Annotated in this window: 109 protein-coding genes, 3 tRNA genes, 1 other RNA gene and 1 pseudogene (2 of these 114 running past the window's edge); 32 read left to right on the top strand and 82 right to left on the bottom strand. The window is 74.4% G+C overall.

All coding sequences use genetic code 11. The features are described 5' to 3' along the window. The 5 genes from ACFQ8E_RS06535 to ACFQ8E_RS06515 all read right to left on the bottom strand — a co-directional run. Positions 1-1,719 carry the beginning of a metallophosphoesterase gene (locus ACFQ8E_RS06535; protein ID WP_430549767.1) on the bottom strand. It extends 2,259 nt beyond the left edge of the window, so only the first 1,719 of its 3,978 coding nucleotides appear in the window; it begins with the start codon at positions 1,717-1,719; its stop codon lies beyond the left edge, outside the window. A 202-nt stretch (positions 1,720-1,921) separates the two neighbouring features. Then, positions 1,922-1,997 (bottom strand) — tRNA-Lys (locus ACFQ8E_RS06530). A gap of 88 nt (positions 1,998-2,085) precedes the next feature. Beyond that, positions 2,086-2,161: transfer RNA gene (locus ACFQ8E_RS06525), tRNA-Lys, on the bottom strand. A 113-nt stretch (positions 2,162-2,274) separates the two neighbouring features. Further along, positions 2,275-3,477 carry an acyl-CoA dehydrogenase family protein gene (locus ACFQ8E_RS06520; protein ID WP_430549766.1) on the bottom strand — a complete coding sequence of 401 codons (1,203 nt, stop codon included), beginning with the start codon at positions 3,475-3,477 and terminating at the stop codon, positions 2,275-2,277. 42 nt (positions 3,478-3,519) lie between these two features. Then, on the bottom strand, positions 3,520-3,816 hold the full coding sequence (locus tag ACFQ8E_RS06515) for a GroES family chaperonin (protein WP_429762689.1): 297 nt from the start codon (positions 3,814-3,816) through the stop codon (positions 3,520-3,522). Positions 3,817-3,982: 166 nt separating this feature from the next. Between ACFQ8E_RS06515 and ACFQ8E_RS06510 the strand changes: the two genes are divergently transcribed. Next, positions 3,983-4,489, top strand: a complete 507-nt coding sequence (locus ACFQ8E_RS06510) for a peroxiredoxin (RefSeq protein WP_430549765.1) — start codon at positions 3,983-3,985, stop codon at positions 4,487-4,489. 21 nt (positions 4,490-4,510) lie between these two features. Here the strand turns inward: ACFQ8E_RS06510 and ACFQ8E_RS06505 are convergent, their stop codons facing one another. After that, entirely contained in the window at positions 4,511-5,596 is a 1,086-nt protein-coding gene (locus ACFQ8E_RS06505) for a GNAT family N-acetyltransferase (RefSeq protein ID WP_430549764.1), read from the bottom strand. A 30-nt stretch (positions 5,597-5,626) separates the two neighbouring features. On the opposite strand from ACFQ8E_RS06505, the gene ACFQ8E_RS06500 reads away from it, so the two are divergent. Then, positions 5,627-6,127 carry a MarR family winged helix-turn-helix transcriptional regulator gene (locus tag ACFQ8E_RS06500; protein ID WP_430549763.1) on the top strand — a complete coding sequence of 167 codons (501 nt, stop codon included), beginning with the start codon at positions 5,627-5,629 and terminating at the stop codon, positions 6,125-6,127. 20 nt (positions 6,128-6,147) lie between these two features. Here the strand turns inward: ACFQ8E_RS06500 and ACFQ8E_RS06495 are convergent. Together ACFQ8E_RS06495 and trxA are read right to left on the bottom strand one after the other, a co-directional pair. Next, a tRNA-Leu gene (locus ACFQ8E_RS06495) sits at positions 6,148-6,230 on the bottom strand. Between the two features lie 86 nt (positions 6,231-6,316). Next, positions 6,317-6,694, bottom strand: coding sequence for a thioredoxin (gene trxA / locus ACFQ8E_RS06490; protein WP_430549762.1), 378 nt, complete (start codon positions 6,692-6,694; stop codon positions 6,317-6,319). A gap of 111 nt (positions 6,695-6,805) precedes the next feature. On the opposite strand from trxA, the gene ACFQ8E_RS06485 reads away from it, so the two are divergent. Continuing rightward, complete coding sequence (locus ACFQ8E_RS06485; protein WP_430549761.1) at positions 6,806-7,378, top strand: NUDIX hydrolase family protein; 573 nt, start codon at positions 6,806-6,808, stop codon at positions 7,376-7,378. Further along, positions 7,375-8,016, top strand: coding sequence for a Pr6Pr family membrane protein (locus ACFQ8E_RS06480; protein WP_430549760.1), 642 nt, complete (start codon positions 7,375-7,377; stop codon positions 8,014-8,016). The genes ACFQ8E_RS06485 and ACFQ8E_RS06480 overlap by 4 nt, the downstream gene beginning before the upstream one ends. Before the next feature lie 37 nt (positions 8,017-8,053). Here ACFQ8E_RS06480 and ACFQ8E_RS06475 read toward each other — a convergent pair whose 3' ends face one another. Beyond that, positions 8,054-9,724, bottom strand: a complete 1,671-nt coding sequence (locus ACFQ8E_RS06475) for an ATP-binding cassette domain-containing protein (protein ID WP_430549759.1) — start codon at positions 9,722-9,724, stop codon at positions 8,054-8,056. Between the two features lie 37 nt (positions 9,725-9,761). On the opposite strand from ACFQ8E_RS06475, the gene rph reads away from it, so the two are divergent. Together rph and rdgB are read left to right on the top strand one after the other, a co-directional pair. Then, positions 9,762-10,517 (top strand): ribonuclease PH, encoded by a 756-nt coding sequence (gene rph, locus ACFQ8E_RS06470; protein ID WP_430549758.1) that lies wholly within the window; start codon positions 9,762-9,764, stop codon positions 10,515-10,517. A gap of 2 nt (positions 10,518-10,519) precedes the next feature. Further along, positions 10,520-11,209, top strand: coding sequence for an RdgB/HAM1 family non-canonical purine NTP pyrophosphatase (gene rdgB / locus ACFQ8E_RS06465; RefSeq protein WP_430549757.1), 690 nt, complete (start codon positions 10,520-10,522; stop codon positions 11,207-11,209). Between the two features lie 17 nt (positions 11,210-11,226). Here the strand turns inward: rdgB and ACFQ8E_RS06460 are convergent, their stop codons facing one another. From ACFQ8E_RS06460 to clpS, 5 genes are all read right to left on the bottom strand, one after another. Then, positions 11,227-11,634 (bottom strand): DUF3054 domain-containing protein, encoded by a 408-nt coding sequence (locus ACFQ8E_RS06460; protein ID WP_430549756.1) that lies wholly within the window; start codon positions 11,632-11,634, stop codon positions 11,227-11,229. 17 nt (positions 11,635-11,651) lie between these two features. After that, a complete protein-coding gene (locus ACFQ8E_RS06455; RefSeq protein ID WP_430549755.1) occupies positions 11,652-12,458 on the bottom strand; it encodes an MBL fold metallo-hydrolase in 807 nt (268 codons plus the stop codon). Continuing rightward, positions 12,455-13,258, bottom strand: a complete 804-nt coding sequence (gene murI, locus ACFQ8E_RS06450; RefSeq protein WP_430549754.1) for a glutamate racemase — start codon at positions 13,256-13,258, stop codon at positions 12,455-12,457. Before murI ends, ACFQ8E_RS06455 begins: the two co-directional genes overlap by 4 nt. Positions 13,259-13,393: 135 nt before the next feature. After that, positions 13,394-14,104, bottom strand: a complete 711-nt coding sequence (locus ACFQ8E_RS06445) for a DUF2017 family protein (protein WP_430549753.1) — start codon at positions 14,102-14,104, stop codon at positions 13,394-13,396. Further along, entirely contained in the window at positions 14,101-14,436 is a 336-nt protein-coding gene (gene clpS / locus ACFQ8E_RS06440; protein ID WP_430549940.1) for an ATP-dependent Clp protease adapter ClpS, read from the bottom strand. Before clpS ends, ACFQ8E_RS06445 begins: the two co-directional genes overlap by 4 nt. Before the next feature lie 155 nt (positions 14,437-14,591). Between clpS and ACFQ8E_RS06435 the strand changes: the two genes are divergently transcribed. Continuing rightward, on the top strand, positions 14,592-16,040 hold the full coding sequence (locus tag ACFQ8E_RS06435) for a nicotinate phosphoribosyltransferase (RefSeq protein ID WP_430549752.1): 1,449 nt from the start codon (positions 14,592-14,594) through the stop codon (positions 16,038-16,040). On the opposite strand, the gene ACFQ8E_RS06430 is transcribed toward ACFQ8E_RS06435, so the two are convergent. The 11 genes from ACFQ8E_RS06430 to ACFQ8E_RS06380 all read right to left on the bottom strand — a co-directional run bounded on the left by ACFQ8E_RS06430 (position 16,027) and on the right by ACFQ8E_RS06380 (position 29,544). Next, a complete protein-coding gene (locus ACFQ8E_RS06430; RefSeq protein ID WP_430549751.1) occupies positions 16,027-18,714 on the bottom strand; it encodes an MMPL family transporter in 2,688 nt (895 codons plus the stop codon). The two genes, ACFQ8E_RS06435 and ACFQ8E_RS06430, sit on opposite strands and share 14 nt — an antisense overlap. Next, positions 18,707-19,387: a TetR family transcriptional regulator gene (locus ACFQ8E_RS06425; RefSeq protein WP_430549750.1), complete on the bottom strand. Its 681-nt coding sequence runs from the start codon at positions 19,385-19,387 to the stop codon at positions 18,707-18,709. Before ACFQ8E_RS06425 ends, ACFQ8E_RS06430 begins: the two co-directional genes overlap by 8 nt. 76 nt (positions 19,388-19,463) lie before the next feature. Then, entirely contained in the window at positions 19,464-21,245 is a 1,782-nt protein-coding gene (locus ACFQ8E_RS06420; protein WP_430549939.1) for a DEAD/DEAH box helicase, read from the bottom strand. A gap of 89 nt (positions 21,246-21,334) precedes the next feature. Beyond that, a complete protein-coding gene (locus ACFQ8E_RS06415; RefSeq protein ID WP_380244530.1) occupies positions 21,335-21,652 on the bottom strand; it encodes a DUF3039 domain-containing protein in 318 nt (105 codons plus the stop codon). 74 nt (positions 21,653-21,726) lie between these two features. Next, complete coding sequence (gene nagB / locus ACFQ8E_RS06410) at positions 21,727-22,509, bottom strand: glucosamine-6-phosphate deaminase (protein ID WP_430549749.1); 783 nt, start codon at positions 22,507-22,509, stop codon at positions 21,727-21,729. Positions 22,510-22,634: 125 nt separating this feature from the next. After that, complete coding sequence (locus tag ACFQ8E_RS06405) at positions 22,635-23,966, bottom strand: extracellular solute-binding protein (protein ID WP_430549748.1); 1,332 nt, start codon at positions 23,964-23,966, stop codon at positions 22,635-22,637. Next, positions 23,963-24,979, bottom strand: coding sequence for an ROK family protein (locus ACFQ8E_RS06400; RefSeq protein WP_430549747.1), 1,017 nt, complete (start codon positions 24,977-24,979; stop codon positions 23,963-23,965). The genes ACFQ8E_RS06405 and ACFQ8E_RS06400 overlap by 4 nt, the downstream gene beginning before the upstream one ends. A 1-nt stretch (position 24,980) precedes the next feature. Beyond that, entirely contained in the window at positions 24,981-25,922 is a 942-nt protein-coding gene (locus ACFQ8E_RS06395; RefSeq protein ID WP_430549746.1) for a carbohydrate ABC transporter permease, read from the bottom strand. Continuing rightward, positions 25,919-26,848 carry a carbohydrate ABC transporter permease gene (locus ACFQ8E_RS06390; RefSeq protein WP_430546895.1) on the bottom strand — a complete coding sequence of 310 codons (930 nt, stop codon included), beginning with the start codon at positions 26,846-26,848 and terminating at the stop codon, positions 25,919-25,921. The genes ACFQ8E_RS06395 and ACFQ8E_RS06390 overlap by 4 nt, the downstream gene beginning before the upstream one ends. Positions 26,849-26,957: 109 nt before the next feature. Beyond that, positions 26,958-28,307 (bottom strand): extracellular solute-binding protein, encoded by a 1,350-nt coding sequence (locus tag ACFQ8E_RS06385; protein ID WP_430549745.1) that lies wholly within the window; start codon positions 28,305-28,307, stop codon positions 26,958-26,960. Between the two features lie 85 nt (positions 28,308-28,392). Continuing rightward, positions 28,393-29,544 carry an ROK family protein gene (locus ACFQ8E_RS06380; RefSeq protein WP_430549744.1) on the bottom strand — a complete coding sequence of 384 codons (1,152 nt, stop codon included), beginning with the start codon at positions 29,542-29,544 and terminating at the stop codon, positions 28,393-28,395. A 202-nt stretch (positions 29,545-29,746) separates the two neighbouring features. On the opposite strand from ACFQ8E_RS06380, the gene ACFQ8E_RS06375 reads away from it, so the two are divergent. After that, entirely contained in the window at positions 29,747-30,745 is a 999-nt protein-coding gene (locus ACFQ8E_RS06375; RefSeq protein ID WP_430549743.1) for a DUF4349 domain-containing protein, read from the top strand. A 17-nt stretch (positions 30,746-30,762) separates the two neighbouring features. Here ACFQ8E_RS06375 and ACFQ8E_RS06370 read toward each other — a convergent pair whose 3' ends face one another. The 8 genes and pseudogenes from ACFQ8E_RS06370 to ACFQ8E_RS06335 form a co-directional block, all read right to left on the bottom strand. After that, on the bottom strand, positions 30,763-32,475 hold the full coding sequence (locus tag ACFQ8E_RS06370) for a beta-N-acetylhexosaminidase (protein ID WP_430549742.1): 1,713 nt from the start codon (positions 32,473-32,475) through the stop codon (positions 30,763-30,765). A gap of 101 nt (positions 32,476-32,576) precedes the next feature. Next, positions 32,577-32,944, bottom strand: a transfer-messenger RNA (tmRNA) gene (ssrA, locus tag ACFQ8E_RS06365). Between the two features lie 129 nt (positions 32,945-33,073). After that, positions 33,074-33,574 (bottom strand): SsrA-binding protein SmpB, encoded by a 501-nt coding sequence (gene smpB, locus ACFQ8E_RS06360; RefSeq protein WP_429762444.1) that lies wholly within the window; start codon positions 33,572-33,574, stop codon positions 33,074-33,076. Between the two features lie 102 nt (positions 33,575-33,676). Next, positions 33,677-35,131, bottom strand: a complete 1,455-nt coding sequence (locus tag ACFQ8E_RS06355; RefSeq protein WP_430549741.1) for a peptidoglycan DD-metalloendopeptidase family protein — start codon at positions 35,129-35,131, stop codon at positions 33,677-33,679. Positions 35,132-35,139: 8 nt separating this feature from the next. Beyond that, on the bottom strand, positions 35,140-36,051 hold the full coding sequence (gene ftsX / locus ACFQ8E_RS06350; RefSeq protein ID WP_430549740.1) for a permease-like cell division protein FtsX: 912 nt from the start codon (positions 36,049-36,051) through the stop codon (positions 35,140-35,142). Positions 36,052-36,332: 281 nt separating this feature from the next. After that, positions 36,333-37,010 (bottom strand): annotated as a pseudogene (ftsE, locus tag ACFQ8E_RS06345) (cell division ATP-binding protein FtsE); the annotation flags it as partial. 208 nt (positions 37,011-37,218) lie between these two features. Then, positions 37,219-38,334, bottom strand: a complete 1,116-nt coding sequence (gene prfB, locus ACFQ8E_RS06340; protein ID WP_430549739.1) for a peptide chain release factor 2 — start codon at positions 38,332-38,334, stop codon at positions 37,219-37,221. 70 nt (positions 38,335-38,404) lie between these two features. Then, entirely contained in the window at positions 38,405-38,788 is a 384-nt protein-coding gene (locus tag ACFQ8E_RS06335; protein WP_430549738.1) for an ankyrin repeat domain-containing protein, read from the bottom strand. A 104-nt stretch (positions 38,789-38,892) separates the two neighbouring features. On the opposite strand from ACFQ8E_RS06335, the gene ACFQ8E_RS06330 reads away from it, so the two are divergent. Next, the gene (locus ACFQ8E_RS06330) at positions 38,893-39,429 is read left to right on the top strand and encodes a putative glycolipid-binding domain-containing protein (RefSeq protein WP_430549737.1); all 537 of its coding nucleotides are present in this window, start codon (positions 38,893-38,895) and stop codon (positions 39,427-39,429) included. Between the two features lie 9 nt (positions 39,430-39,438). Here ACFQ8E_RS06330 and ACFQ8E_RS06325 read toward each other — a convergent pair whose 3' ends face one another. The 12 genes from ACFQ8E_RS06325 to ACFQ8E_RS06270 all read right to left on the bottom strand — a co-directional run bounded on the left by ACFQ8E_RS06325 (position 39,439) and on the right by ACFQ8E_RS06270 (position 48,165). Continuing rightward, a complete protein-coding gene (locus ACFQ8E_RS06325) occupies positions 39,439-40,653 on the bottom strand; it encodes a globin domain-containing protein (protein ID WP_430549736.1) in 1,215 nt (404 codons plus the stop codon). Positions 40,654-40,730: 77 nt separating this feature from the next. After that, positions 40,731-41,174: an RrF2 family transcriptional regulator gene (locus ACFQ8E_RS06320; RefSeq protein WP_430549735.1), complete on the bottom strand. Its 444-nt coding sequence runs from the start codon at positions 41,172-41,174 to the stop codon at positions 40,731-40,733. Between the two features lie 97 nt (positions 41,175-41,271). Next, entirely contained in the window at positions 41,272-41,694 is a 423-nt protein-coding gene (locus ACFQ8E_RS06315; protein ID WP_430549734.1) for a hypothetical protein, read from the bottom strand. A 41-nt stretch (positions 41,695-41,735) separates the two neighbouring features. Next, entirely contained in the window at positions 41,736-42,140 is a 405-nt protein-coding gene (locus ACFQ8E_RS06310; RefSeq protein WP_430549733.1) for a pilus assembly protein, read from the bottom strand. A 146-nt stretch (positions 42,141-42,286) separates the two neighbouring features. Next, positions 42,287-42,754, bottom strand: a complete 468-nt coding sequence (locus ACFQ8E_RS06305; RefSeq protein ID WP_430549732.1) for a TadE family protein — start codon at positions 42,752-42,754, stop codon at positions 42,287-42,289. Beyond that, positions 42,751-43,155: a VOC family protein gene (locus ACFQ8E_RS06300; RefSeq protein WP_430549731.1), complete on the bottom strand. Its 405-nt coding sequence runs from the start codon at positions 43,153-43,155 to the stop codon at positions 42,751-42,753. The genes ACFQ8E_RS06305 and ACFQ8E_RS06300 overlap by 4 nt, the downstream gene beginning before the upstream one ends. A 1-nt stretch (position 43,156) precedes the next feature. Further along, positions 43,157-43,342 (bottom strand): hypothetical protein, encoded by a 186-nt coding sequence (locus ACFQ8E_RS06295; protein WP_430549730.1) that lies wholly within the window; start codon positions 43,340-43,342, stop codon positions 43,157-43,159. A gap of 59 nt (positions 43,343-43,401) precedes the next feature. Continuing rightward, positions 43,402-44,343, bottom strand: a complete 942-nt coding sequence (locus ACFQ8E_RS06290; protein ID WP_430549729.1) for a type II secretion system F family protein — start codon at positions 44,341-44,343, stop codon at positions 43,402-43,404. Further along, positions 44,340-45,197 (bottom strand): type II secretion system F family protein, encoded by an 858-nt coding sequence (locus ACFQ8E_RS06285; RefSeq protein WP_430549728.1) that lies wholly within the window; start codon positions 45,195-45,197, stop codon positions 44,340-44,342. Before ACFQ8E_RS06285 ends, ACFQ8E_RS06290 begins: the two co-directional genes overlap by 4 nt. Further along, entirely contained in the window at positions 45,197-46,459 is a 1,263-nt protein-coding gene (locus tag ACFQ8E_RS06280) for a CpaF family protein (protein ID WP_430549727.1), read from the bottom strand. Before ACFQ8E_RS06280 ends, ACFQ8E_RS06285 begins: the two co-directional genes overlap by 1 nt. Before the next feature lie 114 nt (positions 46,460-46,573). Then, the gene (locus tag ACFQ8E_RS06275) at positions 46,574-47,476 is read right to left on the bottom strand and encodes an alpha/beta fold hydrolase (protein ID WP_430549726.1); all 903 of its coding nucleotides are present in this window, start codon (positions 47,474-47,476) and stop codon (positions 46,574-46,576) included. Then, positions 47,473-48,165: a TetR/AcrR family transcriptional regulator gene (locus ACFQ8E_RS06270; RefSeq protein WP_430549725.1), complete on the bottom strand. Its 693-nt coding sequence runs from the start codon at positions 48,163-48,165 to the stop codon at positions 47,473-47,475. The genes ACFQ8E_RS06275 and ACFQ8E_RS06270 overlap by 4 nt, the downstream gene beginning before the upstream one ends. A gap of 95 nt (positions 48,166-48,260) precedes the next feature. Here ACFQ8E_RS06270 and ACFQ8E_RS06265 point away from each other — a divergent pair, with 95 nt between their 5' ends. Then, a complete protein-coding gene (locus ACFQ8E_RS06265) occupies positions 48,261-49,484 on the top strand; it encodes a pyridoxal phosphate-dependent aminotransferase (protein ID WP_430549724.1) in 1,224 nt (407 codons plus the stop codon). A gap of 96 nt (positions 49,485-49,580) precedes the next feature. Here ACFQ8E_RS06265 and ACFQ8E_RS06260 read toward each other — a convergent pair whose 3' ends face one another. Beyond that, complete coding sequence (locus ACFQ8E_RS06260; protein WP_430549723.1) at positions 49,581-50,210, bottom strand: LysE/ArgO family amino acid transporter; 630 nt, start codon at positions 50,208-50,210, stop codon at positions 49,581-49,583. 84 nt (positions 50,211-50,294) lie between these two features. Here ACFQ8E_RS06260 and ACFQ8E_RS06255 point away from each other — a divergent pair, with 84 nt between their 5' ends. Next, positions 50,295-51,245, top strand: a complete 951-nt coding sequence (locus ACFQ8E_RS06255) for a LysR family transcriptional regulator ArgP (RefSeq protein WP_430549722.1) — start codon at positions 50,295-50,297, stop codon at positions 51,243-51,245. Between the two features lie 19 nt (positions 51,246-51,264). Here ACFQ8E_RS06255 and ACFQ8E_RS06250 read toward each other — a convergent pair whose 3' ends face one another. Together ACFQ8E_RS06250 and ACFQ8E_RS06245 are read right to left on the bottom strand one after the other, a co-directional pair. Then, positions 51,265-52,527, bottom strand: a complete 1,263-nt coding sequence (locus ACFQ8E_RS06250) for an LCP family protein (protein ID WP_430549721.1) — start codon at positions 52,525-52,527, stop codon at positions 51,265-51,267. Positions 52,528-52,608: 81 nt separating this feature from the next. Then, a complete protein-coding gene (locus ACFQ8E_RS06245) occupies positions 52,609-54,915 on the bottom strand; it encodes an esterase-like activity of phytase family protein (protein ID WP_430549720.1) in 2,307 nt (768 codons plus the stop codon). Positions 54,916-55,089: 174 nt separating this feature from the next. Between ACFQ8E_RS06245 and ACFQ8E_RS06240 the strand changes: the two genes are divergently transcribed. Further along, positions 55,090-55,470: a PadR family transcriptional regulator gene (locus ACFQ8E_RS06240; RefSeq protein WP_430549719.1), complete on the top strand. Its 381-nt coding sequence runs from the start codon at positions 55,090-55,092 to the stop codon at positions 55,468-55,470. Then, entirely contained in the window at positions 55,470-56,819 is a 1,350-nt protein-coding gene (locus tag ACFQ8E_RS06235) for a permease prefix domain 1-containing protein (protein WP_430549718.1), read from the top strand. Before ACFQ8E_RS06240 ends, ACFQ8E_RS06235 begins: the two co-directional genes overlap by 1 nt. 28 nt (positions 56,820-56,847) lie before the next feature. Here the strand turns inward: ACFQ8E_RS06235 and ACFQ8E_RS06230 are convergent, their stop codons facing one another. Beyond that, positions 56,848-58,077 (bottom strand): multidrug effflux MFS transporter, encoded by a 1,230-nt coding sequence (locus ACFQ8E_RS06230; protein WP_430549717.1) that lies wholly within the window; start codon positions 58,075-58,077, stop codon positions 56,848-56,850. Between the two features lie 92 nt (positions 58,078-58,169). Here ACFQ8E_RS06230 and ACFQ8E_RS06225 point away from each other — a divergent pair, with 92 nt between their 5' ends. Further along, positions 58,170-59,030 (top strand): SOS response-associated peptidase, encoded by an 861-nt coding sequence (locus tag ACFQ8E_RS06225; protein WP_430549716.1) that lies wholly within the window; start codon positions 58,170-58,172, stop codon positions 59,028-59,030. Positions 59,031-59,036: 6 nt separating this feature from the next. Here the strand turns inward: ACFQ8E_RS06225 and ACFQ8E_RS06220 are convergent, their stop codons facing one another. Continuing rightward, positions 59,037-59,792: an SDR family NAD(P)-dependent oxidoreductase gene (locus ACFQ8E_RS06220; protein WP_430549715.1), complete on the bottom strand. Its 756-nt coding sequence runs from the start codon at positions 59,790-59,792 to the stop codon at positions 59,037-59,039. A 149-nt stretch (positions 59,793-59,941) separates the two neighbouring features. On the opposite strand from ACFQ8E_RS06220, the gene ACFQ8E_RS06215 reads away from it, so the two are divergent. Further along, entirely contained in the window at positions 59,942-60,799 is an 858-nt protein-coding gene (locus tag ACFQ8E_RS06215; RefSeq protein WP_430549714.1) for a helix-turn-helix transcriptional regulator, read from the top strand. A gap of 24 nt (positions 60,800-60,823) precedes the next feature. Here ACFQ8E_RS06215 and ACFQ8E_RS06210 read toward each other — a convergent pair whose 3' ends face one another. Further along, positions 60,824-61,885 carry an adenylate/guanylate cyclase domain-containing protein gene (locus ACFQ8E_RS06210; RefSeq protein ID WP_430549713.1) on the bottom strand — a complete coding sequence of 354 codons (1,062 nt, stop codon included), beginning with the start codon at positions 61,883-61,885 and terminating at the stop codon, positions 60,824-60,826. Positions 61,886-61,898: 13 nt separating this feature from the next. Next, complete coding sequence (locus ACFQ8E_RS06205; RefSeq protein ID WP_430549712.1) at positions 61,899-62,777, bottom strand: biotin--[acetyl-CoA-carboxylase] ligase; 879 nt, start codon at positions 62,775-62,777, stop codon at positions 61,899-61,901. A gap of 120 nt (positions 62,778-62,897) precedes the next feature. Between ACFQ8E_RS06205 and ACFQ8E_RS06200 the strand changes: the two genes are divergently transcribed. The 4 genes from ACFQ8E_RS06200 to ACFQ8E_RS06185 are packed head-to-tail and all read left to right on the top strand — an operon-like array spanning position 62,898 to position 65,955. Next, entirely contained in the window at positions 62,898-64,529 is a 1,632-nt protein-coding gene (locus ACFQ8E_RS06200; protein ID WP_430549711.1) for an acyl-CoA carboxylase subunit beta, read from the top strand. Between the two features lie 45 nt (positions 64,530-64,574). Continuing rightward, positions 64,575-65,147 (top strand): hypothetical protein, encoded by a 573-nt coding sequence (locus ACFQ8E_RS06195; RefSeq protein WP_430549710.1) that lies wholly within the window; start codon positions 64,575-64,577, stop codon positions 65,145-65,147. Further along, positions 65,144-65,386, top strand: coding sequence for an acyl-CoA carboxylase epsilon subunit (locus ACFQ8E_RS06190; RefSeq protein WP_430549709.1), 243 nt, complete (start codon positions 65,144-65,146; stop codon positions 65,384-65,386). The genes ACFQ8E_RS06195 and ACFQ8E_RS06190 overlap by 4 nt, the downstream gene beginning before the upstream one ends. Beyond that, on the top strand, positions 65,383-65,955 hold the full coding sequence (locus ACFQ8E_RS06185) for a hypothetical protein (RefSeq protein WP_430549708.1): 573 nt from the start codon (positions 65,383-65,385) through the stop codon (positions 65,953-65,955). Before ACFQ8E_RS06190 ends, ACFQ8E_RS06185 begins: the two co-directional genes overlap by 4 nt. Before the next feature lie 4 nt (positions 65,956-65,959). Here the strand turns inward: ACFQ8E_RS06185 and ACFQ8E_RS06180 are convergent, their stop codons facing one another. Then, positions 65,960-67,153, bottom strand: coding sequence for a glycerate kinase (locus ACFQ8E_RS06180; protein ID WP_430549707.1), 1,194 nt, complete (start codon positions 67,151-67,153; stop codon positions 65,960-65,962). A 71-nt stretch (positions 67,154-67,224) separates the two neighbouring features. Here ACFQ8E_RS06180 and ACFQ8E_RS06175 point away from each other — a divergent pair, with 71 nt between their 5' ends. The 4 genes from ACFQ8E_RS06175 (at position 67,225) to ACFQ8E_RS06160 (ending at position 72,598) form a co-directional block, all read left to right on the top strand. Further along, entirely contained in the window at positions 67,225-68,958 is a 1,734-nt protein-coding gene (locus ACFQ8E_RS06175; RefSeq protein ID WP_430549706.1) for a DUF885 domain-containing protein, read from the top strand. A 33-nt stretch (positions 68,959-68,991) separates the two neighbouring features. Then, positions 68,992-69,918, top strand: coding sequence for an AEC family transporter (locus ACFQ8E_RS06170; RefSeq protein WP_430549705.1), 927 nt, complete (start codon positions 68,992-68,994; stop codon positions 69,916-69,918). A 50-nt stretch (positions 69,919-69,968) separates the two neighbouring features. After that, a complete protein-coding gene (locus ACFQ8E_RS06165; protein ID WP_430549704.1) occupies positions 69,969-70,631 on the top strand; it encodes a Maf family protein in 663 nt (220 codons plus the stop codon). 176 nt (positions 70,632-70,807) lie between these two features. Beyond that, positions 70,808-72,598: an acetyl/propionyl/methylcrotonyl-CoA carboxylase subunit alpha gene (locus ACFQ8E_RS06160; RefSeq protein ID WP_430549703.1), complete on the top strand. Its 1,791-nt coding sequence runs from the start codon at positions 70,808-70,810 to the stop codon at positions 72,596-72,598. 71 nt (positions 72,599-72,669) lie between these two features. On the opposite strand, the gene ACFQ8E_RS06155 is transcribed toward ACFQ8E_RS06160, so the two are convergent. Next, positions 72,670-74,049, bottom strand: coding sequence for an MFS transporter (locus ACFQ8E_RS06155; protein WP_430549702.1), 1,380 nt, complete (start codon positions 74,047-74,049; stop codon positions 72,670-72,672). Positions 74,050-74,078: 29 nt separating this feature from the next. Here ACFQ8E_RS06155 and ACFQ8E_RS06150 point away from each other — a divergent pair, with 29 nt between their 5' ends. Next, a complete protein-coding gene (locus ACFQ8E_RS06150) occupies positions 74,079-74,600 on the top strand; it encodes an NUDIX domain-containing protein (RefSeq protein ID WP_430549701.1) in 522 nt (173 codons plus the stop codon). A 33-nt stretch (positions 74,601-74,633) separates the two neighbouring features. On the opposite strand, the gene ACFQ8E_RS06145 is transcribed toward ACFQ8E_RS06150, so the two are convergent. Further along, positions 74,634-76,142 (bottom strand): NAD(P)H-quinone dehydrogenase, encoded by a 1,509-nt coding sequence (locus ACFQ8E_RS06145; protein ID WP_430549700.1) that lies wholly within the window; start codon positions 76,140-76,142, stop codon positions 74,634-74,636. 68 nt (positions 76,143-76,210) lie between these two features. Here ACFQ8E_RS06145 and ACFQ8E_RS06140 point away from each other — a divergent pair, with 68 nt between their 5' ends. Together ACFQ8E_RS06140 and ACFQ8E_RS06135 are read left to right on the top strand one after the other, a co-directional pair. Continuing rightward, entirely contained in the window at positions 76,211-77,062 is an 852-nt protein-coding gene (locus ACFQ8E_RS06140; RefSeq protein ID WP_430549699.1) for a purine-nucleoside phosphorylase, read from the top strand. Positions 77,063-77,089: 27 nt separating this feature from the next. Next, positions 77,090-78,937 (top strand): phospho-sugar mutase, encoded by a 1,848-nt coding sequence (locus tag ACFQ8E_RS06135; protein WP_430549698.1) that lies wholly within the window; start codon positions 77,090-77,092, stop codon positions 78,935-78,937. Positions 78,938-78,941: 4 nt separating this feature from the next. On the opposite strand, the gene ACFQ8E_RS06130 is transcribed toward ACFQ8E_RS06135, so the two are convergent. From ACFQ8E_RS06130 to ACFQ8E_RS06055, 16 genes are all read right to left on the bottom strand, one after another. Continuing rightward, complete coding sequence (locus tag ACFQ8E_RS06130) at positions 78,942-79,784, bottom strand: siderophore-interacting protein (protein WP_430549697.1); 843 nt, start codon at positions 79,782-79,784, stop codon at positions 78,942-78,944. Between the two features lie 59 nt (positions 79,785-79,843). Further along, the gene (locus tag ACFQ8E_RS06125; protein ID WP_430549696.1) at positions 79,844-81,652 is read right to left on the bottom strand and encodes an oleate hydratase; all 1,809 of its coding nucleotides are present in this window, start codon (positions 81,650-81,652) and stop codon (positions 79,844-79,846) included. A gap of 99 nt (positions 81,653-81,751) precedes the next feature. Beyond that, positions 81,752-83,332 carry a DUF6297 family protein gene (locus ACFQ8E_RS06120; protein ID WP_430549695.1) on the bottom strand — a complete coding sequence of 527 codons (1,581 nt, stop codon included), beginning with the start codon at positions 83,330-83,332 and terminating at the stop codon, positions 81,752-81,754. Between the two features lie 18 nt (positions 83,333-83,350). Further along, positions 83,351-83,998, bottom strand: coding sequence for an ATP-binding cassette domain-containing protein (locus ACFQ8E_RS06115; RefSeq protein WP_430549694.1), 648 nt, complete (start codon positions 83,996-83,998; stop codon positions 83,351-83,353). An 8-nt stretch (positions 83,999-84,006) separates the two neighbouring features. Further along, entirely contained in the window at positions 84,007-84,750 is a 744-nt protein-coding gene (gene deoC, locus ACFQ8E_RS06110; RefSeq protein ID WP_430549693.1) for a deoxyribose-phosphate aldolase, read from the bottom strand. Beyond that, positions 84,747-85,862, bottom strand: coding sequence for an adenosine deaminase (locus ACFQ8E_RS06105; protein WP_430549692.1), 1,116 nt, complete (start codon positions 85,860-85,862; stop codon positions 84,747-84,749). Before ACFQ8E_RS06105 ends, deoC begins: the two co-directional genes overlap by 4 nt. Before the next feature lie 19 nt (positions 85,863-85,881). Continuing rightward, positions 85,882-86,136 (bottom strand): hypothetical protein, encoded by a 255-nt coding sequence (locus ACFQ8E_RS06100; protein WP_430549691.1) that lies wholly within the window; start codon positions 86,134-86,136, stop codon positions 85,882-85,884. 74 nt (positions 86,137-86,210) lie between these two features. Beyond that, positions 86,211-87,047 (bottom strand): hypothetical protein, encoded by an 837-nt coding sequence (locus ACFQ8E_RS06095; protein ID WP_430549690.1) that lies wholly within the window; start codon positions 87,045-87,047, stop codon positions 86,211-86,213. A gap of 31 nt (positions 87,048-87,078) precedes the next feature. Beyond that, positions 87,079-88,422 (bottom strand): thymidine phosphorylase, encoded by a 1,344-nt coding sequence (locus tag ACFQ8E_RS06090; RefSeq protein ID WP_430549689.1) that lies wholly within the window; start codon positions 88,420-88,422, stop codon positions 87,079-87,081. Continuing rightward, positions 88,419-88,847 (bottom strand): cytidine deaminase, encoded by a 429-nt coding sequence (locus ACFQ8E_RS06085; RefSeq protein WP_430549688.1) that lies wholly within the window; start codon positions 88,845-88,847, stop codon positions 88,419-88,421. Before ACFQ8E_RS06085 ends, ACFQ8E_RS06090 begins: the two co-directional genes overlap by 4 nt. Positions 88,848-88,849: 2 nt before the next feature. Beyond that, on the bottom strand, positions 88,850-90,148 hold the full coding sequence (locus tag ACFQ8E_RS06080) for an ABC transporter permease (RefSeq protein WP_430549687.1): 1,299 nt from the start codon (positions 90,146-90,148) through the stop codon (positions 88,850-88,852). Then, complete coding sequence (locus ACFQ8E_RS06075) at positions 90,145-91,578, bottom strand: ABC transporter permease (protein ID WP_430549686.1); 1,434 nt, start codon at positions 91,576-91,578, stop codon at positions 90,145-90,147. Before ACFQ8E_RS06075 ends, ACFQ8E_RS06080 begins: the two co-directional genes overlap by 4 nt. Beyond that, positions 91,575-93,107: an ABC transporter ATP-binding protein gene (locus tag ACFQ8E_RS06070; RefSeq protein WP_430549685.1), complete on the bottom strand. Its 1,533-nt coding sequence runs from the start codon at positions 93,105-93,107 to the stop codon at positions 91,575-91,577. Before ACFQ8E_RS06070 ends, ACFQ8E_RS06075 begins: the two co-directional genes overlap by 4 nt. 186 nt (positions 93,108-93,293) lie before the next feature. Further along, positions 93,294-94,367: a BMP family protein gene (locus tag ACFQ8E_RS06065; RefSeq protein WP_430549684.1), complete on the bottom strand. Its 1,074-nt coding sequence runs from the start codon at positions 94,365-94,367 to the stop codon at positions 93,294-93,296. A gap of 170 nt (positions 94,368-94,537) precedes the next feature. Next, a complete protein-coding gene (locus ACFQ8E_RS06060; protein ID WP_430549683.1) occupies positions 94,538-95,734 on the bottom strand; it encodes an amidohydrolase in 1,197 nt (398 codons plus the stop codon). After that, positions 95,731-96,864 carry a mannose-1-phosphate guanylyltransferase gene (locus tag ACFQ8E_RS06055; protein ID WP_430549682.1) on the bottom strand — a complete coding sequence of 378 codons (1,134 nt, stop codon included), beginning with the start codon at positions 96,862-96,864 and terminating at the stop codon, positions 95,731-95,733. The genes ACFQ8E_RS06060 and ACFQ8E_RS06055 overlap by 4 nt, the downstream gene beginning before the upstream one ends. Positions 96,865-97,043: 179 nt before the next feature. Between ACFQ8E_RS06055 and sdhC the strand changes: the two genes are divergently transcribed. Genes sdhC through ACFQ8E_RS06035 form a run of 4 tightly spaced genes read left to right on the top strand, consistent with a single transcriptional unit; the run spans position 97,044 to position 100,519 of the window. After that, on the top strand, positions 97,044-97,427 hold the full coding sequence (gene sdhC, locus ACFQ8E_RS06050) for a succinate dehydrogenase, cytochrome b556 subunit (protein ID WP_430549681.1): 384 nt from the start codon (positions 97,044-97,046) through the stop codon (positions 97,425-97,427). Then, the gene (locus ACFQ8E_RS06045; RefSeq protein ID WP_430549680.1) at positions 97,427-97,891 is read left to right on the top strand and encodes a succinate dehydrogenase hydrophobic membrane anchor subunit; all 465 of its coding nucleotides are present in this window, start codon (positions 97,427-97,429) and stop codon (positions 97,889-97,891) included. Before sdhC ends, ACFQ8E_RS06045 begins: the two co-directional genes overlap by 1 nt. Before the next feature lie 16 nt (positions 97,892-97,907). Continuing rightward, positions 97,908-99,743: a succinate dehydrogenase flavoprotein subunit gene (gene sdhA / locus ACFQ8E_RS06040; protein ID WP_430549679.1), complete on the top strand. Its 1,836-nt coding sequence runs from the start codon at positions 97,908-97,910 to the stop codon at positions 99,741-99,743. After that, positions 99,743-100,519, top strand: a complete 777-nt coding sequence (locus ACFQ8E_RS06035; protein ID WP_430549678.1) for a succinate dehydrogenase iron-sulfur subunit — start codon at positions 99,743-99,745, stop codon at positions 100,517-100,519. The genes sdhA and ACFQ8E_RS06035 overlap by 1 nt, the downstream gene beginning before the upstream one ends. On the opposite strand, the gene ACFQ8E_RS06030 is transcribed toward ACFQ8E_RS06035, so the two are convergent. The 7 genes from ACFQ8E_RS06030 to sigE all read right to left on the bottom strand — a co-directional run bounded on the left by ACFQ8E_RS06030 (position 100,503) and on the right by sigE (position 106,790). Next, on the bottom strand, positions 100,503-101,594 hold the full coding sequence (locus ACFQ8E_RS06030) for a YihY/virulence factor BrkB family protein (RefSeq protein ID WP_430549677.1): 1,092 nt from the start codon (positions 101,592-101,594) through the stop codon (positions 100,503-100,505). The two genes, ACFQ8E_RS06035 and ACFQ8E_RS06030, sit on opposite strands and share 17 nt — an antisense overlap. Positions 101,595-101,604: 10 nt before the next feature. Then, on the bottom strand, positions 101,605-102,159 hold the full coding sequence (locus ACFQ8E_RS06025; RefSeq protein ID WP_430549676.1) for a 2'-5' RNA ligase family protein: 555 nt from the start codon (positions 102,157-102,159) through the stop codon (positions 101,605-101,607). Then, positions 102,156-103,223, bottom strand: coding sequence for a tryptophan--tRNA ligase (gene trpS / locus ACFQ8E_RS06020; RefSeq protein ID WP_430549675.1), 1,068 nt, complete (start codon positions 103,221-103,223; stop codon positions 102,156-102,158). The genes ACFQ8E_RS06025 and trpS overlap by 4 nt, the downstream gene beginning before the upstream one ends. 86 nt (positions 103,224-103,309) lie before the next feature. Next, positions 103,310-103,690 carry a Sec-independent protein translocase TatB gene (locus ACFQ8E_RS06015; protein WP_430549674.1) on the bottom strand — a complete coding sequence of 127 codons (381 nt, stop codon included), beginning with the start codon at positions 103,688-103,690 and terminating at the stop codon, positions 103,310-103,312. A gap of 9 nt (positions 103,691-103,699) precedes the next feature. Further along, a complete protein-coding gene (locus tag ACFQ8E_RS06010) occupies positions 103,700-105,109 on the bottom strand; it encodes a S1C family serine protease (protein ID WP_430549673.1) in 1,410 nt (469 codons plus the stop codon). Next, positions 105,106-106,152, bottom strand: coding sequence for a zf-HC2 domain-containing protein (locus ACFQ8E_RS06005; RefSeq protein WP_430549672.1), 1,047 nt, complete (start codon positions 106,150-106,152; stop codon positions 105,106-105,108). The genes ACFQ8E_RS06010 and ACFQ8E_RS06005 overlap by 4 nt, the downstream gene beginning before the upstream one ends. Beyond that, the gene (sigE, locus tag ACFQ8E_RS06000) at positions 106,149-106,790 is read right to left on the bottom strand and encodes an RNA polymerase sigma factor SigE (RefSeq protein WP_430549671.1); all 642 of its coding nucleotides are present in this window, start codon (positions 106,788-106,790) and stop codon (positions 106,149-106,151) included. Before sigE ends, ACFQ8E_RS06005 begins: the two co-directional genes overlap by 4 nt. Before the next feature lie 191 nt (positions 106,791-106,981). Here sigE and ACFQ8E_RS05995 point away from each other — a divergent pair, with 191 nt between their 5' ends. Then, positions 106,982-107,554: an O-methyltransferase gene (locus ACFQ8E_RS05995; RefSeq protein ID WP_430549670.1), complete on the top strand. Its 573-nt coding sequence runs from the start codon at positions 106,982-106,984 to the stop codon at positions 107,552-107,554. 73 nt (positions 107,555-107,627) lie between these two features. Here the strand turns inward: ACFQ8E_RS05995 and ACFQ8E_RS05990 are convergent, their stop codons facing one another. From ACFQ8E_RS05990 to dapE, 4 genes are all read right to left on the bottom strand, one after another. Next, positions 107,628-107,795: a DUF3117 domain-containing protein gene (locus ACFQ8E_RS05990; RefSeq protein ID WP_111249454.1), complete on the bottom strand. Its 168-nt coding sequence runs from the start codon at positions 107,793-107,795 to the stop codon at positions 107,628-107,630. A 183-nt stretch (positions 107,796-107,978) separates the two neighbouring features. Further along, positions 107,979-108,941, bottom strand: a complete 963-nt coding sequence (gene folP / locus ACFQ8E_RS05985; protein ID WP_430549669.1) for a dihydropteroate synthase — start codon at positions 108,939-108,941, stop codon at positions 107,979-107,981. Then, positions 108,938-109,807 (bottom strand): TIGR00730 family Rossman fold protein, encoded by an 870-nt coding sequence (locus ACFQ8E_RS05980; RefSeq protein WP_430549668.1) that lies wholly within the window; start codon positions 109,805-109,807, stop codon positions 108,938-108,940. The genes folP and ACFQ8E_RS05980 overlap by 4 nt, the downstream gene beginning before the upstream one ends. Continuing rightward, positions 109,804-111,042: a succinyl-diaminopimelate desuccinylase gene (gene dapE / locus ACFQ8E_RS05975; protein WP_430549938.1), complete on the bottom strand. Its 1,239-nt coding sequence runs from the start codon at positions 111,040-111,042 to the stop codon at positions 109,804-109,806. The genes ACFQ8E_RS05980 and dapE overlap by 4 nt, the downstream gene beginning before the upstream one ends. Positions 111,043-111,073: 31 nt before the next feature. Between dapE and dapD the strand changes: the two genes are divergently transcribed. Beyond that, positions 111,074-111,549 carry the 5' end (the start) of a 2,3,4,5-tetrahydropyridine-2,6-dicarboxylate N-succinyltransferase gene (dapD, locus tag ACFQ8E_RS05970; RefSeq protein WP_430549667.1) on the top strand. It continues 493 nt past the right edge of the window, so the window shows 476 of its 969 coding nt (coding positions 1-476); it begins with the start codon at positions 111,074-111,076; the stop codon falls past the right edge of the window.

The raw sequence follows: 111,549 nt of genomic DNA, 5'->3' as shown, positions 1-111,549 counted from the left end.
CGCCGCGTTCTGCTGCCGCGCCGTGCCGTCCGCCGGCGTCAGGACGACGTCCGAGACGGTGAAGTCGTCGAGGTTGCAGTCGTTCTCGAAGGCGCCCGTGACCACGTCGATCTCGTTCCACCCGGGCAGGAGCCACTCGTTGGGGAAGGTGATCTCGCCGCGGCCGCCGACGATGGTCTGGTCGATGCGGCGCTCGATGCCGTTGATGCGCAGCAGGTTCTGCGCCGGCCCGTCGAGCGAGTTGGAGCCGACGACGAACGACACGGTGGCCGCACCGTGCCCGAGCGCCGGGAACGAGATCTCCGCCGGGGCGTCGATCGTCCACGTCAGCTCGACCTTCGGCAGCGCCGTGCTGCTGGAGCCGCAGCTCCCGTCGCCCATGGCGTAGGTGGTCTGCAGGTCGGCCGGCGGGGTGACGGTGCCGTCGGCGACGCTCAGGGCGAGGTTCGACGCCGCGAAGTCGTCGAGGTTCGCCCCGCACGACGCCGAGACGTCGCCCGCGACCAGCGCGATCGTGTTCGCGCCGGGGCGCAGCAGCCGGTTCGGCACGCCCACCTGGACGCGCTCGGAGACCAGGTCGCGGCCGCCCTCGCCGCGCAGGTCGAGCCGTGTGCCGTTGACGAGCAGGTGGTTCTGGTAGCGGGTCTCGATCGCGTTCGTGCCGACGTCGAACGCGAACACGGACACCCCCTCGCCCAGGGTGGCGGGCCCCGCGACGGGTGCGCCGTCGACGGTCAGCGACGCGGTGCCGCCCTCCCCGTCCGCGGGGGCGGACGCCGTGACGGTCTGCACGCCGCGCGTGAGCGTCCCGTCCTCCGGGGCGAGCGCCGGGGCGCCGACCGGGGAGTTGTTCACGCGCACCGTGTGCGTGGCGGTCGCCCCCGAGCGGGTCGTCGCGACCACCTCGTGCGCGCCGTTGGCGAGCGTCGTCGTGTCGACGTCGGCGGCGAGCCCCGCGGTCGCACCCGGCGCGGCCTCGACCTCGAACGTCGCCGTCGCCTCCTTGACGTAGGAGGTGTTGCTGCCGCAGGAGCCGTCGCCCATCGAGTACCCGAAGGAGTTCCCGGCGTCACCGGCGGTCTCGCCGAGCAGCTCGAGCTGCAGCTCCGAGACCACGAAGTCGTCGAAGTTCACGCCGCAGGACGAGTCCAGGCCGCCCGCGTGGATCTCGACCGTGTTGGTGCCCTCGACGAGCCACTCGTTCGGCACGGGCACGGAGACGCGCTCCGACACCCAGGTGCGGTCCTGCTCGACGCGGTGGCCGTTGACCACGAGGTAGTTGCCGAACGCGACGTCGGCGGAGTTGCTCCCGACGTCGAACGTCAGGGCGGACGTGCCCGTCGTCGCCTCGAGGCCGGTCAGGTCCGCGCCGTCGATGGTGATCCGGCCGACCGGGTCGCCCGCGGTGGTCGGGTCGGCCGCGAACCGCACGGTGCCCTCCAGGTGGGCGCCGTCCGCCGGGGTCAGCGTGGGCGCGGTGCCCGGCTCGGCGGGCTTGCCCGGCTTCGTCCCGCGCTCCGAGGACCCGGGCCTGCTCTCCGGCCAGCCGGGGAACCCGGGGAACCGGTCGTCGGCCCTCGTCGGCGCTCCCGGGTCGGGGGTCGCGGGTACCGCCGCCGCGGCGGGCACGACGCCGGCGGCGGGGACCGCGAGCGCCGTCGCCACCACGCAGGCGGCGAGGGTGGACGCGCGCAGGCGTCCTGAGGGGTTCGGCCGCATCAGCGTGCCGTCCTTCCTGTCGTCGATGAGGGAAGGGCGCTCCCGCCAGGCAGCCCGGGCTCACCCGGGACCACAGCGTGGTGGCGGCGGGTGAACTCTCCGGTGCGTGCCGGAGGCGACAGGGAGAACTCTGGACGACCACTGGACGCCAACTGCCCCCGGCACGACGAAGCCCCGCCCGGCGGTGCCGGGCGGGGCTTGGTGGTGCGCCATCAGGGACTCGAACCCCGAACCCGCTGATTAAGAGTCAGCTGCTCTGCCAATTGAGCTAATGGCGCTTGGTGGTGCATGGCCAGAGGACGCCCGCAGGCTCGCACCGGAGAGGTCCTCACGCGACGAGGTCCCCGCGGTACGGGGACCTCGTGCTGGTGCGCCATCAGGGACTCGAACCCCGAACCCGCTGATTAAGAGTCAGCTGCTCTGCCAATTGAGCTAATGGCGCTGGCGGTGAGAAACATTACCAGCCGCGTGGGGCTGCCGGGAAACCGTCGTGGCCGGTCAGGGCTGTGACCTCCGCGACAGGCCACGGCAGGGCCGCGACCGGTCGCCCGCGCGTCACCGGAACGCCTGGTGGCCGGTCAGGTGCCGGCCCAGGATCAGGGTGTGGACCTCGTCGGTGCCCTCGTAGGTGCGGACCGACTCGAGGTTCGCGGCGTGCCGCATCGGCGAGTGCTCCAGCGTGATGCCGTCGCCCCCGAGCACGGTGCGAGCGGTCCGGGCGACCTCGATCGCGGACCGCACGTTCGCGAGCTTGCCCGCCGAGATCATGTGCGGCTCCAGCCGCCCGGCGTCCTTCAGCCGCCCGAGCCGCAGCGCGAGGAGCTGCGCCCGCGACACCTCCAGGGCCATGTCGACGAGCTTCGCCTGCGTGAGCTGGAACGCCGCCAGAGGGCGGCCGAACTGGACCCGCTCCCCCGCGTGCCGCAGCGCGGCGCCGAGGCTGTCGCGCGCGGCACCCGTCGCGCCCCACGCGATGCCGTAGCGCGCCTCCGCCAGGCAGGCGAACGGCCCCGCCAGGCCGGGGTGCTCCGGCAGGATCGCGTCCGCGGGCAGCCGGACGTCGTCGAGCACGACGTCGCACTGGACCGACGCGCGCAGCGAGAGCTTCGGCTCGATCGGCGTCGCGGCGAACCCGGGCGTCGTCGTCGGGACGAGGAACCCGCGCACGCGGGGCCGGGCGTCGTCGTCCGGGTCGACGGCGCGCGCCCAGACCACTGCGACGTCCGCCACCGACGCCAGCCCGATCCAGCGCTTACGGCCCGACAGCACCCACGCGTCGCCGACGTGCGTCGCCGTCGTCGTCATCGAGGCGGGGTCGGAGCCGGCCCCGGGCTCGGTGAGCGCGAAGCAACCGATCGTCTCGCCCGCCGCCATCCCCGGCAGCCAGCGTTCCCGCTGCGCGGGCGACCCGTGCTTCGCGATCGCCGTCATCGCGAGCGAGCCCTGCACCGACACGAAGGTGCGGATGCCGGAGTCGCCCGCCTCGAGCTCCGCCATCGCCAGGCCGTACTCGACCGCCGACCGGCCCGCGCAGCCGTACCCGTGCAGGTGCATGCCGAGCAGCCCGGCCTCCGCGAGGCGGGGCACCAGGTCGAGCGGGAACACCCCGTCGGCGAACCAGCGCGCGACGTGGGGGCGGACGTGCTCGTCGACCAGCGCGCGCACCCGGTCTCGGGTCTCGCGCTCGGTCGGGCTCAGCTCGTCGTCGAGCGCCAGCAGGTCGAGGGGGTCCGCGGTTCGGGCGTCGTCGCCGGTCATGCGCCCACCGTAGCGACGGCGGGCAGGGTCGTCAGGCGGCCGTCAGAGGTACAGGCCGGTCGCGCCGCCCTCGTCCTCGGTCTCGGTGACGCCGTGCACGTCGCGCTCGCGCAGCAGCACGTAGTCGGTGCCGCCGAGGTCCACCTCGGCACGGTCCTCCGGGTCGTACAGGACGCGGTCGCCCACGGCGACCTGCCGCACGTGCTCGCCCTTCGCCACCACCTGGGCCCACGCGAGGCGCTTGGCCCCGGCCGCGGTCGCGGGGATCACGAGGCCCGCCGTCGACTGCCGCTCCGCCGAGTCGACCTCCGGCTGCACCAGCAGCCGGTCGTGCAGCATGCGGATGGGCAGCGGCTTGCTGTCGGGCGTGGAGCGGGGTGCGCGGTCGGTCACGGCTCCACGCTAGACGACGGCGGCGTTTAGGCTCGACGCCGAGCGCGCGCCCGCGACCGTCTCGCGAACCCGGTCGCCGCGCCCCGCACGTTCTCGACACCAAGGAGCACCCGTGACCCGTCTCGCCGTCGGCGACGCCGCCCCCACCCTCGAGCTGCCCGCCGTCCTGCCCGATCCCGCCGGCACCGGGCACACCACCGGCACGTTCTCGCTCGCCGACGCGCTCGCCGAGCCCGGCCGCCGGGGCGTCGTCGTGTACTTCTACCCCGCCGCGATGACGCCGGGCTGCACCACCGAGGCGTGCGACTTCCGCGACTCCCTCGCCTCGCTGCAGGGCGCCGGGTACGCCGTCGTCGGCGTCTCGCCCGACGGCGTCGACAAGCTCGCGAAGTTCGCCGAGCGCGACGCCCTGACGTTCCCCCTCCTGGCCGACACCGAGCACGAGGCCCTCGAGGCGTGGGGCGCCTGGGGCGAGAAGAAGAACTACGGCAAGACGTACGTGGGCGTCATCCGCTCCACCGTCGTCGTCGACCCCGACGGGAAGGTCGCCGTCGCGCAGTACAACGTCAAGGCGACCGGCCACGTCGCCCGGGTGCGCAAGACCCTCGGTCTGGACTGAGCGCCGCCGGGCGCCGCGTCCTCACCGTGCGAGCGCGGCGCCCGGGGACGGCACGGGCTTGCCGAGCCGGACGACGCCGTCCACGGCCCCGCCCTCGCGCGCGAACCCCTCGCTCTCGTAGAGGCGGAGGTTGCGCTCGCTGCGCGCGCCGGTGCTGAGCACCACCCGCTCGAGCCCCGGCTCGAGGTCGACCTGCGCACGGCGCAGCAGCCATCGGCCGACGCCGGCGCCGCGCAGGTCGGGGACGACGGCGAGGCGGCCCACGTGCACGGTGCCGTCGTCGTGCCGGGTGCGGACCATCCCGAGCAGCCGCCCGTCGCGCCACAGCCCGGTCGTGCGCCACTCGGTCAGCCAGCCACGCACGTCGTCGAGGCTCTCGTGCAGGGGCGCCAGCGCCAGGGTGTCGTTGGCGAGCGCCTCGTCGACCCAGCAGCAGCGCTGGAGCACCATCACCTCGGCGGCGTCGCCGGGCGTGAGGCGCCGGAGGTAGGAGCCGGGCACCGGCCCCTCGACGGCGTCGTCGTCCGCCGCCTCTCGCAGCGGACGCAGCGCCTGGGCCAGCCGGGCGACCTCGCCGAGCACCCGGGCCGCCGCACCGTCCCACCGCGCGTCGGGCCGGACCCGGCCGTCCACGACGGCGTCGCCGATCCGGAGCGCGACGGTCGCGCCGAGCGGCACGAGCCGCAGCGTGGTCACGACCTGCTTGGCGTGCTGGACGGAGCGGGTCCCGGCCGACGTGTTGCCGTAGCTGACGAAGCCGATCGGCTTCCAGGCCCACTCCCGGCCGAGGTAGTCCAGCGCGTTCTTGAGCGTGGCCGGCATGCCGAAGTTGTACTCCGGCGTCACCGCGACGACACCGTCCACCGAGTCCACCAGCGCGCTCCACTCCCGCGTGTGCCGATGCCGGTAGACGCCCGACGACGGATGCTCCTCCTCGTCGAGGAGCGGCAGGTCGAGCTCCCCCAGCGACACGGGGACCAGCTCGACGCCGAGGTCCTCCGCGAGCGGCGCGACGGTGCGGCCGAACCACTCCGCGACCGCCGGCCCGAGGGCCGTGGGCCGGGTGCTGCAGGTGAGGAGCATGACGCGCACCGAATTCGTTGACATGTCAATGAACCTAGGTCCTAGGATGATGACATGTCAACGACTTCGCGAGACCGACGGCCCGGGTCGGCCGCGCCCTGGCTCGACGAGGACCAGGAACGTGCCTGGCGGGCCTTCCGGCGGATGACGACCTCCGTCCGCGCGGACACCGCGCGGGATCTCGCCGGTACCGGCCTCTCCGAGCCCGACTACGAGGTGCTGAGCACGCTGGTCGAGCGACCGGGAACCACCAGCACGCTGCACGAGCAGGCCACGAAGATGGGCTGGTCGCGCAGCAGGCTGTCGCGGCACGCGAGTCGCATGGAGAGCCGGGGGCTCATCGCCCGGGCGCCCGACCCCGCGGACGGCCGGGGTTGCCTGCTCTCGCTCACGGCGACAGGTCGCGAGGCGCTGCGCGACGCGACGCCGACCCACCTGGAGTCCGTCCGCCGGCGGTTCGCCGACCGCCTCGACGCGGACGACCTGCGCGACCTGGTGCGGATCGCGGACAAGCTCGGCGACGAGCACGGGACGGCCGCTCCCCTCGGCGGCTGACCGCGACGGGAGGGCCCGGGTGCCGGAGACGGGGGTCGAACCCGCACGCCCTGAGGGCACGGCGATCTAAACGCCGCATGTCTGCCAATTCCATCACTCCGGCCGAGCGCCGGTCAGTCTAGGCGACGCACGACGGCCGCCCCGGGGATCCCGGGGCGGCCGTCGCGTGTGCTGCGGGTGGTGCGGCGATCAGGCCTGCGGCGAACCGTTGTTCGCGGCGGCGATCTGGGCGCGCACGTCGTCCATGTCGAGGCCCTTGACGGCCTCGACGACCTGCTTGAGCGCGGGCGCGGGCAGCGCGCCGGCCTGGTTGAAGACGAGCACGCCCTCGCGGAACGCCATGAGCGTCGGGATGGCGCTCACGCCCGCGGCGGCGGCGATGCGCTGGTGGGCCTCGGTGTCGAGCTTCGCGTGCACCACGTCCGTGTTCTCCTCGGACGAGGCCTCGAAGACGGGACCGAACTGCTTGCACGGGCCGCACCACTCGGCCCAGAAGTCGACCAGCACGATGTCGTTGTCGGTGACGGTCTTCTCGAACGTGTCGTCGGTGAGCTCGACGGTGGCCATGGGTGTCCTTCCGATGGGGGTCTCCTCGGCACAGCATCGGCGCCGCTCCCAGTATTCCCGCCGCGGCCTGCCCGCGCGCTGGCGCGCCGTCCGGGCTGGTAGAAACGACGTGTGACGGACACGGCCGAGTTTCCCCCCGACGACGAGTTCTACCGCGACGAGCCGCAGCCCGCGGGCTGGCTCAGCCCGGAGGACCTCGCCGCCGTGCGGGCACAGCTCCCGCTCGTCTACGTCGACGCCGTGCCCGTGCGCGTGGACGACTCCGGCGACGTGGTCGCCGTCGGGCTGCTGCTGCGCGTCACCCCGCTCGGCACGATGACGCGGGCCCTCGTCTCCGGTCGCGTGCTCTACCACGAGCGGGTGCGCGACGCGCTGCTGCGACACATCGAGAAGGACCTCGGCCCGGTCGCGCTGCCGCAGGTCCCGCCGTCGCCCCAGCCGTTCACGGTCGCGGAGTACTTCCCCACCCCCGGCATCACGCCGTACCACGACCCCCGCCAGCACGCCGTGTCCCTGGCCTACGTCGTCCCGGTGACAGGCGACTGCCGCCCGCAGCAGGACGCGCTGGACCTCGCGTGGCTCACCCCCGAGGAGGCGTGCAGCGACACCGTGCAGGCGGAGATGATCCACGGCCAGGGCACGATCGTGAAGCAGGCGATGGCCTGGGTGGGACGACTGTCGTGAACCGGCGGGCGGCGTCGGTCGGTCACCTGCTCGTCGCCGTCCCCGCTCTCGGCGGTGTCCTCATGGAGCTCGTCATCGCCGTGGTCGACGGGCCGGGCGCCGCGGGCACCACGGCCGAGCGGCTCGTGCGGCTGTTCTCCTACTTCACGATCCTGTCGAACGTCGGCATCGGCGTCGTGTCCGTGCTCCTCGCGCTCGACCCGGCCCGCGACGGCCGCCTGCTGCGCGTCGCCCGTCTCGACGCCCTGCTGTGCATCGTCGTCACCGGCATCGTCTACAACACCGTCCTGGCGGGGACGGTGCCGGGCCTCACGCAGGCGGGCCAGCTGTCCAACGTGCTGCTGCACCTGGCGTCTCCCGCGCTCGCGGTGGTCGTGTGGCTGCTCGCCGGCCCGCGGCCGCGGGTCGACGCGCGCACCGTGGGCTGGTCCGTCGTCGGGCCGCTCGCGTGGATCGCCTACACGTTCGTGCGGGGCGCCGTCGTCGGCTGGTACCCGTACCCGTTCCTCGACGTCGGCGAGCTGGGCCTGGCCCGCGCCCTGGTCAACGCCGGGCTCGTCGCCGCGATGTTCCTCCTGCTCGCGCTCGCCGCGCTCTGGGCGGACCGGCGACTGCCCGCCGCACCGGTCACGCGATGAGTTCCCGGCCCCGCGTCGGCGAGGCGCCAACCGGGCGTCAGGAGCCGAGGTCGAGCACCGGCCAGTCCGCGAGGTCGGCACGCATGCGCCGGTCGTGGGTGGCGACGACGACGGCGGCGGGGGTGGCGACCAGGGCCCGGGTCAGCTCGTCCACGAGGTCCACGGACAGGTGGTTGGTCGGCTCGTCGAGCAGGAGCAGGTGCGGCGCGTGCAGCAGCGCCCGCGCGACCTCGAACCGGCGCCGCTGCCCGGCCGACAGCTCCGCGAGCGGCCGCTCGAGGTCCTCCTCGCTCAGCAGCCCGAGCGCCGCCACGGGCACGACGTGCTCCGGGTCCAGCTCGCCGCGCTCCAGCAGGCCCAGCGCCTCGGCCGCGTAGGCGTCGAAGCCCGTCGGCGCCGCGCCGTCGTCCGTCGTCGTCCCGGCGAGGCCCTCCGGCGCCGTCGCCTCCTGGACGACGACGCCCAGCCTCGCGCCCGGCGTGACCGACCGGGTGCCGCGGGCCAGCGGTACCCGGCCCGCGAGCGCCGCGAGCAGCGTCGACTTGCCCGACCCGTTGGGGCCGACGACCAGCAGGCGACCCGACGGCGGCACCGCGACGCGCGTGCCTGGCAGGTCGACGCGGACGGTGCCCGCCCGGTCGCCGTCCTCCGCCACGACCCGCGGGGACCGGAGCTCGACGAGCGGGTCGCCCGGGTCCCAGCCGGGCGACATCGACGGCAGGTCCGGGAACGCGAGGCGCGCGGGCGGCACGGGGACCTCGACGGCCTCGGCCTCGAGCTTCTCGATCAGCCGGTCGGCGGCCTTGACGTGGATGCGGGCGCGCGTGGCGCGGCGGTGCTTCTGCGACCCCTTGGGTGGCCGCCACTCGTCCGACAGCCCCTCGTACGACGCGTCCAGCCGCTCGGCGAGCACCCGGGCGCGCTCCTGCTCCGCGCGGTAGCGCTGCCGCCACCGGTGCAGCGCCTGGTTCTTCGCGAACCGGTACGCGAGGTAGCCCGGCTGCCCGTACAGCACCGGCTTGCCGTCCATCGACGGGTCGAGGTCGAGGATGGCGGTGGCCACGTCGTCGAGCAGCTCGCGGTCGTGCGTCACGACCACCACGCCGCCGCGCCAGGCGACCAGCTCGCCGGTGAGGAACTCGATCGCGGAGTCGTCGAGGTGGTTGGTGGGCTCGTCCAGCAGCAGCAGGTCGGCCCGCTCCGCGAGCCGGCACGCGAGGCGCACCCGGTACCGCTGACCCACGGACAGGGTGTCGAGGCGCCGGTCGGGGTCGCGCACCGCGCCGAGACGGGTGAGCGCGACGTCGACGCGCCGGTCCGCGTCCCACGCGGCCAGGTGCTCGGCGCGCGCCAGGAGCCCGGACAGCCGCCGCAGGTCGCCCGTCTCGTGGTCGAAGCCCGCGGCCTCCTTCTCGATCTCGGCGGCGAGCGCGCGCAGGTCGGCGAGCGTGCGCCGCACGAGGTCGCCCACGGTCTCCCCCGCCGAGGTCGCGAGCTCCTGCTCCACCAGCGCGACGCTCCCCTTGCGCCGGAGCTCGCCGCGCGCGGGCTTGAGGCCGCCGGCCAGGAGGTGCAGCAGCGTCGACTTGCCGGACCCGTTCTCCCCCACCACGCCGAGACGGGTGCCGTCGGAGACGCGCAGGCTCACGCCGTCGAGCACCGGGCGGCCGGGATAGGCGAACGCGAGGTCCGTGGCGGTGAGCTGCACCGGACAACCCTACGTGCGGCTCGCATAGGGTGGCCGCATGACTTCCCCCGCTTCCGAGGCCGTGCTGCGCGCCGACGGCCGCACGCCCGACCAGCTCCGCCCCGTGACCATCACGCGTGGTTGGACCGAGAACGCCGAGGGCTCCGTGCTGGTGGAGTTCGGCAAGACCCGCGTGCTGTGCACGGCGTCGTTCACCGAGGGCGTGCCGCGCTGGAAGAAGGGCTCCGGCGAGGGCTGGGTGACCGCCGAGTACGCGATGCTCCCCCGCGCCACCAACGACCGCAGCCAGCGCGAGTCCGTCAAGGGCAAGATCGGCGGCCGCACGCACGAGATCTCCCGGCTCATCGGCCGCGCGCTGCGCGCCGTCGTCGACGTGACCGCGCTCGGCGAGAACACGATCGTCCTCGACTGCGACGTGCTGCAGGCCGACGGCGGCACCCGCACCGCGGCCATCACGGGCGCGTACGTCGCGCTCGCCGACGCCGTCGCGTGGGGCACCCGCCACGGCCACGTCACCGGCGGCAAGAAGGTCCTCACGGACTCCGTCGCGGCCGTGAGCGTCGGCATCATCGACGGCACCCCGATGCTCGACCTGCCCTACGTCGAGGACGTGCGGGCCGAGACGGACATGAACGTCGTGACGACGGGCTCGGGCACGTTCGTCGAGGTGCAGGGCACCGCGGAGCACGCGCCGTTCGACCGCGCCGAGCTCGACGCCCTCCTCGACCTCGCCGTCGCGGGCACGGCCGACCTCACCGAGATCCAGCGCGCCGCGCTGGCGCAGGAGCTGTGACGATGGCCGACGCGACCCCGGACGCGACCACCGGCGTGACGGTCCCCGCCGGCGCCCGCCTCGTGCTGGCCACGCACAACCGCGGCAAGCTCGTGGAGCTGCGCGCCATCCTGCGCGACCAGCCCGGCCTGGACGCCCTGCCCGACGACGCCGTGGTGACGGCGGGCGAGCTCGGCGCCCCGGAGCCCGTGGAGGACGGCGTGTCGTTCGTCGAGAACGCGCTCATCAAGGCGCGCGCCCTGGCCCGCGCGACCGGGCTGCCCGCCGTCGCGGACGACTCCGGCCTGAGCGTGGACGTCATGGGCGGCGCGCCCGGCATCTTCTCCGCCCGCTGGTCGGGCCGGCACGGCGACGACGAGGCGAACCTCCGCCTCCTCCTCGACCAGCTCGCCGACGTGCACGACGAGCACCGCGCGGCGGCGTTCGTCTGCGCGGCCGCGCTCGTGACCCCGGACGGCCGCGAGGAGGTGTGCCTCGGCGAGATGCCCGGCACCCTGGTGCGCGCCCCGCGCGGGAGCCACGGCTTCGGCTACGACCCGATCCACGTGCCCGTCGAGCAGGCCCCGGCCGCCGACGGCACGCCCGGCACGCGCACGTCGTCCGAGCTCACCCCGGCGGAGAAGAACGCCATCAGCCACCGCGGCAAGGCGTTCCGCGCCCTCGCCCCGGCGGTCGCCGAAGCCCTCGGCTGACGAGATCGCCGACTAGATCAACGAGTGGTGCGACGGCGGGCGGCGAGGGACGCGAGGGCGCGCCAGCCCAGCATGGTCACGCCCAGGAAGACGGCGGTGACGACCGCGAACGCCGTCTCGACGCCGCCGATGCCGAGCACGGGCCGCAGCACCAGGCCCAGCACGACGGTGGCGAACCACACGGCCACGCCGGTGGGCCACACCTGCGCGGGGGCGCGCCAGGCGCGCGTCGCGAGCCAGCCGACGGCGAGCCCCACGACGAACGGCAGCCCGACGAGCGCGACGTGCCCGACACCCGCGGTGTCGTGGTTGAGCGTGCCCACCACGGTGAACACGAGCACGCACACGAGGTCGCAGACGGCGGCGGGCCAGGCGGGCCGGGTCGCCGGCGACGTCGGGGAGGCGGGGGCGGAGGCGTCGTTCACGGCCCCGAGATTACCGCTCACAGCTCGTGCACCCCGCCGGCCGTCGCCACCGCGACGGGACCGTCGTACGCCGACCGGGCCTCGGCCACGGCGACGTCCGGCGCGTTCCACACCGGCAGGTGCGTGAGCAGCAGGCTCCGCACCCCGGCGGCCGCGGCGGCCTCGCCCGCCCGCCGGCCGGTGAGGTGGATGCCGCGCTCGACGGCGTCGTCGCGCCCCTCCTGGAACGCCGCCTCGCACAGGAAGAGGTCCGCCCCGCGGGCGCCGGCGACCAGGCCGTCGCACGCGTCCGTGTCGCCGGAGTAGACGAGCGTGACCCGCTCCCCCGGGCGCACCGACGACGGCCCCGTCACGCGGATGCCGTACGCCTCGACCGGGTGGTACACCGCGAAGGGCTCCAGCTCGAACGGTCCGACGTGCACCGCGACGCCGGGCCGCCAGGCGCGCACGTCGTACTCGCCGTCCATCGACTCGCCGGGCGCGAGGCCGTACATCGCCGCGGCCCGGTCCGCCGTCGTGCTCGGCCCGAGCACGGGCAGCCGCCGCCCGACGCCGGTGCGGGTGCCGCCCCGCTCCGGGTGGTAGCGCAGGTACACGTACAGCCCGGACAGGTCCGCGCAGTGGTCGGGGTGCAGGTGGGACAACGCGACGGCGTCCAGGTCGAGCGGGTCGACGTGGCGCTGCAGGGCGCCGAGCGCCCCGTTGCCGAGGTCGAGCAGCACGTTCCAGTCCCGCTCGCCGTCGTGCGCCTGCAGGAGGTAGGCGGACGCGGGCGACGCCGGCCCCGGGAACGACCCCGAGACCCCCACGGTGACGAGCCTCATGCGGCCTCCACCAGGGTCACCTCCGGCCCCAGGAACCGGCGCGCGAGCCGCTCGAACGGCTCGGGCTCCCCGGTGGCGAGGAACCGGTGCACCGGAGCGGGCGCGTCGGGCGAGCGTTCGAGGCCGTGCTGCACGAGGTTGCGGTACACGTCCTTGGCCGTCTCCTCGGCGCTGGAGACCAGCGTGACGTCCTCGCCCATCACGTAGGAGACGGCGCCCGCCAGCAGCGGGTAGTGCGTGCAGCCGAGGACGAGCGTGTCGACGCCCGCGGCCTTCACCGGGTCGAGGTAGCGGTGGGCCACCTCCAGCACCTCCGGGCCCGAGGTCAGCCCGCGCTCCACGAGCGGCACGAAGTCCGGGCACGCCTGCGTGGTGATCTCCAGCCCCGGCGTCACGTGGAACGCGTCGTCGTACGCCCGCGAGTCGATGGTGGTCTTGGTGCCGATGACGCCGATGCGCCCCGTCCTCGACGTGAGCACCGCGCGCCGGGCGGCGGGCCGGATCACCTCGACGACGGGGATGCCGCGCCGCACGGTGTACCGCTCGCGGGCGTCGGGCAGCGCCACCGCGGTGGCGGAGTTGCAGGCGATGACCAGCATCTTCACGCCCTCGTCGACGAGCCGGTCCATCACCGCGAGCGCCATCGCGCGCACGGCGGCGAGCGGCTTCGGCCCGTACGGGCTGTTCGCCGTGTCCCCCAGGTAGAGCACCTGCTCGTGGGGAAGCTGGTCGAGGATGGAGCGCGCGACGGTCAGCCCGCCGACGCCGCTGTCGAAGATCCCGATGGGGGCGTCGTTCACGCGAGGAAGCCTAGTCGCGACGGACCGTCACGACCCCGGGGAGTGAGCGGCGACACGGCGTGGCGCCCGCCACAGCGACGCCCCGGCCTGCGGTGACGCGCCGGCCGGCACGCCGGCGCGGCCGGCGTCGCGCGGTCAGTCCCGCGCGCGCCCGGCCCTCAGGTCCGCGAGCATCTCGTCGACCAGCGACTCCTGCGCGAACCCCGCGGCCACGAACACCCCGCCCCAGTACCGCCGCTCCCGGCCGGACAGCCCGACCCGCTCCCAGCCGGCGTACTCGTCCGGGGCGTCGTCGGCGTCGTCCGGGTCGTCGTCGGTGTCGTCGGTCTCGTCGTCCTCGGTGTCGTCGTCGATGCCGGCCAGGACGTCGTCGTGCAGGGACTCGACGTCCGCGTCGTCGACCAGCCCCAGCCGCTCGGCGAGGACGAGCCGCACGTCGGTCAGCGCGCCCGCGAAGTCCTGCGCCGACTCGCGCGGCACGACGAGCTCCGCCCCGTCCCGCGGGTCGTCCGGGAGCACGTCCGGGGAGTCGATCGCGTCGGCGAACGCGACGAGGCGGGCCACCTTCCCGGCCGCCAGGTCCGTCTGCGTCAGGTGCCGGAACTCGGCGGCGACGTCGGCATCCTCCTGGTGCGCGTCGGGCAGCAGGCGCTGCACCGCCGGGTCCTGCGGCACCCGTGCGACGCCGGTGAACGCGACGCCGTCGCCGACCTCGATGCCCGGCTCCAGCCCCGACTCCGCGCGCACCAGCTCGGCGACGTCCCGCGCGACCCTCCCGAGCACCTCGCGCTCGACGTCGTCCCACCGGGCGACGTAGCCCGCCGGCGCGGACCGGAACGGCGTCATGCCGCGCCTCCGTCGGTCGTACCGCCGTCGGACGAGCCCGACTGCCGCAGCGTGGCCCACAGCCCGAACCCGTGCATCGCCTGCACGTCCACCTCCATCCGCTCGCGCGGGCCCGACGACACGACGGCGCGCCCGTCGTGGTGCACCTGCAGCATCAGCTTCTGCGCCTTCGCCGGCGGGTAGCCGAAGTAGCTCTCGAAGACGTAGCTCACGTACGACATGAGGTTCACCGGGTCGTTCCACACGATCGTCACCCACGGGTCCGCGACGGCCGTCGCAGCGTCCGACCGCGTCTCGCGCTCCACCTCGGTCGCCGCGGCTGCCGTCGTCACGGCACTCCTCGCGGCCGTCGTCGCGGAGATCGCCGCGCGCGTCGTCGTCTGCCCGTTCACCCGCCCACCCTAGGCACAGCCGACCGGCGGTCGTCGACCGTCCGACTGGCGGGCCTCGCCCTGCCGGACCAGCGCAGGAGCCCTACCGTGTCCCCATGACCGACGAGCCCCGGGGCGGCGCCGCCCCGTCGCTGCAGGCCGTGCCGGCCGCCCCGCTCCCGTCCGTCCGCCCCTCGGTCGCCCTCCTCACCGACCGGTACGAGCTGACGATGCTGCAGGCGGCCCTCGCGGACGGCACCGCGCACCGGCACTGCGTCTTCGAGGTGTTCACGCGGAGGCTGCCCGCCGGCCGGCGGTACGGCGTGCTCGCGGGCACGGGACGCATCCTCGAGGCGCTCGCCCACTTCCGATTCGGCGACGCCGAGCTCGCGTACCTCGAACGCGCCGGCGTCGTCGACGACCGGACCCTCGACTTCCTGCGCGGCTACCGCTTCACGGGGTCGATCCAGGGCTACGCGGAGGGCGAGATCTTCTTCCCGGGCTCGCCGGTGCTGCAGGTCGAGGGCACGTTCGCCGAGGCGGTGCTGCTCGAGACGCTGATCCTGTCGATCCTCAACTACGACTCGGCCATCGCGTCCGCCGCGTCGCGGATGACCAGCGCCGCCGTGGACCGCCCGGTGCTCGAGATGGGCTCCCGGCGCGCCCACGAGCAGGCCGCCGTCGCAGCCGCGCGCGCCGCCGTCGTCGGCGGCTTCACGGGCACGTCGAACCTCGAGGCGGGCATGCGGTACGGGCTCGACACCATCGGCACCGCGGCGCACGCGTTCACGCTCCTGCACGACGACGAGCGCTCGGCCTTCGACTCGCAGATCGCGTCGCTCGGGTCGGGCACCACCCTGCTGGTCGACACCTACGACGTGCGGCGCGGCGTCGAGAACGCGATCGCCGCGGGCGGCACGTCGCTCGGCGCGGTCCGCCTCGACTCGGGCGACCTCGGCGTCCTCGCCGTCGAGGTGCGACGCCAGCTCGACGACCTGGGGGCCACCGGCACGAAGATCGTCGTGACGTCCGACCTCGACGAGCACGCGATCGCCGGGCTCGCGGCGATGCCCGTGGACGTCTACGGCGTCGGGACGTCGCTCGTCACCGGCTCCGGCGCACCCACCTGCGGCATGGTCTACAAGCTCGTCGCCCGTGCCGACCCCTCCGGCGTGCTGCAGCCCGTGGCGAAGGCGTCCGCGCACAAGACGAGCCAGGGCGGCCGCAAGGGGGCGGCGCGCCGCTACGGGCCCGACGGGCGCGCCGTCGAAGAAGTCCTCGTCACGGGTCCGGACGACCTGGTCGTGGCCTGGTCCCCCGAGGACGGCGGCTCCCTGCACGGGGAGCAGACCGACGAGCCCGCCGACGGCGAGCGCCCCGACCTGCGCAGCCTCCTCGTGCCGCTCGTCGTGGACGGCGCCGTCGACTCGCGCTGGGTGGGCGCCTACGGCGTGCAGAACGCGGCCCGCCACCACCTCCAGGCCCGCGCGGAGCTGCCGCGCGGCGGCCGACGGCTCTCGGCCGGCGACCCCGCGATCCCGACGGTCGAGCTCAGTCTCGGCTGACGGCAGATGCGGAGGCCGGCTCCCGGTCGCCGTCCTCCGACTCGCCCTGCGCGACGTGCGGGTGCCGACGCTCGAGCGAGGCGCCCTCGACGTCCACGTCCGGCAGGATGCGGTCCAGCCGGCGCGGCAGCCACCACGCGGCGTCGCCCAGCAGGTGCATGAGCGCCGGAACCACGAGCATCCGCACGACGAACGCGTCCACGAGGACGCCGAACGCGAGCGCGAAACCGATCGACCGGATCATCGCGTCCTCGGCGAAGACGAACCCGCCGAACACGGAGATCATGATGATCGCCGCCGCCGTGACCACCGAGCGGCCGGCGCGGAAGCCCTGCGCGACGGCGAGGCGCGCGGACGCGCCGTGGGCGTACGCCTCCCGCATGCCCGAGCCGAGGAACAGCATGTAGTCCATGGCCAGGCCGAAGAGGATGCCGACGAGGATCGTGGGCAGGAAGTTCAGGATCGGCCCGGGCTGGTGGACCCCGAAGACGTCGGCGAGCCAGCCCCACTGGTAGATGGCCACGACGCCGCCGAGGGCCGCGAAGTACGACAGCACGAACCCGAGGGTCGCGATGACCGGCACCAGGATCGACCGGAACACGACGACGAGGATCAGCAACGACAGCCCGATGACCACGCCGAGGTAGAGCGGCAACGCGTCGGACAGCTTCTCCGAGATGTCGATGTTGCCCGACGCCGCCCCGGCGACGCCGATCTGGACGTCGCCCGTCACGGACGCGTCGCCCGCGCCCTGCACGTCGACGGCGAGCGGCGACAGGCCGCGCAGGGTGTGCACGAGCTGCTCGGTGGACGCGCTCGTCGGCCCCTCGGCCGGCACCACCTGGAACGCGAGCGTCCAGCCGTCCTCCGACGTCCCCGCCGGCGCGACCGCGACGACGTCGTCCTGCGCGGCGAGCTGCTGGGCGAGCGCGAGCTGGGTCGCGACCTCCGTGTCCTCGGTGACCGCGTCCGGAACGTCCGCGACCACGAGCAGCGGCCCGTTCACACCGGCGCCGAACTTGTCGGCGACCGTCGTGTACGCCGCGTAGGACGTGGAGTCCTCGGGGGCCGAGGACCCGTCCGGCAGGTTGGTCCGCAGGTCGAGCGCCGGGACGGCGACGACGCCGAGCATCGCGACGCCGAGCACCACACGGCCCACCGCGACGGAGGTCCGCATCGGATTCACCGGCTTCGCGGACCGCGCCGCCGCGTGTCCGGCGTCGTGCGCGTGCGTGGCCCTGCCGTCCGACGGGTCGGACGCCGCCAGGCGCGCCCGCTCCTTGCGGCTGAGGATCCGCATGCCGATGGCCGACAGCAGCGCCGGGGTGAGCGTCACCGCGACCAGCACGGCGACCGCGACCGAGGCCGCGCCGACGGTGCCCATGAGGCCGAGGAACGGGATGCCGGTGACGTTCAGCGCGAGCAGGGCGATGACCACCGTCGCGCCTGCGAACACGACGGCGTTGCCCGACGTGCCGTTGGCGAGCGCCACCGACTCGCGGACCTCGTACCCGTCCTTGAGCTGGTGGCGATGGCGGTTGACGATGAACAGCGCGTAGTCGATGCCGACGGCGAGGCCGAGCATGAGGCCGAGCACCGGCGTCACGGACGACATCTGCACGACGCCCGAGAACGCCAGGGCGCCCATCGCCGCGACCCCGACGCCGACGAGCGCGGTGAGCAGCGGCAGGCCCGCGCCGATGAAGGTGCCGAGCATGATGACGAGCACGACGGCCGCGACGACGAGGCCGACGACCTCGCCCGGACCCACGACCGACGGCGTCTCCTGCGCGATGTCGGACCCGAGCTCCACGCCCACCCCGTCGACGTCCGCCACCCCGTCCTCGATGGCGCCGATGACGGCGTCCTTGGTCTCCTGGGGGACGGACATCAGGTCGTCGGTGAACATCACCGTGGCCACTGCGGTGGAGCCGTCGTCGGACACCAGCGTGATCCCCGAGGCGAGCTCGAGCAGCTCCTTGCCCTGGTCGAGCCGGGCGGCCTGCTCGTCGAGCTCGGCGGCGCCGTCCTCGAGCTCCGCAGCCTTCTCGTCGAGGGTGTCCTGCTGCGTGCCGAGCTCTGCGAGGCCGGCGTCGAGCTGCTCCTGCTGGGCGTCGAGCTGCGGGGCGGCGAGCTCGACCTGGCCGGCGGCCTCCGCCTGCGCACGGGCGTCGTCGAGCTGGTCCTGACCGGCCTCGAGCTGGGCGCGGGCGTCGTCGAGCTGCTGCTGACCCGCCGCGAGCTGGTCCCGGCCGGCCGCGAGCCGGTCGCGCCCGTCCGCGATCTGCTGCTCGCCGTCGGCGAGCTGGTCGGCCTGCTCCTGCCGGTCCGCCTCGGTGGTGAACGGGTCGACGGCACCCTGGACGCCGTCGAGATCGGTCACCCCGGTGAGGACCTCGCCCAGGGCCTTCTCCTGGTCGGCGGTGAACTCGGCGCCGTCGTCCGTGCTCAGCACGACGGTCCCGGCCCCGCCCGCGGCCTCGGGCAGCTCGTCGGCGAGGTGGTCGGTGACCTCCTGCGTCGGCGTGCCGGGGATCGTGAAGCTGTCGCTCAGCGTCCCGGCCCCGGCGGCGAACCCCGCACCGGCGAGCGCGAGGACGGCGATCCATGCGGCGAACACGGTCTTGGTGCGCCGGGACGCGAAGCGTCCGAGGCGGTAGAGCAGCTCAGCCATGATGTCCTTCCGGAGCGTGCGTGGGGGCTGCCGGCGCAGCGTCGAGCCGGAGGATCAGGTCGGACCAGACCGCGCGTGCGCGGTGGCCGGTGGCGCCACCGGTGGTGGTGTACCAGTGGTGGCTGAGCACGACGAGGCCGCTGGTGACGCGGGCGACCTCGAGCTCGACGTCGACGGGGTCGACACCCGGGTGGCGGCGGCGCAGGTCGGCGGTCAGCGACAGCCCGACGTCGGCCACCGCGCGCAGGATCAGCACCGTCTGGTGCGGAGGGACTGCCGCCTCGGCCGGCAGGCCGAGCCCTCGCGCGAGCGACGCCATCGGGCCGACCAGGTCGGCCCGGCGGACGGCGGCGACCAGGTCCGCACGCACGGCCGCGAGCGGCGCTCCGGCCTGCGCGGGGACGGGCGCGGCGACGAGGGCCTCGTGGATGCTCGCGAACGCGTCGGCGGCGACCGCGGCGATCACGTCGTCGAGCGACTCGAAGTGGTTGAAGACGGTGCGGCGGGCCACGTCGGCCCGGGACGCGAGGTCGTCGACCGAGAAGGCGAGGCCACCGGTCTCGTCCATGAGAGCCGCGGCACCGTCGACGATCGCCCGGCGGGTGCGCGCCTTGGCGGCGGCCCTGCGGTCCGGCGTGGGGTCGGGTGCGGGGTTCGCGGTCGGCGGGGGCACGACTCGAACCCTACAGTGCACTCAGTGCATCAATGCACTGAGTGCACTGTGAGGTGCGCCCTGCTCCCGGCGTCGCTCAGCGTCGTCCGACGAACCAGCCGCGCACCATCTCGACGCGTGCGGTGAGCTGGTCGGCGGTGGCCAGCGGCACCTCGGGCCCGCCGCACCGGCGACGCAGCTCGTTGTGCACGGAGCCGTGCGGCGTGCTGCTCTTGCGCGCCCAGGCGGACACCAGCTTGGACAGCTCCTTGCGCAGGTCGGCGGCGCGGCGGTGCTCGGCCTCCGACTGCTCGAGCGCCGCCTCCGACGCCGTGGCGCCGCCCCGCCCGCGCACCTGCTGCGCCTGCCGCTGCCGCAGCAGGGTGGTGACCTGGTCCGCCTCGAGGAGGCCCGGCAGGCCGAGGAAGTCCAGCTCCTCGGCGGAACCGACGTCCGCCCCCGTGCCGAACTCGCCGCCGTCGAACAGCACCCGGTCGAACGAGGCCTGCGCCTCGAGCGCCTCGAAGGAGCCGAGGAGCTCCCCCGACGCCTTCTCCTCCTTGTTCGCCGCCGCGAGCAGCGCGGCCTCGGGGTCGTACTCGATCCCCTGCTCCTCGGCCGTCTTCGGGCGGTCGAGCGCGTGGTCGCGCTCGAGCTCCATGCCGTTGGCCAGCTCGAGCAGCAGCGGCACGCTCGGCAGGAAGACCGACGCCGTCTCGCCGCGCTTGCGGGCGCGCACGAACCGGCCCACGGCCTGCGCGAAGAACAGGGGCGTCGAGGTGCTCGTGGCGTAGACGCCGACGGCGAGCCGCGGCACGTCCACACCCTCGGACACCATCCGCACGGCGACCATCCAGCGCGAGTCGCCCTGCGCGAACTCGTCGATGCGGGCGCTCGCGCCGTCGTCGTCCGACAGGACGACGGTCGGGCTCTGGCCGGTGAGCCGGGCCAGGTGGCCGGCGTACGCGCGGGCGTCCGTCTGGTCCGTCGCGATGACCAGGCCGCCGGCGTCGGGGACGGCACGACGCATCTCGGTGAGCCGCTTGTCCGCGCCCGCGAGGACGGACGGGATCCACTCGCCGTTCGGGTCCAGCGCGGTGCGCCAGGCCTGGGCGTGCATGTCCTTCGTCATCGCCTCGCCGAGGCGTGCGCTGACCTCGTCGCCCGCCTTCGTGCGCCAGCGCATGTTGCCCGAGTACGTCATGAACAGCACCGGCCGCACGACGTGGTCGCGCAGCGCGTCGCCGTAGCCGTACGTGTAGTCCGCCTTGGAGCGGCGGATGCCCTCGCGGTCCTCCTCGTACGTGACGAACGGGATCGGCGCCGTGTCCGACCGGAAGGGCGTGCCCGTCAGGGCGAGGCGCTTGGTCGCGTCCTCGAACGCCTCCCGGACGGCCTCGCCCCAGCTCAGCGCGTCTCCGCCGTGGTGCACCTCGTCGAGGATGACGAGGGTGCGCGCCGCATCGGTGCGCGCGCGGTGCATAGTCGGCTTGGCGGCGACCTGGGCGTACGTGAGGGCGACGCCGTCGTAGTGCGAGCCGTGCCGACCCTGGCTGTTCTTGAAGGAGGGGTCGATGCGGATGCCGACGCGCGCGGCGGCGTCCGCCCACTGGTGCTTGAGGTGCTCGGTGGGCGCGACGACGGTCACGCGGCGCACGACCCCCGCCTCGAGCAGCTCGGTGGCGACGCGCAGCGCGAACGTCGTCTTGCCGGCGCCGGGGGTCGCGACGGCGAGGAAGTCGCGCGGGTCACGCCTGCGGTACAGCTCGAGCGCCTCGGCCTGCCAGGCACGCAGGTTGGACGCGGTGCCCCACGGCGCGCGGCGCGGGAACGCCGGGCTGAGGTGGGACGCCGCCGACGACGACGGCGACTGCGGCAGCGGCTTGGCCGCCGGTTCCGCAGCCGCGGCGAAGAGGTCGAAACCGTCGTGATCGGGGGTGGACTCGGGCTCGTTCAGCGGCTGCGCGCTCACTTGCCGGAGTCGCCCTCGCCGCCCTCGCCGTCCTGCGGGTCGCGGAGGCCGTCGTAGATCTCCTTGCAGACCGGGCACACCGGGAACTTCGACGGGTCACGACCCGGCACCCACACCTTGCCGCAGAGCGCGATCACGGGCTTGCCCGACAGGGCCGACTCCATGATCTTCTCCTTGCGCACGTAGTGCGCGAAGCGCTCGTGGTCGCCCGGCTCCGCAGCCTGCTCGCGGGTGTCGGGGCGCTCCAGCACGCTGGTGCCGGCCCCGGTGTCCTGCGAGGGGTCGGCGGGCGGGGTGGAGAGGGGATCGCTCATGCCGGGCAGTCTACGACCCACCCCCCGACGCTCCCCCGCCTCGCCGGCCCTCGTGCCGCGGATCCGGGCACGGATCACAGGCCCTGCCAGTCCGGCTTGGACGCGAACGTCTGGCGGTAGTAGTCGCCGAGCTGCAGCCGGGAGGCCGCCGCGTCGTCGACCAGCACCGTCGCGTGCGGGTGCAGCTGCATGACGGTGCCCGGCCACATCGCGGAGATCGGACCCTCCACGAGCTGGTGCACCGCCTCCGCCTTCTGCCGGCCCGTGGCCAGCAGCACCAGGTGCCGCGCCTGCATGATCGTGCCCAGCCCCTGGGTGAGGCAGTGGGTGGGCACCTGGTCCACGTCGTCGCCGAAGAACCGCGCGTTGTCCACCCGCGTCTGCGCCGTCAACGTCTTGATCCGCGTGCGCGACGCGAGCGACGAGCCCGGCTCGTTGAACGCGATGTGCCCGTCCGTGCCGATCCCCAGAAGCTGCAGGTCCACCCCGCCCGCGTCCGCGATCGCCCGCTCGTACGCCGCGCACGCCGCCGGGATGTCGTCGGCCAGACCGTCCGGCCCGGACACCTGGTCCGCCGGCCACTCGACCCGGGAGGCGATCTCCGTCTCGATCACGTTGCGGTACCGCTGCGGGTGCGCCGCGTCCAGGCCCACGTACTCGTCCAGCATGAAGCCCCGGGCGTCGGCGAACGACAGCCCGTCCTCGCGGTGGCGACGCGCGAGCTCGTCGTACACCCTCAGCGGGCTCGATCCCGTCGCCAGCCCCAGCACGGTGGCCGGGTCGCGCCGCAACAACGCCTCGATCGCGTCGGCCGCCAGCACGGCCAGCTCCTCGGCGGGGGCGATCACGACTTCCATGGGGGCTCCAGTCTCTCGGGTACGGGATCGGGTCCATCATCCCGTCGTCGTGCCGTCATCGTGCCGGCATCGTGCCGGCATCGTGCCGGCATCGTGCGTGGTCCGCGCCGCTCCACGCGGACGGGTCAGTCCTCGGCCGCCGCGGGCGCGTTGAGCATCGGCGTGAGGCGGGCGTCGAACTCCTGCGCGAGGGTCGCGACGTCACCGCCGTCGGCGATGCGGCCGAACAGGTCCTCGTACACCCCGGCGTCCTCGATCGAGGCCCACCCGGGCGCAGGCGGGGTGAGCTTCGACGCGGCGGCCGTGCGGACCATGAGGCGGCCGTACCTGTCGCCCTTCATGAGCTCCTGGGCGTCCTCGTTCGCGGGCCCGAGCCCGGCCGCGGCGAGCTTCTCCTGGTACTCGTCGGAGAAGACGACGCGCAGCACGTCCTCGGCCAGCTCGGGGCTCGGCGACGTGGCCGAGACCGCGATGTTCGAGCCGCCCGCGAAGACGGGGGCCAGGCCGCCGTCCAGACCGGGCAGGGCGAAGATGCCGAACGTGTCGGTGTCCTTCATCCCGTCGCGCACCAGCTCGCCCTCGTCGTTGCGCACGAGGTGGCCGATCGACCACCGCGCCCACGCGGGAGCCATGATCGTGGCGGCGGCGGGCGGCGCCTCCTCGACGCCGTCGTTGAGGAAGTCCCAGTACTCGACGTCCTTCTCCGTGGACGGCAGGTACGACGCGTTCTCGTACACGTCCTGCCACATCTCGAGGCCCTCGACGGTCTTCGGGTCGGACAGGGTCGAGACCCAGCCGTCGCCCTCCTTCACCGCGAGGTCCCCGCCGGCGGCGAACACCCAGGAGATGCCGTTGCGCCAGTCCTGGCCGCCCATCGCGAACCCGGCGTGGTCGTCGTCCGTGAGCGCCTTGACGGACTCGCCGAACTCGGCCAGCGTCGACGGCTTCTCGAGCCCCGCCGCGCCCCACACGTCCTTGCGGTAGAAGACGTACCGCGAGCCGAAGTAGTACGGCAGCGCGTAGTGGCGGCCGTCCACCGACCCCGCGTCGACGAACGACTGCAGCAGCTTGTCGCCGCCCAGCTCGTCGTACAGCTCCGGCGAGATCTCGCGGAACGCACCCGTGGTGGTGAACGTCGGCGACTGCGTGTTGCCGATCTCGACGACGTCCGGCGTGGTCGCCGGGTCCTCCAGCGCCTCCGTGAGGTTGGCGACGAGGTCGCCCCACTCCTGCTGCTCGATCGTGAGGGTCGCGCCCGGGTGATCGTCCTCGAACTTCTGCACGAGGTACTCGCGGAGCTCGGGCGTGGTGTCCTCGCCGACCAGCCACATCGTGAGGTCCGTGTCCGGCGCCGCGGGCTCCGCCCCCGTGCCGAGCGCGGAGCAACCGGTCAGCGCGACCGTGAGCAGGCCCGCGGTCACGGCCCCGGTCAGGGACCCGGCCCGGCGCGCGGTCACGACGCCACCCCGTTCAGCGGGGCACGGCCGGCGACCGTCCGTCCCACGACGGCGGCGCCGACGGCGCCCACGGGCACGCGGCCCGGGGCGAGCCGGACGCGGTCCGCGAGGCGCAGCGAGCTGAGGAACCCGGAGTCCCGCGACTCGCGGACCAGCGCGGCGCGCACCGCGTCGAGGAGCGGCTCCCCGAGCTGCGCGACGCCACCGCCGAGCACCACGTGCCGCACGTCGACCGTGAGGACCAGCATGCGTACGGCCGCCGCCACGGCGGAGGCGTAGACGTCGCGCGCCTCGACCGCCCCGGGGACGCCGCGCTCGGCCGCCTCGAACAGCTCCACCGGCGCGGGGCGGCCGGTCCGGGCCGGCCACAGCCGGGCGACGGCCGTCCCGGACGCGTACAGCTCGAGGCAGCCCCGCTGCCCGCACGGGCACACCGGGCCGGCCGGGTCGACCGGCACGTGACCGATCTCCCCGGCCGCGCCGCCGAAGCCGCGCCGCAGCTCGCCGTCGAGCACGAGGCCCGCGGCCAGGCCGGTGCCGAGCGCGAGGAACGCGAGGTCGACGCCCGCGCGGGGCGTGCCCGCCGCGGCCGCCTCCAGGTGCGCGGCACCGAGCGCCGCCACGTTGAGGTCGTTCTCCAGCCCGACGGGGATGCCGCCGAGCTCGTCGCCCAGCAGCCGGGCGAGCGCCAGCGGCGAGGCGTCCACGCCCACGTTCACCGCGTGCCGCACGGTCCCGGCGGCCGGGTCGACGAGGCCGGGCATGCCCACGCCCACGCCGACGACGTCCGCGACGTCGACGCCGGCCTGCCGCGCGACGCCGCGCACGGCGCGGGCCGCGCCCGCGACGACCCCTGCCGGGCCGCGCTCGGTGGCCAGCCGGGCCTGCGCCACGGTGGCGCCGGCCGCGTCCAGCAGGACGGCGAGGGTCTTGGTGCCGCCGATGTCGAGCCCGACCGTGGGGCCTGTGCGGCCTGGCGGGTTCAGGGGGTTCAGGGGTGTGGCGTCGTCCACGTCAGCCCTTCACCGCCCCGGAGACCAGCCCGGACGTCATCCGGCCCTGCACGAAGAGGAAGAAGACGATCACCGGCACCGCGATGAGGGTCGAGGCCGCCATGACCTCGCCCCAGTCGATGCCGCGGTTCGCCGACGCCGACAGGAAGCTGCGCAGCCAGATCGGCAGCGTCTGCCGGTCCTCGGCGGGCAGGATCACGAGCGCCGTCGTGAACTCGTTCCACGCCTGCAGGAACGCGTACACGCCCGAGGCGACGAGGCCCGGCGCGAGCAGCGGGAACGTGATCCGCAGGAACGCCTTGGTCCGCGAGAGGCCGTCGACCATGGCCGCCTCCTCGAGCTCGGCCGGGATGCCGGCGACGAAGCCCCGCAGCATCCAGATCGTGAACGGCACCAGCATCGCCGTGTACAGGATCGAGATGCCGAGCACCGAGTTGAGGCCGAGCACGGGCGTGCTCGCCCCCACCGTCGAGAGCATCTTGTACTGCGCGATGAACAGGCCCTCGGCGGGCAGCATCTGGATGAACAGCACGGCCAGGACGAAGCTCGTGCGGCCGCGGAAGCGCCAGCGGCTGATGGCCAGCGCGGCGAGGAACGCGAACGCGAGGACGAGCACGATCGTCACACCCGTGATCATCAGGCTCATGCGCAGGGCACCGCCGAAGCCGGAGCCCGTCAGGACGCTGGTGAAGTTCGCGAGCGTGAAGTGGGTGGGCAGGAAGCTCGGCGTGCTCGCCTTGAGGCGCGCGGCCGGGGTGACGGCCGACAGCAGCATCCAGTAGACGGGGAACGCCCACACGAGGGACAGGACGATGCCCAGGACGCCCAGCAGGATCTTGCCGACCCGCGGTCGGGGGCGGCGCACCGCCTGGCCGGCGTCGCGCACGACGGGCGTGGCGGCGGGCCGCGCAGTCTCGGTCCCGGTCTCGGTCGCGGCGCTCACGCGGCGTCCTCCTTCATGAGGCTGCGCACGTACGGCGCGGCGAGCAGCACCGTGAGCAGCAGGACGAAGATCGAGACGGCGGCGGCGCCGGAGAAGTCCTGGCTGCCGATGCCGAGCTCGTAGATGAAGTTGCCCAGCAGGTTCGTCTCGGAGATCGGGGCGCCGGCGTCCTGCAGCAGGCGGATCTGCGCGAACACCCGCAGGTCCCAGATGATCTGCAGCAGCAGCACGATGGCGAGCACCGGGCGCACCAGCGGCAGCAGGATGTGGCGCAGGATCTGCGCGGGCCGCGCGCCGTCGAGCCGCGCGGCCTCGAGGACCTCCTCGGAGACCTGCGTGAGGCCGGCGTACAGCGACATCGCCACGAACGGCACCGACATCCACACGATGACCAGGGTCGCGACGACGAAGAACGTCAGCGGCTGCGCGAGCCAGGCGTAACCCTGGTACTGGTCGAGGCCGATCTGCACGAGCAGCCAGTTGACGACGCCGGAGCGGTAGTCGAAGAGCCACCGGAAGACGGTCACCGCGGCCACGAGCGGGGTCGCCCAGGCCAGCAGGAGCACGATCTGCAGCGTGATGCGCACGGCGGCGTGCACGGCCTTCATCAGCAGCGCCAGCCCGAGGCCGATCGCCACCGTGAGGAACGCGTTCACGAGGCAGAAGAGGATCGAACGTCCCACGACGGTCCAGAGCCGGTCGTCGGAGAAGATCCGCGCGTAGTTGTCCAGCCCGGCGAAGGTGGGGGGCGCGCCGAACTGCTGCATCATCCCGTATTCCTGCAGCGAGGTCACGACCTGCCAGTACACGGGGTACCCGAGACCGACGAGCAGGATCAGCACCGCGGGGAGCAGCAGGAGGTAGGGGGTGGCCGGCTGGCGCCGACGGCGGATCGCGATGGTGGACGCGGGTGTCGCGGTGGTCATGCGGTCCTCCTTCCCGGTGGTCGTGGATGACGGGCGGAGCGGTGGAGCTGGTGGGGGGACCAGCGACGTGGCACCGCTCCGCCCGTCAGGGGTGGGGGCTGAAGGGGGGTCAGCCCGCCTGGCCGTTGAGCATCGGCGTGAGCTTCTCGTCGTACTGCTTGGCGAGTGCCGTCACGTCACCGCCCTCGGCGATCTTCTGGAAGAGCTCCTCGTAGACCGAGGCGCCCTCCACGGCGGCCCAGCCGGGTGCGGCGGGGGTGAGCTTCGACGCCTCGGCGGTCTCCACGGCGACCTCGCCGAACTTGTCCGGGTTGCCGTCGGCGTCCACGGTCATGAGCTTGTTGAAGTCCGTGTTGGCCGGCCCCAGGCCCGCCTTGGCGAGCATCGTCTGGTACTCGTCCGAGTAGATGATCCGCAGCAGGTTCTCCGAGAGCTCGGGGTGCTGCGACTTCGCGGACACCGCGACGTTCGAGCCACCGGCGAAGACCGGGGCCACGCCGCCGTCGACGCCCGGCAGCGCGAAGATGTCGAACTTCTTGTCGTCCGCCATGCCGTCGCGCACCTCCTTGCCGTCGTCACCCTTCGTCAGGTCGCCGATGGACCAGCGGGCCCAGCCCGGCGCCATGATGGTCGCGCCCTCGGGCGCCTCGCCGTCGGTGCCGTCGTTGATGAAGTCCCAGTACGCCTCGTCCTTGGCCGTCGCCGGCAGGTTCGACGCGTTCTCGAAGACGTCCTGCCACTGCTCGAGGCCCTTGACCGTGTTCGGGTCGGACAGCGTGGAGGTCCACTGGTCGCCGTCCTTGACGGCGAGCTCGCCGTCGTTCGCGAAGACCCAGGAGATGCCGTTGCGCCAGTCCTGCCCGCCCATCGCGAACCCGGACTGCTTCTTGGAGGTGAGCTCCTTGACGGAGTCGCCGAACTCCTCCAGCGTCTTGGGCACCTCGAGGCCGGCCTTCTGCCAGATGTCCTTGCGGTAGAACATGTAGCGCGAGCCGTAGTAGTAGGGCAGCGCGTACTTGGCCTCGTCGATCGAGCCCGCGTCGACGAACGACTGCAGCAGCTTGTCGCCGCCCAGCTCGTCGTACAGCTCCGGCGAGATCTCGCGGAACGCGCCCGCGTAGGTGAACGTTGGCGCCTGCGTGTTGCCGATCTCCACGACGTCCGGGGTGTTCGCGGCGTCGGGCAGCGCGGTCGTGAGCTTGGTGACCAGGTCGGTCCAGTCCTGCTCCTCGATCGTCAGCGTCGAGCCGGGGTTCTCCTCGGCGAACGTGTCGACCAGGTACTTGCGCAGGTCGTCGTTGGTGTCGGCACCGGCGAGCCACAGGGTGATGTCGCCGGCCTCGGGGGTGCCGCCGGTCTCGCCGGTCCCCTCGTCGTCGGCGGGCGCGCACGCGGCGAGCGCGAGCGCCAGGGTCAGGCTCGTCGCCACGCCGGTGGCGACCACACGGGTCCTCTTCACTGGGGATTCCTCTCGATCTTTCTGGGGTCGATCCGAGCACCGCGGCGCCGGGGACGGCGCCGCGGGTGCAGGTCCTTCGTCGGGGTCAGGAGACGCCGAGCTGGGCGGCCAGCACCAGGACGGCCGCACCGGCGAGGACGACGTCCTCGTCGAGCGTGGCCATCCGCAACCGCAGCCCGGCGGCCGTGGCCGGCATCGTGCGGTCCGTCAGGGTCTGCAGGGCGGCGGTGCGCAGCGCGCCGTCGAGCAGGTCGGCGGGGCCGCTGAGCAGCACCTCGCCGAGGTTCAGGGCGCCCACGACGGGCGCGAGGGCGACGCCGAGGGTGCGGCCCACGCCGGCGAGCGCCTCGTCCGCGGCGGCGGGGTCCAGCCCCGCGACAGCGCGGCGGAGCGCCGGGGCGGCGAGCACGGTCTCCAGGCAGCCGTGACGGCCGCAGGCGCAGAGCTCGCCGTCGTCCACGACCGTGACGTGCCCGAGCTCGCCCGCGGCGTCGGCGGAGCCGTGCACCCGCGAGCCGTCGACCATCACCCCGGCTCCCACGCCCTGCCCGACCGTCAGCACGAGCATGGAGTCGGAGGCGCCGCCGTAGGTGTACTCGCCGAGGGCGGCGGAGTTCGCGTCGTTGGCCACGTGGACCGGCAGGGCCAGCCGGTCGGTGAGGATCGCGGCCAGCGGCAGGTCGGTCCACTGCCGGTTGGGGGCCTCGACGACGCGGCCGGAGTCGTCCACGACGCCGGGCGAGCCGACGCCCACGCCGATGACGGGGCGGGTCGCGGCGGAGATCAGGGTGCGCGCGAAGCGCGTGAGCAGGTCCACGAGCGTGTCGCCGACGTGCCCGGCCACCGGCAGGGAGCGGCGCACGACGGCCTCGCCCGTGAGGGTCATGACCGCGCCGCGCATGACGGCGTCGTCCGACAGGTCGACCGCCACGATCTGGTAGGCGTCGGTCCGCATCCCCACGAGGATCGCGGGCTTGCCGACCCGCCGGCCGGGCTGCACGCCCAGCTCCTCGACGAGCCCCTCGGCGAGGAGGACGTTCACCAGGTCGGAGATGGTCACGCGGGTCAGGGAGGTGGCCCGGGCCAGGTCGGCCCTGGAGGTCGGCCCCTCGTGGAACAGGTGCTGGAGCACCAAGGAGCGGTTGTGCGCCCGGGCGTGCTCGGGGAGCACCTTGGAGGTGGCTCGCAGGCCGGCACCCAGACCTCGTCGTGCTGTGCGCGTCGTCGGCGTGGACATGTTTGTTAGTACAGCGTCTTAACTAGCCCTCTGTCAATCCGCGATCCCCCGCCCACGGGAAGGCGTGATCGGATCGTGACGCGCCGACGGCGGCGGATCGGCGACCGGACGACATCGCCCTAGGTCACGGTCTCGGCACGGTCGGGTCACGATCGTGCGGAGCGGGCCGGGCGCGAACCCGCCGCCCCCTACGCTCTGAGCCATGCCCGCCACCCCGCGCCAGGCCCGGACCCGCCGTGCACCGCTCCGCACGGCTCTGGCGGCGACGCTCCTGCTGGTCGTCACGGCGTGCTCCTCGGGCGGGGCCGACTCGGGCGGTGGGTCCTCCGCGGTGGAGGCCGACAGCGCCGGCGCGGCCGCGGACGTCGGCAGCGCCGAGCAGGCGGCGGACGGATCCTCCGTCGCGGAGAGCGCCGCGGAGCCCGGCGCGGCCGCGGCGCGCGAGATCGTCACCACCGGCCGCGCGACCGTCGTCGCCGACGACCCCGCGGCGGCCGCGACGAAGCTCGCGCGGCTGGTCGAGCAGGCCGGCGGTCGCGTCGAGCGACGCTCCGAGACGGCTGCCACCGACGACTCGGCGGGGTCGGCGTCGCTGACCGTGCGGCTGCCCTCCGACCGGATGACCGGCGCCGTCGAGGCCCTGGACACGCTCGGCACGGTCGAGAGCGTCGACATGGACAGCACCGACGTCACCGGCGAGGGGCAGGACCTCGACGCCCGCATCGCCGCGCTGACCACGTCGACGGACCGGCTGCGCGACCTCATGAAGGCCGCCGGCAGCACGGAGGACCTGCTCCAGGTGGAGCAGGAGCTGTCCGAACGCCAGGCCGACCTCGACGCGCTCACCGCGCAGCGCCAGCGCCTGTCCGACCAGGTGGCGATGTCGACGCTCGACGTCGAGATCGTGCCCGAGCCCGTCGCCGCCGCGCAGTCGCGCGGTGGGTTCCTCGGAGGCCTCGCCTCGGGCTGGGGCGCCCTCGTCACGACGATCCAGACGGTCGTGCTCGTGCTGGGCGTGCTGCTCCCGTGGCTCGCGCTCGGCGGGCTCGGCTACCTCGGCTACCGCTGGCTGCGGGGGCGCGCCCGCCCGGGCGCGGGCGACGACCCCTCGGACGGCCCGGACGACGACGCCGACGGCCCGGACTCCCCGCGCCCCGCCGCGCCCGACGAGGCCCCCGAGCCGGTGCCGGCCGGCCGCTGACCGGTCGGCCCTCGCCGCTACTCCCCCGGCTCTGCGCCGTCACGCCCCTCGACCCAGCCGCCCATCCCGGCCCAGCCGGCGCTCGCGCGCTCGGCGGCGAGATCGCGAGGCCACCCCGCGACCCCCGGGCGGCGCTGCCAGGGCCGCGGCCCGTCGAGCGGACGGTACTCGACGCCCGCGGCGTCGAGGCGGGCGAGGTGACCGCCCCGCAGACGCTCCTCGAACCCCGGAGCCGCGGGGTTCCACACCGCCTCCGCGAACGCGACGAGGCGCGGGAAGGCCGCGTAGTCGACCCGGCGCGCCGAGTCGAGGTGCTCGCTCCAGACCTGCGCCTGGGCCCCCAGCACCGTGCCCGGCAGGTCGCCGGCCAGCTCGGGTCGCGCCTCCAGCAGCCCGGCCGGCAGGGGCTCGAACGCCCGCACGTCGGCGACCGTGCGCACGAAGCCCACGGGCACGGGCTCGTCGTCGCCCTCGGCGGCGCGGTGGTCGAGGTACACCTCCTGCTCGGGGGCCATGACGACGTCGTGCCCGGCCGCGAGGGCGTCCGCCGCCACGGCGTGCCCCCGCCAGCAGGTGACGACGACGTCCCGCGGCAGATCGGGCCCGAAGGCCTCGTCCCACACGACGGCGCGGCGGCCCTTCGAGCGCAGGTGCTCGGCGAGCCGCGCGAGGAACCACCCGTGCAGGCGCGCCACGTCGCCCTCCCCGTCGGGGCCGACCAGGCCGAGCGCGGCGGCACGCGCCACGATGTCGGGACGCTCGCGCCACGCCGTCGTGGGCACCTCGTCCCCGCCGAGCGAGACGAACGGCGCGTCGAAGACCTCGATCACCTCGTCCAGGACCCCCGTGAAGAAGTCGACCGCGGCGTCCGACGGGTCGATCACGTCCTCGCTGATGCCCCAGGTGGTGCGCACCTCGTGCGCGCCGGGGCGCGCGGCCAGCTCCGGGTAGGCGGTGAGCAGAGCCTGGACGTGGCCGGGCGAGCCGATCTCGGGCACCACGGTGACGCCGCGCTCGCGCGCGTAGGCCACGATCTCCCGCAGGTCGTCGCGCGTGTAGAACCCGCCGTGGGGACGGCCGTCGTAGCGCTCGGCGCGCCAGGTCCCGACGCCGGACTCGCGCCGCCACGACCCGACCTCCGTGAGCCGCGGGTACCGCTCCACCTCGATCCGCCAGCCCTGGTCGTCGGTGAGGTGGAGCTGCAGCACGTTGAGGTGGTGGGCGGCGGCGAGGTCGACGAACCGCAGCACGTCCGCCTTCGGCAGGAAGTGCCGGGCCACGTCGAGCAGCACGCCGCGCCAACCGAACCGCGGGGCGTCGTCGACGGTCACGACCGGCAGCGCGAGCGGCGCGTGACCGGCGCGGCGGAACGCCTGCGGGCCGGCCAGCTGCCGCAGCGTCTGCGCGGCCGCGTGCGCTCCCGCGGCGTCACCCGCGGCGACGTGGACGACCGCGCGACCGCCGCCGTCGGTGACGGCCAGCCGGTAGCCCCCGGCGGGGACGAGCCGGTCCAGCGCGAAGGTCACGTCGGCGTCCTCGTCGTCCGCAGCGCCGGGTCCGACCGGCACGAGATCGAGCCCGAACGCGTCCTCGCTGACCCGCCTCCACCACCGGGCGGCGGCGCGCAGGTCCGGGTCGGCGGCGACCCGGGCACCGTCGCGCAGAGCGAGCACCTCTCCGTCGGCGCGGAGGGACACAGGGGCGGGGACGACGTCGGCGGCGTACGGCATCCGGCCACCCTAGAAAATGTTCGGGCTCCGAAGCAATGGGCCTCTCCGCTCGGGCCGGGACGCACGAAAGGCGGGCCACCGAGGGTGGCCCGCCTTCGCAGGGGTGGAGCTGCCGGGAATCGAACCCGGGTCCGGTGGCGCTATTCGAGGACTTCTCCGGGCGCAGTCTGCTGTGATTTTCTCGGCCCCCGCACTCACGCAGACAAGGTGCGGACGGGCCCAGTCACCTAGGTGTCCCCGCCGCCCCGGTGACGAGGGCGACGAGCAGTGGCTCTCTAGATGACGTGAGCTACCGGGTCGAGAGCAATCCCGGGCTCACGGACTTCGGAGCTCGCTCAGGCGGCGAGGGCGAAGTCGGTGCGCTTGTTATCGGCACCTATAGGTTTGCAGGCAAGCGTTCACGAGATGAGCCTGCATCCTCGGCCCGCTTCTCCTCGAAGCACGACCACCGTCGAAACCGATCAGCCCCTGTGCATTTGTCAACCAGGTCTGCCGACCCTGTCGGCCACGGGAACCCGTGCCGACGTCGTCCAGTCTAGTGGATCAACCACCGCGGGCGCGCCCTTATTTCCGCAGGCCGCGCCGGGACGGGGACGCCTCAGCCCAGCAGCTCCTGGTGCCGGATGGCGCGCTGCGCCTCGCGCATGTCCTGCTGCTCGCGCAGCGTCTGCCGCTTGTCGTACTCCTTCTTGCCGCGCGCCAGCGCGATCTCGACCTTGGCGCGCCCGTCCAGGAAGTACAGGCTCAGCGGGACGAGGGTGTGCCCCTTCTCCCGGGACTTCACGCCCAGCCGGTCGATCTCCTCGCGGTGCAGCAGCAGCTTGCGCTTGCGCCGCGGGGCGTGGTTGTTCCAGGTGCCCTGGAAGTACTCGGGGATGTGCACGTTCTCGAGCCAGGCCTCGCCGTTGTCGATCGCCGCGTACCCGTCGAGCAGCGACGCGCGCCCCATGCGCAGCGCCTTGACCTCGGTGCCGGACAGCACGATCCCGGCCTCGACCACGTCCTCGATCACGTAGTCGTGGCGGGCCTTCTTGTTGTTCGCCACGATCGTGCGCGGGTCGCCCTGCTTCTTCTTGGCGCCCTTGGCCTTGTTGGACATGGTCTCCTCCTCCCGGTTCGCGCGGTCTCGCGACGACCCAGGATACGGGAGCCCCCCGTCACGGCCAGGGCTTTTCCGCGCCCTGCGAACACACCCGGGGTGTCAGTTCAGCCAGCCGCCCATCGGGTCCGTGGTGCTGCCGTTGACGTAGACCTCGAAGTGCAGGTGGCACGCGGCCGAGGTCCCGGTCGACCCGGAGTAGCCGATGATCTCGCCCTTGCTGACCTTCTCGCCCACGCTCACGGTGTCGTACGTCAGGTGCAGGTAGCGGGACATCACGTTGCGGCCCTTGTACGCGCCGTGGTTGATGAGCACGTTGTTGCCGCCGCCGGACGTGTAGTGCGCCTGCTCGACGTACCCGCTCTGCGCCGCGTAGATCGGCGTGCCGCAGTACGTGCGGATGTCCGTGCCGGCGTGCAGCCGCCAGTAGTGCAGGGTCGGGTGGAACCGCATCCCGTAGGAGCTGGTGACGACGTGGTAGTTCGTCGGCCAGCCGAGGAACGGGCCGGACGACGACGAGCCACCGCCGCCACCGCCGCCTCCGCCGCCGCTGCTGGATCCGCCGCCCCCACCGCCGCCGCTGTTGCTCCGCCGCTCGGCAGCCGCCTGCCTCTTGCGCTCCGCCTCCTCGGCCTTGCGACGCTCCTCGGCGAGCCGGGCGTCACGGGCCTTCTGCTTGGCGATGATGTCCTTGAGCTGCGCCTCGAGGCTCTGCTGCGCCTGCTCGTTCGCCTTGAGCTCCTCGAGGGCGTTCGCCTTCTGCGCCTCGATCGACGCCTTGAGCTTGCGCTGCTTGGAGATGAGGCGCTCGACCTCGGCCTTGCGGTCCGCCGCCTGCCGCTGAGCCTTCTCCGCGGCCACCACGTTGGCGTCGGCCTCGCGCTTGAGATCCTCGATCGCGGACCGGATGGCGTCGAGGCGCGCCTGCTGGTTGCGGGCCACCGCCTCGGCGTCCTGCAGGTCGGTCAAGGTGCGCGCCTGGCTGCGCGCCGCCGACGACGACACCGCGAACTCCTCGAGGAAGTCCTCGGTGGACTGCGCTCCGGTGACGATGCCGAGGGTGCTCGTGTCGTCCCCGTTGCGGTACGCCTGGCGCGCCATCTGCACGACGTCGGCGCGCGCCGCGTCGACCTTGCCCTTGCCGGCCTCGATCTGTCCGGCGACGGCGGCCTCCTCGGCCTCGGCGTCGGACAACCGCTGCGCGAGGATCGCGGCCTTGCGCCGCGCCTCCTCGAGCGCCGCCTCGGCGGCCGCGAGCTCGGCCTGCGCCACCGGGAGCCGGCCCTCGACCTCGTTGAGGTCCAGCACCGCCTGGCGGTACTTGGCGTTGGTGTCCTCGAGCTCCTCCTGCAGGCCGTCGCGCTCGCGCTCCTTCGCGCGCTGCTTCGCCTCCGCGGCGGCCCGCTGGTCGTCGATGTCGTCCGCGGCCGCCGTGCGTGCCGACACCCCGGCGGACACGGTCGCCGACGTCGTCGCGCCGCCCAGCACCAGGACGGCGGCCACGAGCCCGCCGAGCGCGCGCCTGCCGACGCCGGGGGACATCCTCAGGGTCGTCATCTGCGATCTCACACCCTCGTGTACCGGTTGAGCGTCACCACGGACGACACCACCGCCAGGAGCACGGCGATCCCGATGAGCAGCGGCGCGACGATCAGGACGTCGCCCACGTCCACGTAGGCCACCCAGTCGACGGAGTCCTGCAGCCAGTCCGTCACCAGGTACTGCACGGCGAGCCAGAGCCCGCCCACGGCGAGCAGCGCGCCCACCAGCGCGGCGATCGCGCCCTCCAGCATGAACGGCAGCTGCACGAACAGGTTCGACGCGCCGACCAGGCGCATGATGCCCGTCTCACGACGTCGCGACACGGCCGAGAGCCGGATCGTCGTCGTGATGAGCAGCACCGCCGCGAGGAGCATCACGCCCGCGAGCCCCGCGGCCAGCAGCGACGCCCGCCCGAGCGCGAGGAACAACGGCTCGAACACCTCGCGCTGGTCCTCCACGACCTCGACGCCCGCGCGGCCCTCGAGGACGTCGTCGACCACCTGGTACTGCTCGGGGTCGACGAGCTTGAGCCGGAACGACGCCTGCATGTCGTCCTCGGTGAGCTGGGTGCCCTGGTAGCCGTCCGGGTAGAGCTGCGTGAACGCCTCGAAGGCGTCCGCCTTGCTCTCGAAGTAGGTGGCGGCGACGACGTCGGACAGCTCGGTGTCGATGAGCTCCTCGAGCCCGGCGACCTGCTCCTTCGTGGCCTCGCCGTCGGCGCACGTCGGCGCGGTGGAGCCGTCCGGGCAGAGGAAGACGGACACCTCGACGAGGTCGTACCAGTCCCCCTTGAGCTTGGTGACCTGTGTCTGCAGCAGCGCCGCCGCGCCGACGAAGGTCAGGGACACGAACGTCACGAGGACGACGGAGATCACCATCGACAGGTTGCGTCGCAGGCCCTGGAGGACCTCGGTGAGGACGAACTGGAGCCGCACCCTCAGGCCTCCCGTCCCGCGCGCACGCGCTCGTGCTCGCGCAGCACCTGCTGCACCACCTCGTCCGCGGACGCGCCCGCCGGCTCCGGGTCCACGGGCTGAGCGGGCGGCGCCTCGGGCTCCTGGGCAGCCGCCCTCGCGGCCGCCGCCTCGGCGGCCCGCTCGGCCTCGAGGTCCGCCGGCTCGGGCGAGACCTGCACCCGCTGCACCGCCCGCTCGCCGCGACCCGGGGCGTCCAGCACCGGCGTCTGCCCCACCTGCGGCAGGATCGACTCCCGCTCGCCGTAGACCGCGTCGACCTCGTCGCGCACCACCGACCCGGTCGACAGCTCGACGACGCGCTTGCGCATCTCGTTGACGATCTCGTCGTCGTGCGTGGCCATGACCACGGTCGTGCCCGTGCGGTTGATCCGGTCGAGCAGCCGCATGATGCCCAGCGACGTGGTGGGGTCGAGGTTGCCGGTCGGCTCGTCCGCCAGCAGGATCTGGGGCCGGTTGACGAACGCCCGCGCGATCGCGACGCGCTGCTGCTCGCCGCCGGACAGCTCGTGCGGGAGCCGCTTCTCCTTGCCGTCCAGGCCCACCATCTCCAGCACCTCGGGCACCGTGGTGCGGATCGTGTGCCGCGGCTTGCCGATCACCTGGAGGGCGAACGCCACGTTCTCGTAGACCGTCTTGCCGGGCAGCAGGCGGAAGTCCTGGAAGACGACGCCGATGCTGCGCCTCAGGGAGGGCACCTTCCAGCTCGAGAGCCGGGACAGGTCGCGGCCCGCGACGTACACGGTGCCGCCCGTGGGCCGTTCCTCGCGCAGCACGAGCCGCAGGAACGTGCTCTTGCCCGAGCCGGACGCGCCCACGAGGAAGACGAACTCCCCGCGCGAGACGTCGACGGAGACGTCGTCGAGCGCGGGCCGTGCCCCTCGGGCGTAGACCTTCGAGACGTTCTCGAACCGGATCACGACGTGCCTCTCCCCTGCCAGTCGACCGTGCGGCACCGGAGCGGGCACGACGTCACGTCGCGCCTGGGCCGGGGCCGCCCGATTCCCGAGAGTCGCACCCGGCGGGGAGGGTGGCGCGAAGGACACGCCGGTGTGTCGCGGGTCAGGGATGACGCCCGGGGCACCCGTTCAAGACGTCCGGGCGGCGTCGTCGGCCGCGGGGAGCGCGTCAGGCGGCGTCGGCGCCGCCCGAGCGGCGCCAGCGGATCCCGGCCTCGATGAAGTCGTCGATGGCGCCGTCGAACACGGCCTGCGTGTTCCCCGACTCGTGCTCGGTGCGCAGGTCCTTGACCATCTGGTAGGGCTGCAGCACGTAGGAGCGCATCTGGTCGCCCCAGCTCGCCTTGATGTCGCCGGCGAGCTCCTTCTTCTTCGCCGCCTCCTCCTGCTGCCGGATGAGCAGCAGGCGGGACTGCATGACGCGCAGCGCCGCAGCGCGGTTCTGGATCTGCGACTTCTCGTTCTGCATCGACACGACCGTGCCGGTGGGGAGGTGGGTCATGCGCACGGCGGAGTCCGTCGTGTTCACGGACTGGCCACCCGGGCCGGAGGACCGGAAGACGTCGATCTTGAGGTCGGACTCGGGGATCTCGATCGAGTCGGTCTGCTCGATGAGCGGCACCACCTCGACCGCGGCGAACGACGTCTGGCGACGGCCCTGGTTGTCGAAGGGCGAGATGCGCACCAGGCGGTGCGTGCCGGCCTCGACGGACAGGTTGCCGAAGGCGTACGGCGCGTTCACCTCGAAGGTGGCCGACTTCAGCCCGGCCTCCTCCGCGTACGAGGTGTCCATCACCTTCGTCGAGTAGCCGTGCCGCTCGGCCCAGCGCAGGTACATGCGCATCAGCATCTCGGCGAAGTCCGCCGCGTCGACGCCGCCGGCGCCCGCGCGGATCGTGACGACGGCGTCCCGGGCGTCGTACTCGCCGGACAGCAGGGTGCGCACCTCGAGGGCGTCGAGGTCCTTGCGGATCGCCGCGACCTCGGCCTCGGCCTCGGTCAGCGAGTCCTCGTCCTCCATCTCCTGACCGAGCTCGACGAGCGTCTCGACGTCGTCGATGCGCCGCCCGAGCTTCTCCACGCGCTGCAGCTCGGCCTGCGCGGTGGACAGCGCGGAGGTGACCTTCTGGGCCTTCTCCGGGTCGTCCCACAGGTCGGGGGCCGAGGCCTGCTCCGTGAGGTCGTCGATCTTCGCCTGCAGCACCGTGGGGTCGCTCACGGCCTCGATGGAGTCGAGGGTGGCGCGGAGCGCCTTGATCTCTGCGGGGAAGTCGATGGTGGCCACGATCCTCAAGGTTACCCGCCACGCGGCCCGGTCCCGCCCGACGACGTCGGCGGGCTGCCCGCGGCCGGAGTCAGCCCCGCTCGGGCAGCGCGCGGCCGAACATCTGCGCGGTGTCCCGGGCGCTGGGCGTCCCCGCGTCGGGGTCGGCGCCGGCGGCGAGGAGCGCCGCGACGACGTCGTCGGAGCCCTTGAAGACCGCGCCCGCGAGGGGCGACTGGCCGCGCCCGTTGACGCGGTCGACGTCGGCGCCGCGCTCGGCGAGGCCGCGTACCAGGTCGGCGTGCCCGTGGTACGCCGCCAGCATGAGCAGCGTGTTGCCCGCGGCGTCGGCGTGGTCGGCCGGGACGCCGGCGTCGACGAACTCCAGCAGCAGGTCGGCGCCCGCGCGGGCGAGGTCGAACATCTGGTCGAGGTCGACCGGCAGCTTGTCGACGGGCGGGTTGTCGTCGGTCATGCGCGCGAATCTACCGGGCGGGGACGGCGGTCCGGGTCGATCCTGGACCGAGCGGACCCCGTGCACGGGGTCCGCGCCACGACGGAGCACGGAGGCGGGCGGGGATGGCGACGTACCGGTGGCGGCGGCTCGGGTCCGGCGGCGTCGAGCACCTCGACCTGCTCCCCCGCGACGACCGGCTCCGCGCCCGGTCCGTCGTGGACCTCGGGCCGGTGCGGCTCGAGTACGCGATGGAGCTCGACGCCACCTGGACCTTCCGGGGCCTGCGGCTGCGCTCGTCGGACCGCCGCCAGCTCGACCTCGGCCGGGACGACGACGGCTCCTGGTGGGTCGACGGCGCCGCCCGGACCGACCTGGCCGACGCCGTGGACGTGGACCTCTCGTTCAGCCCGTTCACGAACACGCTGCCGATCCGCCGCCTCGACCTCGCGGTCGGGACGGCGGCCGACATCGTCACGGCGTACGTCGACGGGGACACCTTCGAGGTCTCGCCCGACCCGCAGCGGTACACCCGGCTCGACACCGACCGGTACGTCTACGAGTCCCGCGACGGCGACTTCCACCGCGAGATCTCCGTCGACGCCGACGGCCTCGTCGTGGACTACCCGGGCCTGTTCACCCGCCTCGCCGACGACGGATGAGCGGACCGGTCAGGCGGCGGCGATCTCCCGGCCGGGGCCGAAGACCTCGTGGTGGATGCGGTCGGCGGTGACGCCGCGGCCGAGCAGGGCCGACTGGACCACCGCCATGAAGGGCGCCGGGCCGCAGAGGTAGGCGTCGGCGTCGTGCGGGACGTCGACGCCGTCCAGGTCGATGTACCCCGAGCGCAGCCGGTCCTGCACCGGGCGGGTCCCGAGGTCCTCGTACCAGCGGTGCAGCTCGGCCGTCGGGAGGTCGTCGACGAGCGCGCGGAGCTCCGCGCGGTGCGCGTGGCGCGACGGCGATCGGTCGGCGTGCAGCACCACGACGCGGCGCGAGGTGCCGACGTCGCGCAGGTGGTGCAGGAAGCCGATCATCGGCGTGATGCCGATCCCCGCCGAGACCAGCACCAGCGGGTTCTCCCCCTCGACCAGGGCGAGCTCGCCGAACGGGGAGGAGACCTCGAGGGCGTCGCCCTCGAACACGTTGTCGTGCAGGTGGTTGGAGACCTCGCCCGCGGGCGCGACGCCGCCCGGGACGGCGCCGGCGAGGATCGCCTTCACCGAGACGGCCCACGCGCCGGGCGCCCCGGCGCCCGTGAGGCTGTACTGCCGGATCTGCCGCGCGCCATCGGGCAGGGTGACGGCGACCGAGACGTACTGCCCGGGCCGCGCGGCGGGGAGCGGGGCGCCGTCCGAGGAGACGAGCTCAAGCGAGATCGTGTCGGGCGACTCCTGCACCCGCCGGCGCACGTAGGCGGTGCGCCACACGTCGCCGGGCGCCACCCCTGCCTCGGCGTAGAGGCCGAGCTCGATCTCGACGAGCGCGTCGGCCATGTCCCAGTAGACCTCGTCCCACGCCGCGGCGACCTCGGGCGTGACGGCGTCGCCGAGCACCTCGACGATGGCGGCGAACAGGTGCTCGTGCACGATCGGGTACTGCTCCGGGAGGATCCCGAGCGAGGCGTGCTTGTGCGCGATGCGGGCCAGGACGGCGCGCGGGTCCGGACCGCCGTCGACGAGGAGGGTCGCGTAGGCCGCGATGGCCCCGGCGAGCGCCCGCTGCTGGTCGCCGCGGGCCTGGTTGCCGCGGTTGAACAGGTCGCGCTCCAGCTCGGGGTGCGCGGCGAACATGCGCCGGTAGAAGATCGGCGTGATGTCGCCGATCGCGCCGCCGATGACGGGCAGCGTGGCGCGGACGACGGCGGCGGACTCGGGGGTGAGCATGGGTGACTCTCCTGTCTCTTCCTTCGGGGATCTCCGCGCCTGGTGGGTGCGCCTCGTGGGGGCGACCGGCGCGGACGTCAGCCGGGCGGGCGCGCACCGATGGTGAGCAGCAGGTCCCGGGTGGGCGCGGCGGAGACGTCGGCGATCGTCACCGGGTCGAGGGCCGCGAAGAACGCCTCGCGGGCGCGGGCCAGCACGCCGCGCAGCCGGCAGCCGCCGCGCAACGGGCACGGGTTCGCGCCCTCGCACTCGACGACCTCGCCGTCGCCCTCGAGGGCGCGCGCGACGAACCCGACGGACAGGTCGCGGGCGCCGTCCGCGAGGCGCAGCCCGCCGGCCCGGCCGCGGCGGGCCTCGACGACGCCGAGGTGCCCCAGCCTCGTGACCACCTTCGCCGCGTGCGTCGCGGGCACGTTCAGCTGCTCGGCGAGCACGCGGGTGGTGGCCGTCTGCTCGGCGTCGAGCACGGCGAGGCGCATGACGATCCTCAGGCCGAGGTCGGTGAACGCGGTGAGCTGCACACCCGCAGGCTAGCCAAATCGGCATCCTGGATGCGCCTTTGACGGTGTGGGAAGTTCCACACCTGCCCACCCGGATCCCGCGAGCCTCCCGCGGGGCTCAGCCCGCGCGCGCCGACGACGTCGCGGCGACGGTGAACCCGCCGCCGAACGCATCCGTGAACCACCGCAGCAGCGGCGGGCGCGACGTGGCCGCCAGACCGACCTGCGCCGTCCGCCCGTCCGGTGAGGTCGCCTCCACCAGGCGCAGGTGGTCGAGCCCCTCCGACTCCCCCGGGTGCGCGGCGAGGTAGTCGCGCACCGACGCCTCGACGTCGGCGTCGGTGAGCGTGAGCACGGCCTCCCCCGGCGACGAGGACGTCCCGTCGTAGAACCGCTCCGGGGGCACGGCGTCCGCCGCGTCGGCCGCGACGGCGTCCACGAGGTCGTACAGGTGCTTGCGGTCGAGGTGCACGGCCGTCGCCGACGCCACCATGCCAACCAGCATCAGCGCCACCGCCACCACGCCGGCCGTGAGCAGCATGATCCGCCCGTCCTCGGAATCGCCCTCGGGCCCGCCCCGGCTCACGACCGCGCCGTCCCGTACTCGTCCACCGTCGCGACGTGCGTCGCGGTGACCGGGATCTCCAGCGGCAGCCAGCCACGCAGCGCCTCGGGCACGAACGGCAGCGGCACCGCCAGCCGCGTCCGGACCCCCACCGTCGCGCCGGGCGTGAGGCACGGGTCGGACGAGCACTCCAGGGACACCGAGCCGTCGGCGACGGCGAACCCCTGGTCCCCGAAAGCGATCCCGGCCGCCGCGCGGGCCCGTTGCGCGCCCGCCTCGGAGGAGTCGGCCGTCACCATCGCCCGGCCCGCCTCCCGCGCCGCGCCCTCGACGGCGAACGCCCCGGCCTGCACCTGCGCGACCGTGAGCACCAAATACACCAGCGGCACCAGGAGCAGCACCGCCGTGCCGAGGAACTCCACCAGTGCGGAGCCGGCCTCGGGGTCCGGTGCCTCGGGGTCCGGTGCCTCGGGGTCCGAAGCCTCTTGGTCGGGCGCCGCGGGGTCGGGTGTCCTCCGGGCTGCTCCCTGCGCCGCCCGAGGTCCGCGCGGCTGCGCAGCGCACGCTCTCACGCCTCCTCCAGCGCGTGGCCCTGGAGCGTGAGCATCCCGGACGGCCCGATCAGCCCGACCACCGGTAGCGGCACCTGCACCGTCACCTCGACGACCTCGAGGCCGTCCTGCACGGTGCTGCGCACCGAGACGTCGTCGGCGTACCGGGACCCCAGCGCGGCGGTCAGCAGCTCCTGCGTCCGGGTGGCGCCGCTCGCCAGGTCCCGGTCGGCACGGGCCGCCACGCGGGCACCCTCCGCGGCGGCGTCGATCGCCAGCGCGCGCACGTGCATCGCCAACGCGACCTGCACCACGGCGAGGAACAGCGCGATCACCAGCGCGGACACCATGACGAACTCCGCGACGGCGGACCCCCGCTCGCCGTCCCGCCGTCCGGTCGAGGCTGACCCGACCTGGACAGACCCGATCTGGACAGGCCCGGCCTGGACGGGCCCGGTCTGGACGGGCCCGGCCCGTCCCGTCACGCCCGGCCCGCCTCGACCGGCGGTGCCCAGCCGGGCCGCGGGATGAGGCAGAACGGGTGGCCGGCAGGGTCGGCGTACACGTCGCCCTCCCCCGAGCCCGGCGCCGCGGCGGTCAACCGGCGGGCGCCGAGCGCCAGTACGCGCGCGTGGGCCTCCGCCACGTCGTCGACCATGACGTCCAGGTGCATCTGCTGCGGCCGTGCCGGGTCGCCCCAGTCCGGTGCCTGATGGTCGGGGGCGCGCTGGAACGCGAGGCCGGAGTGCCGGTCGCTGCGCGCCACCACGACGAAGTCGTCGTCCGCGTACGTCACGTCCTGGCCGAGCACGGCCGACCAGAACTCCGCGAGGCCCCGCGGGTCCGGGCAGTCGATCACCAGGTGGTGCAGCCTGCCGATGGCCATGTCACGGACCCGTGACGCTCGTGATCGCCCGCGTGAACGTGTCCTCGAGCAGCGGGCCGGCGATCGCCCACAGCGCGACGACCAGCCCCGCCGTCATCAACGTCACGAGCACCCAGCCGGGCACGTCCCCGCGTTCCGGGTCGTCCGCGTCGGGGCGCTCCATCAGGTTCTCGGTCTCGTCGTGCATGGTCGGTCCTTTCGGTGGCACCGCGCGGAGGCGGCGGGTTCGGATGTCGGCACGCACGTTCACAAGCCGATCTGCAGGGTGGCGAGGGACGGGAAGACGGCGAAGACGACGGTGATCGGCAGGATGAGGAAGACCACGGGCACGAGCATCGCGACCTCCTTCTTGCCACCCGCTTCCATGAGGGCCCGGCGCCCCGACTCGCGCACGTCCTGCGCCTGCGCGCGCAGCACGTCGGCGAGCGGCGTGCCGCGCTCCAGCGCGACGGCGACGCCCTCGGCGAAGCGGGTGAGCGACGGCAGGCCGGTCCGGTCGGCCATGGCCGTGAGGGCGGCGGCGATGGGCGCCCCGGCGCGGACGTCGGCGAGCATCACGGAGATCTCGCCGGACAGCTCACCGCGGGCGGTGGCGGCGACACGCTCGAGGGCGGGCACCGGCCCCTCGCCTGCCGTGACGGCGAGGGCGAGCAGCTCGGCGACGGTCGGGAACTCGGCGAGCATCCGCTCCTCCCGACGGTGGACGGCGCGGCTCAGCCACTGGTCGCACAGGACGAACCCGCCGGCGCCGCACAGCAGCACGAGCGCCGCCAGCGGGACCGGTGCGGACCCGCGCGTGGCCGCGAGGAGCAGCGCGAGCACGAGCCCGGCCGCCAGCCCCAGGGCCGTCGAGACGACCTGCCGTGCCCGGAACGCCTCGACGCTCTCGTGCCAGCCGGCGCGGTCGAGCCGTCGACGCACGTCCGCGCGGGAGGACCCGAGCCGCTCGAACCAGTGCGCGGTGTCCGCGACCCAGGGGGCGAGCAGCCGCTCGATCACGGGGAACGGGGTGTGGGTGGGCTGCTCCCTCAGCAGCCCGGACGTCGCGTCGCGCGGGCGCAGCGCCGGGGCCAGCCGTTGGTCGAGGGTCGTCCGGCGGGCGCGGAGACGCGCGATCACGAGCAGCAGGCCGAGTCCGCCGAGCAGCCCGACGAGGGCGCCGGCGCCGGAGATCCCCGGAACCGTCATCGCAGCACCCGGCCTTCTTCGGGCAACCGCCCGATCCGGCGCATCGACCAGTACGCGAGCGCCGACGTGGCCGCCCCGGCGGCGAGGACCGCGACCCCCGCCGCCGAGTTGTACGCCTGCGCCGTCTCCGGCCGGGTCGCGAGGAACGCCAGGACCACCCAGGGCCCGGCGGCCGCGAGCCGCGCGCCGTTGACGGTCCAGGACTGCCGCGCCTCGAGCTCGCCCCGCGTCCGCGCGTCCTCGCGCAGGAACGACGACAGGGTGCGCAGCAGGCGCCCCAGGTCGGTGCCACCCACCTCGCGCGTCAGCCGCAGGGCCTCCACGATCCGGTCCGCCACCGGGTCGGCGAGCCGCGCCTTGAGCAGGTCGAGGCACTCCCCGAAACGCCCGGTCGCTCGGTAGTCCGCCGCGAACCGGGCGAACGGCTCACGAAGCTCCACCGGGCCGCGCTCGCTCAGCTGTGCCACGGCCTCCGGCAGCGAGAGCCCGGCCCGCACGCCCGACGCGAGGTGGTCGACCACCTCCGGCCAGACCTCGCGCAGGTCCCGCCGGCGCTTCCTGGCCCGCACCCGCACCAGCAGCTCGGGCGCGGCCGCAGCCATCAGCGCGAAGCAGGTGGCGATGGCGGGCGAGCGGGTCAGCGCCAGCCCGGCGAGCAGCACGACGACGCCCGCCGTCGCGCTGAGCCACCACAGGGCTGCCGGGGTCACCGAGGGCGCACCGGCCTGGACGAGCAGGTCCTGGACGGCGGCCGAACGACCGGCGCGACGGCGCGGACGCGCGGGTGCCTCCCAGCACGACAGCCACACGGACGCCAGGCCGGCGCCGAGCAGGAGCCCCACGACGACGCCCATCAGCGGCCCCCGGCCAGCAGCGCACGGACGTCGACGCCGGCGCGCGCGAAGCGCTCCTCACCGGGCGGGAAGCCGTCGCCGCGCACCAGGTCGCCACCCTGCTCGGCCGGCTGCCGGTGGAAGATGCCAGCGGTCTCGACCCGGTCCCCCTCGACACGTCCCGTCACGGCCACGACCTCCCGCACCTGCCTGGAGCCGTCCGAGGCCACGTCGAGGTGCACCACCAGGTCGATCGCCGACGCGACGGTCGGCACGACGAAGCGGTCGGACACGTTCTCCCCCGCGAGCAGCGGCAGCGTGCACATCTTCGTGACGGCCTCGCGCGCCGAGTTCGCGTGCACGGTGCACATCCCGGGGATGCCGGCGTTGAGGGCGACGAGCATGTCGAAACTCTCGGCCTCGCGCACCTCCCCGATGACGATCCGGTCCGGTCGCATCCGCAGCGCCTCCTTGACCAGCCGGCGCAGCGGGATCTCGCCCGTGCCCTCGAGGCTGGGCTGGCGGCACTGCATGGCGACGTGGTCGCGGGCCGCGAAGCGGACCTCGAACACCTCCTCGCAGGAGATCACCCGCTGCCCCGCGGGGATCGAGCCGGCGAGGGCGTTGAGCATCGTGGTCTTGCCCGCCTGCGTCGCCCCGGACACGAGCACGTTCAGCCCGGCGCGCACCGCGGCGTCGAGGAAGGCGGCGGCGTGGGCGGTGAGGGAGCCCAGCCGCACCAGGTGGTCGAGGTGGTCCGCGCGCACCAGGTGCTTGCGGATGTTGACGGCCATGTGGTCGCGTGTGACGTCGGGGATCACGACGTGGAGGCGCTCGCCGCCGGGGAGCGAGGCGTCGACGAACGGGCTGCTCAGGTCGAGGCGGCGTCCGGACGCCTTGAGCATCCGCTCCACGAGGTCGCGCACCTGCGCGGCGGTAAGGATCGTCGTCGTGAGCTCGGGGACCCCGCGCCGGGCGACGAACACCTTGGCGGGCGCGTTGATCCAGATCTCCTCGACCTCGGGGTCGTCGAGGTAGCGCTGCAGCGGGCCCAGGCCGCCGAGCGCGTCGACGACGGCGCGAGCGGTGCCCTGCGGGTCCGCGAGCGCAGGGACGACGCCGCGGGTGGCGCGCTCGGTGTAGTCGGCGGAGGCCTCCGCGACGAGGTGCTCCAGGCCCGGCCGGTCGCGGACGGGGTCGAGGGCGCGGCGGCGCACGAGCTCGCGCACCTCGTGCTCGAGCAGTGCGGCGGCGTCGGCAGGCGCCGGCGTGTCGATCGACACTGATCTGTCCTCTCGTCGGTGCCCTCATCGGCGGCGAAAGCGGCACCAGAGTAGGGGACCCGGGCAATCGCCCGGGTCCGCCCTGTGGACAACCCGGGCGAAGGTCTCGTACCGCTACCCGGGACCGCCTCCGCGGGAGGCTGCCAAGAATTCTCTGACCAGCGACGACGCCGCCGCGGGCTGGTCGTAGGTGACGATGTGGCCGGCGTCTCGGATGGTGGTCAGGCGGGCGCCCGGTGCCGCCGCGGCGGCCGCGGCCAGCTCCTCGTGCCCGACCAACGGGTCGCGGTCGCCGCGCACCCACAGCGACGGCACCCGCAGCGCCGAGAGGTGGGGCAGGTGGTCGAGGGCCATGGCGAACGGCCCGTAGGCGCGGACCATCCAGTCGTCGAGCGCGGGCTCCCCGTGGGCGGCCTTCGCCCGCGCCTCCTCCTGGACGAGCGCGACGATCTCCTCGAAGCCGTCCGTGGCCTCTCCGGCCGCGAGGTTGTCCACCATCGACCGGCGCACCACGGCGGGTCGCCGTGCCAGCCAGCGGCTGGTGAGCCGCAGCAGGCCGGGCGTGCGCAGCGCGAGCCAGGTGAGCAGCTGCGCCCGGCGCCGCCGGCCGATGCCGCCGGGCCCGATCGCCACGAGCGCGTCGACGCGCTCCGGGTGGTCCAGCGCGAACCCCACCGAGACGCCGGCGCCCAGCGACAGCCCGACCAGGGCGGCGCGCTCCAGCCCGAGGGCGTCGAGCAGCTCGCCGAGGAACGTGCGGTAGAACGCGTCGTCGAGCAACCCCGCCCACGGCCTGCTGCCGCCGTGCCGCGGCAGGTCGACGACGTGCACGCGATGGTCGGCGGCGAGGTCGCCCGCGACGTGGCGCCACACCCCCGCCGCCGTGTCGAGCATGCCGCCGTGCAGCAGCAGGACGGGCGGGCCGGTGTCGCCGGCACGGTAGTGCCGCACGGGGCCGCCGACCACGGTGAGGTCGGTCCAGGTGGCGAAGACGCCCGCCACGGCGCCGTCGGTCATGGTTCCTCCAAGAGGTCGAGCTGGTGGTCGAGGCGGGCGAGGAGGCCGAGCTGCGCGGCACGGGCGGCCTCGACGTCGGCGGGGAGGTCGACGGCGAGCCCGCGGCCGACGAGGTCGGCGAAGAGCGCGACGGCGTCGCGCAGCTCGTCGTCCGACGTCGCGCCGATCGTGCCCGGCGCGTGCACCAGGCCGACGCTGAAGATTCCGAGGACCCGCACCACCGTCGCCGTGGGGACGGCGGGGTCCACGATCCCGGCGTCCTGCAGCCGTGCGATGTACTCGGACAGCCACCCGAGCCGCCCCACGTACCGGTCGCCGCCGGCACCGCCGGCCACGTCGCGCACGTGGTCGCCCAGGAGCGTCTCGTCGCCGACGTAGAGGGCCCGCATCAGCGGGTCGCCCAGCAGCGCCTCCGTGCCGAACCGGTAGACGGCGGGCAGGTCGACCACCCCGGCGGCCTCGACGACGCGTCGGCGCACCTCGGCGGTGAGGTCCCGGGTGCTGCGCCGCAGGACGGCGTCGAGGATCGCGGCCTTGTCGGGGAGCTCGAGGTAGACGGCGCCCTTGCCGATGCCGGCTCGCGCCGCGACGTCGGCGACCGTCGTGCGGGGCCAGCCGTTCTCGAGGATCAGGGCGCGGGCGGCGTCGAGGATGCGCGCACGGCGGTCGGGGACGAGCGGACGGGGCATCAGGACCTCCGTAGTGACCCAATCATCAAATCTGGTCACTACGGTAGCCGGACAGCGGCCGCGCCCGCCACCGGCCGGGGCTAGGGTCGAGGACCATGCCGACCTCTCCCCCGCCCGGCCGCTGGAACGACGTCGCCCGCGCGACGGGACTGCTCGGGGCGGACGGCGCCGTCGCGCAGACGATCTTCGCGGAGATGACGGCGCTCGCCGCCCGCACGGGCGCGATCAACCTGGGCCAGGGCTTCCCCGACGTCGACGGTCCGGCGTTCATCCGGGACGCCGCCAAGGACGCGATCGACGCGGGCCGCAACCAGTACCCGCCCGGCGACGGCGTGCCGGAGCTGCGGCGCGCGATCGCCGACCACCAGCGGCGCCGCTACGGGCTCGACGTCGACCCGGACGGCGAGGTGCTGGTCACCACCGGCGCCACGGAGGCGCTCGCCGCGTCGATCCTCGCGCTCGCGGGACCGGGAGACGAGGTGATCACCCTCGAGCCGTACTACGACTCGCACGCCGCGAGCATCGCCCTGGCGGGCGCGACGCACGTGCCGGTCCCGCTCACCGCGGAGGGCTTCCGGCTCGACGCCGCGGCCCTGCGCGCCGCGGTCACCCCGCGCACGCGGCTCATCGTGCTGAACACCCCGCACAACCCCACGGGCACGGTGCTCACGCGGGCCGAGCTGGAGCAGGTCGCGGCCGTCGCGCGCGAGGCCGACGTCGTCGTCCTCACCGACGAGGTCTACGAGCACCTCACCTTCGACGACGCCGTGCACGTGCCGATCGCGACCCTGCCCGGCATGGCGGAGCGCACCCTCACCGTCTCCTCCAGCGGCAAGACGTTCAGCCTCACGGGCTGGAAGGTCGGCTGGGCGCACGGCCCCGCGGAGCTCGTCACGGCCGTGCGCACGGTGAAGCAGTTCCTCACGTACACCTCCGGCGCACCCTTCCAGCCGGCCATCGCGAAGGCGCTCGCCGACGACGACGCGCCGCGCGCGCTGGCGACGTCGCTCGCCTCCCGCCGGGACCTGCTGTGCGAGGGCCTGACCGCCGCCGGGTTCGACGTCGTCGTCCCGCAGGGCACGTACTTCGTCGTGGCGGACGGCGCGCACCTGCTCGAGCGGCTCGGCGTCGCCAACGGTCACGGGCTGTGCCGCCGCCTCCCCGAGCTCGCGGGCGTCGTCGGCGTCCCCGTCTCCGCCTTCTGCCGCGCCGGTTCGACGACGGCCGAGGCGCTCGCCTCCCGCGTGCGCTTCACGTTCGTCAAGCGCGAGGACGTGCTGCGCGACGCGGTCGACCGCCTGCACCGTCTGACGCGCTGACCCCACCACGTCGGCCCCGATCTGTTCGGCACCGCGTCGATCTGTTCGGCACGAGGCCATGCCGAACAGATGCAGGAGCTGCCGAACTGACGGGATCTACGGCATGAGCGCCGGCAGCACCAGGCTCACGGCGACGACCAGCATGATCGCGGCGACGACGCCGTCGACAACGCGCCAGGCACCGGGCCGCTCGAGCACGGGCGCGAGCAGCCGCGCGCCGTAGCCGAGGCCGACGAACCACAGGATGCTGGAGACGATCGCGCCGGCGGTGAAGAGCCAGCGCCCGTCGCCGTACGACGCGGCCAGCGAGCCCTGCAGCACGACCGTGTCGAGGTACACGTGCGGGTTCAGCCAGGTGAGCGCGAGCGCCGTGAGCAGCACCGGCCGCGCGCGCCGTCCGGCGTCGGGCACCGTGCCGTCCGACGCGGCGGCCAGCCCGGTCTCGTCACCGCGCCACGCCCGGCGCGCGGCCAGCGCGCCGTACCCGAGCACGACGACGGCGCCCGCCCACCGCGCCACCTCCACGACGGCGGGGTGGCTCACGACCAGCGCGCCGAGCCCGGCCGTCCCGGCGAGGTACAGCACGACGTCGGACGCCGCGCACACGGCGACGACGAGGCCCACGTGCTCGCGGCGCACGCCCTGGCGCAGCACGAAGGCGTTCTGCGCGCCGATGGCGACGATGAGGGACAGGCCGAGGCCGAGGCCGGCGAGGAGGGTGAGCACCCCTCGACGCTAGGTCGGCAATGTCATGAAGTCCATCTACGGTTTCTTCATCTGGCGAAGCACTCCTTCATCTAGGCTCGGCGCATGCGATGGGACTCCCGCCAGCTCGAGGCGCTCGCCGCCGTCGTCACCGAGGGTTCGTTCGAGGCCGCTGCCCGCGCGCTGCACGTCACGCCGTCGGCGGTCAGCCAGCGCGTCCGCGCGCTCGAGAATGCCGCCGGTTCCGTGCTGGTGCGCCGCACCCGCCCGGTCGCGGCCACCGAGCCGGGGCGCACCCTGCTGCGCCTGGCGCGCCAGGTCGAGCTGCTCGGCGCGGAGGCGAGCCGCGAGCTCGGCCCGCGGGACGCCGACGACGACGGCACCGGCAGCCCTCCCCGCCCGGTCACGGTGCCGGTCGCCGTCAACGCGGACTCCCTCGCGACCTGGGTGATGCCGGCGCTCGCCCGCGTCGAGGGCGTGTGCTTCGACCTGCACCGCGACGACCAGGACCGCACGGTCGACCTGCTGCCGGCCGGCGTCGTGATGGCCGCGATCACGTCGCAGCGCGACCCGGTGCAGGGCTGCACCTCGACGTTCCTCGGCATCACGCGCTACCGCCCGGCCGCCACCCGGGCGGTGGTCGACCGCTGGTTCCCGGACGGCCCCACGGTCGAGGCGCTGGGCGGCGCCCCGATGCTCGTGTTCAACCGGGCCGACGACCTCCAGGACGCCTGGCTGCGCGAGCGCGCCGCCGCGGCGGGCGCCGCCGTCCCCGACCCGCCGCGGCACCACGTGCCGAGCACCCCCGAGTACGTGGACGGCATCCGCCGCGGCCTGGGGTGGGGCATGTGGGGCCCGCTCCCCGGCCCGGGGGCGCGCTTCGGCATGCTCGACGGCGGTCCGGGCGACGCCGGCAGCCAGGTCGTGCTGCTGCAGGACGACGCCGTCGTCGACGTCCCGGTCTACCTGCAGCAGTGGAAGCTGCGCTCGACGGTCCTCGACCGGGTCGCCGAGGCCCTGCGGCTCGAGGCACGCCGCGCCCTGCCCCAGCACTGACCTCCGGGCGCGGCGGCGATCAGGCGCAGACGCCCGGCAGCACGGACGGGCTGGGCGACGGGTCGGCCGACGCGCCCTCGCCGTCCTTGTCGTCACCCGTGTCGCCACCCGTCTCGCCACCGGCGTCCGGGGACGCGACGTCGTCGTCGACGGCGGTCGCGCCGGACGGGGTCGCGCCGGCGTCGCGGTCCGGCTCGGGGGTGCCGGGCGGAGCCTCGTCGGCGCGGATCCGCTCCCAGATCGCGTCGGCCTCGGACGTCCACTCGACCCGGCCGGGCTGGCTCACCGAGTCGACGACCGGCACCGAGGTGAACACGATCCGCGACGGGTCGAGGTCGCGGATGCTCCACGCGAGGCCCGCGAGCGCCGTCGGGCTGGCGAGCTCCGGGTCCGTGGAGATGGAGCCGAGGACCTCGCGCACCATCCGGTACAGGCGTGGCGAGTCGGTGATGACGTTCTGCGACAGGATCTCGCGCATCGCGGCGTCGAAGAACGCCTGCTGCCGCTCGATGCGCTTGAGGTCGCTGCCGATCTCCAGGCCCATGCCCTCGCCCTTGCGGGCGCGCAGGAAGTTGATGGCCGTGTACCCGTCGAGCTTCTGCTTCCCCTCCGGCAGGTCGAGGTCCACGCGCTGGCCCTTCACCGGCTCGGGCAGGCACATCGTGACGCCGCCGATCGCGTCGACGACGCCGATCACGCCGGTCATCTGCACCACCATGTGGTCGGCGATCCGCACCCCGGTGAGCTTCTCGACGGTCCGGATCGTGCAGGCCGCGGCACCCGTGACGTCCTTCTCGGGCCCCCCGCCGAGCGCGAAGGCCGTGTTGAACATGGCGTTCGACTGCGGCGCGGTCTCACCGCCGCCGGGCAGCTTGCAGGACGGGATGTCCACGAGGGAGTCGCGCGGGATGGAGACGGCCTCGATCCGGCTGCGGTCGCCGGAGATGTGGACCAGCAGGGTGGTGTCGGAGTGGAACTCGTCGCCCGCCCCGGCGATCTCCGCGTTGGCCTCGTCGCGGAAGTCCGTGCCCATCACCAGGATGTTGAGGTCCTTGCCCGCGAAGGGGTCGCTGGGGTCCTGCTCGACCGGCACCTCCGGCGGCCGGTCGTCGCCGGCGAGGAGGTCGTCGACGTCGGAGACGCCGATCTGGGAGCGCAGGTCGACGAACGACGCGACCGCGGTCGCCGCCACGAACGCCACCACCGCGGTGACGACGAGGGCGATCGTGCGGACGACCCGGTGCGAGGCGAGGCTTGACGCGTGCCGTGGCAGGGTCCGCACAAGCGCGATCCTAGGGCCTGAGCAGCGCGTTCGCGCGAGGGGTGCCCCGTGCAACCACAGGTTCACCCCCCGCGCGACCGGTCATCGCCGGGCTGCGACGGCGTCGACCGCGAGGCCCGGCTGGTCCGAGAAGATGCCGTCCAGGCCGGTGTCGAGGAACGTGTCGAGCTCGGCCGCCAGGTCGCCGTGCGCGGCGGGGTCCGCGGACGAGCGGTGCTCCGCCGGCAGGAACTGGTTCTCGGCGCGGAACGTCCAGGAGTAGGCCTCCAGCCCCGCGCGGTGCGCGTCGCGGACGACCGAGGTCGGCCGGCCGAGCGTCCCGTCGGCGGCGCGCGGCACGACGACGTTCTTCTCCAGGCTCACGATGTCGGCGTACCGGGCGAGGTCGCGCAGGCCGCGCGGGGTGACGAGGTCGGCGTAGGTGCGCGGGTCGCCGGCCGCCACCAGGTCGTACGGCGCGCCGGCGGCGGAGACGTTGAGCGCGAGGCGCACGTCGGTCCGCCGGTCGAGCTCGCGCAGGTTGGTGGTCTCGAAGGACTGCACGACGACGGGGGCGCGCCGCGAGTCGAGGCCGTTCGCGGCGAGCTCCGCCACGAGCGGGTCCGTCAGCGGCAGGCCGATCGACGCGAAGTACGTGGGGTGCTTGGTCTCCGGCGCCACGCCGACCGGCTCGCCGTCGCAGGTCTCCGAGTGCCGGGCGAGGTCGAGCACCTCGTCGAGGGTGGGCACCTGGTACAGCCCGTCGAAGTCCGTGTTGTCCGGGCGCAGCTCGGGCAGCCGCTCCGTGGCACGCAGCGTCCGCAGCTCGGCGAGCGTGAAGTCCTCGGTGAACCAGCCCGTGACCGCCGTCCCGTCGATCGTCCTCGTGGTGCGACGGTCGGCGAACTCCGGGTGCTCGGCGACGTCGGTGGTGCCGCCGATCTCGTTCTCGTGCCGGGCGACGAGCACGCCGTCCTTGGTCGGCACGACGTCCGGCTCGATGACGTCAGCGCACTGCAGGATCGCCTGCTCGTAGGCGGCGAGCGTGTGCTCGGGCCGATCCCCGGACGCGCCGCGGTGCCCGATGACGGTCACGCCGTCGTCGCGGGTGCGCTGCTTCTCGAGGTCGATCACGACCATCTCGGTGTCGTCGGGCGTGCCCGGGTGGCGGGCGGAGTTGCCCGGGTAGTTGTTGTCGTTGCCGATGAGGACGCGGCCGTCGCGCAGGCGCAGCACCGTCTCGAAGGACTGCACGGGCAGGGCGTACGTCTCGCCGAGGCCGTAGCCCTCCCCCGCGTCGATCCCGCGCGGGTTCTCGACGCGCAGCGCGTCGAGGACCAGCTCCTTGCGGACGAACCCGTCGCGGTCCGTCCTGCTCAGGTCGATCTCGTAGACGCGCTTGGTGACCGACGCGGGCCCCTCGAAGTCGTCGCGCTCCACCAGCCAGAACGAGTCCTTGCCCACGGCGAAGGCGTCGCCGAGCACGTTCGCCTCCTGGTCGGCCTGGTAGTCCCAGGTGCGGCCGGTGTACTCCCCGCGCCGGGTGTCGAACTCGTGGATCACGCGGCGGCGCTGGTCGGCGTCACCGACCAGGGCGCCCTCGAGCACGGGGTACAGGTAGCGCCCGCCGCGCACGCCCGCCATCGCCTCGAAGCCGCGGCTGGCGCGCACGGTGGGCTCCTCGCCGTCGGCCAGGTACGGGTTCTGCGGCGACCGCAGCCCGCCCGGCAGCGGGTAGGGCTTCTCGAGCAGCGTCCCGTCGGCGTCGAAGTGCAGCAGGAACGGGCCGAACTCCTCGCCCACCCACAGCGTGCCGTCGTCGGCCCGCACCACGGACTCGACGTCGAAGTCGGCGCCGGTCAGCAGCCGCTCGTCCGTGTCCCCGTGAACGATGTCGAAGTCCAGCACCTCGTTCTCGTCGTTGTAGGAGATGTGGTCGAGCACCTCGATCTCGCCCGAGCCGGAGCCCGTGCGCCCCGTGTCCCAGTCGGGCTTCACGAGGTAGCTGCGCAGCAGGAAGTCCGCGGAGTTGCCCTGGCTGCCGAAGCCGTTGTCCGGCTGCGCCCAGAACGTGCCGTCGCCGTTGTCGACCATCGCCGAGAAGCCGGGGATCACCTGACCGTCCCAGGGGCCCTGCCGGCCGTTGGCGGCGGAGGCCTGGGCGCCGGACGGCGGGCCCTCGGCGAGGAAGTCCGCGGACAGCGTCGCGCGGCCCTCGAGCGTCGGGACGAGGTGGGTCGTGACGGCGCCCGGTCGCCCGTGGCCGGGCGCCGCGTGATGCGTGCCGTGGTCGCCGGGGCGCCCGGCCGCGATGGCGGCGGTGCCGGCCGCGGTGGTGAGCGCGACCGCCGCGGCGGCGCCGGCCGCGACGAGGCGCAGGGCGCGAGCCTGGTTCGGGGAGCGAGTCATGGCCCGATCCCACCGGCGCTCCGCGACGGCTCGACGAACCCTGGATGAACGCCGGGCGACGATCCCGTGGCGCCTGAGGAGCCCGGCGCCGGACCACCCGGTCGCCCCCTCCCGAGCAATGCCTAGATCTGCTAGGTTCAACACCCCTAGCAGATCTAGACATAGGAGCCCGCGGTGCGCTTCGACAAGGACCTGGTGGCGGCGTCCGCCACCCCGCTGGTGCTCGGCATCCTCGCGGAGGGCGAGTCGTACGGGTACGCCATCCTCAAGCGGGTCACGGAGCTCTCGGGCGGCCGGATGCATTGGACCGACGGGATGCTCTACCCCCTCCTGCACCGGCTCGAGCGCCTGGGCCTGGTCGTCGCGACCTGGGGCACCTCCGAGGCCGGCCGGCGCCGCAAGCACTACGCGCTCACCCCGGCAGGGCGCGACGCGCTCGCCGAGCGCCAGGAGCAGTGGTCCGTCGTCGCAGACGTGCTGCACCAGGTCTGGCGGTCCGCGCAGCAGGCGGCCCAGGCCCCGGCCCGGCCGGCCGTCGCGGACGGCTGGGCATGATGGGCGAGCACGAGCGCCTCGAGGCGCAGATCGACCAGTGGCGGTCGTACGTGCAGCGCCACCGCGCCATCGCGCCCGCCGACGTGGACGAGATGGAGGACCACCTGCGCGGCCGGGTCGACGACCTCACCGCGACGGGTCTCGACGACGACGAGGCGTTCCTCGTCGCGGTGCGCCGCATGGGCAACCTCGACGCCGTCTCGCACGAGTTCGCGCGCGAGCACTCGGAACGGCTGTGGAAGCAGCTCGTCCTCGTCCCGGACGACGACGCGCAGGCGTCCGGCCCGGCCTGGCGCGAGCTCGCCGTCGTCCTCGCGCTCGCCGTCGGCGCGGGCATCGCCCTCAAGGTCGCGCTCGCCGCGTTCGACACGGACTCGGCGCTGCTGCGCAACGTCCCCCTGATGACGGCGCCGTTCCTGGCCGCCTACTTCGTGTGGAAGCGCCGCGTCGCGTGGCGCGTGGTCGCCGCGCTGCTGGTCCCGTACGCGCTGCTCGCCGTCGTGCTCAACGTCTACCCGTACGTCGACACGGGCTCGACGGTCGTGCTCGCCGCCCTGCACGCCCCCGTCGTGCTGTGGGCGCTGATCGGCGTGGTCTACGTGGGCGGCCGGTGGCGGGACCAGGACCCGCGGATGGACTTCGCGCGCTTCACCGGCGAGCTCGTCGTGTACGTCACGCTCCTCGCGATCGGAGGCGGGGTCCTGCTGGGGCTCACGGCCGCGACGCTGAGCCTCGTCGGCGTGGACATCGAGCCCGCGATGGAGGACTGGATCATGCCGTTCGCGGTGCCGGGCGCCGTCGTCGTCGGGGCGTGGCTCGTCGAGGCCAAGCAGGACGTGGTGGAGAACATCGCCCCCGTCCTCACGCGCGTCTTCACGCCGCTGACGACGGTGATGCTGCTCGTGACGCTGGTCGTGCTCCTCGGCGCCGGCGGGCTCGCGGACGTCGAGCGCGAGCTGCTCATCCTCATGGACGCGATCCTCGTGCTCGTGCTCTGCCTGCTGCTGTACTCGGTGTCGGCACGCGACTCGCTCGCCCGGCCGGGCTGGTTCGACGGGCTCCAGCTCGTGCTCGTCGGTGCGGCGCTCGCCGTGGACGCCGTCGCGCTCACGGCGATGCTCACCCGCATCGCCGAGTTCGGCTTCAGCCCCAACAAGGTGGCCGCGCTGGGGCTCAACCTGCTGCTGCTGGTGCACCTGGCCCGGTCCGGGCTGCTCCTGCTCGGCTTCCTGCGCGAGCGGCAGCCGTTCGGCGCGCTGGTCCGGTGGCAGACGCGCTTCCTGCCCGTCTACGCGGTGTGGGCGGCGTTCGTGGTGGTCGCGTTCGGGCCGCTGTTCGGCTTCGCCTGAGCTCGTCCGACGTCGGGCCGTCGAGCGATCACGCCAGCTTGACCCAGCCGTCCTTGCGGTAGGCCGGCGTCGCGAACGCGAGGACGGCGAGCGCGCAGGCCAGCGCGGCGAGCATCACCCAGGACATCGCGACGGCGTCGCCGCCGAGCACGCCCACCAGCGGGGAGACGAGGCCCGCGACGCCGGACTGGACGGCGCCGATGACGGCGGCCGCGGTGCCCGCGCGCTCGCCGTGCCGGGACAGGGCGATGGCCGACGCGTTGGCGGGGATGAGGCCCTGGAACGCGAGCACGAGCCAGAGCATCGCGAGGAGCCCGATCAGCCCGCCCGCCCCGGTGAGCGCCACGACCAGCAGCCCGACCCCGACGACGCCCTGGATCGCGAGCGCGGCCCGCAGCAGCCGGATGGGCGCCACGCGCCGCACCAGGGCGGCGTTCACCTGCGCGGACAGCACCAGGCCCAGGCCGTTGACGGCGAACAGCACGGAGAACTGCCCGTGGGTCAGCCCGTAGCCCTCCTGGAAGATGAACGGCGAGCCGACCACGTAGCTCATCAGCACGGCCTGCCCGAGCCCGGGGATGACGGCGAGCGCCATGAACTGCCGGTCCTTGACGAGGGTGCGGTAGCCGGCGAAGACGCCGCGCGCGCCGCCGGCCTGCCGGCGCCCGGCCGGGAGCGTCTCCGGCATGAACCGCCACACGACCAGACCCATCGCCACGCCCGCGAGCGCGAGGAAGCCGAACACCCAGCGCCAGCCCGCCGCGGCGGCGACCGCCGATCCGAAGGTCGGCGCCAGCATCGGCGCGACGCCGATGACGAGCATCAGCCGGGACAGGATGCGCGCGGCCTCGGCACCGACGAACCGGTCGCGCACGACCGCCATCGCCGCGACGCCGCAGGCGGCGTTGAAGAAGCCCTGCATCAGGCGCAGGCCCACGAGGATCGTCATGTTGGGCGCGAACGCGCACAGGACCGACGTGACCACGTGCAGCGCCAGACCCCACATGAGGGGCGCCCGCCGCCCGAAGCGGTCCGACAGCGGCCCGATGGTGAGCTGCCCCAGCGCGCCGCCGATGAGCATCACGGAGACGGACAGCTGCGCGAACGACGCCGAGGAGCCCAGGTCGGCCGCCACCTCGGGCAGCGACGGCAGGTACATGTCGACGGTGAACGCCGGCAGCGCCGCGAGCGCCCCGAGCATGATGACCCAACGGTACGGAGAGCGGGCGCGCGGAAGTCTCGCGGAGTCGGAGGGCATGACCCCGATCCTATCGAATCGTTACGACCGAGCCCAGGGAGAATCCCGCGGCCACCCGCACGGGTGTCGGTGGAATGCGTCACGATGGACCCATGTGCGGCCGCTACGCGTCCTTCCGCGACGCCCAGGACATCGCCGACGACCTCGCCGTCGCCGAGATCGCGGAGGACGCGCGCCTCCTGCCCCCGTCGTGGAACGTCGCCCCCACCGATGCCGTGCGCATCGTCGTCGAGCGCCCGCAGCGGCTCGAGGGCGGACAGACCGGGGAGATCACGCGCTCGCTGCGGCTGGCGCGCTGGGGGCTCGTGCCGTCGTGGTCCAAGGACCCGTCGATCGGCGCGCGCATGATCAACGCGCGCACCGAGACCCTCCTCGAGAAGTCGGCGTTCGCGAAGCCGCTCGGCGTCCGGCGCTGCCTGCTGCCGGCCGACGGCTACTACGAGTGGCGCAAGCTCGAGCTGCCGCCCGGCGCCCCCGAGCGTGGCGGGTCGAAGGGCGGGTCGAAGGGCGGGTCGAAGGGCGGGTCGAAGGGCGGGTCGAAGGGCGGGTCGAAGGGCAAGGTGCCGAAGCAGCCCTACTGGATCCACCCGGACGACGGCGGCGTCGCGGCGCTCGCCGGCCTGTACGAGTTCTGGCGGGACCGGACGAAGGCGGACGACGACCCCGACCGCTGGCTCGTCTCCGCGACCGTGATCACCACGGCGGCGTCGCAGGACCTGGAGCGCATCCACGACCGCATGCCCGTGGTGCTGCCGCGCGCGTCGTGGGACGCCTGGCTCGACCCCGCCGTCGGGGCCGAGCAGGCGATGGGCATCGTCACGGGACCGCAGGTCGGCATGGCCACCCGACCGGTGGGCGACGCCGTCGGGTCGGTGCAGAACAACCGGCCCTCGCTCATCGACGTCGACCCCGACCCGCGGGACCCGGACGTCGTCGCGACGGGTCGGTCGTGAGCGCGGTCAGGCGCCGCCGGTCACCGCGACCTCCTGCCCGGTGATGCCGGTGTTCGCCGCGGAACCCAGGTAGGCGACGGCGTTCGCCACCTCGCGGGCGTCGAGCAGCCGGCCGAGCGGGGCGCGCGCCGCCGAGGCCTCGCCGAACGCCTCGACGATCCCCGCGTTGCGCACCGTCCGGGTGAGGCCGGGCAGCACCACGTTCGACAGGATGTCGCCCTCGCGCCCGAGCGCGAACGCGACCGACCGGCTGAACCCGTGCAGCGCCGCCTTGGCCGTGGCGTAGTACGTCGTGCCCTCGTCGCCGTCGCGCACCAGGATGGACGACAGGTGCACGCGGCGTCCCCACCGCTGCGCGCGCATCGTCGGCGCGACCGCGCGGGTCAGCCGCACGGCCCCCTCGACGTTCGCGCGCACGGGCTCCAGCCAGGCGTCGTCGGGCACGTCCTCGAAGTCACGCGGACCGTCCGCCCCCGGCGGGCTCCAGCTCACCGCGTTGTTGATCAGCACGTCGACGCGGCCGGTCCACGCGAGGGCGGCGTCGCGCAGCCCCTCGGCCGCGCCGTCCTCGGTCTGGTCGTAGCGGACGACGAGCGCGCGTCCACCGATCTCCTCCGCGACCCGCGCGGCGTCGTCCTTCGACTCGCGGTACGTGACGACGACGTCGGCGCCCTCCGCGCCGAACAGGGCGGCGACGTGCCGCCCGATCCCCCCGGACGCCCCCGTGACGACGACGGTGCGCCCCTGCAGTCCCAGGTCCATGCTGCTCTCCTCGCGACGGATGTGCGTCGGCCACCGGTCGGTGCCGACGCCGTCCACCGTCGCGCGGCCGGCACGGCACATGGAGGCCGCCGCCATGCTGGCCGCGCCAGGGCCACTCTCCGACGCCGCGGCGCGCCTACCCTGGCCGCATGACCGACCGCGACCTCGGCTCGTTGCTGCGCGCGTACCGCGAGGACGTGCGCCCGCGGGACGTCGGGATGCCCGAGGGCGGGCGCCGCCGCACCCCGGGCCTGCGGCGAGCGGAGCTGGCGGTGCTCGCCGGCGTGAGCGTGGAGTACCTCACCCGCCTGGAGCAGGGGCGTGACCGGCACCCGTCACCCGCCGTGATGGGCGCGCTCGCCGACGCGCTCCGGCTCGGCCACGACGAACGGCGCGTGCTGCTGCTCGCCGCCAAGGACGTCCAGGGGTCGGGCGTCTGCCTGGCGACCGCGCCGGACGACGACGTCCCGGCCACCACCCGCGCCGTGCTCGACCGGCTCGCCCCGGCCCCTGCCGTCCTGCTCGACCGGTTCGGCACCGTGCTCGCGTGCACCCCCGCCTACCGGGCGCTCCTCGCGCCCGCCGGCCTGTTCGACGACGGGGAGCCGCGGCTGGCGCCCGTCGTCCTCACCGACCCGCGGGCCCACGACCTCTTCCCCGACTGGGACGCCGTCGCGGACCGCGTGGTGGCCGACCTGCAGCGCGAGTCGGTCCCGTCCGACCCGATCCTGGGCGAGCTGGTGGACGCTCTCACGGTGCTGGCGGGAGCCGCGTTCACCGAGCGCTGGGCCCGCCCCGTCGCCGACCGGGGACGGGACGCCGTGCTGCGGCTGACCCACCCGCAGGCCGGCGCCCTGCGCGTGGTGCCGCAGGTGCTGGTCCCCGGCGGCGGCGAGCACCTGCGGATCGAGCTGCTGCTCCCGGCGGACGCGGCGACCGAGCGGGCGCTGGACGACCTGGCCGTCGGCGACCGCACCCTCCGCGTGGTGCGCTCGGACGCCTCCTGACGGCGGTCTGCCGCCGCGCGGCCGTCAGGCCCCGGTGTAGGCGCGCTGCAGCCGCACCGGCGTGATCTCGCCGATGCCCTGCACCTCCTGCGGCGGCTGCGCCGTCAGGGCGTAGCGGGACGACGACGCGAGCAGCGACGCGGTGTGCGGGTCCACCAGCACGGTGGCCGGCTCCGCGAGCTCCGTGATGCGGGAGGCCAGGTTGACGTCGGAGCCGAACACGTCGCCGAACCGGGACAGCACCCGCCCCCACACGAACCCGACGCGCACGGGGATCTCGGGCTCGGTCGCGTGCGGGGCCGCCAGGCCGAGCGCCACCTCGGCGCCGGTCGTCACGTCGTCGGCCACGAACAGCACCGCGTCGCCGATGGTCTTGACCACGCGTCCGCCGGCCTCGGTGATGACGTCGCGGGCCCGGGACTCGAAGAGCTGCACGAACTCCGACAGCTCCTGCGACCCGAGGCCCGCGGTGCGCTTGGTGAACGACACGATGTCCGCGAACCCGACGGCGCGCGGCAGCGGCAGCTCGTCGCCGTGGGCCTCCTGCGTGCCGCGCCGCGCGCCCCCGAACTCGGTGGCCAGCCGCCCCGTGAGCGCGGCGAGCTGGCGTCGCCAGGCGTGCTCGAGCTGACGGGAGAGCTGCGAGGTGAGGTCCGGCATGCGGTCGATGGCGGCGAGCCGCGCGCTCACGTCGTCGAGGCCGTCGCGGCGGCTGAGGTGCTCCACGAACGCCTCCACCTGCCACAGCGCCAGCCGGTCGGTGGTGTGCCCGAGGGAGCGGATGAGCGTCATCTGGGCCTGCTCGTCCAGCCGCTCCGTGTCCACGAGCTCGCCGATCTCGCGCAGCGCCCGCATGTCCGCGTCGGTGAACCCCACCTCGGTGGGGTGGGTGACCGGCAGCCCCAGCCAGCGCCAGTAGTTCTCGATGAACTCCTGCGACAGACCGGTGCCCTCCACGAGGTCCGACAGCGTGTACCGGCGGGGACCACCGAGGATCGCCTCGTCCAGCCGCGCCGCGGTGTCCCCCGCCCGCCGGGCGTCGTCGTCCGTCGGCAGGCCGGGTCCCGTCGTGGTGTCGCTCGTCACGCCCCCACTGTAGTCAGCGCGGGCTGTGCCCCGGCTGGGAGCGGCGCAGGTGGTGCACGTCGCCGGCGGTGACGGCCCGCTCGCCCGCGCCCGTCGCGAGCACGAGGCTGCCGTCCGCGTCGACCCGCAGCGCCTCGCCCTCGACGACGTCGGTGCCACCGGCCAGCTCGGCGCGCACCGGGTGACCGAGCGTGGCCGACCGCGCCGCGTACGCCGCCGCGAGGCCCGCCGCGCCCGCGTCGCCCCCGGCGTCCTCCAGCGCGCCGACGGCCTCGACCAGGCCCCGCACGAGCGCCTCGAGCAGGGCTTCGCGGGAGGCCCGCGCCCCCGCGAGCGCCAGCGACGTCGCGGTCGGCACGGGCAGCTCGGCCGCGGCCTGGTCGACGTTCAGCCCGACGCCGACGACGACGCCCGGGACCCCGGCGGCCGGCACCACCTCCGCGAGCACCCCCGCGACCTTGCGGAACGGCCCCAGCCCGGCCACGTCGTCAGCGGCCGGCAGCAGCACGTCGTTGGGCCACTTCACCGCGGCGCCGGGCACCCCGGCGGAGTCGACGGCCCGGGCGACCGCGAGCCCGGCGAGCAGGGGCAGCCAGCCCAGCCGGGCGGGACCGAGCCGCGGACGCAGCAGCACCGAGACGGTGAGCGCGGCGCGTGCCGGCGTCTCCCAGGCGCGCCCCGCACGGCCCCGCCCGGCGACCTGGTGCTCGGCGACGAGGGCCGCGGGCGCCGGCCACTCCCCCGGCGCCCGCCGCACGGCCGCGGCGAGGTCGGCGTTCGTGGACCCGGAGACCTCGACGACGTCGAGCCGGGCGAGGGGGCCCGCCGGCGCGAGCAGGGCGCGGCGCAGCGCGGGGACGTCGAGGGGGTCACGGCGAGGAGCACTGGTCACGGTCCGATCGTGCCCCATCGGCCGGCCACCGACCCTTTGTGGGGTCCCTCCAAAGAATCCGGGCGGGCCGCAGCCTGTCGCGCATCGATGCGTGGCAACCCACCAACTAGGGTCGGTCGGGTGAACGACGCCACCCCCTCGACCGGCCCCTCGACCAGCGCCGAGCCGCCCGCCCTCTCCGGCACCGCCGCCAAGCTCGCCGACCTGGAGCGCCGCCGGTCCCAGGCCGTGACCGACGCCGAGGAGAAGGCGAAGGCCAGGCAGCACCCGCGCGGCAAGAAGACGGCCCGCGAGCGCATCGAGGCGCTGCTGGACGAGGGCAGCTTCGTCGAGCTCGACGCCCTCGCCGTGCACCGCAGCCGCAACTTCGGCCTCGACAAGCGGCGCGTGGCGGGCGACGGCGTCGTGACGGGCCACGGCACGATCGACGGGCGCCAGGTGTGCGTGTTCAGCCAGGACTTCACGGTCTTCGGCGGCTCGCTGGGCGAGGTGCACGGCGAGAAGATCGCCAAGGTGCAGGACCTCGCGCTGCGCACCGGCGTGCCGATCATCGGCATCTCGGACGGCGGCGGCGCGCGCATCCAGGAGGGCGTGGCCGCGCTCACGCAGTTCGCCGAGATGTTCCGGCGCAACGTCGCGGCCTCCGGCGTGATCCCGCAGATCTCGCTCATCCTCGGCCCCAGCGCGGGCGGCGCCGTCTACTCCCCCGCCCTGACCGACTTCATCGTCATGGCGGACGGCACGTCCAACATGTTCATCACCGGCCCGGACGTGATCCGCACGGTGACGGGCGAGGACGTCGACTTCGAGACCCTGGGGGGCGGCCGCACCCACAACGCCAAGTCCGGCGTGGCGCACTACCTGGGCGCGGACGAGGACGACGCGATCGACTACGTGCGCCACCTCGTGGGCTACCTGCCGCAGAACAACCTGGGCGACGCGCCGTCGTTCCCGCCCGAGGACGAGACGCCTCTGGAGGTCACCGAGGACGACGAGGCGCTCGACGTCCTCGTCCCCGACAGCGACAACCAGCCCTACGACATGCGGGCCGTCGTGGAGGCCGTCCTCGACCCGGAGTCGTTCCTCGAGGTGCAGCCGCTGTTCGCGCAGAACGTGCTGATCGGCTTCGGCCACGTGGAGGGGCAGTCGGTGGGCATCATCGCCAACCAGCCGCTGTCCATGGCGGGCACGCTCGACATCGACGCCGCGGAGAAGGCGGCCCGGTTCGTGCGCACGTGCGACGCGTTCAACCTGCCCGTGCTGACGTTCGTCGACGTGCCCGGCTTCCTGCCCGGCGTCGGCCAGGAGCACCAGGGCATCATCCGCCGCGGCGCCAAGCTCATCTACGCGTACGCCGAGGCCACCGTGCCGCTGGTCACCGTCATCACGCGCAAGGCCTACGGCGGCGCGTACATCGTCATGGGCTCCAAGCAGCTCGGAGCAGACGTCAACCTCGCCTGGCCGACGGCGCAGGTCGCGGTCATGGGCGCGTCGGGGGCGGTGAACATCCTGCAGCGCTCGGCACTCAAGGAGGTCGCGGAGTCCGGCGGCGACGTCGAGGCGGAGCGGCAGCGCCTCACCGACGAGTACACCGAGGCGATCGTCAACCCGTGGGACGCGGCCGAGCGCGGCTACGTGGACGCCGTCATCCGGCCGTCCGAGACGCGGGTCCAGGTGGTGCGCGCGCTGCGGGCGCTGCGCACCAAGCGCGCGAGCCTGCCGCCCAAGAAGCACGGCAACATCCCCCTGTGACGCCGCCGGTGGTTGAGCACCGTCGAAACCGGGAAGAATGAGCAGATGAGCCACGAGGACGCCACGCACGGACCCGCCCCGCTGGGGTCGGTCGACCCCGAGCCCATGCACCACGCCGTCGACGCGCTGGCCGCCGCCCTGCACGAGTACGTGCAGACCGCGGTCGGCGTGCGCGCCGAGTTCGGCGCCTCCGAGGCGGACGAGGACCCGCGGGTGCTCGCGCTGGAGAACCGGGTGGGCCAGCTCAACGCCGCCGTCTTCGACGCGCTGCACGACGGCCTCGGCATGCACCCCGACCTCACGAGCTCGGTGTGGGAGGGCGACGACGAGGAGCCCGAGCACGCGCACGACGCCCCGGAGGGCGCCGTGCCGGCCGAGGTGTTCTACCTCGGCTTCGTCGTGGCCGACCCGGCGCCCGGCTCGCCCGGCACCCTGGACGGCGTCGTCGAGCTGCTGGACGAGGCCGGCGGCGACGTCGCGCAGCGGCTGTTCGACGGCGGCTACGAGGTCGCGGAGTGGGCGACGTCGCGCGGGGCGGCCGTCGAGTTCGGCGACGACGAGCTGGACGACGAGCTGGATGACGAGGACGGCGACGACCCGCTCGGAGGTGCCCGATGAGCAACGAGGTGCGCGTGGTGCGCGGGCGGCCCGACGACGTCGAGGTCGCCGCCCTCGTGGCCGGGCTCGCGGCGGTCGCGTCGGCGAGCGGACTGCCCGACGACGAGACGCCGGTCGAGGAGTGGACCAACCGCGCCCGCACGGTGCGCGGCAACGGCGCGGGCGTGACGGCGAAGAGCTTCGGCGGTCGCTGGGGACGGCACAACGCCGACGCGTGGCGCTGGAGCCTGCACTCGTGAGCGTCGTCTGGCAGCAGGTCGAGAGCCCCGACGACGTCGACGCCCCGCTGGCGGAGCTGCCCGTTCCCCCGCGCCCGGGCTGGCTGCGACGGTGGCTGTGGGCGCCCGCCCTGGTCGTGACCGCGGCCCTCTACGTGCTGCGACGCACGATCGAGGACCCGTCCGGCGAGGTCGAGCTCTGGCTGTTCATGGCCATGCTCGCCGGCCTCATGATCACCGCCGTCGCCGCCCTGGTCCGCTACCGGGACGACCAGCGCCAGGCCGCCGAGGGGCGCGACGCCGCGGCGTTCGGCGCGGCCCCCCGGGCGGCCACGGGGACGGTCTCGGTGAACGAGCGCCGCACGAGCTCCGGCCTCCTGCTCAGCGGCCTCGTGTCCTACCCGACGGACGACGGCACCGCCGACCGCGCCTTCTCGCACCTGGTGCGCCGGGACGAGGAGGAGCAGCTCCCGCCGCCGCGCGACGGCGACCCCGTCGCCGTCTGGTGGGCGCCGGGCACCGAGACCGTCGTGGTGCGGTACCACCGCGGCTGGGCCGACGCCGTGCGCCGGCGCACCCGCAAGCGCTGACGCGTCAGCGCGAGGCGCGGCCCGCCGCGAACAGCCGGCACGCGTGCGCCGCCGTGCGCTCCAGCTCGACCACGGCGTCGCGGGAGAGCTCGGCGAGCGTGCGCGGCCCCGGTGCGAGGGAGAACGCCGCCGCGATCCCGGCGTCCGCGACCTGCGCGGGCGTGAGCTCCACGCCGCCCGCCACGACGACGACCGCCGCCCGGCCGGCCACGAGCCGCACCACGGTGTCCACGACCTTGCCGTGCAGGGACTGCTCGTCGAGGCGGCCCTCCCCGGTGAGCACGAGGTCGGCCCCCGCCAGAGCCTCGGAAAGCCCCACCGCCTCGGCGACGAGCTCCCCGCCGGGCACCAGCTCGGCCCCGAGCGCGGCGGACAGGCCGACCGGCAGCCCGCCGGAGGCTCCGGCGCCGGGCAGGTCGCGGGCGTCGTGGCCGGTCGCGGCGGCGAGCGCGTCGGCGAGGTGCGCGAGCCCGTCGTCGAGCACCGCGACGTCGCCGGCCGTCGCGCCCTTCTGCGGCCCGAAGACGGCGGCCGCGCCGCGCGGTCCGAGCAGCGGGTTGTCGACGTCGCACGCGATGCGCCACCGCAGCGCGCGGGCGCGGGGGTCGAGGCCGTCCAGGTCGATCCGCGCCAGCGAGCGCAGCCCGCCGCCGCCCGGCGCCACCGCCGAGCCGTCGGCGTCGAGCAGCACCGCGCCGAGCGCCTCGAGCACGCCCGCGCCGCCGTCGGTCGTGGCGGAGCCGCCGACGAACAGCACGACCTCCTCGGCCTCCGGCGCGGCGTCGAGAGCGGCGAGCACCACGGTGCCGACGCCGTGGCTGGTCGCGTCCAGCGGGCGCGGCGCGACGTCCGACACCTTCGGCAGCCCGTAGGCCTCCGCCGCCTCGACCGCGAGGGTGCGGCCGTCGGGCGAGACGCCGTAGCGCGCCGTCGTGGGCCGGCCCAGCGCGTCGGTCGTGGCACAGGTGCGCGGGTCCTCGCCCCACGCCCCGAGGATCGCGTCCAGGGTGCCCTCGCCGCCGTCGGCGAACGGCACGGCGCGCACGTCGGCGTCGGCGCCCAGGGCGGCGCGGGCCCCGGCCGCGAGCGCCGCGGCCACCTGCGTCGCCGTGGCGCTGCCCTTGAACGAGTCGGGGGCGACCACCACGTTCAGGGGTCGGGTCCGGGGGCCGGGGGTGTTCTTCACGTCCTCGTGCACGAGGACAGACCGTACCCGGCGGGGTGGAAAGACGGCGCGCCGTCTCGGGCCGGGTCGATAGGGTGCGTCCTGTGACCTCGAGCACCCCCCTCCCGCCCCGCACCCCTTCCGCGGTCGACGCCGTCGCCGACGCGTACGTCGCCCGGTCCGCCGAGCTCGACCCGCTGCTCGCCACGGCGATCGGCCTGCCGGGTCACGACCACCGCATGACCGACCTGTCCCCCGCCGGGCACGAGGCCCGGGCCGAGTCCGACCGCGCCGTGCTGCGCGAGCTGGACGCGGCCGAGCGCGACGGCGGCCGGCTCGACGCCGTCGACCAGGTCACCCTGGCCGCGATGCGCGAGCGCGTGGGCCTGGCGCTCGAGCTGCACGACGCGGGCGAGCCGCTGGCGAGCCTCAACAACATCGAGTCGCCGGTGCAGCAGCTGCGCGACGTCTTCGACCTCATGCCCACCGGCTCGGTCGAGGCCTGGGAGAACGTCGCCGCGCGGCTCAACGCGGTGCCCGACGCGATCGACGGCTACGTCGCGTCGCTCACCGAGGCGGCGCGGCGCGGCCAGGTCGCCGCGATCCGGCAGGTGCGCGAGGGCGTGTCCCAGTCGCGCGAGCTCGCCGGCGAGGACTCCTTCTTCCTGGGCCTCGTGCGCGGCGAGGACGCCGCCGCGGTGCTCGACGAGTCGGCCGCGTGCAGCCTCGTGCGCGCCGAGCTGGAGCGTGGCGCGACGGCCGCGCGCGGTGCCTACGCCCGCCTCGCCGAGTTCCTCGAGCGCGACCTCGCGCCGCAGGCGCCGGAGCGCGACGCCGTGGGCCGCGAGCGCTACGCGCGCTTCTCCCGCGAGTTCCTCGGCGCCGAGGTGGACCTCGACGAGACGTACGAGTGGGGTCTCGACGAGCTCGCCCGCATCGTCGCCGAGCAGGAGGCCGTGGCCCGGCAGATCGCGGGCCCGGGCGCGAGCGTCGAGGACGCGGTCGCCGCTCTGGACGCCGACCCGGCCCGCACGCTGCACGGCACGGACGCGCTGCGCCGCTGGATGCAGGAGACCGCCGACGCCGCGATCGAGGACCTCGCGGGCACGCACTTCGACATCGAGGGCCCCGTGCGCACCATCGAGTGCCGCATCGCCCCCACCCAGACCGGCGGCATCTACTACACGCCCCCGAGCGACGACTTCTCGCGGCCGGGCCGCATGTGGTGGTCCGTGCCCGCCGACGTCACGGAGTTCAACACCTGGCGCGAGAAGACGACCGTCTACCACGAGGGCGTCCCCGGCCACCACCTGCAGTGCGCGGCCGCCGTCGTCGCGCGCGACACCCTGAACTCGTGGCGCCGCCTCATGTGCTGGGTCTCCGGGCACGGCGAGGGCTGGGCCCTGTACGCCGAGCGGCTCATGGCCGACCTCGGCCACCTCGACGACCCGGGCGACCGGTTCGGCATGCTCGACGCGCAGCGGATGCGCGCCGCCCGCGTGGTGCTCGACATCGGCGTGCACCTCGGCAAGCCCGCCCCCGAGCGCTGGGGCGGGGGCGTGTGGGACGCGGACAAGGCGTGGCCGTTCCTCCAGGCGAACGTCAACATGCCCGAGTCGTTCGTGCGGTTCGAGCTCAACCGCTACCTGGGCTGGCCCGGCCAGGCACCGTCGTACAAGGTGGGCCAGCGCCTCTGGGAGCAGGCCCGCGACGACGCCCGGACCGCAGCGCGGGCGCGCGGCGAGGAGTTCGACCTGCGGGCGTTCCACGCCCGGGCGCTGAGCCTCGGCTCGGTGGGCCTCGACGTGCTGACCGGCGCCCTGCGCGACGCCCGCTGACGCGGCGCGCCCCCGCCCCGCAGGTCGACCGGCATGGAAGGCATCCTCACCGGCTTCGCGATCATCGGCGTGGTCATCGCCGTCGGGTACGTCGCGGCGCGCCTGCGCCTCGGCGGCCCCGAGGCCCGGACCGCGCTCAACCGCATCGGGTTCTTCGTCGCCAGCCCCGCGCTGCTGTTCACGGTCATCGCGGACGCCGACGTCGGCGAGCTCTTCCAGGCGCCCCTGCTGGTGCAGGCGCTCTCCGCGGTGGCGGTCGCCGCGCTCTTCGTCGTCGCCAACCTGCTGTGGCTGCGCCGGCCCGCCGCGGAGGCGACGATCGGCGCCGTCTCGGCCGGCTATGTGAACGCCAACAACATCGGCCTCCCCGTGGCCGTGTACGTGCTGGGCGACCCGGCCGTCGTCGTGCCGGTGATCCTGCTGCAGCTGCTGATCCTCGCCCCCCTGACGCTGCTGGTGCTGGACGCCCAGACGTCCGGGCGGGTGTCGGTGCGGTTCGTGCTCGCGCAGCCGGTGCGCAACCCGATCATCCTCGGGTCGCTCGCGGGCGCCGTCGTCTCGCTGACCGGGTGGGACGTCCCGGCGCCCGTGCTCGCGCCGCTGGAGATCCTCGGCGGCGCGGCGGTGCCGATGATCCTGCTCGCGTTCGGGATGTCGCTGCACGGGTCGCGCCCGTTCCAGCAGCCCGGCGGGCGGACGGCCGTCGTGGTGGCGTCCGTGCTCAAGGCCGCGGTCATGCCGGCGGTCGCGTTCGTCCTCGCGCGGTACGCGTTCGGGCTGGACGCCGCGCAGGTCGCCTCGGCCGTGACCCTCGCCGCGCTGCCCGTGGCGCAGAACGTGTACAACTACGCGGCGCGCTTCCGGACCGGCGAGCTGCTGGCGCGCGACACGATCCTGGTCACGACCGTCGCCTCGCCGGTCGTCCTGCTGGTGTCGTCCCTGCTGCTGCACACGGGCTGAGCCGGTCCGGTCGCCGGTCCGGCCGCCGTCCGATCGGTAGGGTGCGACCCGTGCCTTCCGTGAGCCTCGTCCTCGCCTCCCAGTCCCCCGCCCGCCTGGCCACGCTGGCCGCGGCCGGCGTCACGCCCCGGGTCGTCGTCTCCGCCGTCGACGAGCCCGCCGTGCTCGACGCGGCGCGCGCAGGGTTCGGCGGCGACCTCGAGCCCGCGGACGCCGTCCTCGTCCTGGCCCAGGCCAAGGCGGAGGACGTGAGCGCGCGCCTGGAGGAGGACGACGACGAGGTGTCCGCCCTCGTGCTCGGCTGCGACTCGATGCTCGAGCTGGACGGCGAGGTGCTGGGCAAGCCGGCCGACGCCGCGGACGCCCGCCGCCGCTGGCGCGCGATGCGCGGCCGCGCGGCCGTGCTGCACACCGGCCACTGGCTCGTGGACCTCCGCGCGCCCGAGGACGGCGGCACGGGCGGCACGCTCGGCGCCTCGTCGTCCACCACCGTGCACTTCGCCGACGTCGACGACGACGAGATCGACGCCTACGTCGCGACGGGCGAGCCACTGCACGTGGCGGGCGCGTTCACGATCGACGGCCTCGGCGGCCCGTACGTGGACCGGATCGACGGCGACCACCACGGCGTCGTCGGGCTGAGCCTGCCCCTGCTGCGCGAGCTGCTGGGCGAGCTGGAGGTCCCCTGGCGCTCGCTCCGCGACCCCCGCTGAGCCTGCCGAATCCACTGTCGAAACCACCAACTCCGGGAGCATCCGGCACCACCTACCGCCCGGGTCCATGTGGGATCCCTCCAAACGGCCCGGATCGTCGTTGGTACCCGGCACAGACTTCGGCGCGGGCGTCCCGCAGGTGCCGGAGGACGGCGGCGCACGCGTTACCGTGAGCCGTGCCCACCATCAGCAAGGTCCTCGTCGCGAACCGCGGCGAGATCGCCGTCCGCATCGCCCGTGCCTGCACCGACGCCGGGATCGCCTCCGTCGCCGTCTACGCCGACTCCGACCGTGACGCGCTGCACGTGCGGCTCGCCGACGAGGCGTTCGCGCTGCAGGGCCAGCGCGCGGCCGACACCTACCTCGACGTCGAGAAGCTACTCGACGTCGCGCGCCGCTCGGGCGCGGACGCGGTGCACCCCGGCTACGGGTTCCTGTCGGAGAACGCCCAGTTCGCCCAGGCGGTCCTCGACGCCGGCCTGGTGTGGATCGGCCCGCCGCCCGCGGCGATCGAGTCCCTCGGCGACAAGGTGAGCGCGCGGCACATCGCGAAGGCCGCGGGCGCGCCGCTGGTCCCGGGCACGTCCGACCCCGTGAACGGCGCGGACGAGGTCCACGCCTTCGCCGCGGAGCACGGCCTGCCGATCGCGATCAAGGCGGCGTTCGGCGGCGGCGGCCGCGGCCTCAAGGTCGCCCGCAGCGCCGACGAGATCGACGAGCTGTACGAGTCCGCGGTGCGCGAGGCCGTGGCGGCGTTCGGTCGCGGCGAGTGCTTCGTGGAGCGCTTCCTCGACCGCCCCCGGCACGTCGAGACGCAGTGCCTCGCCGACGCGCACGGCAACGTCGTGGTGGTCTCCACCCGCGACTGCTCGCTGCAGCGCCGCCACCAGAAGCTGGTCGAGGAGGCGCCCGCGCCGTTCCTCACCCCGGAGCAGGAGGCCGAGCTCGACCGCGCCTCGCGGGCCATCCTCACCGAGGCGGGCTACGTCGGTGCCGGGACCTGCGAGTTCCTCGTCGGGACGGACGGCACCCTGTCGTTCCTCGAGGTCAACACCCGCCTCCAGGTGGAGCACCCGGTCACCGAGGAGATCACCGGCATCGACCTCGTGCGCGAGCAGCTGCGCATCGCGGCGGGCGAGCCGCTCGGGTACGACAGCACCGCCCCGCGCGGTCACTCCTTCGAGTTCCGCATCAACGGCGAGGACCCGGCCGCGGGCTTCCTGCCCTCCCCCGGCACCGTCTCCACGCTGCGCTGGCCGTCGGGCCCGGGCGTGCGCGTCGACACGGGCGTCGTCGAGGGCGACACGATCTCGGGCGCCTTCGACTCGATGATCGCCAAGCTGATCGTCACGGGCGCCACCCGCGAGCAGGCGGCGCAGCGCGCCCGCCGCGCGCTGCGCGAGCTCGAGGTCGCGGGCATCCCCACCGTCGTGCCGTTCCACCGCGCGGTGATGGAGGCGGAGGACTTCGTCCCCACCGACGGATCGGCGTTCCGCGTGCACACCCGCTGGATCGAGACGGACTTCGCCGACGAGCTGGGCAGGCTCGCCCCGGCCGCCGCGGCTCCGGTGCCCGACGCCGAGGAGCCGGCCGAGGAGCTGGCCGAGCGCGTCGTCGTCGAGGTCGGCGGCCGCCGCCTCGAGGTCGTGCTGCCCGCCGGTCTGGGCGTGGCCGCCGGTCGCGCGCGCCGCGCGAGCGCCGCCCGCCGTCCCGCCCGCCGCGGCAACGGCCGCGCGTCCTCCGCCGCGAGCGGCGCGACCCTCGCCTCACCGATGCAGGGCACCATCGTCAAGGTCGCCGTCGAGGACGGCGCGCAGGTGGCCGAGGGCGACCTCGTCGTCGTGCTCGAGGCCATGAAGATGGAGCAGCCGCTGCTGGCGCACAAGGCCGGCACCGTGCGCGCGCTGTCCGCCGCACCCGGCGACGGCGTCACCGCCGGAGCCGCCATCTGCGAGATCGTCGACTGACCCGAGGGAGCACCCCCTCGGCGAGGTAGCACGGGTCCCCGCGAGGTAGCACGGGTCCCCGCGAGGTAGTCCTACCTCGCGGGATCCGGTACGACCTCGGCGGGTTCGTCCGTCGCCGGTCGCGCGATGGCGGCGAGCGACCGCCGCGCGGACGGGACGGACAGCACGGCCGCGACGAAGGCGACGAGCAGCGCGCCGGCGACGACCAGCAGCACCTGCACCGAGTACCGGTCGGCGAGCGGGCCGAAGACGACCATGCTCAGCGGCATGGCGACGGTCATGACGATGCCGACGAAGCCGAAGACGCGGCCCTGCATCTCGGGCTCGACCGTCTCCTGCAGGATGGCCATGCTGGGGGCGGACATCAGCGTGAACGTGACGCCGATCAGCAGTCCCAGGACGAAGAAGACCCACATGTTCGTGGACAGGCCGAGCCCGGCGGTGAACACCCCCGCCGCGAGGGTGCTCCCGACGATCAGCGCCACACGGTTGGTCACGCGGGTCCCGACGAACGCCATCGCGAGCCCGCCCGCGAGCATGCCGGCCGCCCAGAACACCTCGTTCGTGGTGAGCTTCCAGACCTCCTCGCCGAACGTCCGGGTCACCATGAGCGGCGTGAGGTAGGACGGCGCGCCGATGAGCACCATGGTCGTGGCGAAGATGGTCATGAGCCACTTCACGGCACCGTGGCCGCGGATGTAGCGGACGCCCGCGGCCAGGTCCCCGAAGTAGCTCGGCTTCTGCGGCGCCCCGTCCTCGGGCGCGGCGTCGTCGTGCCGGACCAGGCGCGGCACGGTGACCAGCAGCAGCATGCCGATGCCGAGCACCGCGGTGACGACGTCCACGAAGAACACCGCGACGATGTCGAAGCTCGCGTAGATCGCGGCCGCCACCACGGGGGCGAGCAGCATCATCCCGGACTGGATGGACTGGTTGATCCCGTTGATGCGGATGAGCTGCGGCGCCGGCACGATCTGCGGCACCATCGCGTTCACGGCGGGCGTCTGGATGCCGGCGAACGTGGAGCGGACCGCGAGCGCCACGTAGATCAGCCACAGGTCGTCGACGCCGGACAGCATCAGCAGCGCGAGCGCGAGCGTGATCGTCGCGATCGCGCTGTCCGCGCCGATGATCAGCAGCTTGCGGGAGTGCCGGTCGGCCCACACACCGCCGAAGATCGACATGAACGCCTGCGGCAGCATGCCGAACACGATGCTGAGCATGAGCACGGACCCCGACTGCGTGACGATCGTCAGGTGCCACATCACGGCGAACTGCACGAGCATCGACCCGAGCAGCGAGATCGTCTGGCCGGTGAGGAAGATCGCGACGTTGCGCTTCCAGCCGGGCATCTCGTCGGGTGTCTCGTCGGGTGTCTCGTCGGGCAGGTCGTCCATGGTGGTGGGTGACGGTGCGGGGTCGGGGAACTCATCGGTGCCGTGCGCGCTCACCGTCCCATCGTCGCCTGTACCCTGACCGCGTGCCCAGCCGATTTCCCCCGCGCGAGACCCTCCACCGGCACCCCGGGGACGGTTGGGTGGCCTGCGGTGACCACCGGCACTGGGGCCTGTACGGCGCGGCCGGGCTGCTGCTCGCGCGGCGCGCGCCGTCCTCGACCGCGCCGGGCCCGGTGACCGACGTCGTGCTGCAGCACCGCGCGGTCTGGTCGGACCAGGGCGGCACGTGGGGCGTCCCGGGCGGCGCGCTCGCCCCGGACGAGACGCCCGTGGACGGCGCCCTGCGCGAGAGCCTCGAGGAGGCGGCCGTGGAGCCGCGCGCGGTGCACGTGCTGGGCACGCACGTGCTCGACCACGGCCCGTGGGCCTACACCACCGTGCTCGCGGACGTCGCCCCGGGTGCCCGCGTGACGCCCGGCGCGGCCGACCCGGAGAGCCTCGAGGTGCGGTGGGTCGCCGTGGACGACGTGGCGACCCTCCCGCTGCTGCCCGCGTTCGCCGTGGCGTGGCCCGCGCTGCGGGCGCGGCTCGACGGCCGCCCCTGACCACCAGCCTCTCGGCGGGGCCAGGCGCGACCGTCAGACGGCGGCGCCCTCCCCCGACTGCCCGTGCAGCACGCGCGCGGCCTCGGCCACCGACCCGGACAGCGACGGGTAGACGGTGAAGGAGTCGGCGACGTCGTCCACGGTGAGGCGGTGCGCGACGGCGAGGGTGATCGGGAAGATCAGCTCGCTGGCACGCGGGGCCACGACGACGCCGCCGAGCACGACGCCGGCGTCCGGGTGGGCGAAGAGCTTCACGAAGCCGTCGCGCATGCCCAGCATCTTGGCGCGCGGGTTGCGCGCCAGCGGCAGCGTCGTCGTGACGTAGCGGTAGCCCCGCTCGCGGAGCGTCGACTCGCTGAGGCCGACCGTGGCGATCTCCGGCGCGGTGAAGATGTTGGCGGCGACGCGGCCCGGCTTGAGCGGCGCGACGGCATCGCCGAGGGCGTGCGACATCGCGATGCGGCCCTGCATGGCCGCGACGGACGCGAGCGGCAGCACGCCGGTGCAGTCGCCCGCGGCGTAGACGCCGGGCACGGAGGTGCGCGAGACGCGGTCCACCTCGACGTGCCCGCTCGCCGCCAGGCGCACGCCCGCCTCCTCGAGGCCGATCCCGGCGGTGGAGGGCACCCCGCCGACGGCGATGAGCACGTGCGAGCCCTCGACGACGCGGCCGTCGGTGAGCGTGACGGCGACGCCGTCCTCGGTGCGCACCGCGGACGCCGCGCGCGACCGCGACATGACGGTCATGCCGCGGGCACGGAAGACGCCCTCGAGCAGCTCGGCGGCGTCCATGTCCTCGCCGGGCAGCACCCGGTCGCGGGAGGAGACGAGCACGACCTGCGAGCCGAGGGCCTGGTAGGCGCCCGCGAACTCGGCGCCGGTGACGCCGGACCCGACGACGATCAGCTTCTCGGGCAGCTCAGCGAGGCCGTAGAGCTGCGTCCACGTGAGGATGCGCTCCCCGTCGGGGACGGCGGTGGGCAGCGTGCGCGGCGTGGCGCCGACGGCGAGCAGCACGGTGTCGGCGTCGAGCGTCGTCGTGCCCGGGTCGGTGTCCGTGCCCGTGTCGACGACGACCCGCGACGGACCGTCGAGCCGGCCCTCGCCGACGACGATCTCGACGCCCTCGCGCTCGAGGCGGGAGTGGATGTCGCGCGACTGCGCGTCGGCGAGCGCGAGCACGCGGGCGTTGACGGCCTCGAGGTCGACCAGGTCGCGGCGCTCGCCCGCCGGTGCCTCCCCGCGGACGCCGAGCTCGGGCCCCTGCTCGGCCGTGGTGAACCACTCGGCGGTGGCGATGAGCGTCTTGGAGGGCACGACGTCGGTGAGCACGGCGGCACCGCCGAGGCCGTGCCGCTCGACGACGGTGACGCGGGCTCCGAGGCGGCGGGCGACGAGGGCGGCCTCGTAGCCGCCCGGTCCGCCGCCGACGACGACGACGTGCGGGGGGCGCGGGTCGGCCTCGGGGATGCCGCGGGTGGCGGCGCCGGTGGAGGCCGAGGTGTCCGGGGAAGGGGTGTTCACGGAGGGCACGGGGGCCATTGTGTCAGGCCGCCGGGCCCCCGGTGCCGGCGCGGCGGCGTGCCCCCGCCCGGACTACCCTCGGGACCATGAGCACCACGAGCCGCAGCGTCGGGGACCTCGACGACCCGACCACCGACCCGTTCGACGTCGCCCGCGCCGCGGCCGACCACATCGCCGAGGCGACCGGGGTGCCGGGGCACGACGTCGCCCTCGTCCTGGGCTCGGGCTGGGGCGGTGCCGCCGAGCTGGTCGGCGACGTCGTGGCGGAGATCCCGACCCACGAGATCCCCGGCTTCGCCCGGCCCGCCGTGGCGGGCCACGCGGCGACGACCCGCTCGATCCGCGTGGAGCGGCCCGACGGCGCGGTGCGGCACGCGCTCGTCATCGGCGGGCGCACGCACCTGTACGAGGGCAAGGGGGTGCGGCGCGTCGCCCACGGGGTGCGCACCGCGGCGGCCACCGGCTGCGAGAGCGTCGTGCTCACCAACGGCTGCGGCGGCCTGCACATCGCGTGGCGCCCGGGCCAGCCGGTCCTCATCCGCGACCACCTCAATCTCACGGCCACGTCCCCCCTCGAGGGCGCGACGTTCGTCGACCTCACCGACCTGTACTCGCCGCGCCTGCGCGAGATCGCCCGCACCGTCGACCCGGAGCTGCCCGAGGGCGTGTACGCGCAGTTCCCCGGGCCGCACTACGAGACGCCCGCCGAGGTGAAGATGGCCGGCCTCATGGGCGCGGACCTGGTCGGCATGTCGACCACGCTCGAGGCCATCGCCGCCCGGCACGCCGGCATGGAGGTGCTCGGCGTGTCCCTCGTGACCAACCTCGCCGCGGGCATCAGCCCGCAGCCGTTGTCGCACGAGGAGGTGCTGGAGGCCGGCCAGGCCGCCGGCCCGCGCATCAGCGAGCTCCTCGCCCGCATCGTCACCGCCCTGTAAGCCGAGCACCCGACGGAGGGATCCGCCATGAGCCTGGACACCGACGACCCGGCCTTCGAGCCGGCCGCGACGGCGACCGCCCTGTCCACCCTGCTCGACGAGGTGGAGCGCTGGATCCGCTACGACGTCGACGACGACGACAAGGCGGAGCTGTCCCGGCTCGCCCAGCAGACGTCGTCCGAGCGGCCGAGCACGCGCGAGCACGCCGTCGCGCTGCTGCGCGACCGGTTCGCGGGCTCGCTCCAGTTCGGCACGGCGGGGCTGCGCGGCGCGATGGCGCCGGGCCCGAACCGGATGAACCGCGCGGTCGTCACGACGGCGGCGTCCGGCCTCGGCACGTACCTCACGTCGGTGCTGGGCCGGGGTGTGACCGCGCGCGTGGTGGTCGGCTACGACGCCCGGGACCGCTCGTCGACGTTCGCGACCGACACCGCCGCGGTGCTCACCGCCGCCGGCCACGAGGTGCTGCTGCTCCCCTCCGCCCTGCCCACCCCGGTGCTCGCGTTCGCGGTGCGCCATCTCGACGCCGACGCGGGCGTCATGGTCACCGCGAGCCACAACCCGGCGCAGGACAACGGCTACAAGGTGTACCTCGGCGGCCGCGTCGTCACCGACGCCGGCCAGGGGGCGCAGATCGTGCCGCCCCACGACGCCCGCATCGCCGAGGCCATCTCCGCCGCCGGTCCGCCGTCGGGGGTCCCGCGGGTGGAGTCGGGCTGGCGCGTCCTCGGCCGCGAGGTGGTCGACGCGTACGTCGCGTCGGTGCACGACCTGGCCGAGCGGGCGGGCACGTCCACCGGGCCGCAGGAGCGGGCGGCGCTGCGCGTCGTCACGACCTCCCTGCACGGCGTCGGCGGCCGCGTCCTCGCCCGGGTGCTGGCCGACGCCGGCTTCACGCGGGTGCTGCCGGTGGAGGAGCAGCTCGACCCGGACCCGGCGTTCCCCACGGTCCGGTTCCCCAACCCCGAGGAGCCCGGTGCGATCGACATGGCGGTCGCCCTCGCCGAGGCGCACGCCGACGTGGTGATCGCCAACGACCCCGACGCCGACCGGTGCGCGGTCGCCGTCTACGACCCGAGCCACGGCACGCACCAGGGTGCGGAGACGGCCCGCTCGCACGGCTGGCGGATGCTGCACGGCGACGAGGTGGGCGCCCTGCTCGGGCGGGAGGCGGTGCGCCGCATCGCCCGCGGCGAGGTGCCCGCGCCGGACGGGTCCGGCGTCGGCCCGGTCGTGGCCTCCTCGGTCGTGTCCTCCCGGGTGCTGTCCTCGATCGCGGTCCGCTACGGGGTCGGGCACGCGACGACCCTCACGGGCTTCAAGTGGATCGCCCGCACCCCCGGGCTGGTCTTCGGGTACGAGGAGGCGCTGGGCTACTGCGTGGACCCGGCCCGCGTGCGCGACAAGGACGGCCTGAGCACCGCGGTGCTCGTGGCCCTGCTCGCCGCCCGGGAGAAGGCCGCCGGGCGCACGCTCGTGGACGCGCTCGACGACGTCGCCCGCGAGAACGGCCTGTTCGTCACCGACCAGCTCTCCGTCCGGTTCGACGACCTGTCACGCATCCCCGACACGATGGCGCGGCTGCGCACGTCGCCGCCGCGCACGCTCGCGGGGGCCGGCGTCGCCGACGTGCTCGACCTGTCCGACGGCATCGACGGTCTGCCGCCCACGGACGGCGTCGTGCTCCTGGGTGCCGACGACACGCGCGTCGTGGTGCGACCCAGCGGGACCGAGCCGAAGGTCAAGTGCTACCTGGAGGTCGTGGAGCCCGTGGCCGCGGACGCGTCGGCGGTCGACGTCGGCCGGCTGCGCGTCGCGGCGCACAAGAAGCTCGACCGGATCAAGGCCGACCTCCGGACCGCGCTGGGGCTCTGAACGGTCAGCCGACCGCTCCGCCGACCAGAGCGGCGTCGTCCTGGTCGACGGCGGCCTTCCACTCGCCCTTGCGGGCGCGCCAGTCCTCGTCGTCGCTGCCGCGGCGCCAGTAGCCCGACGCCGACAGCAGCTCGCGCGGCACGTCCAGCTCGGTGCGGACCCAGCGGCGCAGGTCGCGCACCATGCCCGCCTCGCCGTGCAGGAAGACGTGCGGCGCCCCCGCGGGGAGCTCCCCGGCGGCGTGGGCGGCGCGCACGGTGCCGGCCAGGTCGCCGGTGCCGCGGTGCACCCACGTGAGCGTGAGGTCGGCGGCGCTGGCCAGCTCCTGCTCGTCCTCGGGCCCGGGGACCTCGACGACGACGTGCGCGACCGCGCCGGCCGGGAGCGCCTCGAGCGAGGCCGCGATCGCGGGCAGGGCGGCGTCGTCGCCCACGAGCAGGTGCCACGGCGCCTGCGGGTCGGGCGCGTAGCCGGCGCCCGGGCCGAGGAACGTCACCGGCTCCCCCGGCTGCACCCGCACCGCCCACGGCCCGCCCACGCCGGCGTCCCCGTGCACCACGAGGTCGAGGTCCCACTCCACCTCGCCCGACGCCGCGACGGCCGCGTCGCGGCGCGCGCGCACCGTGTAGGCGCGCAGCAGCGGACGGCCGTCCGCCAGCTCCCCGAGCACCAGCTTCACGTAGGTGTCGGTGTGTCCGGTGAGGTCGATCTCCGCGAGCTCGGGGCCCGCGATCGTGACCCGCACCAGGTGCGGGGTGTGCCGGTGGACGGCCGTGACGGTCGCGTGCCGAGGGGTGCGCTTGCGGGCGGGCGGGCCGGCGGGGGCCTGGGGCTGCGTGTCAGACATGGTGAGGTGAGCCTAACTTCCCTCGGGCGCCCCGTCCGGTGTGAGGCTCGTCACCGCGCTCACTCCACGGCGTCGTCCACACGGTCGCGGCGGGCGGTCCCGTCGAGCTCGGGGATCAGCCCGAAGTCGGTGAGCAGCTCGCCGATCTGCGTGCCGTCGAGACGCCGCAGCAGCCGCTCGCGCAGGAACCTCGGGCCCGGCAGGTCCACCTCCTCGCCGTCGCGCAGGCGGCTCGTGGCCTTGAGCAGCGTCCGCACGTCGTAGGTGGAGCCGAAGACCTCCGGCACGCCGCGCTCGATGTCGAGCAGGCGGTAGGCGGCCTCCATGCCCGTGCGCACCGAGTACTCGGTCGTGAAGATGCAGTCCCGGCTCGTCTCGGCGAACTGGCCGATGAACGCGAAGTTCACCGCGCCGTCGGGCACCACGTCCGGCCGGTCGCCCGCGTGCCGGGGCATGAAGAAGGAGGTGACGTACGGCATCATCACGGGCACCGTCCTGGCCCCGGTGGCCGCGAGCTCGTCGATCTGGTCGGTCGGCACGCCCAGGTGGTAGAGCCACTCGCGGGTGATCTCCTCGCCCGTGCACTCCTGCATCGGCTTGCGCACGTAGTCGCCCGGGGTGTCGACGAACAGCGAGTACACCCACACCACGACCTGGTCGGGCGGCTGCTGCTTGAAGTGCGGCTGCCGGTTGACCGTCCAGCTCATCAGCCAGCTCGAGTCCTTCACCGTGACGATGCCGCCCGTGACGACCTTGCCGCTGAACGGGTCGCGCTTGCAGATCCGCCGGATGTGCTCGGGGATGCGCGGGTCGAGGGTCGTGACGGTCGCCGACTCCCACTTCGTGCTCTCGACGTCGCCGCCGAAGACGTCCGGGTGCCCGAACGCGGGGTCCTTCGCCGCGATCCGGCGCCACAGGTCCCAGGCCGGCGCGGGGCCCGTGTCGAGTCGGGCCGGGGTGTGGTGGTCGCCGTCGTCGGAGTTCTCCGTGAGCGAGCCGATCGTCGCCAGCACGAGGTCGTCCTCGCCGAGGTCGACGCCGCCCGGCTCGCCGTCGGCCACCCAGTGGATCCGCGTCGCCTGCTTGCGGCCGGGGCGGATCTCGAAGTCGACGTCCGTGACCTCGGTCGAGAACCGGAACGTCACGCCCTGGTCGAGCAGCCAGCGGTACAGCGGCAGCACCAGGGACTCGTACTGGTTGTACTTGGTGAACTTCAGCGCGGAGAAGTCCGGCAGCCCGCCGATGTGGTGCACGAACCGGTGGATGTACAGCTTCATCTCGAGCGCGCTGTGCCACTCCTCGAACGCGAACATCGTGCGCCAGTACAGCCAGAAGTTGCTGTCCAGGAACTCGCGGCCGAAGACCTCGTCGATCCGCTTGCCCTCCATCTCCTCGCGCGTCGCGAGGAAGACGGTCACGATGTCCTTCTGCGCCTTCTCCGACAGTGCGAACAGGCCGTCCGTGCGCGCGTCCCGGCCGCGGTCCACCGTGGCCCGTTGCAGCGAGAAGTTCGGGTCGTCCTTGTTGAGCCAGTAGAACTCGTCGAGCACCGAGGCGCCCTCGACCTCGATCGACGGCACGGACCGGAACAGGTCCCACAGGCACTCGAAGTGGTCCTCCATCTCGCGGCCCCCGCGCACCACGAAACCCTTCTTCGGCTCCTTGATGCCGTCCAGTGCACCACCCGGCAGCCGCAGGCGCTCGAGGATCGTGATCCGCTCCCCCGCCAGCTGCCCGTCGCGGATCATGAACGCCGCGGCGGACATGGACGCCAGTCCGGCGCCCACGAGCCACGCCGACTTGTCGTCGACGCCGGCCGGCTTGCGGGGCCGCGCGAACGCCTCGTAGTTCCCGTTGCTGTAGTACACGCGCTGTCCCTCCGGTCGGGTGGCGGCCCCGGGTCACGGGCCCCAGGCACGAGCCTGCGCCGGACGGCGCCGCACCGCGACCGGGAGCGGCGTGCCGGGTCACGCCCGGGCGAACCGCCGCAGCCCCGTGGCGGCGAGCCCGGCCGCCAGCGCCAGCACCAGCACGGCCGTCGCGGCGCCAGGACCGGCGCGCTGGAGGAGCCAGGCGGCTGCCGCCACGACCAGCCAGCCGCGCAGGTACCACGCGCCCAGCACCAGCATGGACATGTCGCCGTTCGGCGTCATCATCGGCGTGAAGAGGCCGGGCGGCGCTGCAGTCGCGCCCGCCACCCAGACGCGCGCGGCCAGCACCAGCACGACGACGAGGACGACGGCGGCCGCCTCCTCGCCCCGCCCACCGGCGGCTCCCGCGGCCGCGGCGAGCAGCCCCAGGACCGTGGGCACGACCGCGTGCCCGGCGACGGCGCGCGCCGCCGTGCCGGGCAGGAGGGCGCCCGGCTGGGGCTGGGCGGCGAACGCGTGCAGCCCGTCGGTCCAGGTCCGCGCCGCGCCGTACAGGGTGAGGGCGCCCGCCACGGTCGCGAGCGCCGGCCCGTCCTCCGCGCCGAGGCGCACGAGCGCGGCCCCCGCGCACCCCGCAAGGAGCGAGACGACCAGGGCCGTCGGCCGGCGGCGCAGCCCGAGCAGGTCGCGCGCCACCAGCGGGGCGCGGCGCAGCAGCCGCGCGGGGAGCCGCGCCGACCGGCCCGCGTAGCCCCGCGGCCCGAGGACGTCCGCGACCGCCCCGGAGTCGCCACCCACCAGGCCGCGTCCGGCCGTCACCGTGCGCGACTGGCCCGCGGCCGCCCGGTCGACGTCGAGCTCGCCCGGCAGCACCCGGACCACCAGCCACGCCGACGCCAGCCCGACGGCCACGACCAGCGCGACGCCCGCGACCGCCCCGGCCCACGCACCGGGCGACGGCGCCAGGGCGGGGACGGGTGACACGGTGCCCAGGGCCGGGCCCAGGGCCGCGACCAGGCCGAGCACCAGGCCGAGCACCAGCAGGAGCAGGGTGACCCCGACGGCCGCGCGCCGCCGACCCGGGGCCTGGGCCGCCGCGCCGACGGCCACCGGCACCTGGGCCAGCAGGACGGCGCCCGCTCCCGCGACGAGGAGGGGCCCCGGTGCGCCCGCGGTGGCCCCGCCCGCGAGCCCCGCCGCGGCCGCGGTCGCGAGGAAGGCGCCGCCGGCGGCCGCCGCGAGCGCGAGCAGCACGGCTCGCCGCCGCAGCACGTCGCGCGGGCGGAACTGGCCGGAGAGCGCGAAGGTCGCCTCGGCACGGCTCGTCCAGAGCGGGCCTCCGGCCCGGGCTGCGGCGAGCCCGGCGAGGCACGCGACGCCGAGCCCCAGCGCCCACCCGGCGAGCAGCGCCGCCGCCCGCCCCTCCACCGCGTCGGGCAGCGGCACCGCCGCGGCCGCCTGGGCGAGGGCGCTCCACAGGACCGGCCCGTACACGAGCGCGAGCAGCACCACCCCGTAGCCGAGGTAGACGCGATCGTGCGGGTCGCCGCCGGACTCCGCGGCCCGCACGACGAGCGCCCGGCGCCGCAGCGAGCCGACCCAGCGCCGCCAGCGCGGGTACGGCACGCGGGCGCCGTCGTCGACGTGCCCCGCCGGGACCTGGGGGGCGCCCGTCACCGCGCCGTCACCGCATCCTCATCGCGGCCCCGGCGCCGCGAGCTCGACCTCGCGGCCGCGGCGGGCGAGGTCGGCGCGCAGGTCCGGGTCGTGCGTCGCGACGAGCAGCGCCCTGCCCGCGTCCAGCGCGCCCGCGACGAGACGCCGCGCCACGGCACGCCAGCGCGCGTCGAGCCGCTGCTCCGGCTCGTCGAGCAGCACGAGACGGGCGGGCCGGTAGAGCGTCGTCGCGAGGGCGAACATCTGCCCCTCACCCGACGACAGCTCCCCCGGGAGCTGGTCGCGCACGCGGTCGAGCTCGGCCTCCGCGAGCGCGGTCTCGACGTCGGGGCCGCGATGGCGTCCCGCCCAGGCCGACGCGACGAGGCGCAGGTGCTCGGCGACCGTGAGGTCGGGGTACGCGGACAGGCCGCCCAGCAGCAGCGCGACGTCCTCCCGCCGCCGCAGGCGCGCCTGCCCGGCGGGCAGGCCGAGCACGCGCACGTCGCCCGACGTCGGCTCGTCCTTGCCCGCGACCAGGCGCAGCAGCGTGGACTTGCCGCTGCCGTTCGGCCCGACGACGGCGGCCGCCTCGCCGGGCCCCAGCGTCAGGGACGTCGGCCCGAGGACCTGGACGGTGCCGTGCGTGCGCGTGGCGGCGCGGACGTCGACGAGCGGTTCGGGCACGCCGGCGGTCAGTAGCCGGACCCGGCGGCGGCCTGCTCGCCCCCGGCGAAGCCCGCGAGCACGCCCGCGGTCCCGGACAGGCCCAGCCGCGTGGCGCCGGCGCGGATCATGGCGAGCGCGTCGTCCAGGGTCCGGACCCCGCCGGAGGCCTTGACCCCCAGCGCGCCGCCCACCGTGCCGGCCATGAGCTCCACCGCGTGCACGGAGGCGCCCCCGGCCGGGTGGAAGCCCGTCGAGGTCTTCACGAAGTCGGCGCCGGCGTCCCGCGCGGCCCGGCAGACGGCGACGATCTCGTCGTCGGTGAGCGCGGCCGCCTCGATGATGACCTTGAGCAGGTGCTCGGCGGGCACGGCCGCGCGCACGGCGGCGATGTCCGCCCGGACCGCGTCGAACGCGCCCTCCTTGGCCGCGCCGACGTCGATCACCATGTCGACCTCGTCGGCGCCGTCGGCGACGGATCGGGCCGCCTCGGCCGCCTTCACCGCGCTGACGTGCTTGCCCGACGGGAAGCCGCACACGGTCGCCACCGCGAGGCGACCGGCCGCGACCCGCGCCGCGTGCGCGACGAACGTCGGGGAGATGCAGACCGAGAACACGCCCAGCCGGACGCCCTCCTCGACCAGCGCGGTGACGTCGGCGGTGGTCGCCTCCGGCTTGAGCAGCGTGTGGTCGACGAACCGCGCGAGCGCGAGGGCGTCGGCGGGCAGGTCGCCCTGCCCGGGCCGGGCGGCAGACGGCGTCGAACGGTTCATCGCTGCGCCCCTTCGACCTGCTGGTACCCCGGCAGGATGACGTCGTCGACCAGCGCGCGGCGCTCGTCGTGATGCATGAACGTGCTCCACGCGGCGGTCAGGGTCACGTCGGCCAGGTCGTCGATGGTCCACCCCGCCTCGGTGACGAGCCGCGTCATCTCGTTCGACATGGACGTGCGGGACATGAGGCGGTTGTCCGTGTTGAGCGTGACGGCGAAGTCCAGCTCCTTGAGCCGCGTGATCGGGTGGTCGGCCACGGACGTCGCCGTCGTGGCGCCCGTCTGCAGGTTCGACACGGGGCACACCTCGAGCGCGATCTGGTGGTCGCGCACCCAGTGCGCGAGACGCCCCAGCTCGGCGCGCCGCTCGCCGTCGTCGTCGAAGCCCTCGTGGAACGCGATGTCCTCGACGATCCGCACGCCGTGGCCGATCCGGTCGGCCTGGCCCAGGTGGACGGCCTCCGCGATCGAGGCCGGCCCGGCCGCCTCGCCGGCGTGGATCGTCGTCGGGAAGTCCTGCTCGGCCAGGTAGCGCCAGATCTCCACGTGCCGCGACGGCGGGAACCCGTCCTCCGGGCCGGCGATGTCGAAGCCCACCACGCCGCGGTCCCGGTACGCGACCGCGAGCTCCGCGACCTCCTGCCAGCGGTCGGTGTGCCGCATCGCGGTGACCAGCTGCCCGACGCGGATGATCTGCCCGCGCGACGCCGCCTCGCGGATGCCCTCGTCGATGCCCGCCTGCACGGCCTCGACCGTCTCCGGCAGCGTCAGCCCGCGGGACAGGTGCTGCTCCGGCGCCCAGCGCTGCTCGGCGTACACGACACCGTCCGCGGCGAGGTCCAGCACGGCCTCGCGCGCCACGCGTGCCAGGGCGTCCGCCGTCTGCATGACGGAGATGGTGTGGTCGAACGTCTCCAGGTACCGCACCAGGGACCCGGAGTCCGCGGCCTCGACGAACCAGGTGCCGAGCGACTCGGCGTCCGACGCCGGGAGCTCGTGGCCCACCTCGGCGGCGAGCTCGAGGACGGTCTGCGGTCGCAGGCCCCCGTCGAGATGGTCGTGCAGCAGCACCTTGGGCAGGGCGGGGATCAGGTCGACGAGGGCTTGCGTCATGGGGCCAACCTACCGGCGATCACGCGTCTCCGGAGGCCTCGGGATCGTCGAGCCCGGGGACCTCCTGGCTCTGCTCGACGACGTCGGCCTCCGCGGCCTCGCCGTCCAGGTCGGGCCGGGCGTGCCGCGGCTTGTACTCCTCCGCGCGACCGCCGGCCGCAGCGTCCTCGCCACCCTGCGCGTCGTCCGTCAGGGCGTCCTCGACCAGGCTCGTGGTGTCGTCGGGGCTCTCCAGCCCGGCGTCCCGCCAGGCGTCGTCCGGGGCGGTGCTCATGGGGCTGTCCCTTCGCTCGACGGCGGTACGCTCCCATCGTGGACCCGGCACCCGCGACGCGCCAGAGGAGCCGGTCAGCCGCGGGCGTCCCGGGGCAGCAGCGCCCACACCACGTGCGGCCAGCCGCCGAGCGCGGGGGCGAGCAGCCGGTCGTCCCGACGCCCGCGGGCGCCCGCGACGAGCCCGGCGACCGGCACCGCGTGCAGCCGGCCGGCCGACGGCTCGTAGACCGTCGCGACACCGCCCCGCACGGTCGTAAGGAGGACGACGTGCCGGGGCACCGCCGTCGACACGCCGCCGGCGAGGTCGCCCCCCGTGTACAGCGGGACGGGCACGCCGGCGCCCGCCGCCTCCACGGCGGCGCCCAGCACCGTGCGGGCCGTGCGGCCGCCGACCACCCGGTGGCCGTACCGCACGCGGCCGTACCGGGCGACGCGGGCCGCGCCCCACGGCGGGGTGCCCAGGGCGGCAGGCCACAGCGGGAGGCCGCCCGGTCCCCGGGTCGCGCGCGCGTGCAGCACCCGCTGGGCGGCGGCGAACGCGGCGCCGACCCCGTGCGGCCCGCGGCTCAGCCCGAGCGCGAGCCGGGGGTCGCCCGCGAGCGCCAGGAGGGCCAGCACCGCCGCGCCGCACGTCCGCTCGTCGACCTGGCGCGCGGGGGCGACGACGCCGTCGGACGCGGGGAGCACGAGCGTCCGCGGGCGCCCCGGGACCGGCGGTGGGTCCTCCCGGCCGAGCGGGTCGAGCACCCGTGCCCGCACCGCGGGGGCGAGCGCGTCGAGCGCCGGGACGAGGTCGCCGGGCACCTCCGGGCGGCCGAACCGTCCGACGGGCGGCGGCACCGACGCCGGCCCGGCGAACGCGCCCACGAGCGCGAGGACGTCCGTCACGCGCACCGTCCGCGCCGCCATCGCCCCGACCGTCCCGACCAGCCCGTGCCGCTCAGCCGATCCGGTCGAGCAGGAGCGGTCGGGCCGCGTCGCCGCCCACGGCGTCGTCGACCGCCCACTGCCCCTCGAGCGCCGCCCGGGCGCGGTCGAACCGCTCCGGGGTGTCCGTGTGCAGGGTGAGCAGCGGCTGACCCGCGGAGACCTCGTCCCCCGGCTTCGCGTGCAGCTCGACGCCGGCCCCGGCCTGCACCGGGTCCTCGCGGCGCGAGCGCCCCGCGCCCAGCCGCCAGGCCGCGATGCCGACGGCGTAGGCGTCCAGCCGGGTGAGGACGCCGGACCGGTCCGCGACCACGTCCTGCCGCTCCCGTGCCCGGGGCAGCTCCGCGTCCGGGTCGCCGCCCTGCGCCGCGATCATCCTGCGCCAGACGTCCTTGGCGCGGCCGTCGGCCAGCGCCGCGCGCACCTCGGGCTCGGGCACGGGCTTCCCTGCGCCCGCGAGCATCTCCACGGCCAGCGCGACGGTGAGGTCGACGACGTCGGCCGGCCCGCCGCCGTCGAGGACCTCGACGGACTCGCGCACCTCGAGCGCGTTGCCCGCGGTGCGGCCGAGCGGGACGGCCATGTCCGTGAGCAGCGCGACCGTGCGCACGCCCGCGTCCGTGCCGAGGTCGACCATCGTGCGGGCGAGCTCGCGGGCCGCGTCGAGGTCCTTCATGAACGCGCCGGAGCCCACCTTGACGTCGAGGACCAGCGCGCCGGTGCCCTCCGCGATCTTCTTGCTCATGATCGAGCTCGCGATGAGCGGCACCGACTCGACCGTGCCCGTCACGTCCCGCAGGGCGTAGAGCTTCTTGTCGGCGGGGGCCAGCCCCGCCCCGGCCGCGCAGACCACCGCGCCGACGTCCTCGAGCTGGCCCATCAGCTCGGCGTTGCTCAGCGCCGCCCGCCAGCCCGGGATCGCCTCGAGCTTGTCCAGCGTGCCGCCCGTGTGCCCGAGGCCGCGGCCCGAGAGCTGCGGCACGGCCACCCCGAACGACGCGACGAGCGGCGCGAGCGGCAGCGTGATCTTGTCCCCCACCCCGCCGGTCGAGTGCTTGTCCGCGGTGGGGCGCGACAGGCCGGAGAAGTCCATCCGCTCGCCGGACGCGATCATCGCGCCGGTCCAGCGCGCGACCTCCGGGCGGGTCATCCCCCGCAGCAGGATCGCCATCGCGAGGGCCGACATCTGCTCCTCGGCGACCGCGCCGCGCGTGTAGGCGTCCACCACCCAGTCGATCTGCTCCGCCTCGAGCGGGTGCCCGTCGCGCTTGGTCCGGATGACGTCGACGGCGTCGAACGCCTCGTGGGCCGGCGTGCTGCCCGTCGTGCTGCCCGTCGTGCTGCCCGTCGTGGTCATGCCTCGCTCCCCTCGCGATATCGGTCCAGGTCCGGTGCGCCGAACGCGTCCGGCAGCACCTCGGTCATGGGCACGACGCCCCGGACGGACTCCACCAGCAGGTCGGGGCCGCCGTGCTCCCACAGGAGCTGGCGGCACCGTCCGCACGGCATGAGGGTCCGCCCCGCGCCGTCCACGCACGTGAACGCGACGAGCCGGCCGCCCCCGCCCGTGACCAGGGCGGACACGAGCGAGCACTCCGCGCAGAGCGTCACCCCGTAGGCGGCGTTCTCCACGTTGCAGCCCACCACCACGCGGCCGTCGTCCACGAGCGCCGCGGCACCCACCGGGAAGCCGGAGTACGGCACGTACGCCCGCTCGACGACGTCCCGTGCCGCGGCGCGCAGCGCCTCCCAGTCGACGGTCGGACCACTCGTGCTCGCCATCGCTACTCCTTGGTGTAGGGCGTCCCCGACGCGGCGGGCGCGCGGGACCTGCCGACCAGCCCGGCCACCGCCAGCAGCGTCACCACGTACGGGAGCATGAGCATGAACTGGCTCGGGACGGGCGAGCCCACGACCGACAGCACGTTCTGCAGGTTCGTCGCGAAGCCGAACAGCAGACCGGCCAGGGCCGCCCGGAGCGGGTCCCACTTGCCGAAGATGACCGCGGCCAGGGCGATGAAGCCCGCGCCGGCCGTCATCTCGCGGCCGAACTGGTTGATCGACACCACGGTGTAGAACGCGCCGCCGAGCCCGACCACGGCGCCGCCCACCAGGACGGCCCGGTAGCGGGTGCGCAGCACGTCGATGCCGACCGTGTCGGCCGCCTTGGGGTGCTCGCCCACGGCACGCACCCGCAGGCCCCACTTCGTGCGGAACAGGGCGTACGAGACCGCCGGCACGGCGAGGTACATGAGGTAGACGACGATGGTCTGGTTGAACAGCACCGGCCCGATCACGGGGATGCTCTCGAGCCCGGGGATCGGCAGGCGCGGGAACCGGACGGTCGAGTTGAGCGTCTCGGCGTTCGGGACCAGCACCTCGGAGTAGAAGAAGCTCGTCAGGCCGATGACCAGCACGTTGAGCACCACGCCGACGATCACCTGGTTGACCCGGTAGGTGATGGTGAACAGCGCCAGCACCAGGGCCACGAGGGCGCTCGCCAGCACGGCCGCCACCAGCCCGGCCCACGGGTTCTTGGTGAGCGACGCGACGATCGCGGCGACGAACGCGCCCGCCAGCAGCTGGCCCTCGATGGCGATGTTGACGACGCCCGCGCGCTCGCCGATGACGCCGCCGAGCGCGCCGTAGACGAGCGGCACGGACAGGCCGATGGCACCACCGAGGAGCCCGACCACCGAGATGTCGCGCGGGCTGCCCGCGCCCGCCCAGGCGAGGAACCCGACGAGCAGCGCGGCCGCGAAGACGGCCACGGCCCACACGGGTACGCGTCGCCCGGCCCGGGTGCGCACGACGGCGAACGCCAGCACGGCGAGCCCGACGACGGCGCACACCCAGGCCGTGGCCATCGCGGGCACGACGAGCGTCGACAGGACGACGAAGTCGGTGCTGGTCGACAGCGCGAACCGCGCGGAACCCTCGTGGGGCGCCAGGAGCAGCAGCAGCGCGTACAGGACCAGGACCACGCCGAGGCCGACGACGGCCTTCCACGTCACCGGGGCCGTGGCGCGCGACGCGGGGGCCGGGGCCGCGGCCCCGGGCTGGTCGACGGTCGTGGCGGTCATGCCTGTCCCTCCCCGGCGCCCTGCGCGCCTGCCGCCCGACGGCGGTCGCGTCGGCTCTCCCGTCGGCGCGGCGTCCGCTCCGGCTGCGGCAGGCGGAACACCGCCCGCACGAGCGGCGGCGCCGCGATGAACAGCACGATCAGCGACTGCACGACGAGCACGATCTCGATCGGGATGCCCTCGGCGGCCTGCATCGCGGAGCCGCCGGCCTTGAAGCCGCCGAACAGGATGCCGGCGCCGAGCACGCCCCACGGCGACGACCCGCCGAGCAGCGCCACGGTGATCGCGTCGAAGCCGATGCCGGCGTCGATGTCGGTGCTGAAGCCGGAGGTCACCGTGCCCAGCACCTGCTGCGCCCCGGCGAGACCCACCAGGCCACCGGCCACGAGCATGACGAGCACCGTGGTGCGTGGCACGTCGATGCCGGCCACCCGTGCGGCCTTGGGGTTCTCGCCGACGGCACGGAAGGCGAAGCCCGTGCTCGAGCGGTTGAGCAGCCACCACACCCCGACGACGGCGAGCAGCGCGAGCACGAAGCCCCAGTCGAGGTTGTACTCGCTGCCGAGCAGCGACGGCAGCACGGCCGAGTCCTGCATCGGCGGCGTCTTCGGGTACGCGGAGCCGGGCGCCTGCATGAGCCCCGGCGTGGAGAGCAGGTAGGACAGCAGGTAGAACGCGACGTAGTTGAGCATGATCGTGACGATCACCTCGTGGGCGCCGGTGCGGGCCTTCAACAGGCCGGCGATGCCCGCCCACAGCGCGCCGGCGGCGACGCCGGCCACGAGGGCGATCAGCAGGTGCAGCGGGAACGGGAGCCCGGTGACGCCGAAGCCGATCCACCCGGCGGCGGTGGCCGCCATGAGCATCTGGCCCTGGCCACCGATGTTGAACAGCCCCGCGCGGAACGCCAGGGCGACGCCCAGGCCGGCCGCGATGAGCGGCGTGGCGTTGGCGAGCGTCTGCGTCAGCGGCTTGATCCCCTGCGCGAACGTGTCCGCGCCGAAGTTGTAGACCGCGCCCTGGAACAGGGCGGAGTACGCGCCACCCACCGCCTGGCCGACCGCGGCGAGCGTGTCGGCCGGCCGCGCGAAGAAGTACGGCGCCGCCGCCTGGACCTTCTCGTCGGTGACGACGATGAGGATCGACCCCGCCAGCACCGCCAGCACGATCGCGCCGAGGGCGACGGCCCAGCCGCCGGAGGTCGCGCGGCGCAACGCGTCGCGCCACCGTTGGCCGGACTCCTCGACGACGGCCGCCTGCTCGCGCGCCGCCTCCTGCTCCAGCTCCTCCGCGAGCCCGGGCTCGGCCGTCGCGTCGACCTGCTCGAGCGCCTCGCCGAGCCGCGAGTCGGGGTCGACGTCGGGCCCCTGCTCCTGTGCCGGTTCCGGGGCCCGGTCCTGCGCCCGGTCCTGGGGCGTCTCGCCGCTCACGCCGCGTCTCCTTCTCGATCGGGGCCGCTCTCGGGCGCGACGCCGGCCATCATCAGGCCGAGCACGTCGCGCGGGGTGTCCGCCGGGACGATGCCGACGACGCGGCCCCGGTACATCACCATGATCCGGTCGGCGAGGGCGACGGCCTCGTCCAGCTCCGTCGACACCACCACGACCGGGATGCCCGAGTCGCGCGTCTCGACGATCCGCTTGTGGATGAACTCGATCGAGCCGACGTCGACGCCGCGCGTCGGCTGCGCCGCCACGAGCAGGCGCAGCTCGCGGGACAGCTCGCGCGCGAGGACGACCTTCTGCTGGTTGCCGCCCGACAGGCGGCCGACGCGCGTCTCGATGCCCTGCGTGCGGACGTCGTACTCCGCGACCTTCTCCCGCGCGAAGTCGTCGCGCAGCGCGAGCTGCAGGGCGCCGCGGCGCACGAACGGCGGGCCGTCCGTGCGGTCGAGCACGAGGTTCTCGGCGATCGTGAACTCGCCGACGAGGCCGTCCTCGTTGCGGTCCTCGGGCACGAAGCCGACCCCCGCCTGCAGGATCCGGCGCACCGAGCGGCCCACCAGCTCCTTGCCGTCGAGCCGCACGCTCCCCGCGACCTGCTCCTGGAGGCCCACGAGGGCCTCGGTCAGCTCCGTCTGGCCGTTGCCCTGGACGCCGGCGACGACGAGCACCTCGCCGCCGCGCACCGTGAAGCTCACGTCGTCCACGAGCACCTGGCCCTCGGGCCCCGTGACGCGGAGGTCCGTGACGGCGAGCTCGTTGTCGGTCGTGCGGGCCGCGTCCTTGCGCACCGTCAGCTCGACGGCGCGGCCCACCATGAGCGACGCGAGCTCGGCGTCGGTCGCGCCGGGGCTCGCCTCGCCGACGACCTTGCCGTGCCGCACGACCGTGATGCGGTCGGCGACGGCGCGCACCTCGCGCAGCTTGTGCGTGATGAAGACGATCGCCGCGCCCTCGTCCCGCAGCTGCCGCATGATCCCCATGAGCTCGTCGGTCTCCTGGGGGGTCAGCACGGCCGTGGGCTCGTCGAAGACCAGCACGTCGGCGTCGCGCGAGAGCGCCTTGATGATCTCGACCCGCTGCTGCACGCCCACCGGCAGGTCCTCGACCAGGGCGTCCGGGTCGACCTGGAAGCCGAACCGGTCCGCGATCTCCGTGACCCGGGAGCGCGCGCTGGCCAGGTCCAGCACCCCCGCGGCACCGGTGGTCTCGTGCCCGAGCATGACGTTCTCCGCGACCGAGAACACCGGCACGAGCATGAAGTGCTGGTGCACCATGCCGATCCCGGCGGCCATCGCGTCGCCGGGCCCCTCGAAGGCCTGGACCTCGTCGTCCAGGAGGATCTCGCCCTCGTCGGCCTGGTACAGGCCGTAGAGCACGTTCATCAGGGTGGACTTGCCGGCGCCGTTCTCGCCCAGCAGGCAGTGGATCTCGCCCGGCTCCACCACGAGGTCGATGTGGTCGTTCGCCACGAGGGCGCCGAAGCGTTTGGTGATGCCGCGCAGCTCGAGCCTCATGCTCTGCCTTCCATCGGTCGCGGGTCGTCGGGATGTCGTGGAGCTCGCACCGCGGCCAGCCTCTCACCGGGGCGGCCTCGTCGCCGTCCGCGCCGCGGGACGGCGCACAGAGTGCGGACGGTGGCGCGACCCCGGGGGTCGCGCCACCGTCCGTGGTCCGGGACGTGTGCCGTCACCGGACCGATGTCACTCCTGGTCGTCGAGGTACGAGTCGACCGTGACGTCGCCCGCGACGATCTGCTCCTGGAGCGCGGTGACCTCCTCCATGAGGGCGGGGTCGACCTTGTCCTCGAAGTTGTGCAGCGGGGCGATGCCCACGCCCTTGTTCTCGAGGGTCCCGATGTACGGCGTCGCGTCGAACTCGCCCTTGGCGGCGGAGCTGACGGACTCGTAGGTGGAGATGTCCATCCCCTTGAGGATCGACGTCAGCACGTAGTCCTGGGTGGACGGGTCGGTCTCGAACAGGTCGGCGTCGGCGCCGATGAGGGCGACGTCCTTGCCCGAGTCCTGGATCGCCGCGATCGCGGACTGGTAGATCGGGCCGCCGACCGGCAGGATCACGTCGACGCCCTGGTCGAGGATGTTCTGCGCGGTGGTCTTCGCGGTCTCGTTGGCCTCGAACTTGCCGGTGAACGAGCCCTTCTCGCCGCCCTCGAAGCCCACGACCTCGACCTCGGTGCCCTTGACCTCGTTGTAGTACTCGACGCCCTGCTTGAAGCCGTCCATGAAGATGGTCACGGTCGCGATCGGGGCGCCGCCGAAGGTCCCGACCTTGCCGGCCTCGGAGTATCCGGCCGACAGGTAGCCCGCGAGGAACGCGGCCTGCGCCGTGTCGTACAGCAGCGGCTTCACGTTCTCGGCGTCGACCGTCTCGTCGACGAGGATGAACTCGGTGTCCGGGTTCGCCTCGGCGGCCTCGGTCGTCGCGGCGGCCAGGTTGAAGCCCACCGAGACGATCGGCGAGCAGCTCTGCCCGACCAGCGACTCCATGTTGGGCTGATAGTCCGTCTCGGTCTGCGACTGGACGGCGGTGAGCTCGACGCCGAACTCGTCCGCGGCCTTCTGCGCCCCCTCGAAGCTGAGCTGGTTGAAGCTCTTGTCGTCGAACCCACCCTGGTCCGAGACGATGCACGGCTTGAAGCCCTCCACCGCTGCGGCGGCGCTGCTGTCGCCACCGGACTCCTCGGGTGCCTCCGCACAGGCCGCCAGCGCGAGCGCGGCGACGCCGGCGAGGGCGGTGAGCTGGATCGCTCTCTTCACCTGTCGCTCCTGTCGATCGTTCGTCGGGCCGGGGTCGTCCGGCCCGTCACCGACGGAAGCCTAGCCACCGGCGCCCCGGCCGAGAACCGCAGGCGACGAACCCGCAGGAGTCGTTACCGAAGCGGTATCGACGGCCGACCACGGCAACACGCCGGACACTTTCCGGCGTCTCACGGTTGGAGCGCGAAACGTCCCAGCAACCGGGCACCGACGGCGATCGACCGCTCGTCCACGACGAGGTCCCCCTGGTGGATGTCGTAGCGCCGCTCCCCCGGGGTCCCGGTGCCGAGGCGGGCCATCGCGCCCGGCACCTTGGTGAGGTACCAGGCGAAGTCCTCGCCGCCGAGCGACTGCTCGGTGAGCACGACACCCTCGGGGCCGAGCACGGCGGTCCCCGCCGCCTCGAGCGCGCCGTTCACGGCGGCGTCGTTGTCCACCGGCGGGACTCCGCGCGCGTGCCGCACGGTGACGTCCACCTCGTACGGCGCGACGACCTGCTCCACCGCGTCGTGCAGCACCTGCCCGGCACGCTCCCACGCCCGCACGTCGAGGCAGCGCAGCGTGCCGCCGACGGTGCCCGTGGCGGGGATCGCGTTGTGGGCGTTGCCCGCGTGCACCGCGCCCCAGGTGAGGTTGACGCCCGAGCGCGGGTCGAGCCGGCGGCCGAGCACCGCGGGCACCTGCGTGATGACCTGCCCCAGGGCGTACACCACGTCGCCGGTCAGGTGCGGCCGCGAGGTGTGCCCGCCCGACGACGACAGGGTCACCGTGACCGTGTCCGACGCGGAGGTGATCGGGCCGATGCGGGTGCCGATCTGCCCCACGTCCAGCTTGGGCTCGCAGTGCACCGCGGCGATGCGGTCCACGCCGTCGAGCACGCCCTGCGCGATGACGTCGAGCGCGCCGCCGGGCATCACCTCCTCGGCGGGCTGGAAGATCAGCCGCGCGCCGCGGTCGAGCAGGCCCTCGTCGTGCAGCGCGGCGAGGGCCAGGCCCGCGCCGAGCACCACGGTGGTGTGCACGTCGTGCCCGCAGGCGTGCGCCACGCCCGGCACCACCGAGCGGAACGGCAGGCCGCACGAGTCGTCGAGGGGCAGCGCGTCGATGTCCGCGCGCAGGGCCACGCGGCCCAGGCCGTCGGGCGACCGGTCGGGGCCGACGTCGCAGACCAGGCCGGTGCCCTCGAGCAGCCGGGGTTCGAGGCCGGCGGCGCGCAGCCGCTCGGCCACGAGAGCGGTGGTGCGGACCTCCTGCCGGCCCAGCTCGGGGTGCGCGTGCACGTCGCGGCGGATCTCGACCAGCTCGGCCTCGAGGCCCGCGACGATCTCGTCCAGCCGCGCCCCGACGACGGCCTCGCGGGCGCTCACAGCACGTCCTCGCGGCCGTGGGCGCGCATCGCGTCGACCATGTCCTTGACCTGCTGCGCACGGGCGCGGGTGGTGACCAGGAGCGCGTCGGGCGTGTCGACCACGACGACGTCGTCGATGCCGAGCAGCGCGACCACCCGGTCGCCGCCGGGCACGACGACCGAGCCGGCCGACTGCACCCGCACGACGTCGGCCGGGTCGCCCAGCACCTTGGAGCCGCCGTCGTCGTCCGACGGCAGGAGCGCGGCGAGCGAGTTGAAGTCGCCGACGTCGTCCCACCCGAACGTGCCGGGCACGACGGCGACGCCGCCCTCGGCGGCGACGGGCTCCGCGACGGCGTGGTCGATCGCGATCTTCTCCAGGCCGGGCCACACGCGGGCGACCACGGCCGCACGGTCGGGCGTGTCCCACGCGGCCGCGATCTCCCGCAGCCCGTCGTGCAGGGCGGGGCGGTGCGTCGCGAGGTGCCCCAGGAGCACGGAGCTGCGGGCCACGAAGATGCCGGCGTTCCAGCGGTACTCGCCCGACGCGACGTACTCGCGGGCCGTCGCGGCGTCGGGCTTCTCCGTGAAGCCGCGCACGTGCAGCGCGCTCGGCGCGCCCTCGACGCCCAGCGGGTCGCCGCTGCGCACGTAGCCGAAGGCCACCGACGGGCGCGAGGCGGCGATGCCGATCGTCGCGACGTAGCCGGCGCGCGCGGCCGCGACCGCCTCCCGCACCGCGGCGTCGAACGACGCCGCGCCGGACACCACCTGGTCGGCGGCGAAGGAGCCCACGACGACGTCCCCGTGCCGGTGCTCGAGCACGGCGGCGGCCAGCCCGATGGCCGCCATCGAGTCGCGCGGCGACGGCTCGGCGAGCACGGCGTCCTCGGCCAGCTCGGGCAGCTGCTCGCGCGCGGCCGCGACGTGCGGCTCGCCGGTGACGAGCACGACCCCGCCGCCGGCCAGCGGCCGCAGCCGGTCGACCGTGCCCTGCAGCAGGGTGCGGCCCGCGCCCGTGAGGTCGTGCAGGAACTTGGGCGCGCCGGCGCGGGACAGCGGCCACAACCGGGTGCCGGCGCCCCCGGCGGGGACCACGGCGTAGAACCCGGGGACCGGGGGGACGGAGGGGGGCGCCGCGGTGCTCATCCCCGCAGCATAAGCGTGCTGACGGGCGGGCCGTCGGCGACGTCAACCCTGTGGAATAGGTCACGAAACACCCCGGCCCGTCCCGGTTTGCCGGACCTCGTGTGCCATGAGCCGACCGGATGTCACTACAGTGACCGTGAACGGAATCCACACAGAATCCGCCAACGGAGGCTCCCCCCGTGCCTAAAGCACCTGCTGGCACGCTCTACCGCGGCCGTGAAGGCATGTGGTCCTGGGTCGCGCATCGCGTGACCGGCGTGCTCATCTTCTTCTTCCTCCTCGTGCACATCCTGGACACGGCTCTCGTCCGGGTGTCGCCCGAGGCCTACAACGCCGTCATCGGGACGTACCAGACGCCGATCATGGGACTCGGGGAGGCCGGCCTCGTCGCCGCGATCGTCTTCCACGCGTTCAACGGCGTCCGCGTGATCCTCGTCGACTTCTGGGCCAAGGGCCCGAAGTACCAGAGGACGATGCTCTGGGTCGTCGTCGGCCTGTTCGTCGTGACCATGGCCGGCTTCCTGCCGCGGCACCTGATGAACGTCTTCGGAGGTGGGCACTGATGGCCTCGACCCAGACCCCGTCCGCGCTCGCGGCCCCGCGGTCCCCCTACGCCCGCCGCAAGACCACCCGCGGCAACTACGAGCTGTACAGCTGGGTGTTCATGCGCGCGTCCGGCGTGGTGCTGATCGTCCTGATCTTCGGCCACCTCTTCGTCAACCTCATGGTGGGCGAGGGCGTGCACGCGATCGACTTCGCCTTCGTCGGCGGCAAGTGGTCCAGCCCCTTCTGGCAGGTCTGGGACCTGCTGATGCTGTGGCTCGCGATGATCCACGGGACCAACGGCGTGCGCACGGTCATCAACGACTACGCGCAGAAGGACTCCACGCGCGGCGTGCTCAAGGCGCTGCTGTTCCTGGCGTTCGCGATCGTGGTCGTGCTCGGCACCCTCGTGATCTTCACGTTCAACCCCTGCCCGCCGGGCGCCCCGGCCGAGCTCCTGCCGTCGATCTGCTTCTCGAACTAAGGACAGGCACCCCCCGATGCAGACACATCAGTACGACGTCGTCATCGTCGGCGCAGGCGGCGCCGGCATGCGCGCGGCGCTCGAGGCCTCCGGCGAGGCCCGCACCGCGGTGATCTCGAAGCTCTACCCCACCCGCTCCCACACCGGTGCCGCCCAGGGCGGCATGGCGGCGGCCCTCGCGAACGTCGAGGAGGACAACTGGGAGTGGCACACGTTCGACACCGTCAAGGGCGGTGACTACCTGGTCGACCAGGACGCGGCGGAGATCCTCGCGAAGGAGGCCATCGACTCGGTCCTCGACCTGGAGAAGATGGGCCTGCCGTTCAACCGCACGCCCGAGGGCCGCATCGACCAGCGCCGGTTCGGCGGCCACACCCGCGAGCACGGCCAGGCCGCCGTGCGCCGCGCCTGCTACGCCGCGGACCGCACCGGCCACATGATCCTGCAGACGCTCTACCAGAACTGCGTGAAGCAGAACGTCGAGTTCTACAACGAGTTCTACGTGCTGGACCTGCTCACGGACCACGACCTCACCACCGAGCAGATCGAGGACGGGGCCGAGGTCAACGCGACCGGCGTCGTCGCCTACGACCTGGCGAGCGGCGAGATCCACGTGTTCCAGGCGAAGGCGATCATCTTCGCCACCGGCGGCGCGGGCAAGATCTTCAAGACGACGTCGAACGCGCACACCCTCACGGGTGACGGCATGGCGCTGGCGTACCGCCGCGGCCTGCCGCTGGAGGACATGGAGTTCTTCCAGTTCCACCCGACGGGCCTCGCGGGCCTCGGCATCCTCCTGTCGGAGGCGGCGCGCGGCGAGGGCGGCATCCTGCGCAACTCGGACGGCGAGCGCTTCATGGAGCGCTACGCCCCCACCATCAAGGACCTCGCGCCGCGCGACATCGTCGCCCGCTCGATGGCCAACGAGGTGCGCGAGGGCCGCGGCGCCGGCCCGAACAAGGACTACGTGCTGCTCGACCTCACGCACCTGGAGCCCGCGCACATCGACGCGAAGCTCCCCGACATCACCGAGTTCGCCCGCACCTACCTCGGCATCGAGCCCTACACCGAGCCCGTGCCCGTCTACCCGACGGCGCACTACGCGATGGGCGGCGTGCCGACGAACATCCAGGGCGAGGTGCTGCGCGACAGCCACAACGTCGTCAAGGGTCTGTACGCGGCCGGGGAGGTCGCGTGCGTGTCCGTGCACGGCTCCAACCGCCTCGGCACCAACTCGCTGCTCGACATCAACGTCTTCGGCAAGCGGGCCGGCCGCTCGGCCGCCGCGTACGCGAAGACGGCGGGGCCGCACCGGGAGCTCCCGGAGAACCCGACCGCCCGGGTCGAGGCCCAGCTCGCCGAGATGCGCGACCGTCCCGACGGCGAGCGCGTCGCGGACGTCCGCAAGGCGCTCCAGGAGACCATGGACGCCAACGCCCAGGTGTTCCGCACCGGCGACTCCCTCAACGAGGCGCTGGCCGAGATCCGGGAGCTGCAGAAGCGGTACCGGAACGTCTCCGTCCAGGACAAGGGCAAGCTGTTCAACACGGACCTGCTCGAGGCGATCGAGCTCGGCTTCCTGCTGGACATCGCCGAGGTGACCGTCGTCGCCGCCCTCAACCGCAAGGAGTCGCGCGGCGGGCACTACCGGGAGGACTTCCCGGACCGCGACGACGCGAACTACATGCTGCACACGATGGCGTACCGCCGTCCGACGTCGGCCCCCGACGCCGGCGACGGCCACGTCCCGGGCTACTTCGACCACGTCGAGGACTTCGGGGACTACAAGGTCGTCCTGGGGTCCAAGCCCGTCATCCAGACCCGGTACGAGCCCATGGAGCGGAAGTACTGATGACTGCTGTTCTCGAGAACCCTGCGGCCCCGGCCTCCGAGCCGAAGGCCGGTGCCATCCCCAGCTTCGAGGTCACGCTCCGCATCCGGCGGTACAACCCCGAGTCGGAGCACGGCGAGGAGTCGACCTGGGACGACTTCACGGTCCAGGTGCACGGCACCGACCGCGTCCTCGACGCGCTGCACATGATCAAGTGGGAGCAGGACGGGTCGCTGACCTTCCGCCGCTCGTGCGCCCACGGGGTCTGCGGCTCCGACGCGATGCGTATCAACGGCCGCAACCGGCTCGCCTGCAAGACGCTCCTCAAGGACGTCAACCCGGACAAGCCGATCACGGTCGAGCCCATCAAGGGCCTGCCCGTCGTCAAGGACCTCGTGGTCGACATGGAGCCGTTCTTCGCCTCCTACCGCGAGATCATGCCGTTCCTCATCACCTCGGGGAACGAGCCGACGCGCGAGCGCCTGCAGTCCGCCGAGGACCGCGAGCGGTTCGACGACACCACCAAGTGCATCCTGTGCGCCGCGTGCACGTCGTCGTGCCCCGTGTTCTGGACCGACGGCCAGTACTTCGGCCCGGCCGCGATCGTCAACGCGCACCGGTTCATCTTCGACAGCCGTGACGAGGGCGCCACGCAGCGCCTGGAGATCCTCAACGACAAGGAGGGCGTGTGGCGCTGCCGCACGACCTTCAACTGCACCGAGGCCTGCCCGCGCGGCATCGAGGTCACCAAGGCCATCCAGGAGGTCAAGCGCGCGATGATCACGCGCGCGTTCTGACCGCCGCTCTGCCTCGCTGGCGCACCCCGCGGACGCTCGACTCCCGCAGCGCCCAGGAGCCCCGTCGTACCCCACGGACGACGGGGCTCCACGGCTTTCCGGAGCCCTGGCCGCGGCGCACCACCCGCTCGATCTCCGCCGCGTCGCGCATCGCGGCGACCTCCGCCTCCGCGTGGGCGATCTCGTCCAACCGGGGCGGGTCGTAGATCCACGCGCACATCAGCAGCAGCACCCGGGCGACGAAGTTCACCAGCACCAGCACCGTCACAAGTCCGGCGAACGCCGCGAGCAGCGCGTTGCGCTCCGCGCCCGCCGCCACGACGGACGTGCCGAGCCAGCGCAGCACCCCGGCGACGACGCCGGCCGCGAGGCACCCGAGGACGAAGTCCCGGCGACGCCGGGGCCGGACCCGGGCCACGACGCGGACGATGAGGTAGACGAGCAGCGCGTCGAGCGCGACGCCCACCGCGGCGGTGCCGAGCGCGGTGAGCTGGGCGACCAGGAACGAGCTACCGAACCAGTCCTGCACCTGGCGGCTGAAGGTCTGCGCGAGGATGCTCGCGGCGGCCGAGGCCACGATCATCGCGCCGAGGATGACGAAGCCGAGCAGCTCCCAGATCTTCGACAGCACCGGGCTGACGCCCACGACGGGCTGGTCGAACATCGACCGCACGGAGATGCGCAGCGCCCGCATGAAGCCGATCGCGGTCCAGAGGAAGACGACGGCGGCGATCACGCTGGTCCACGTCAGCGCGGAGCTCAGCACCAGCTGACTGGGCGCGAGAACGCCGTCCGGGTTGGCGTCGGTCTTGATGAGGCCCGGGAGCCAGTCGTTGATCTGCTCGAAGACCTCCTCCTGCAGCTCCTGCCGCCCCGTCAGCACCCGCGAGAACACGGTGAAGCCGATGGTCAGCGCCGCGAAGAGCGAGAAGATCGCGGTGTAGGCGATGCCGCCGCACAGGAGGGCGCCGCGGCGGTCGACGTACCAGTACCACGACCGCACGGGGCGCAGGCTCTTGAACCACTGGTACGCGACGACGGACCGGCTCTTGGCCTGTTCGAGTCGGTCGTTCACAGACGCGACCCTAGGGAGCGCTCTGCTCCCCCGCGAGCCGGAACGAGCGTTGCGGTCGCCACACGCCGTCGTCGCCGTGCTCGTACTGCCACAGCCGATCGACCTCGAAGACGCCGTCGAAGTCCGCCATCTCGACGAAGGCGCGGTCCAGGTCGGCCTCGGAGACCTCGTGCGCCACGGTCACGTGCGGGTGGTAGTTGAACCGCAGGTCCTGGGCCAGCACGCCGGAGCGGGCGGCGGTCTCGAGCTGCTCGCACTCCGCGATGCCCTCGGCGAGGGACACGAACACCACCGGCGAGATCGGGCGGAACGTGCCGGCCCCGCGCAGGTGCACCCGGAACGGCGCGGTCTCGGAGGCGACCTTCTCGAGGTGCTCGACCACCGCGTCCAGCACGGACTCGTCGACGACCGTGGGGCCGATCACCGTGATGTGCGGCGGGATGGCGTGGGCCAGCGGGTCGCCCAGCGCGGCACGGGCCTCCTGAAGCTGCGAGCCGAACGGCTCGGGCACCGCGATGGCGACGCCGATCCGCACCTGGGCCGGGCCACGGTCGGGGAGGTTCACCGTGCGCCTCGGGGCAGCAGGCCGAACCGGTCGTAGACGCGGTCGAGCACGGGTCGCGCGATGTCCCGCGCGCGCTCGGCGCCGTCGGCGAGCACCTTGTCGAGCTGGGCCGGGTCCGAGAGGTAGGTCTGCGCCCGCGACTGGAACGGCTCGAGGAAGGCGACGACGGCGTCGGCCAGGTCCACCTTGAGGTAGCCGTAGCCGCGGCCGTCGTACTCGGCGGCGATCTCGTCGACGCCCCGGCCGGTGACGGCCGAGAAGATCGTCAGGAGGTTGGAGATGCCCGGCTTGGCGGCGGGGTCGTAGCGCACCCCGTACGTCTCGTCGGCGTCGGTCACCGCCGACTTGATCGCCTTGACCGCCTTCTTGGGGTCCTCGAGCAGCCAGACGACGCCCTTGCCGCCGGCGTTGGACTTGCTCATCTTCGCCGTCGGCTCCTGGAGGTCCTGGATCTTCGCCACGGCCTTGACGATGTGCGCCTCGGGGACGACGGCCGTGCCCTCGCCGAAGCGGGCGTTCAGCCGCTCCGCGAGGTCGCGCGTCAGCTCGAGGTGCTGACGCTGGTCCTCGCCGACCGGGACGAGCGCCGTGTCGTAGAGCAGGATGTCCGCGGCCATGAGCACGGGGTAGGTGAACAGGCCGACGGTGGTGCCCTCGGAGCCCTGCTTGGCGGACTTGTCCTTGAACTGCGTCATGCGGCCGGCCTCGCCGAAGCCGGTCTGGCAGCTGAGCAGCCACGCCAGCTCGGCGTGCTCCGCCACGTGCGACTGGACGAAGAGGATGGAGCGCTCCGGGTCGATGCCGCCGGCCAGGTACTGGGCGGCGGTGCGGCGGGTGCGCTCGCGCAGCGCCGCCGGGTCCGGGTTCACCGTCAGGGCGTGGAGGTCGACGACGCAGTACAGCGCCTCGTGGCCGTCCTGGAGCGCCACCCACTGGGCCAGCGCGCCCAGGTAGTTCCCGAGGTGCAGCGACCCGTCGGTCGGCTGCATGCCGGAGAAGATGCGGGGCAGTCCCGGCGCGGACGCTCCGCGCTGGAGGGACGGTGAGGTGGCGACGTCGGGCATGGCGTCCATTGTGGCAGGTCGACGGGACCGCTCGGAAACCCGTCCGCCCCGGCCCCACGGGCTGGCGCGAGGGCTCCCGGACGGGCCTAGGTGGCCTCGTCGTCGAACGGGGCGGGCACCGCGGCGCGGCGCTCGTCGGAAGCGCTGGTGGCGGCAGCCGTCGCGGTGCCGCCCGCCGCGGCGGCGGCGCGGGGCGCGGGGGCCGGACCGTCGTCGTCGTCCATCAGCGCGTCGCGCACGATGCGGCGCGGGTCGTACTGGCGCGGGTCGAGCTTGGACCAGTCGACGTCCTTGAACTCCGGCCCCAGCTCGGTGTCCACGCGCGCCTTGGTGTCCTGCAGCAGGCGCTTGCCGCGCTTCACGAGCGAGGCCAGCTGGGCGGCATACCCGGGAAGGCGCTCGGGCCCGATGAGCAGGACGGCGAGCACCACGATGATGAGGAGCTCACCGCCGTTGATGTCGAACACGCGGACAGCCTATTCGCTCTCGCGCCCCTGGAGCACCACCCGCACGTCCCGCTCCTCGCCGTCGGTCCGCACGCGGAGCGTCACCGCGTCCCCGGGCTGGCGGGCGCGGATCGCCACGATGAGGGCGTCGCTCACGGTCACGGGGCGGCCGTCGATCTCCAGGATGACGTCGCCGGGGCGGATGCCGGCCCGGTCCGCCGGGCCGTCGGGGGTGACCGCCGGCTGGCCCTGCTGGGGCGCGGCGGAGACCTGGACCCCCTCGCCCGTGTAGGTCGTGTCGAGCAGCGCCCCGATCACGGGGTAGGTCGCGTGCCCCGACTCGATGAGCTGCTCGGCGGTGTGGCGCGCCTGCGACGCGGGGATCGCGAAGCCCAGGCCGATGCTGCCGGTGGCGGAGATCGCGCCCGGCGGCTGCGCGATGGCCGAGTTGATCCCGACCACCTCGCCGTCGGCATCGATCAGCGGGCCGCCGGAGTTCCCCGGGTTGATCGCGGCGTCGGTCTGGATCGCGTCGATGAACGCCGTCGCGGCGCCTCCCCCGGTCTCGTCCCCCGCCTGCACCGGCCGGTGCAGGGCGCTGACTATGCCGGTCGTCACCGTGGAGTCCAGGCCGAGCGGGGCCCCGACGGCGAGCACCGGGTCACCGACCACCACGGCGTCGGAGTCTCCGAGGACCAACGGCTCCAGGCCGTCGGCGTCAACCTTCACCACGGCCAGGTCGTAGTCCGCGGTACGGCCCACCACCTCGGCGTCGCGCTTGCGGCCGTCGGCGAAGACCACGACCGCCGAGCCACCCGACGCTGCCGCGGGGGCGACCACGTGGTTGTTCGTGAGGATGTAGCCGTCCTCACGCAACACGAAGCCCGAGCCGCTGGACGCACCGTTCGCGCCCTGCACCTGGATCGAGACCACGCTCGGCAGCACGTCCGCGGCGAGCGCCGCGACCGAGCCGTCCGGACGTTCCGCCCCGGCGGACGCCCCGGCGGCCGTGCCCCGGTCGGCGTCCTGCCCGCCCGACGTCGGCAGCGCCGCGTCCGCGGGCCTCCCGCCGTCCACGGCGTCCGACACGCGGTCCCCGGCGAAGCCGCCGACGACGCCCGCGACGAGGGCCAGCGCCACGACCGACGCCGCCCCCGGACGGCGTCGGCGCGCCGGGTTCGTCGTGCGGGGTGTCGCGGTGGGCGGCGCCGCGGTGGGCGGTGCCGCGGTGAGCGGTGCCGTGGTCGGCGGAGTCGTGCCCCCGTCGGCCGGCGCGTCCGCGGGCGCCCCCGGTGCCGCCCGGTGCTCCGGTGGCGCGGACACCGTGGCGGGGAACAGCGCGGCTGCCGGCGGCGGCAGGTACGGGTCGGGCTCCGCCGCCCGCGCCGGCGGCTCGGGCGGCGCGAACAGGTCGTCGGCAGGGCGTGACGGTTCGGTCATCGGCGCCAGAGGGCTCCTGTCATCGCTCCGGTCATCACGTCGGACATCGCTCCGGTCATCGCACCGGTCATGACGGTCCAGCCGCGGGAGATCTCGCGCAGCACGCCCGCGTCGTCGCCCTCGGAGGAGCCGGGGAACGCCGCCACCAGCTCGGCGAGCGCCTCCGCGTCGACGTCGGTCGCCACGTCGACGACGGTGTCCCCCGACTGCCAGGCCACGTGCCACGGGTCGGCGGAGAGCACCCGCACGTCGTGGCCGCGGACGGCGAGCCCGCCCGCGGAGCCGTCGACGGACCCGGCGACGGCCGTGCCCAGGTCCGCGAGCCGGCCCTGTCGCAGGCAGGCGACCGCGGTCCCGTCCGGCCCGGACAGGTCCAGCTCGACGGCCGCGCCCGTGCCGCCGGTGCCGCCGGTGCCGCCCGTGCCGGCGCAGCCGTCCGTGCGCACCGCGGTCACGGCGTACCCGTCGGGCAGCGCGGCGGGCGCGGACCAGCCGTGGTCGGACAGCCAGGCGAGGGCGTCGGCGGTGGCCGCGCGGCCGGCGGCGGCGTCGTGCCCGCCCGGCTCGGCGTCCGCCAGCAGCGTGAGCGCCGCCACCCGCGACGGGTCCGGGCTCACCACGGGCGCCTGCCCCAGCACGAACAGCGCGACGCCGAGCACACCGACGCCACCCGCCCCCGCGGCGACCAGCCGCCGGTTCCGGGTCCGCCGGCGGGAGCCCAGGTCGCCCGACAGGGACGGCTCCCACGCCCGGGGCCGCTCCCAGTCCGCGGACCGGCCGCGGTCGCGCAGCGGGTCGCCGCTCGTCGACGGGATGGAGGCCGACAGCGCGAGCAGGCGGTTCGTGAGCTCCGGGTCGGGCGCGACGTCGCAGGCCGCCGCGAGCGCGCGGTGCGCGGCCCGCGCCGCGTCGAGCTCGGTGGCGCACCGAGGGCAGCCCGCCACGTGCGCGAGCGCCCGCTCCGTCGCCGCGGCGTCGAGCTGGCCGTCGGCCAGGTCGCTCACCCAGGCCCCGAGGTGCCCGGACCCGGCGTACCCCGTCACGACGCCGCCCCGCCGCTCGCGTCCCGCGCGGTCACCTCCGCGCGCCGGTGCTCCAGCGCGTCCCGGAGCTGCGCACGGGCACGGTGGATGCGGGAGCGGACCGTGCCGAGCTTGATGCCCAGCGTGACGGCGATCTCCTCGTAGCTGAGCCCCTCGATGTCGCACAGGACGACCGCCGCGCGGTACTCGGGGCGCAGCGCGTCGAGCGCGGCCTGCACGTCGTGGTCCAGGTTGGCGTGCTCGAAGCCGCGCTCGGGGCGCCCGTGGTCCTCGGGCGCCGCCACGCGGGCGGCGTCGTCGCCCATCGCCTCCATGCGGATGCGCTTCTTGCGCCGCACCTGGTCGAGGAACAGGTTGGTCGTGATGCGGTGCAGCCACCCCTCGAACGTGCCCGGGGTGTAGCTGGAGAGCGACCGGAACACCCGCAGGAACGTCTCCTGGGTGAGGTCCTCGGCGTCCTGCCGGTTGCCGCTGAGCCGGTAGGCGAGCCGGTACACGCGCGCCGAGTGCTCGCGCACGATCTCGTCCCACGTCGGGGGCGTCCATGCCGTCTCGGGCGCGGCATCCTCGGGCGCGCGGAAGGCCGCCTCGGCGGGGGCCTCGGGCACGTCCTGCACGGGAGCGGGGTCGGTCGTCATCATCACCATCGTCCCACGGCAACGTCCGGGCACGCCGCGACGTTCCCGCGTACGATCACGGCAGCATCACCCGCGCCGGCCGCCCGCCGGCGACCCCGCCGTGGAGGACCGCCATCACCACCGACGTCGACGCCCGCAGCGGTCGCACCGCAGCCTGGGCCTACAGCGAGTCCTTCGTCCCCGAGGACGAGGTGCTGCTGCGCGCCCGCGAGCGCGCGGCGGAGCTCGGCTGCGGCGCCGTCTCCCCCGGCACGGGGGCGCTGCTGCAGGTCGTGGCCGCGGCGCTCGGCGCGCGCGCCGCCGTCGAGATCGGGACGGGCACCGGGGTGGCCGCCCTCTGGCTCCTGCGCGGCATGCCCGCCGACGGCGTGCTCACGACCATCGACGCCGAGCTCGAGCACCAGCGGGCCGCGAAGCGGGCCTTCGCCGAGGCGGGGATCGCGCCGGCCCGCACCCGGACCATCCCCGGCCGGCCGGCCGACGTCCTGCCCCGGCTCACGGACGGCGCGTACGACCTCGTGCTCGTCGGGGCGGAGCCGCACTCCTACCCCGAGTACGTCGAGGCCGGCCTGCGGCTGCTGCGCCCCGGCGGGGTCCTCGCCGTCGACGGCGCCCTGCACGGCGGCCGCGTGCCCGACCCCGCGCGACGCGACGAGGTGACCACGGTGGTGCGCGACGTCGGGCGCACGCTGCGCTCCGACGACCGGGTGCTGTCCGCCCTGGCACCGTCCGGCGACGGCCTGCTCCTCGCGGTCCGGCGATGAGCCGGTCGTCCTGAGACGCGACGAGCGCGGGGCGTCCGCCCCGCGCTCGTCGCGTGTCCGTCGTCCTCCGCCGTCAGGCGACGACAGCCTGGAGTGCCTCACCCAGCTCGGTCGCCTCGGTGGCGTTCAGCTCCACGACCAGACGGCCGCCACCCTCGAGCGGGACCCGCATGACGATGCCGCGTCCTTCCTTGGTGACCTCCAGCGGCCCGTCGCCCGTCCGCGGCTTCATCGCAGCCATCTGTGGCTCTCCATTCCGTTGTCCGGTTCCTCGGCCTGCCCCCTGCCCGCGGCCCGCCGGTCGGCGGGGGCGAGACGAGGCGCGCCCCACCATTCTAGGTCAGAACCCACCCCTGACTTCCACACCCCGGACGTCAGAGGTCGACAGGCGAGACCCGGCGAGACCCGGCCAGGTCAGGGGGCGTCAGGCGAGGCCGCGCGCCGCCGCGTGCGGCGGGGCCTCGTCGCGGACGACCGCGACCAGGTCGAGCACCCGCCGGGTGGCGACGACGTCATGGGCACGGAAGACGGTCGCGCCCTGCCAGGCGGCGAGCGCGGTGGCGGCGAGGGTGCCCTCGAGCCGCTCGTCCGGGGCCAGCCCCAGCGTCTCCCCGACGAAGTCCTTGCGGCTCAGCGCCATGAGGAGCGGGTACCCGAGCCCCGCGAGCGCGGCGGTGCGGCGCAGGAGGTGCAGCGACTGCCAGGTGTTCTTGCCGAAGTCGTGCGTGGGGTCCACGAGCACCGACCGCGGCGGGACGCCGCAGGCGACGGCCCGCGCGGCGGCCGCGCGCAGCGTCGCGACGACGTCGTCCAGGACGCCGTCGCGCGGGTCCGCGCCCCGCCCGGCACCGGTGCCGGGCGGGTACTCGACCCGGTACGGGTCGGTGCGCGGCACCGCCCCGCCCGTGTGCGAGCACACGACCCCGACCCCCGCCTCGCCGGCCACCTCGACGAGCGCGGGGTCGTGACCCGCCCAGGTGTCGTTGACGAGGTCCGCCCCGGCCGCCACGACCTCGCGGGCGACGCCGGAGCGCCAGGTGTCGACCGACACGAGCAGGTCGGGCAGCTCCTCGCGCAGCCGCGCGACGAACGGCGCCACGCGGCCGATCTCCTCCGCCTCGTCGACCTCCGGCCCGACGCCGGCACGCACCCCGCCGACGTCGAGGATCTGCGCGCCGTCCGCCCACGCCTGGTGCGCCGCGTCGAGCGCGGCGCCGTCGTCGGGCCGGCGGGCCGGGGCGTAGAAGGAGTCCGTGGTGCGGTTGACGATCGCCATCACCACGGGCCGCAACACCCCGTCGCCGCCGCGGCCGACCTCGCGCCCCCGCAGCACCAGCGACGTCCCCGCCGCCGGTACGCCGGACGGGCACGGGCTGGCGGCCGTCACGAGGCGTCGGCCGCGTCGCCCGCCGCCTCCTGGTCCTCGACGAGGTCGTCCAGCGCCTCGCGCTCCGAGGCCGCCAGGGCACGCCCCCGCTCGATGACGTACTGCACCGCCTCGGACGGCGAGTCGGTGAGGTGCAGCAGGTCGAGGTCCGCGCGGCCGATCATGCCGCGGTCCGCGACGGCGGTGCGCAACCACTCCAGCAGCCCGCCCCAGTAGTCGGAGCCGACCAGGACGATCGGGAACTCGGTCACCTTGTGGGTCTGCACGAGGGTGAGGGCCTCGAACAGCTCGTCGAAGGTGCCGAAGCCGCCCGGCAGCACGATGAAGCCCTGGGCGTACTTGACGAACATCGTCTTGCGGGCGAAGAAGTAGCGGAAGTTCACGCCGAGGTTCACGTGCTCGTTCATGCCCTGCTCGAAGGGCAGCTCGATCCCGAGCCCGATGGACGTGCCGCCCGCGTGGTGCGCGCCCTCGTTGGCCGCCGCCATGATCCCCGGGCCGCCGCCGGTCATCACCGCGTAGCCGGCCTCGGCGAGCAGCCGCCCGACCTCGACGGCGAGGGCGTGGTCGGGGTGGTCGGGGGACGTCCGGGCGGACCCGAACACCGACACGGCGGGCCCCACCTCGGCGAGGGCGCCGAAGCCCTCGACGAACTCCGACTGGATCCGCATCACGCGCCAGGGGTCGGAGTGCACCCAGTCGGAGTCGCCGCCGCCGGAGAGGAGCCGCTGGTCGGTGGTCTGGGCCGGGATCTCCTTGCCCCGCAGGAGCACCGGCCCCTTGCGGTAGCCCCGGCCCTTCTCGGGCACCCCGTCGTCGCCGCGCTCGGGTCCGTGGCCGGTGGGGGAGGTCGTCGCTCGCGTCATGCCTCGAGACTATCCACGCCACCCGCGGGCGCGCCGAGCAGCCAGCCGCGCAGGGCGTCACGACCCACCGCGAGCCGGGCCACGGGAAGGCGCTCGTCGTCCTTGTGCGCCAGGACCGGGTCCCCCGGGCCGAAGTTCACGGCGGGGACGCCGAGCTCGGCGAACCGCGCGACGTCGGTCCAGCCGTACTTCGGCGTCGGCGCGGTGCCGGTCGCGGCCCGCACCGCCGCGGCGAAGTCCGCCACCAGCGGGTCGTCCAGGCCGGGGCGGGCTCCGGGCGCGGCGTCCGTGACGACCACCTCGAAGCCCTCGAAGAGCTCGCGCACGTGCGCCTCCGCCTCGGCCACGCCCTGCGACGGCGCGAAGCGGTAGTTCACCGTGACGGTGCAGGCGTCCGGCACCACGTTGCCCGCGATGCCGCCCCGGATGCCGACGGCGCCCAGGCTCTCGCGGTACACCAGGCCGTCCACCTCGACCTCGCGCGCCTCGTAGGCCGCCAGGCGGTCGAGCACCGGCGCCGCCGCGTGGATCGCGTTCACGCCCGCCCAGGCGCGCGCCGAGTGCGCGGCGACCCCGTGGGTGCGGACCTCGACGCGGAGCGTCCCGTTGCAGCCGCCCTCGATGCCGTTGTTGCTCGACTCGCCCAGGATCGCGACATCCCCCGCGAGCGCCTCCGGGTGGTGGCGCACCAGCCGGCCCAGCCCGCTGAGCGACGCCTCGACCTCCTCGTGGTCGTAGAAGACGTACGTGAGGTCGTGGGCGGGCTCGCGGCCCGGCCGACCCAGTTCGACGGCGAGCGCGAGCATGATCGCCACGCCGCCCTTCATGTCCACGGTGCCGCGGCCCCACAGCTCCACGGTGCCGTCCGCCGCCGTCTCGAGGCGCGTCGGGAGGTTCGGCGGGTCGGTCAGCGGCACCGTGTCCAGGTGTCCGGCGAGCACCACGCGCCGCGGACGGCCCAGGCGGGTCCGGGCGACCAGGGCGTCGCCGTCGCGCAGCACGTCGAGGTGCGGCTGGGCGCGCAGCACCCGCTCGACGGCGTCCGCGAGCGCTGCCTCGTCCCCCGATACCGACGGGACGTCGCAGATCGCGGCCAGCAGGTCCACGAGGTCCGACGAGGCCACCGTCGCCGGGTCCAGCAGGGTGTCCAGCAGCGCGTCGAGCCGGGAGGCGACGTGAAGGTCCAGGTGGGGGTCGGGAGAAGGGGCTGTGCGGTCCGTGGTCACGCGCACCATCGTGGCAGACACCCCGACTACGCTGGTCCGCATGACGACGCCTGCCACCTCCCGCCCCGCCTGGGGCCTCGGTCTCGCCACGGTCGCCGACGACGGCACGACCCTCGACGTCTGGTACCCCGCGCCCGTGCTGGGTGCGCCGCCGGAGACCGACGTCGACATCCCGGCCGAGCTCGACGCCCTCACCGAGCGGGACGACGCGCGGCGCGTGGACGTCGTCGTCGTGCGCACCGTGATCGACCTCGACGCCGCACCGCAGGACACCCGGGACGCGTACCTGCGCCTGCACCTGCTCTCCCACCGGCTGGTCCAGCCCCACGGCCTCAACCTGGACGGCCTCTTCGGCGTCCTGACCAACGTGGTGTGGACGTCGCACGGCCCGTGCGCCGTCGAGGGCTTCGAGGCCACCCGCCTGCGCCTGCGCGCCGACACCGGCCGCGCCGTCACGGTGTACGGGATCGACAAGTTCCCCCGCATGGTCGACTACGTCGTGCCCGCGGGCGTGCG

It is taken from the genome of Isoptericola sp. NPDC056573 (assembly GCF_042793335.1).
Classification (GTDB): Bacteria; Actinomycetota; Actinomycetes; order Actinomycetales; family Cellulomonadaceae; genus Isoptericola.
This window is presented reverse-complemented; position numbering and strand designations above follow the sequence as displayed.

Bases quoted from the DNA above. Each gene is read 5' to 3' on its own strand.
- ACFQ8E_RS06520 (WP_430549766.1), bottom strand. From the start codon at position 3,477: ATGACCGGCGACGACGCCCGAACCGCGGACCCCCTCGACCTGCTGGCG.
- ACFQ8E_RS06515 (WP_429762689.1), bottom strand. From the start codon at position 3,816: ATGCTGCACGACCGGCTGCTGGTGCAGCCGGAGGTCGACTCGGCGGAG.
- ACFQ8E_RS06505 (WP_430549764.1), bottom strand. From the start codon at position 5,596: ATGTCAACGAATTCGGTGCGCGTCATGCTCCTCACCTGCAGCACCCGG.
- ACFQ8E_RS06500 (WP_430549763.1), top strand. From the start codon at position 5,627: ATGTCAACGACTTCGCGAGACCGACGGCCCGGGTCGGCCGCGCCCTGG.
- trxA (WP_430549762.1), bottom strand. From the start codon at position 6,694: ATGGCCACCGTCGAGCTCACCGACGACACGTTCGAGAAGACCGTCACC.
- rph (WP_430549758.1), top strand. From the start codon at position 9,762: ATGACTTCCCCCGCTTCCGAGGCCGTGCTGCGCGCCGACGGCCGCACG.
- rdgB (WP_430549757.1), top strand. From the start codon at position 10,520: ATGGCCGACGCGACCCCGGACGCGACCACCGGCGTGACGGTCCCCGCC.
- ACFQ8E_RS06455 (WP_430549755.1), bottom strand. From the start codon at position 12,458: ATGAGGCTCGTCACCGTGGGGGTCTCGGGGTCGTTCCCGGGGCCGGCG.
- ACFQ8E_RS06445 (WP_430549753.1), bottom strand. From the start codon at position 14,104: ATGACGCCGTTCCGGTCCGCGCCGGCGGGCTACGTCGCCCGGTGGGAC.
- ACFQ8E_RS06435 (WP_430549752.1), top strand. From the start codon at position 14,592: ATGACCGACGAGCCCCGGGGCGGCGCCGCCCCGTCGCTGCAGGCCGTG.
- ACFQ8E_RS06430 (WP_430549751.1), bottom strand. From the start codon at position 18,714: ATGGCTGAGCTGCTCTACCGCCTCGGACGCTTCGCGTCCCGGCGCACC.
- ACFQ8E_RS06415 (WP_380244530.1), bottom strand. From the start codon at position 21,652: ATGAGCGATCCCCTCTCCACCCCGCCCGCCGACCCCTCGCAGGACACC.
- nagB (WP_430549749.1), bottom strand. From the start codon at position 22,509: ATGGAAGTCGTGATCGCCCCCGCCGAGGAGCTGGCCGTGCTGGCGGCC.
- ACFQ8E_RS06390 (WP_430546895.1), bottom strand. From the start codon at position 26,848: ATGACCACCGCGACACCCGCGTCCACCATCGCGATCCGCCGTCGGCGC.
- ACFQ8E_RS06380 (WP_430549744.1), bottom strand. From the start codon at position 29,544: ATGTCCACGCCGACGACGCGCACAGCACGACGAGGTCTGGGTGCCGGC.
- ACFQ8E_RS06375 (WP_430549743.1), top strand. From the start codon at position 29,747: ATGCCCGCCACCCCGCGCCAGGCCCGGACCCGCCGTGCACCGCTCCGC.
- ACFQ8E_RS06370 (WP_430549742.1), bottom strand. From the start codon at position 32,475: ATGCCGTACGCCGCCGACGTCGTCCCCGCCCCTGTGTCCCTCCGCGCC.
- smpB (WP_429762444.1), bottom strand. From the start codon at position 33,574: ATGTCCAACAAGGCCAAGGGCGCCAAGAAGAAGCAGGGCGACCCGCGC.
- ACFQ8E_RS06355 (WP_430549741.1), bottom strand. From the start codon at position 35,131: ATGACGACCCTGAGGATGTCCCCCGGCGTCGGCAGGCGCGCGCTCGGC.
- ACFQ8E_RS06335 (WP_430549738.1), bottom strand. From the start codon at position 38,788: ATGACCGACGACAACCCGCCCGTCGACAAGCTGCCGGTCGACCTCGAC.
- ACFQ8E_RS06330 (WP_430549737.1), top strand. From the start codon at position 38,893: ATGGCGACGTACCGGTGGCGGCGGCTCGGGTCCGGCGGCGTCGAGCAC.
- ACFQ8E_RS06325 (WP_430549736.1), bottom strand. From the start codon at position 40,653: ATGCTCACCCCCGAGTCCGCCGCCGTCGTCCGCGCCACGCTGCCCGTC.
- ACFQ8E_RS06315 (WP_430549734.1), bottom strand. From the start codon at position 41,694: ATGCTGCTCACGGCCGGCGTGGTGGCGGTGGCGCTGATGCTGGTTGGC.
- ACFQ8E_RS06300 (WP_430549731.1), bottom strand. From the start codon at position 43,155: ATGGCCATCGGCAGGCTGCACCACCTGGTGATCGACTGCCCGGACCCG.
- ACFQ8E_RS06295 (WP_430549730.1), bottom strand. From the start codon at position 43,342: ATGCACGACGAGACCGAGAACCTGATGGAGCGCCCCGACGCGGACGAC.
- ACFQ8E_RS06290 (WP_430549729.1), bottom strand. From the start codon at position 44,343: ATGACGGTTCCGGGGATCTCCGGCGCCGGCGCCCTCGTCGGGCTGCTC.
- ACFQ8E_RS06285 (WP_430549728.1), bottom strand. From the start codon at position 45,197: ATGGGCGTCGTCGTGGGGCTCCTGCTCGGCGCCGGCCTGGCGTCCGTG.
- ACFQ8E_RS06275 (WP_430549726.1), bottom strand. From the start codon at position 47,476: ATGACCGACGGCGCCGTGGCGGGCGTCTTCGCCACCTGGACCGACCTC.
- ACFQ8E_RS06270 (WP_430549725.1), bottom strand. From the start codon at position 48,165: ATGCCCCGTCCGCTCGTCCCCGACCGCCGTGCGCGCATCCTCGACGCC.
- ACFQ8E_RS06265 (WP_430549724.1), top strand. From the start codon at position 48,261: ATGCCGACCTCTCCCCCGCCCGGCCGCTGGAACGACGTCGCCCGCGCG.
- ACFQ8E_RS06255 (WP_430549722.1), top strand. From the start codon at position 50,295: ATGCGATGGGACTCCCGCCAGCTCGAGGCGCTCGCCGCCGTCGTCACC.
- ACFQ8E_RS06245 (WP_430549720.1), bottom strand. From the start codon at position 54,915: ATGACTCGCTCCCCGAACCAGGCTCGCGCCCTGCGCCTCGTCGCGGCC.
- ACFQ8E_RS06235 (WP_430549718.1), top strand. From the start codon at position 55,470: ATGGGCGAGCACGAGCGCCTCGAGGCGCAGATCGACCAGTGGCGGTCG.
- ACFQ8E_RS06230 (WP_430549717.1), bottom strand. From the start codon at position 58,077: ATGCCCTCCGACTCCGCGAGACTTCCGCGCGCCCGCTCTCCGTACCGT.
- ACFQ8E_RS06225 (WP_430549716.1), top strand. From the start codon at position 58,170: ATGTGCGGCCGCTACGCGTCCTTCCGCGACGCCCAGGACATCGCCGAC.
- ACFQ8E_RS06220 (WP_430549715.1), bottom strand. From the start codon at position 59,792: ATGGACCTGGGACTGCAGGGGCGCACCGTCGTCGTCACGGGGGCGTCC.
- ACFQ8E_RS06215 (WP_430549714.1), top strand. From the start codon at position 59,942: ATGACCGACCGCGACCTCGGCTCGTTGCTGCGCGCGTACCGCGAGGAC.
- ACFQ8E_RS06195 (WP_430549710.1), top strand. From the start codon at position 64,575: ATGAGCCACGAGGACGCCACGCACGGACCCGCCCCGCTGGGGTCGGTC.
- ACFQ8E_RS06190 (WP_430549709.1), top strand. From the start codon at position 65,144: ATGAGCAACGAGGTGCGCGTGGTGCGCGGGCGGCCCGACGACGTCGAG.
- ACFQ8E_RS06170 (WP_430549705.1), top strand. From the start codon at position 68,992: ATGGAAGGCATCCTCACCGGCTTCGCGATCATCGGCGTGGTCATCGCC.
- ACFQ8E_RS06145 (WP_430549700.1), bottom strand. From the start codon at position 76,142: ATGGCCCCCGTGCCCTCCGTGAACACCCCTTCCCCGGACACCTCGGCC.
- ACFQ8E_RS06140 (WP_430549699.1), top strand. From the start codon at position 76,211: ATGAGCACCACGAGCCGCAGCGTCGGGGACCTCGACGACCCGACCACC.
- ACFQ8E_RS06135 (WP_430549698.1), top strand. From the start codon at position 77,090: ATGAGCCTGGACACCGACGACCCGGCCTTCGAGCCGGCCGCGACGGCG.
- ACFQ8E_RS06130 (WP_430549697.1), bottom strand. From the start codon at position 79,784: ATGTCTGACACGCAGCCCCAGGCCCCCGCCGGCCCGCCCGCCCGCAAG.
- deoC (WP_430549693.1), bottom strand. From the start codon at position 84,750: ATGAACCGTTCGACGCCGTCTGCCGCCCGGCCCGGGCAGGGCGACCTG.
- ACFQ8E_RS06105 (WP_430549692.1), bottom strand. From the start codon at position 85,862: ATGACGCAAGCCCTCGTCGACCTGATCCCCGCCCTGCCCAAGGTGCTG.
- ACFQ8E_RS06100 (WP_430549691.1), bottom strand. From the start codon at position 86,136: ATGAGCACCGCCCCGGACGACGCCTGGCGGGACGCCGGGCTGGAGAGC.
- ACFQ8E_RS06095 (WP_430549690.1), bottom strand. From the start codon at position 87,047: ATGGCGGCGCGGACGGTGCGCGTGACGGACGTCCTCGCGCTCGTGGGC.
- ACFQ8E_RS06090 (WP_430549689.1), bottom strand. From the start codon at position 88,422: ATGACCACGACGGGCAGCACGACGGGCAGCACGACGGGCAGCACGCCG.
- ACFQ8E_RS06085 (WP_430549688.1), bottom strand. From the start codon at position 88,847: ATGGCGAGCACGAGTGGTCCGACCGTCGACTGGGAGGCGCTGCGCGCC.
- ACFQ8E_RS06080 (WP_430549687.1), bottom strand. From the start codon at position 90,148: ATGACCGCCACGACCGTCGACCAGCCCGGGGCCGCGGCCCCGGCCCCC.
- ACFQ8E_RS06070 (WP_430549685.1), bottom strand. From the start codon at position 93,107: ATGAGGCTCGAGCTGCGCGGCATCACCAAACGCTTCGGCGCCCTCGTG.
- ACFQ8E_RS06055 (WP_430549682.1), bottom strand. From the start codon at position 96,864: ATGAGCACCGCGGCGCCCCCCTCCGTCCCCCCGGTCCCCGGGTTCTAC.
- ACFQ8E_RS06045 (WP_430549680.1), top strand. From the start codon at position 97,427: ATGGCCTCGACCCAGACCCCGTCCGCGCTCGCGGCCCCGCGGTCCCCC.
- sdhA (WP_430549679.1), top strand. From the start codon at position 97,908: ATGCAGACACATCAGTACGACGTCGTCATCGTCGGCGCAGGCGGCGCC.
- ACFQ8E_RS06035 (WP_430549678.1), top strand. From the start codon at position 99,743: ATGACTGCTGTTCTCGAGAACCCTGCGGCCCCGGCCTCCGAGCCGAAG.
- trpS (WP_430549675.1), bottom strand. From the start codon at position 103,223: ATGCCCGACGTCGCCACCTCACCGTCCCTCCAGCGCGGAGCGTCCGCG.
- ACFQ8E_RS06010 (WP_430549673.1), bottom strand. From the start codon at position 105,109: ATGACCGAACCGTCACGCCCTGCCGACGACCTGTTCGCGCCGCCCGAG.
- sigE (WP_430549671.1), bottom strand. From the start codon at position 106,790: ATGACGACCGACCCCGCTCCCGTGCAGGACGTGCCCGAGGCCCCCGCC.
- ACFQ8E_RS05990 (WP_111249454.1), bottom strand. From the start codon at position 107,795: ATGGCTGCGATGAAGCCGCGGACGGGCGACGGGCCGCTGGAGGTCACC.
- ACFQ8E_RS05980 (WP_430549668.1), bottom strand. From the start codon at position 109,807: ATGACGCGAGCGACGACCTCCCCCACCGGCCACGGACCCGAGCGCGGC.
- dapE (WP_430549938.1), bottom strand. From the start codon at position 111,042: ATGGTGCGCGTGACCACGGACCGCACAGCCCCTTCTCCCGACCCCCAC.